Genomic DNA, 115,343 nt, shown 5'->3' with positions numbered 1-115,343 from the left:
GCGCTTTTTTCTGCTCAGTATTGAACTCTACCGGCTTACTTAAACGGTTTAAGGTCTCAGCCAACACAACTTCGTAGTTCCAATAACGCTGTAAATAGACACGCTGCCCATCGAACATTAGAGGCTTAACACAATCGTTGGTCGTTCCCACTAAGTTTGATGATTGAAGCACAGCCACCCAATCAATACCCAACAGTTTTTGGTTCAATTGCAGTGCAGTTTCACCGTATAACCCAAGTAACTGAGCAAGATCTGCCGCTAGTTCAGGGCCTGTCGTATGCTGCTGTATAAGCTGAGTACAAATGTGTCCTTTGCCTAATTCATGGCTCACTACCCCCGCGAGAAAGCCGATCTCTTGAGGGTAGCTCGTGGCTTGCTGAGCAAGAAAACGGGCAAATTGATAATCCAACTGACGAATAGAACCCTTATCCGCAAGAAACTGGAGTACATCCATCAGTTGCTCAGGAATAAGTGAAACTGGCTTTGCTGTGTTCGCAGTATCTATGCCGGTATTAGTGGTCGTTGTTGTCATTATAAAAGCCCCATCTGTCCAGTTTCATTGTCATTCAATTGTGCTGAACGTCTGTCTATCACTTTACCGTCAATCAATTGATCCATTTCATCGAGCAAAGCCAGTGTTGGTTTCGCCGAGAAAATACCTTGTTGAGATTGACCGTCCATTCCTCTTAAGAACAAGTAATAAACCCCACCAAAATGTTGTTCATAACTGTAATCCGCAACGCGGCTGCGTAAAAAGCGATGCAATGCCAACGCATAGATCTGATATTGCAGATCATAACGGTGGTCAGCCATCGCCGATTTCAATGCTTCGCCATGGTAGACAGCAACATCATCTCCTAAATGATTCGATTTCCAGTCAAGAACATAGTATTTACCTTGATGCTCGAACACCAAATCGATGAAGCCTTTCAACATACCTTGCACGGTTTGGAAACCTAGGTCGCCCGCTTTTGCCGATAACGGATCATGATATTGAATGGTTTGATTCAATTCAGACGCCGCCAACACTTCGATCGGCAGTAAGAATTCCATCTCAACTAAACGTTGCGTCGAGTCTTTCTCGCTTAGCTTTAAGTTCTTGCCGTCTAATGCGGTGTTCAGCACTGTATCGACCAGTTGCTGAAGCACAGGTAGCCACTCTAATTCATATTGCTCTGATTCTAATAAGTGAGTGATTACTTGCGTGTTATGTTCACTGGTTGCTGGCTCGGTAAATTCAACCTCCTCAAACAAGGTGTGCAAGAAAGTACCTGGGCGAGCACCACGTGGGAACGTAAAGATAGATCGTTCAGGTTCAATCAACTCAGATTCATCCTGCTCATCAGCCGAGTCAATATCAAAGCCAGATACCTCAATCGTGGCGTCATGACTCGCACCGTGACTGCCTTGCTTTAAAAGCCCCGAGTAACTGGTGATACGCCAAGCCCTGTCGATTGAAGCCTTTAGCTCGTTCGCATGTAAGTCTTCGCTCACTTGCTCTGTCTGTACAAACACTTGCTCGTGCGCGGTTGGAGTTTCGGCTAGCAGCACACTTGAGTTCTTGCCCTCAATGGCTGCAAGAGCCTGATGCAATTCGGCAATACCTTGCTCTTGACCGTTTTGAACCAAATAGCCCATCGCACTCAAATGCACGCCGGTCGGCTCTTTGGTTGAACGCCCTTTACGCAGTGGTGCCATGCCAATGAAACAGCCATAAACCGCACGAGTCAGCGCTACATAAATCAAACGCAAGTCTTCCGCGAGTCGCTCTTTATCGGCTTGAGCTAAGGCACTATCACTACCTGTAATATCCAACACCGTGGTGTCTGAATCATGGTCGTAGAATTTGCCCTCGCTCGCTTCTCGATAACTCGCAACAAATGGCAGGAATACTAAGTCATATTCCAAACCTTTCGACTTGTGAATGGTAACGATTTGAACCAAGTTTCTCTCCGATTCAAGACGCTGAATGTCATCTTCACTCCCGCCTAAACCATTTTGAGCATCGGAAATCGCTTCTGCTAGCCAACGCAACAAGCCATAGTCACTGTCGAGTTCTTGTCTTGCTTGTTGCAACAATTCGCCAATGTGCATTAAATCAGTGAGTGAGCGCTCACCATTTTCTTCTTCCAGTAAGCGTTCCGCGAGATGGCGTTTACTAATAACGCTACGCAGCATTGGTAGTACGCCGCGCTGTAGCCACAACTTACGATATTCTCGAAATTCGTTAACGACGTTCTCCCACACCACTTCATCGTTATTAAGCTCATCCAATGAAGCCGCATCCAGAGCAAATAACTCGGAGGCTAGACTCGCGCGCAATGCACGGTCATTTTCAGGTGTCAGCACCGCTTGCAGCAAGCGTTGAATATCTTGCGCAACCAAGCTGGTGAATACACTGTCTCGGTTAGACAAATACACACTTGCAATGCCTTGCTCAGACAGCGCGTTCTTGATCAGACGACCTTCACTGCCGGTTCGAACCAAGACAGCAATATCACCCGCATTCACGGCATGTTGTTTTTTGCCGTTATCAAAATAGGCTTGTTGATTTTGAGAAGCGGTCAGAATGGTTTGAATTTGACTCGCTGTCGCCTCGGCCATGGCTTTGTGATATTCGCCCTTTGGTAACGGCTTGTCTTCAGCCTCTTGTAGCCAAAAGGTGAGTGCGTGCTGAGTTTCTCCGTTCATCACCCATTGGCGCTTATCAGCCGATGGACTGGCTGCAACAGGCAAAAATGGAATGTCTTGATCATAGATAAACGGACTGTCTGAATTCATAAACACTTGGTTTACTGCACTGACCATATCCGCACTTGAACGCCAGTTGGTGCCTAAAGTGTAGTGAGCACTAACTTGGTTTCTCGCTTTGATATAGGTAAAGATATCTGCGCCACGGAAGCCATAAATCGCCTGCTTCGGGTCACCGATCATAAACAAACCGCACTGCGGATTATCGAGATAGATTCGGCTAAAAATACTGTATTGCAGTGGATCGGTATCTTGGAATTCATCGATCATCGCTACCGGGTATAAGGTGCGAATTCTTTCCACCAGCAAGGATTGCTCATCGACATCGATCGACGCGGATAACTGAGTCAGTAAGTCATCAAACGACAACCACTGCTTCTGCTGTTTAGCCTTGGCTAGCATAGTTCGACAATGGGTAATCGCATGCGCCAATAACGGAGCTTTCAAGTCGGCAGGGTTATTTAAGAAATCTTCAATCGCTTCGAAAACGGCGTGCTGCGGTGCGGTGCCTTTCGGTGTTTTCTCGATTAACGTGGCTTGTGAAAACTTCTCTAATTTATCTGGGTATTGATAATCATGGGTGTCGCTTTGCGCCCATGCCGTCACCGCCTCTAGCCATGTCGGCAGAGACTTCTTGGTGTAGCTACGTTTGTTCACATCCGAACCAGAGATCAAAGCTAAAAAATCCGCTTCAGACTCACACCACAGTGCTTTAAGCTGCTTCACTTTGTCTAGGTTCTGATTGTGTAGAGTTTGCAAATCACCCGACATCGCGTCGACGGTTAGCTTCAATGGAGAACCCGTCAGATAACGATTGACGTCTGCTAACAATGCAGCCGGTGAACCCCAGATATTACGCACCTCACCTGCTAGCTGAATAGGTAGCGGGTAAAACTGCTTACGCCAATAGTCGGCTACTACTTGCGCTTTAAGATGGCTTTCATCTGTCACAAACTCATTATCAAATCGGCTGCCAGACTCGAAGGCATTTTGAGTCAACGTTCGCTGACAAAAGCCGTGAATGGTGTAGACCGCGGCTTCGTCCATTTGCCTTTCGGCATTGAGCAGTGTTTTTGCAGCGCCAGCGTGGTCTTCGATTTCTTGCAGCAAAGGAGCAATCACTGGGTCGTCACTTTGCCCGCGAGCAAACGCAATGCGCGCATCATGGATTCGAGCACGGATACGATCTCGCAGCTCAGCCGTTGCTGCTTCAGTAAAAGTCACCACCAGAATTTGGTCTACGGTTAGTGGCTCATGGTGTCGGGTGGCTTCCGCGAGCTCGCCTTGTGGTGCTGCCGTGCCGTGTCCGAGCAGTAGGCGTAAGTACAAGCCAGCGATGGTAAATGTTTTACCTGTACCCGCCGATGCTTCAATTAAACGCGCGCCATGAAGTGGAAACGTCATGGTATTGAGTGTCTGTGGAGCAATTACCTGAACACTGCTTGTGGTCGTCATGCCTTACTGCCTTCTGATAAATATGTTGTTACAAATGTGACCTAGCATGGAAAACGTCATTCAATTTACGTCCTACGCTGATTTGTTAATAGTTAGTGCGATCTCTCTCACGGATCAATTCGGATCGCCTCGCTACTATGCGCCCACGAGTTCAGGAGCGCGATTCGAGTCTTATACTCATTGCCTACTTAGAACCACAGAATAATGGTCCCTCTGACCTGTGGCCGTACAGCGAACGCCCTACACTAATAATGATTTACTGGCGGCCACTTTATTTACTGTACCTTGCTTCTCTTCATCTTGATTCCCTTCACCTTGAAAGCAAGCGTCCCAAATGCTTACCAGCGACTCTCTTTCGTCTTTCATTAGTTCAGCGTACACACAATTGATCTTATCGATCACAGCCACTTACTCCTGATCTTCCAGATCGGCAGCAGCCAACCTTGCCGCCTGTAACACAAGCGTTGAATACATACGCGACTCAGCCGCCAGCTCATCGTCCCACTTAGGCCAAATACGCGAGATGTAGGTATCTCGACCCTCGCCCGTGAAAGCGAAGCTGTCATTAAAAGTATCGGCCATTTTCTTGAGCGACTTCTCTTCATCATCGACCCATTTACCGCGGCTAAAACCCGCTTCAACGCTGGCCAAGGCGGTTTTCGGGAAGTACGGCAGTGGTGCCGTCATACCTTGATAAAACAGTCGCACTAACTCAGCCAATAAACTCTTCGCCTGCTGCGCATCACCGATAGGTTGTAGCGTTTGGTGAACCACACCTTCTTTTCTGTCATAACCAATAATATGAGTCGTTTTGCCGTGCCCCATCACTGCGCAACACAAGTGATCGATCCACGCGGCCAAGTAATCTTGCGAACGAATTTTGCCACTACGAAAACGTACCAGCCCCGATTGATAGTTTTGAGTAAGCCAACCCATCAAACGAACGGGTTTACCCTCGCCTAGCACGTCAAATTCAATATTTACCTCAAGATCTTGCTGTGGCTGCCCACTTACAAATCGAATCTCTTTGGCTAAGTCTTCTGCTTGAACGCGATTGGTTTCAAATTCGATATCACCAAAAGCGCCGACCGGTAATCGGCCCTGTGCTTTTTGCTCAGAGACAAACAATCGAACCGCTTCATCAGCCCCTTCTGGATGGTCTAGCAACACTTGCAGCAGAGCATCCTTAAGCTGGAAGCTTTCTAAGCCATTAAGCACGAACGGCTCATCGTCTTCCATTACCGGAAGCGGTGGCTCAAACACTACTTTTAGGCGACGATTAAAGAAGTATTGTACCGGCAAGCGCCAGAAACGCTGCAGTTCAACCAGATCGAGTTCTAACGGATAAGTCGAACCAAGCAAATAGTCATCCAACGCACGATTGAATTCGCCACTGCATTCACCGGAACGGTTAGCCGCAGGAAGCCATTCTTTGGCGTAACTCAATACATGGCTTGCATCACCTTGAGTAAAGGCTGCAGGGCTGAACGGCGTCATTGTGTGTTCAAAGCTGATCGCTTGAGTCAGTTTGATGCCTGAATCATCACTTGGTAATGATTGGTCTTCACTTAGGCAGTAGTTTTGCTGGCAGTACTCAATCAACTCTGAAACCAATACCGACGGCACTCGCTCAGTATTATCTTGAATCGAGCGGCCGACATAGCTGATGTACAAGCACTCTTGCGCCGACAACATCGCCTCTAAGAATAGGTAGCGGTCATCATCTCGACGAGAACGGTCACCGGGACGCGTGCGCCCATTCATCAAATCAAAGCCTTCTGGCGGCATTGAGCGAGGGTAAACACCGTCATTCATGCCTAATAGACAAACGGTTTTGAACGGGATAGAACGCATCGGCATCAGAGTACAGAAATTCACTTGCCCCGCTAAGAAACGCTGACTGATACGCGCGCCCGACAGTTTATTGTTTAAGTACTGATAAATGATGCTTGGCGATAGCTCTTGTTCGTACAAGGCATCATCAAGCTGTTCATTCAGTTGAGAAAGTGCATCACGAATCGACTTAAGCACCACCTCGCCTTCTAGCTCAACGGCAAAGAAATCGTCAATCATTTGCAGCAAGGTTTCACGCCACATATCGATGGATTGCGTCTCAGTAAGGCGTTGACGGTAATGGGCAATACGGTCAATAAAGTGCGCTAACTTACCTGCAAGTTCAGCGTTAATGCCCTGAACTTCGTTATAAGCTGCAATTGGAGAGTGTTCGGTTTCAAACAGACCCGCAGAATCCGACATCGCATAACCCAATAACATTCGCTGGATACCAAATAGCCAGGTATTTTGCTCGGTGGCAGGCAAATCAAACTCAGTTGCGGTAGACGAATCGACACCCCAACGGATGCCTGCTTCTTCAACCCACTGCTTAGCTTGCTCGAATTGAAATTCATCAATGCCAAAGCGTGCCATCATCGCTGGGATTTCTAGTAGCTCTAACAACTCAGACGCTAAACAACGCGTATTCGGTAGCGCGACCAACTGCATGAACGCGGTCAGAATCGGGCTCTCTTGGTCTGCCGTTCGATCCGAGATCGAGTAAGGGATATAACGCTCACCCGGAGCATTACCAAATACCGCCTGAATCGCAGGGCTGTAAGCATTGATGTCTGCCACCATCACGATAATGTCGCGTGGCTTTAATGTCGGGTCAGCGTCAAACATTGCTAACAGCTGATCATGAAGAACTTCAACCTCACGCATTGGGCTGTGACAAGCATGTACCGTCAATGAGCGATCACCCAGCTCAACCACTTGTTTGTGGTTGCTGGAGTCTAAGATGTGATCATCTTGGTGTTCTTCTAACTGGAGAATGTCGGCTTGCAGTTGATGCAGCAGGTTATCTCTCTCTACATCAATAAAGAACTCATGCTCTTCGCTGTCTGATTGAGATAGCAAGAACAGGTTATCTCTACCTAACTTACCCATAGACGCGAGTAAGCTATTGCCTACCGCTTGGCTAGTATGCAGTTCGTCTTCAACGTTGGCTTCAATACCGTCTTTCAATGGTGAGACTTCGCCTTCTAGCTGAGGCAAGCCATCAATCAGAGCAAACTGCTTACGACGTTGCGCTTCCACTCTAGCCAAGTATTTACGGTCACGAATATCGCCCCAGTAATGTTGGCAAGGGTTGGTAAACATCAGGTGAACATCAATCTGCTCACCCAGCGCTTTCAAGGCATCCATGTAACGAGGAGGCAGCGACGATATACCAAACACAAACAGACGTTTCGGCAAGCGTTGTAGCTGACCTTGTTGGTTGGCTAGCGCTTCAATGAAGTCGTGGTACAGGTTACCACGGTGATATTTCGATTGGCCTTGAGACAGGGTTTGCTCGTAGAGTGCCTTCCACAAAATTGGCTGCCAAGGGTGTTCTTGCTGCCCTTCACCATCAATCAATTCTGTAACGGGCTCGCCCGCTTCCCACATCGCCATCCACTCAGGACGATATACCAAGTATCCATCGAAGATATCGGCAATCTTCTCAGCCAATTGATACAGCTTCGAATCATCTTCGTCGTTTTCAAGATAGCGTTGTAAGGGTAAGAAATCAGGGTGGTCAAGCTTCGCAGGTAGCAAACTCATTAGCTTCCACGTCATCGCTTCTTTGTTAAAAGCACTGCGTTTCGGTACGTCGGGAAGCACTTGGGTAAACATATCCCAAATGAAGGTTGCTGGAAGAGGAAAATCGATATTTGCTGCTACACCAAACTCTTTGGCGAGTTCCATCTTAAGCCATTGAGACATACCCGGGCTCTGAACCAAGATCTGCTCTTTTTCGAAAGGATTGGCTAAAGGGTCACTTTTGATTAAGTGAACGAGAAGAATTTTTAAAGTATCAACTTTATTGGAATGGTAAACAGTAAACAAAGTGCACTCACGCTAATCTTGCCACAATATACTGCCAGATTAGCATAAGTGCTGAGTTTGGATGAGGAATATAAGCTTATGAAATACCGAAAGCTTAAGGTCCGTTTATCTTTTGAACTATTGCCCTTTACAATCTGCCCGCTACCGCGCTTAGAACACGGTGAGGTTTGTAATTCATGTAATAACGAACCGCCACATAACCCACTACAAACGTTGCCACAATCAATTCTAGATACGCTAGGCCAAACACTTGATTGATGTAATGCGCTTCAATACCTTGTGCTTGCATCCACGCAGCCAGTTTGAACAAGGCTGTTGCACCAATCACGATTGGGAAAGTAAACGCTGCATAACCAGGGCTAAATGGAAGACGAAGTAGTTTGAAAAACGCCATATAGATAATGAACGTCATCAACACTGCAATACCAAATAGTAAACCAATGATCACAGGTGAAGGGTTAGCAGTAACGGTTAAGTAACCCGCCAAAGATAGGCTTGCCGGTGCTGCCATAATCGCAATCGTTGGTTTTGCAGCATCTGGCACTTCGTGAGAGAAGATCAAACGGTAAACCATGATTGGTAGCATTACTGCGTAAACCAATAAGCCGAATACCAAAGTCGCGTTCGCTACTGGCTCTAAAACTGGATTACCAGAAAAAGAAACGTCTGCCACAATGATACCGATTGGCGGCACAAACCAGCTTGGCACCATGTGGTGAATCTCAAAGTTTTTAGCTCTGTGGTACAAAAAGCTCATTAGAAACACAACATGCAAAGCCACAGAAGCCAACCACATAGCTTCTTGTAAGAATTGAGAGATTGGCGCCAAAGACGCTGACACCACCATGCACCCCATTGCAAATGTTGGTACCACACTGCCGACAACAGGGTGAGCAAGATCTTCACGCAATAGGTGACCATGAATCAAAAATTTCACAGCTAAAACAAGAAGTAATACCGCCGCAATGCCAGCACTGATCCACTGCACCAAACCCGGTGTGTGTAAGATACCTTGTGCGACTAGAACACCATCCCAACACCAGCCTAAGCTTGCAATTGCGAGTGCTAACCCTGCCATGGGTGTTGGAGCTCCTGTTAATCTATATTTAATACGTTGAATCATGTCAGCCTCTCTTAAACCTAATTCACTAAACTTGTGAACTCATCAGCTTGTTGAAGCCATAATACGCTTGCGCTTCGTTAAACAATATCCAATTATATATAACAAGTGTTCATCAATACTGAACAGAATCCATTTTCACCAGCAGAGTAAAACTAGGAATCTGATGGCTAATATTTCAATAAAACAGCTCAAAGTGTTCGTCACTATTACTCAGCACTCGACATTGACTGCTGCCTCTGAGGCTCTGTTTCTGTCTAAAGCTGCGGTCAGCATGGCACTAGGCGAAATGGAGAAACAACTCGGCCACTCTCTATTTGACCGGGTCAACAACCGATTAATTCTCAACCAAGAGGGACATAAGTTACTTCCATTGGCGGATGAAATATTACATCGTGCTGCTGGTATTGATGTTTTGTTCCGTGATGATCAGCCTTTAAGTGGCAATCTAAAGGTCGGCGCGAGTGACACGATTGGTAATCAGGTCGCACCGTTTATTTTGTCAGGCTTTCGCGAACGAACTCAACATCAGGATCAAAGCTTGTTCATTTCAAACAGTGCACTGATCTGCCAAAAGTTGGTGGATTATGAACTTGATATCGCGCTAATTGAAGGAAAAACATTACACCCTGAACTCATTTCGAGTCAGTTTAGCAGCGATGAAATGTGTATTATTGTTAGTAATCAACATCCTCTCGTTTCAAAAGAAAAAGTGACTTTAAGCGATTTAGAAGACAGCCATTGGATTCTACGTGAATCAGGCTCAGGGACCCGCGAGTTTTTCCTTCGTGCCGTTGCGCCTCGCATCGAACATTGGTATGAATCCTTTGAACTCAACACCACTGAAGCGATCATCAATTCAGTTTCAGCCAATCTTGGATTCGCTTGTTTATCACGATTGGCGGCGCAACGAGCGATTGATTCAGGCCGAGTGAAAGCGCTTAATGTGCCACTTGATATGAAACGACGTTTCTGGATGCTGGTACACAAGGACAAATACCAGAGCCCACTGCTGAAATCTTTCATGAGTTATTGTGAAGACTGGGCTACACATCAAGATTGAGGCCGCATTGTTAGGGCTCCAACTGGACTTTTAACATCAGAAACTGTATAAAAAGCCAGTAAAATTTATCAAACTTAGAGGATTAACCATGGCTGTTATCGTCAAGTACGTGGTGGAACGCAACGGAGAAGAGAAAATGACTTTTACCTCTAAAGCCGAAGCCGACGCATACGACAAAATGCTGGATATGGCTGATGAGCTTTTTGAACTTTTAGGCAAAAGCGATTTAGTTGAAGATGAAGGCAAGCAAGAAGAACTTGCAATGTACCTAGCGAAGAACAAAGAAGAAGTTCTTTACGCATTAGGTGCTAAGCGTAAGCCAGCTCCGAAAAAAGCTAAGAAGCTTGAAGCTGTTGAAGACGCAGAAGAAGATGCAGCTTAACTAGCTGATACCTTTCTAAAAAACGTCAATGACGCCTCTAATCAGAGTTCGTTATTGGCGTTTTTTTATACTTATCGAAATATAATGAAGCTTGTTTATAGTCGAAATCGCTCTAAACATTCGCTTGCATGAAAGTGTGAGGAAGATCTAATCTATAGCCATCAGGTGATGGGGTTCCACCTAAGCTTTTGCTTCAACCGCCCGTTCTTTCCCAACAGTGCTAATGACTCCTACAGAATCGAAAACAGGTAATACTGTTGGACGTATCGCTATTCCTCCATTTTGAAATGGACTTAGTCTATTAAGACCAAGTTCCATGACACCTTTGGATTATCGATACTCAAGATCTGTAGTGAATTAGCCGCACCTCTTCCAACACGTCCTGTTTTCTCAACGCCCTAGGCCTTAAATGGCTCTATAAGTGAGAAAACATTATGCACTACTCTTCAGAAATTCAATCAATGTGCCCTATTCAAAGGGGTGATCTTCACAATTCAGCTCCAATTCCAGTTGAAGGCGCAATGGTTAGCCCAAAAGATGTCATCGCTATTTCTGGCTTAAGCCACGGTGTTGGCACTTGTGCACCACAACAAGGTGCAGCCAAACTGACACTTAACGTAAAAAGCGGCATCATCGAAGAAGCGCTCATCGAAACAATTGGTTGTTCAGGCATGACTCAATGAAGAGAGCCATTGTTTTGCTTTCCTTGCGGGCCATGAATCTTTTGCTGCAGCAGAAGGGGCGATTAAAATTGCGCTAAACGTCAACAAATCACGTCAAAACCCATTGAAAGTGATCTTAAATGGCCTAGGTAAAGATGCCGCTTATCTTATCTCACGCATCAACGGCTTCACTTACGTGCGCACTCAATACGATTACCAAACGGGTGAGTTAGTTGAAACAGAACGTCGCCGCTTCTCACAAGGCCCTCGTGGAGAGATCTTGTGTTACGGCGCAGATGATGTACGTGAAGGTGTAGCGATCATGCACCGAGAAGAAGTGGATGTGAGTATCACGGGTAACTCAACCAACCCAACACGCTTCCAACACCCTGTTGCTGGTATCTACAAAGCAGAGCGTACTCGCCAAGGTTTACCTTACTTCTCAGTTGCTTCAGGCGGCGGTACGGGTCGAACATTGCACCCAGATAACGTGGCAGCTGGCCCAGCGTCTTACGGCATGACAGATACCATGGGCAGAATGCACGCTGATGCTCAGTTCGCAGGCAGTTCTTCCGTTCCTGCTCACGTGGCAATGATGGGCTTCATCGGTATGGGTAACAACCCAATGGTCGGTGCGACAGTTGCATTGGCTGTGGCGGTGAGCGAATCTTTGAACGCATAACGACAAAATTGAGCGCCGCAATCTATCCATTGCTTGATTCCGTTAATTGAGAATCAAGCAATAACGGACGACCAAAACTCTACACCTATCACTAAAACCAAACGGCCAGCCTTATGCTGGCTGTTTTTTATTCACACTTGCTCTACTATCTATTTCTAATAATTATTTGTATCTAAGATTAAATACATTCTGCTGTCGTATTTAACTACATATTTTCAAAGGAATAATATGAAAGAGCTCATCATTCATACCATTACCGTGTTCATGGGCTTTTTTGCCATCATGAACCCTATCGCCAACACACCGATCTTTCTTTGATTAACAGGTGATAATGATAGGGAAACGGTCAAGTCTATCGCTTTCCGCTCAGTGTTCATCGCCTTCATCATCGTCAGCACCTTTGCTGTCTCGGGTAAACTCATCTTCGACCTCTTTGGTATCACGCTTTACGCGCTTCGTATCACCGGCGGGATCCTCGTGTTCTTGATTGGCTTTCATATGCTGCAAGGTGACTCAACACACTCTAAAGCAAAAGAGAAGGTCAACTCAGACGCTCAACAAGATGCGGCGCTCAGTATCGCCGTCTCGCCACTGGCAATGCCAATATTAGCCGGACCGGGCACCATTGCCACCGCGATGAACTTTGCCAGCACCGAAGGCATCTACGAAACCATCGTCGCCTTTGGCCTACTATGCGCCTTAACCTACGTATTGTTTGTATTTGGCGAGCGCTTCGTTAAAGCCGTTGGACCAAGCGCACTGAACGTGATTACTCGAATGATGGGGTTGATACTCGCGGTAATCGGTATGCAGATGTTGATTGAAGGGATTGAGCAAGCTTATAAGGCACTGTTTATCTAAAGAGGGGATTCACAGGAGAATGTTGATTAACGCACCAATCAATTTGTGTTGATCTGCAGTGTTTTCTCATTGCAGAAAACTATCTCTCAAAAGACAAGCAATATCATTTTACAGACTTTATCCCGATACGCCCTTTCATAACGAGGGCGCTCTCTTTATGATGAACGCAATTAAATTAACTTTGCTAACGGCAGCGCTTGTTATTCGAGCCGTTGTTTTGGAATAGCAAAATCAAGACTCAACACATGGAGATTCAACATGGCTTATTTTTCACTAGCCTTCGGTACGGCAACCAAAAATCGCGACAATAAAATCATTGAAGCGTTCTTCCCTAACCCGCTTCTAAACCCAAGCGACGCTCTTGTAGCAGCTGTAGCTGAAGTGTCAGGTTACGCTGAAGGCAACCAAGCTATCGAAATCTCTGCTGCACAAAGCGCAGAACTGGCGAAAGCATTCGCAGCAAACGATGATGCAGCTAACGCATCTTTCGCAGAAAAAGCGGCAGCGTCTGAACAGCCACTTGTTCTTGTTGTTCTTGCTACTGACGAGAAGCCAGCATCAGTTGCTGAAGGCTTCCTAAAGCTACAACTTATCTCTAACCGCCTAGTACAACCACACGGTACGGTACTGGACGGCATCTTCGGTCTACTGCACAACATCGCATGGACAAACGAAGGCCCTATCGATCTTCCTGAGCTCGCTGAGCGTCAAATCGAAGCTCGCCTTGCGGGTCGCGCTCTGTCTGTAGATTGCGTAGACAAGTTCCCTAAAATGGTAGATTACGTGGTACCAACAGGTATTCGTATTGCTGATACTTCTCGTGTTCGTCTTGGCGCACACGTAGGCGAAGGCACAACAGTAATGCACGAAGGTTTCATCAACTTCAATGCAGGTACTACCGGCGTGAGCATGGTTGAAGGTCGTATCTCTGCGGGTGTTGTTGTGGGTAACGGTTCAGACATCGGCGGCGGCGCTTCTATCATGGGTACTCTGTCAGGTGGCGGTACTATGGTTATCTCTATCGGCGAAAACTGCCTACTAGGCGCAAACGCTGGTCTTGGTTTCCCAATGGGCGACCGTTGTACGGTTGAGTCTGGTCTTTACGTGACTGCGGGTACTAAGGTTCGCATGTTAGATAAAGAAGGCAACGAAGTAGAAATCATTAAAGCTCGTGACCTTGCTGGTGTTTCTGATCTTCTGTTCCGTCGCAACTCGATCACTGGTCAAATTGAGTGCCTAGCGAACAAGTCTGCTGTTGAACTGAACAGCGAGCTACACAGCAACAACTAATCTATGCGCTAGATGCTAGATGCTAGATGCTAGATGCTAGATGCTAGATGCTAGATGCTAGATGCTAAATGCTAAATGCTAAATGCTAAATGCTAAATGCTAAATGCTAAAAAATAATAAGCCGCTGGGGTTCAATCCAGCGGCTTTTTTGTATGTTCTGGGAATCATTATTGCCCCATTCCGTATATGGAATCCACGTATTTACAAAGTGATTTTGGCAATAAAAGTTAAGATGCGGTCGTATATTCGGCTTCTTATTGAAGGAGCTACCCTCTAGCCTTTGATGTTTTGCGCACCTACTGTCCTTATCGCGCTAGCAGCTTTTTACAGCATGACAGAATGGCCAGGTTCTCAGTAGGTTGGTCTTACCTTTTATGCATCATCATTTTGTAAAATTTAAAAATTTGGTAGTGATTAATGAGTGAGTAATACTGGTTTATATTCAGTCTCATACCGAAGCATTGCCCACGCAGTACGTACCACTTTGTTAGCCAGTGCAATGCAGGCCTTCTTGAAGCCGATACGATCTATGATGCTCCTCAACCAAGCGTCCTTCTGAGTCTTCGGTTTTTCGGGTAGTCGCCCAACGTATGACATTGCGCCAAGATAAAGAAGCGAGCGTAGCTCCTTCACACCACCGCATTTATCGATCCCAATCATAAAAACTTTGCCTCCTGAACTGTGCTGTTTAGGTGTAAGACCAACAAATGCTGAAGCTTGTCTTCCATTCTTGAACTGCTTTCCATCACCAAGAGTTGTATAGAGCATCGCAGCAGTTGTTTCACCAACCCCTTCAATGCCCATTAATCGTTGGCACGGCTCTATCTGACGGGTTAAAGCATTTTTCTCTTTTTCGAATGCGATGAGTTTTGCTTTAAGTTCTTTATATTGCTCCCAAAGCATCGACAGAACGGATACGACATTGGAGGGTATTGGTGTATCGCCATCAAGCACGGTTTGAACCGACGCTTTTAAGCCTTTTTCACCTCTAGGGTTTGCTATCCCGTAGCCCAAAATTGTCCCTCTAATGTGAAGAGCTAGGGAAACAACACTACGAGATAAGAATCTACGGCTAGTTTCTAAAGAATGCATAGCTTGTTGTTCCAATGACTTTGGACGACTGTACTTGATACCAATTTGTATAGCGGCGTTAGCGATGGCGAGAGCATCATTATGATCCGTTTTATGACCTTCTAGGTATCCTTTCACCTTCTTAGGGTTAATGATTCGGACTTCATGCCCAAGTTTTTCTGCTAATTGCCCCCAGTAATGGCAACCGCAACAACCTTCCATGGCGACAATCGAAGGCTTAGCCTTTGCCAAGAACTCTTTCATCTTCTGGCGACTCAGAGGTTTATTGGACATTAGCTCACCATGAATGCTGATATGGCAGGCTTGAAGAACATTTTTTGCTAAGTCGATAGCGATAACATTTTTAGTCAACATATTGGAACCCTCGGTTTTTTCTCACACTCCTAAGTCTAGATTGCTAAGGAGGGAGTGGATTCCATACATCATGTTGAGTTGCGCGATCCAGCCATAACAATAAGTAATACATTTATAGAGTCGAGGCACCTAAACTTCTCAATATTACTTTCTCGAACCCAAGAAAAATTCTCACCAGTTTGCTATTAAAAACATAGTAATCTTCTGTGTGTTTGATTATGCTTTAATATGAACCTAATGGTATATAGATCAAAATGAAAAAAATCCCGTACCTTGGTAAACCAGTTCGTGGTTCGGAAACAGGCAATCCAATCATGGCATTATTTGATTTGCTAGGACGACGCTGGGCTATGGGGGTTCTATGGCAGTTATGTTCAGGTGGACCTTGTACATTTCGTGAGTTGCAGAACCGTTGTGAGTCTATTTCTCCCGCTGTTTTAAATTCAAGAATTAGAGAATTAAGACAGGCAAAACTACTTGAAAAGGGCGAATTAGGTTATCAACCAACCGAATTAGGAAAGGAAATAATTTCATCAATTTATCCTTTAAAAAGTCTCGCAGAACAGTGGGTTGAATCACTTAATGAGACAGAAAAATAAAGCTTACCCACGTCGTTATGAAGACTGACTAATTCATCACTGTGATCAGAAGTCACAAACGTAAAAGGGAAGAATTATGTTTATTGTGTCATTAACGTACATTAGTGAAATATCTCAAATAGATAAGTATCTTAAGGCTCATATTGAGTACCTAATAAGAACTATGAGAAAGGGTTTTTTATTGCTTCTGGAAGAAAAGTTCCCCGTAGTGGCGGAGTCATTCTCGCAAAAGCTAGAAATCGTGGTGAACTAGAAGAAGCTCTAAACGATGACCCATTTAAAATTCATAATCTGGCTGATTATGAATTAATCGAGTTTGTGCCCACAAAATCTGCACCTGAGTTTGCCTCTTTAATTCAATGATGTCATCGATTATCTGAGATGAAAAAAATGGCAGCGTTAACATTGGTACGTGGCTTTGTTGCGTAATTCGATGGAACTAAATCAGGAACTTACGATCTGATCGTGTACATCAGTTAATCATCGTAGTCCTATGCCGAAACCTCGTTACAAAACAACTAACTGGAAACAGTACAACAAAGCCTTAATCAACCGTGGTTCACTCACTTTCTGGATTAATGAAGAAGCCATAAGTGAGTGGAAGTAAAGCAAGCAGAACAAACGTGGCAGACTTCGTCGATTCAGCGACTTAGCCATCACTTCCGCACTGATGGTGAAACGAGTCTTCTCAATGCCACTGAGAGCATTGCAAGGGTTTATCGATTCCCTGTTTAAGTTGGCTAATATTCCTGTTACCTGCCCACACTACAGTTGTATCAGTCGTAGAGCTAAGCAAGTTGAGGTTTCATTTAAGACAAAAACTAGAGGTGCAATACAGCACCTAGCCATTGATGCTACTGGCCTCAAGGTTTATGGCGAAGGTGAATGGAAGGTCAAGAAGCATGGTACTGACGGGAAGCGTAGACTACATTTAGCAGTTGACACCAGCACTCACGAAATAGTCGCAGCAGAACTGAGTTTATCTAATGTTACCGATGCAGAAGTCCTTCCTAACTTGCTGAAGCAAACACGCCGGAGAATCATCGAGATATTTGGTGATGGCGCATATGACACAAGGGATTGTCACGATGCCATACGGATTAAGCGAGCAGTTCCGCTAATCCCTCCAAGAGAGGGGGCTGCCTTCTGGGAGAATGGCCACCCTCGCAACTTAGCGGTAGTTTGCCAGAAGCTCTACGTCTCCAACAAGAAGTGGAAAATGCGTTATGGTTATCACAAGCGTTCACTCTCAGACTCAGAAACCGCGATGTATCTAGTGAAGCAGTTACTTGGTGGGAGGTTAAGCCTGAGAAATTACAATGCTCAGGTTGGAGAAACTTACGCCATGATTAAAGCGCTGAACAAGCTTACAGGGCTTGGTATGCCTGAAACTCAGTATATTGTATAAGAGTCACCCAATTTCAGGCGGTTTGGTTTTCTGTCCGAATTACGCAACAAAGCCCTGCCTGACCACAAACAAAATGAGGTTAGATGGAAATAATGTTTTTCATAATGTGAGTTAACTTAGTAATGACCAGCCTTGCCTAGGCGACTGCGAGCATAGCACGGAATATGTGTGAGGACGGGTGTCGACAACCTTATTGGCTAAATACCAAGCAGTAACGAGGGAGTCATGCTCCCTTTAACGCGATGCTAAGCTAAGCGCTACTGGTAGTTCACGATGTTAGGAGCTTTACTCCTTCGGTATTGCCTTAATCGTGTGTACCTCTAGTGCTCCCATTATTGATCATATATCTCAAAAACGCCCCGACTTGGGTCGGGGGCTAATGCTATTCCTTTAGTTAAATACCTACAAACTAAGTGAAAATTATTTTACTTGTTCGCGAAATATTTAGCTATTTCGCGAGCATAAGTTTCTTCTTGGTTCTTACCCGTGCTTGTAGAAAAAAACGCAACAACGAGATCTTTGTCCGGTGAAATGTAAATTCCCTGACCGCCTACGCCGCCCTTGTATAAATCACCATCTTCAAAGATGGTGTCGAACATATAACCGTTCTTAAGGTTTGTGTCGTTATAGAATGAATTCGCCATAACTTTACCGACGTAACCGCCCTCGAACGCTTCTTGCTTTCCGGAAGCTTGGATTCGTTGAACTACTTTTTCAGAAACCGCACCATCACCCAGTTTTGCCCCTGATGGCGTCAACAACATACCGAATTTAGCCATATCTTCGATTGTTGAGTTCATAGAGAAGAACATTAATGGATAGCCGCCGACCGGAGAAACAACCGTATACGCATCATTGTTTGCTCCCATTCTCTGCCATAAATCACGGCTGATAATTTCGTTCATTGGCAAGCCGCGAACGTTCTCAATGATTCGAGCAAGAACAAACGTGTTGATCGAGTTATATTCGAATGTTTTACCCGCTTCTTTGCGGCGCGTCATTTCACTCAGTACATCCAGCGGTTTTTGTGTTGAATCGCCATCAAATACCCCGATGGAAACTAACCATTTAAAGAAAGGTTGCTCTGGGTTAGTACGTGAATCTGGATTTGGTTCGTCGTGCTCTGTCGCGTTCAAACCTGTCGCCATGTTCGCAACGTCAATCACTTTAACAGTGTCCCAAGCTGAACCTTGAAGTTCCGGAATGTATTTTGAAACTAGGTCTTGTTCCTTAACTCTGCCTTCTTCGACTAGCTTCGCGAGTTCTATGCCTGTGGTAATTTTCGAGTTTGAAAACCAATTGTGTTTATCTATCTTACGCATTGTGTTGTAGCGCTCGAAAACAATCTCACCGTTTTTGACAACAAGGAAAGCATCAACAGGAAAATCATCTAAATGTTGGTTAAGGGTGCGTTCTTCGCCTTGCACGGTTGCTTTAATATTGCCAATATTCGCATCGATAGAGTAAGGGAACTGGTATACTGCACCGTCGCGTTCAATCTGAGCCGTGTTATAAAAGCGGCTAATGTTTTGCCAAGCAAAATGTGATTCTGCGATAGGGAATTGAAGCTTTACACGATTTCCTTTTTCAAGGAAAAAATCGTGCGTCTCTGCAACGGCTGTGTTCGTCGTTGTTTCATTAACGATCACGTTGGCCATTGCCGCGCCTGAAGACATAGCTGTTGCAATTGATAAAGCAATTAATTTTTTCATTTTGGTATCTGTCTATGATTAAGTCTAAAAAGTGTTACCTAAAGTGAACCTTAAAGCTGAGTTCGTCTGTTCCGTGTTGATGGGTTCAGTATTGACGTTTTTTTTGCCACAAACCAATCGCATATGAAGGGCCAAACCCTACTGATCTAGATTCTCAAATACCAAATACCAAGATAAGTGACTTCGCCATATCTGTAGTTATTTATGAATTTCTAATTTAGCAAATTCGCTGACACGAAAGTGTCCAATAGTTTGTTATACACACATCCACTATACGGTGATCCCTACACCACACTCACCACAAAAAAAAGCGCAGACCTTTCGATCTGCGCTTGTGGTTATTGTCCCGATAACACTGTTTAAATCGTTTTCAATTAACCCACGTTCTTACGTGCGTTTTGGAACATACGCATCCAAGCGCCATTCTCGCCCCAACCTTCCGGAGACCAAGAGTTTGCAACCGTACGGAATACACGCTCTGGGTGAGGCATCATAATTGTCACGCGGCCGTCAGTCGTTGTTAAACCTGTGATAGCGTTTGGCGAACCATTCGGGTTATTCGGGTATTGCTGCGTTTGGTTACCGTTGTTATCAACGTAACGTAGAGCAACCGTACCTGAGTTTTCAATCGCGTTTAGGTGGTCGTTATCACGTACTTCTACGCGGCCTTCACCGTGAGAAACAGCGATTGGCATACGAGAACCTTCCATGCCGTTGAAGAATACAGAATCTGACTTCTGAACTTCTACTAGGCTGAAACGTGCTTCAAAGCGCTCAGATTCGTTGCGAACGAAACGTGGCCAGTACTCCGCACCTGGGATAAGTTCACGTAGATTCGACAGCATCTGACAACCGTTACACACACCTAGAGAGAAGGTATCTTCACGCTTGAAGAAGTTTTCAAACTGGTCACGAGTAGAGTCATTAAACAAAACCGACTTCGCCCAACCTTCACCAGCACCTAGTACATCACCGTAAGAGAAGCCACCACATGCCACAAGGCCGTTGTATTCTTCTAGTACCGCTTGACCTGTTAGGATGTCGCTCATGTGAATATCAGTTGCTTCGAAGCCTGCACGGTCGAATGCTGCTGCCATTTCAACGTGAGAGTTAACACCCTGCTCACGTAGAATCGCCATCTTAGGCTTAGCACCTGTGTTGATGAACGGTGCTGCGATGTCTTCGTTTACGTCAAAGCTCAGTTTCACGTTCAGACCTGGGTCCGAGTTGTCTTTCTTCGCTTCGTGTTCTTGGTCAGCACATACTGGGTTATCACGCAGACCTTGCATCTTGTGCGTTGTCTCAGCCCAGATAGTACGTAGTTCAGTACGGTTACGTTCAATCACTACAGACTCGCCAGACTTAATCACTAGTTCATCTGATGCTTCCCCTTCACCAACAACGCTGCCAATCACATGAGAACATGCTTCTAGACCGTTAGCTGCAAGAGTAGAAAGTACTGCGTCTAGGTCGTTGTTACGGACTTGGATTACTGCACCTAGCTCTTCGTTGAACAGTGCTGCTAGCGTGTCTTCACCTAACGCTTCAATGTTTGCATTAACACCACAGTGACCTGCGAATGCCATTTCTGCTAGCGTTACGAATAGACCACCATCGCCTTTATCGTGGTAAGCGACAACTTGGTCGTTCGCTACAAGTGCTTGAACGCCTTCGTAGAAACCTTTTAGTTGCGCTGCGTTGTCTACGTCTGCTGGCTTGTCACCAAGCTGCTTGTAAACCTGTGCAAGTGCAGTTGCACCCATACGGTTTTTGCCGTTACCTAGGTCGATAAGAACTAGGCTTGTATTACCTAGTCCTTCAAGGTTATCAGGGGTGCGCAGTTGAGGAGTAATCGTCTTACGAACATCTTCAACACGTGCAAACGCAGTGATAACAAGAGATAGCGGAGACGTTACTTCTTTCTGCTCGCCATTCTCTTCCCACTTAGTCTTCATCGACATTGAGTCTTTACCCACTGGGATAGTTAGACCCAGAGCTGGACATAGTTCTTCACCAACCGCTTTAACCGCTTCGTAAAGACCTGCATCTTCACCTGGGTGACCTGCTGGAGACATCCAGTTAGCCGACAGTTTAATGTGTTTGATATCGCCGATGTTGGTCGCTGCGATGTTAGTAATTGCTTCACCAACCGCTAGACGAGCCGATGCGCCGAAGTCTAGAAGTGCCACTGGCGTACGCTCACCAAGAGACATAGCCTCACCGTGGTAAGAGTCGTAGCTTGCCGCTGTTACTGCGCAGTTAGCAACAGGAACCTGCCATGGACCAACCATTTGGTCACGAGCTACAAGGCCTGTTACCGAGCGGTCACCGATGGTGATAAGGAATGTTTTCTCAGCGACTGTTGGCAAGCGAAGAACACGGTCAACCGCTTCGTTCATCTCGATGCCAGAACGGTCAATCGCAGGGTTGTTCGCTTTTAGCGTTTTCGCGTCACGGTGCATCTTAGGTGTTTTACCTAATAGGATGTCCATTGGCATGTCGATTGGCGTGTTGTCGAAGTGTGAATCTTCTAATTTCAGATCACGTTCTTCAGTTGCTTTACCAACCACTGCGTACGGTGCACGTTCACGCTTACAAATCGCGTCGAACGTTGCCATGTCTTTATCAGCAACCGCCATTACATAACGCTCTTGAGATTCGTTACACCAGATCTCAAGTGGGCTCATGCCCGGCTCATCGTTTGGCACGTCACGTAGATTAAAGATACCGCCACGCTCGCCATCGTCGACTAGCTCAGGAAGAGCATTCGAGATACCGCCCGCGCCCACATCGTGGATAAATGCGATTGGGTTCGCATCACCAAGCTGCCAACAACGGTCGATAACTTCCTGACAACGACGCTCCATCTCTGGGTTTTCACGTTGTACAGAAGCGAAATCAAGATCTTCAGAAGAAGAACCAGAATCCATTGAAGATGCCGCACCGCCGCCAAGGCCGATGTTCATCGCAGGACCACCTAGAACGATTAGGCTTGCACCTACCGGGATCTCTTTCTTCTGAACGTGCTCATCACGGATGTTGCCAAGACCACCAGCTAGCATGATTGGTTTGTGGTAACCACGCACTTCTTCACCTGCGTGAGAGTTTACTTTCTCTTCGTAAGTACGGAAGTAGCCAAGTAGGTTTGGACGACCAAATTCGTTGTTGAATGCCGCGCCACCAAGAGGACCTTCAAGCATGATATCCAGAGCAGTAACGATACGGCTTGGCTTACCAAAGTCAGTTTCCCAAGGTTGAACGAAGTTCGGGATCTTAAGGTTAGATACAGAGAAAGCAACAAGACCCGCTTTTGGCTTACCACCAATACCGGTTGCGCCTTCATCACGGATTTCACCGCCTGAACCTGTCGATGCGCCTGGCCACGGTGAGATTGCCGTTGGGTGGTTGTGCGTTTCAACTTTCATCAAGATGTGTGTTTTTTCTTGGTGGTAGCTGTACTGGCGAGTTTCTGGATCTGGGAAGAAACGACCAACTTCAGAACCTGTCATTACCGCTGCGTTATCTTTATAAGCAGACAGAACATGTTCTGGTGTCGTTTCAAAGGTGTTCTTAATCATCTTGAACAATGATTTTTCTTGCTTAACGCCATCGATAGTCCAATCAGCGTTAAAGATCTTATGACGACAGTGCTCTGAGTTCGCTTGTGCAAACATCATTAGCTCGATGTCCGTCGGGTTACGACCTAGCTTCTCAGTGAAGCTTTCAAGAAGGTAATCAATCTCATCTTCTGCAAGTGCAAGACCTAGGGTAACGTTTGCTTTTTCAAGCGCTTTACGTCCACCAGTTAGTAGGTCAACTTCCGCGTAAGGAGCAGGCTCAGCAACGGCAAATAGTGCCGCCGCTGATTCGAAGTCAGTGAAAACCACTTCCATCATACGGTCGTGCAGGATTGCTTTCAGCTCAACAAGTTGAAGTTCAGAAAGTTCAGCAGAGGTTTCAATGTAGAAAGCAGTACCGCGCTCTAGACGTGACACTTTAGCCAGTCCGCAGTTGTGTGCGATATCTGTTGATTTTGAAGACCAAGGCGAGATAGTGCCTGGGCGTGGCGTTGCAAGCAGCAGTAAACCTTCAGGTTCATGCTCTTCAATCGTTGGACCGTAAGTCAGTAGCTTTTCTAGCTTCTCAACTTCAGACTCATCTAGGTCTGCCGTTAGATCAGCAAAGTGGGCAAACTCAGCGTAAATACCTGTTACAGGTAAGCTTAATTCACGACAAAGCTCTAAAAGCTTGTTAACACGAAACTCAGATAGAGCTGGGGAGCCACGCAAAATTCTCATGTGCTTACGTCTCTTATGCAGTTGATTAAGGTAGTATTGGAATAAATTCAGTGGGTTAAAGGAAAAACCTAACTGTTTTCTTCGAAGCTATTCCCGAAGGTTTAAAAACCTATGCCGATCCCACCTCTTCAATGCGAGCGCATTATAAAGCATTTCTTTTTGTGACGTAACACCAAAAGCAACCGTTTGCGTGATTTTTTTTATCTTTCTGCGTAAATGGTACTTTTGCTGCATTTATCACCACTTTTACAACTGTTTAATTAAACCTGCTTTGCCAGCCTTGCGGGGTTTGGTATAAAGGAGCTTCCACTTTTCGAGATTTCATTTTGATGCCTAAATTTACGCTCATCTTTTCGTCTAAGTTCCTTCTGCTCGCCATCGCCCTATTTGGGTTGGCTGGATGCCAGATTGAATCTGAACCTAAAAGTGTCCTTGAGCAGATACGAGATCGTGGCGTTCTTCGTGTCGGCACCCTAAATAACCAACTCTCTTATTACATCGGTCCTGATGGTCCTGCTGGCTTGGATTACGAATTAGCTCGTGAATTTGCGCAGGAGCTTGGTGTAAAGCTTGAGGTTAAACCCGCTTACCGTTTGTCTGGCTTGTTCCCTGCACTGCAGAAAGGCGAAATCGATCTTATCGCGACCGGCTTAACGCAAAACAACAAACTGACACGAGCTTATCGCGCCGCACCTGCTTATTACTACGTAAGCCAACAGGTCGTATACAAAAAAGGCCAGTGGCGACCGAGAAACCTTGAACAACTGATCAATTTCGAGAATGAGCGTCAGGTTGACTTTGTTAAAGCACAAACTGAATCAGAAGAGGCGGCGTCTACTGACACATTAACGCCATCTTTGGTTGTGGTGAAAGACTCACACTTTGAGCCAACACTAAAGCAGCTGCAGAAAACACACGATGACTTTATCTATGATGCGGTCGGCAATGCTGATATCAACGACCTGCTCAAAGAAGTATCGACTGGCGAGCGCTTATTTACGGTTGCGGACTCAATTGAGCTGTCACTGGCACAACGTTTATACCCAGACGTAGCTTTGGCTTTTGAACTGACAGAAGACCAACCTATCTCTTGGTATTTGCAGAAGTCTGAAGATGAAAGCCTTTATGCTCTGTTGATTGAGTTCTTCGGTAACCTAAAACAGTCTGGTGAACTGGCTTCACTAGAAGAGAAATACATCGGCCACATCGGCACTTTTGACTACGTTGATACTCGTGCCTTTATCCGCGCACTGGACAGCAAGTTGCCAAAATGGTCGCCGCTATTTCAAAGGTACTCTCAAGAATTTGATTGGCGCTTGATTGCCGCTTTGGCCTACCAAGAATCACACTGGAACCCTGTTGCGCGCTCACCAACGGGTGTTCGTGGCATGATGATGTTGACACTGCCCACCGCGAAGAGTGTTGGGGTAACCAACCGTCTCGACCCGAACCAGTCGGTACAAGGCGGTGTTGAGTACCTGCGTCGTATCGTGAACCGAGTACCAGATTCAATCACTCAACACGAAAAGATCTGGTTTGCACTTGCTTCATACAATGTCGGTTACGGGCACATGATGGACGCGCGTCGCCTCACGAAGGCACAAGGTGGCGATCCCGATGCTTGGGGCGATGTGAAAGACAGACTGCCTCTGTTAAGACAGAAGAAGTACTACAGCCAAACTCGCTACGGCTATGCGCGTGGTGATGAAGCTAGAAATTACGTTGAGAACATTCGCCGTTATTACCAAAGCATTATTGGCCATGTAAATAAGCGCAATAAAGAACAAGAAGCGACCCTTGAAGGTTTGGTGGTGATCCCACCTTTAGAAACCTCAGGTGCTGAATCGAGTATCAGCGCAGCTCAGTCGACAGTAAGCAGTTCTGAGCCTTCACAGTAAAACCCAAAAGAGCAATGCCATCTAGCATTGCTCTTTTTTATTGTCTTTTTTCGACTCTTCTTTCGTCACTAAGGGATAAGGGAGGCAGGCAAGAAAATGATGATGAGATCTAGAGTGTCATATTGCAGTAACAATCGAACCTTATAACGGCACACCACAATCAAGATTATGCTCTGTTGCACTGCAATGCTGGCTTTAGACTAGAACTGCTCTTCTATTTAAGCCAAGCGTGCGACAGGCCAAACAAACGAATAACACTATAATTAAATCGTTAGTCCAAACTAAAAAGTCAGACGACAAATAGGAAATCATTGAAATGATGAAGAAACTGAAATCGAAACGCCTTGATAAGACCGTTGCTGCAAACCGTCGTAAGCGTATGCTTTCAAATAATAAGAAGAAGATCATTTGGCGCAATCGCGCTTTCATGCAGATGATTGCTGAGTAAATGTAGTTACTCAGTCAGTTTGCTTGGCACTCTTGCGATAGAGAGTGCCGAAAGTACGCTGCTATTTCTTATTGCCAGCCTTCATCTCTGCTTCTAAACGCTGCTCTTCCAACAGACGTTCTTGCTTTCGCTTCTCTTTTATCTCTTTTCTACGACGCTTGAAAAACGCTTGTAATTGCTCACGGCACTCTTCCTCTAACAAACCATGTTCAACGTCGGCATAGTGGTATGAGGCCTGGCTTTCAAACAAATTCAACACTGTACCTGCAGCGCCTGCTTTTAAGTCTGGAGCACCAAACACAATGCGCTTTACTCGGCTGTGTAGCAAGGCACCTGCGCACATTGGGCAAGGCTCTAGCGTAACGTATAAAGTGGTATCGAGTAGCCGATAGTTTTCTAAGGTTTGACCGGCTTTACGCAAGGTTTCAATTTCTGCGTGTGCCGTAGCATCGTGGCTGCCAATCGAACGGTTCCATCCTTCAGAGATAATCTCCCCATCTTTTACTAATACTGCACCAACAGGAACCTCTCCCTCGCTCTCTGCTTGCGTAGCCACCTCGATGGCGCGTCGCATGAAGATTTCATCTTGAGGGGTGAATTGATGGTCTGACAAAGGGAACTCCAGAAACAAAGGATAAAAACGAAAATAGGTATGCGGTGAAGCATACCTAATCTTAGAGATAATGAACAATAAAGAGGTAATAGACAACAACAGACAATGAACCATTGCCGCTTGCTGGTTGGTCGAACTGTTAGCTATTAGCGTCTTCTGTGTCACCGGCTATTGGCGTCGCTTTGATGCTCACAATACGGTTATTCTCAACAGAGATAATTTCAAACTGCCACTGCTGGTATTGAACAACTTCGCCTGCATCCGGTAAGCGCCCTATTAACCATGTCACAAGGCCATTCAGCGTTTGGAAGCTCTCGCTTTCGCCCTCAAAATCCGATAGCTCTAAACGGTTTTTCAGTTCACTGATAGGAATCAATCCATCCACCAACAAACCGTCTTCCACTTGCTCGGTCCAAAGATCGTTCGGATTATTCGATAGCTCGCCAGCAATCGCCTCAAGAATATCGTAATGAGTCACAAGACCTTGAACATCGCCATACTCGTCGACAATGAATGCCATCTCGGTGCCCGACTCTTTAAAGTAGCCAAGTAGACGCAGAGCTTTCATCGATTCTGGAACATAGATCGGCGAGCGAGACAGCCCCATGATCACTTGAATGCTTAGATTGCCCGCCTGATTCAGCAAGGCTTTGGCTGACACTGTACCCACCACTTTGTTGAGGTGATCTTGGCACAATGGAAACACACTGTGTTTTGATGAACGCAGTTTCTTTAATATCTGCTCAACGGGTTGGTCGACATCCAGAAAGTCGATGTCTCGACGCGGAGTCATCAATGAGCTCACAAGACGATCATCAAGCTGCAAGATATTACGAATCATCTCTTGTTCGCCGCGTTCAATCACACCCGATTCTGAGCCCTCTTTCACAAGTGCATGGATATCATCTTCGGTAACGCTATCTTCTTCACCGCCTCGGCCCATCAACTTAAGAATACCTTCCGTTGAAGCCGACAACGCAAACACAAACGGCGTCGCGATTTTAGATAACCAGAAGATTGGCAGCGCGACTAACACAGCAATGTTTTCAGCTTGAGACTGAGCAAAACGCTTTGGTACCAACTCACCGACAACGATAGCGAAATAAGTAATACCTACCACCACAACCGCAGTAGACAAGATGTTCGCTTGTGTTGGGTCTAGTCCCCACAGTTCAAGTTGAACGGCTAGTGGAGCCGATAGCGTCGCCTCACCCACAATCCCGCTGAGTAGGCCGATTACCGTGATACCGATTTGGATTGTAGAGAGGAAGCGGGTTGGGTTTTCTTTGAGATCAAGAGCAACCTGAGCGGAGCGGTGTTTTTCGGCTAAGCGTTTCAGCCGACTATTTTTTGCTGCTACCAATGCAATCTCAGACATGGCAAACAGACCATTTAAAACAATTAACCCTACTAAAAGCAGAATTTTCATGTGGCTTGGATTTCCTAAATTTACCGGCCAACAATTAGCCGTAATCCGGAGTATAAGCTGAGTGCCTTTATTTTGAATATAAAAAGTTTTGGATATAGAAAGTTTTGGATATAAAAACCTTGGATATAAAAAACGGAAAAAATAGCGAAAAAAAGCCCGCACATTTCGGTGCGGGCTTAGCAATGAATAAAGCTTAGTTTTGCTTAGTTCAATCTTACATTGTGTAAGTGTAAGGTGCTTGGATACCTAGTGGGATACCAAGAGCCCAGTAAGCTAGCAAGAAGATAGACCAACCGATTAACATCGCAATCGAGAATGGCATCATTAGAGAAGCTAGAGTACCGATACCTGTCGACTTAACGTAGCGCTGACAGTAAACAACAACCAGTGGGAAGAACACCATTAGTGGAGAGATGATGTTAGACACTGAGTCACCTACACGGTAAGCCGCTTGAGATAGCTCAGGAGAGATACCCACAACCATTAGCATTGGAACTAGGATAGGACCAATCAGTGCCCACTTAGCTGAAGCAGAACCAACAAGAAGGTTAACTGCAGCCGTTAGTAGAATCATACCAACAACCGTTGCTTCACCTGGAAGGTCCATCGCTTTCAAGCCTTCAGCACCGTAAAGTGCCAGCATAGTACCGATGTTTGATTGAGCGAATGCAGATAGGAACTGAGCACAGAAGAACGACATTACAATGTATGCGCCCATCGTTGCCATCGTCTCAGACATTGCTTTGATAACATCATTACTATTCTTGAATGTACCCGCTACACGGCCGTAGACGATACCCGGAATAATAAACAGGATGAAGATCAGAGGAACGATAGACTTCATTACTGGTGCTGAGAACGCCGTTAATTCGCCTTCAGGTGAACGAAGTGCTGAGTTTTCAGGCATTAGAGCCGCGATAAGCAGACCAATACCGGCAACCATTGCCCAACCAGCGAATTTGAATGCTTTAGATTCAATGGCTGTGAACGTACCTAGATCAGGTGCTTGTTCTGCATCTTCATCTACAGGCGTATTAGCAAGACGAGGCTCGATAATTTTCTCTGTAACGTACCAACCAATTGCCACAATTAGAATTGAAGACAAACCAGTAAAGAAGATGTTCGCTAGAGGGTTGATCACATATGCAGGGTCAAGAACGTTTGCCGCTGTTTGAGTGAAACCAGCTAGTAGCGGATCAATACCTGAAGGGATAAAGTTCGCTGAGAAACCACCTGATACACCAGCAAACGCTGCTGCAATACCCGCTAGAGGGTGACGACCCGCAGCGTGGAAGATGATACCGCCAAGAGGGATTACTAGAACGTAACCTGCATCAGCTGCTGTGTGAGACACGATAGCAACCAAGATTAGCATCGGCGTTAGTAGCTTAGCTGGCGTGAAGTTAAGCATCTTCTTAAGGCCAGTCGTAATGAAGCCTGAAGAGTCTGCAACGCCAACACCTAGCATAGCAACAAGTACGATGCCTAGAGGTGCGAAGCCTGTGAACGTGGTAACCATATTCGCTAGGAAGCTAGCAAGCGCTTCACCAGTTAGTAGGTTGTTTACTTCAAGAGCAGCACCCGTTTGAGGGTTGATTAAGTCGAATGAAAGATTCGATAAAAGTGCAGATGCTACCCATACAATAACTAGAGCCCAGAAGAACAGGATTGCTGGATCTGGAATTTTGTTGCCGGCGCGTTCAATGAAGTTTAGAAAGCGGTCCATACCACTGATCTTCTCAGTCGATGGTGCTTTTTTTACGGCTTGGTTACTCATTGTAACTCCATATGTGATGTTGTTTTGTTTAGGCCTAATATAAGTTTTGACCACGGCCTATTGGTACAGCACATATTCTATTAAAGTCGTTGTTAAAAAGCACAAGATTCCACCTGATTTTCCATAAATGGAGACATATTTTGCAAAAATACCATACAACCACAACAATATAAAAACATAAAAAACACCATTCCATATACAGAGTTTTAACTGGCACGTAAACAATGTCCGAGGAGTGAAAATTATCAGTAAAAGGGGTAGCATGAGCCTTGGCATGCAGTAAACGTTTGCTTGAGGGTCAATCAAACTCACTGTATTTGGAAATCATAGTATGTAATTCGATAACTCGATTACTACCAAACCGGTCTTCCCATGAGCTTGTTATCTGAACGGTCTTCAGCGCTCCAGATAAACTGTTCGTCACTGTCCAATTAAGTTGATATTTAACATGCGAATGATCCATACCATCAACAATATCCGTAGCAAAATCCGCAGGCGTTATACTCGATAAAGCGGCAGATGCACCACGAGTTCTAAACCATTCCAGCTTATTTTCAGCCAAATGCAGAGCTTCTACACTATGAATAGCAAAGTCAGATTTTTGCTCAACATACGTTTGTAATTTAATTAGCCCTAGAGAACCAACACCGATCAACAAAAACGAAATAAGCACTTCGATTAGGCTAAAACCTTTCTGTTTACAAATCATTCCATGAACCTTTTTGCCATTGAATTTGCGTAAATTCTTTTCTTGAATTATCGACCACATCTTTATTAAATCTAAAATCCAGTGAATCAAAGAACACAGCGGCTTGGTTCGGTGCATCAAAGTACTGTCCGCCAGATACCGTAAATGCACCGTGTTGATAGTAAGAGGTGATAGTTCGGTAGCTTTCTTCAATAACACTCGGGACATGATTCAGATGAATATTGGCATCATAAGACACCCAATCGGCAGGGGTAGGTGAATAATCAACATTAAGGTGAAATAGTACACCTTTAAGATGATTTGAAGTCGCCCCTGTAGAAGGTTTTCCCATAACAGACATCAGCCCATCATGAATTAAAATTGTAACTCCATTAGTTGAGGCTGTAGCATCAACTAAATCATTGTATTGCGCTTTAGTGATTTCACAGCCTCCTTCAACCCATAAATGATGATTGCCTGCATTAATCAGTGTTGCCAGAACTTGCCCACAATTAGCAAGTATTTTGGGTGTCCCACTCCCATTAATCACCGAAAATGTCCCTTCATCTCTTATATCGTTATGCTTTTCAACTGGAACACCGAAAAAAGACTCAAAAGGTAGTACGCTTGAATCTAAGACAAAATCATTGCCATCTCCATTGGACAAATGATCATTACCTGTAACATTAGAGCAATCAGCCCCTGATGGATTTTGAAAACCGGCATATGGAGGTACACCATGTACCACCCCTTTATTATCCATAGATGAATAGTGATAGCGGCTACGATATCGAAGCGCAACACACTCCCAACCATCACTACTTAAAACACCAGGATCTGGTGTTGAAAATGTGGTACTTGAATGAAAATAAACATCGGCACTCGACTGTATAGCACCAGAACTAAGTGAACCTCCAAATACGATATTTTTCTTCAAATGAGAATGCCCACTCGCAGACGATATTTGATAACCTGTTAGAATTGCATTGAAAACAGGGGTGACTTGATTCTTCATTGAGCACACTGTAATTGTAGGAGGAAGATTCCCTTCATTTTTAAACTGAGTGAAACCACACTCTAGACCACCTTCAGCCTCCCATTGCTGCTTGCGCGCTTCGACCTCATTTTGAGATCTTTTTATTTGATAAAAAACTGAACGATAACTACCAAAAGTCAACATTAACGCCGTAACTAGTAATACACTTGTTGTAAGTAAAACAACCGCACCTTGTTGATTTTTATTCATCGCCAATTCCTATTTTTTACAATCACACTTGATGAATAATTAACGGACGTATCTCCTACTAATTCAGCAGAAATAGTAATGGTTGCCATGCCTGAACTAACACCTTGAGCTTCAACACTTGATTGATTGACATTGAAATCAATCACTCGTATTTGATTCGGCTCAAAAATTGAAGAACATCCACTAGTAGCCGCTGATACCGTTTTTACGATACTGGAGGGACTATCACAAACTTTGACTAAGCCGGAATCAAATACAAAAGCAACATTTCGAATCTCTGATTGATGAGCGTATGCAAAGGCGACAATTTTGGAGTCTGGCGAGATATATAAGGTATTTGTGGCTCCTGATAATTTTAGAGACATACCTGTCCCTCCATCGTAGCCTGCTCGCTGGATATCCTCTTTAAAGTATTGAAGAGTGCCTGAAACTTGTTGTAATAATAGTAATTCTTTACTTCTCTCGGATGCGATGTTTTGTCCCGATATAAATACCGACCCCACACTTCCAATAACTACAATTCCCAAAATAGAAGAGATCATTAATTCGACTAATGTTGCACCGAATTGCTGCCTCTTAAGTGCAGGTCTGATAACCATAAAAGTCTCCTCCCACACCACAGATTCTCATTCTTCCAGAAGTACTATATGTTATAAGCTTTAAAGGCTTAGAGTTCATATCAAATAAGAGATGCCCATCTTTAGCTTTACCGTTTACTCCACTAAATTTAATTTGTTCAGAACTGTAGTTAACGGTGAAATCTATGTTTCGAAATGAAACTCCTTCCATTGTAAGGATTGCCGTACCGGTATTCGGAACATCGAATTCAGTCAATTCAATTTTCCAATCACCGGTGTCATTTGAGTTACCATTCATTAGAAAATGAGCCCAAAGATCAGTATTTCTCATAACTGCCTCAGATTTCGCCTGCATCATAAAACCATTCAGCTCGGTAGCTAGCCGTTGCATTTTCACTGTTTCCGAGACCGAACTAAAACTTGGAGCGGCAACTGCCAATAATATAGAGAGCACTGATATGGTTATGAGTAGCTCTAAGAAGGTAAACCCGCGAGACATTTCCCAAATTCCTATGTAAACCGATACGTAACCGTATTTAATCTTGCAAGGATGCTACCACCGAAGAAAAATAGGCTGAATATAGAGAAGGAACTACTCGTGATGATTCGAAAAAATAAATGTAACAACAACAACTTAAGTAACAAAGGGATGACATTGATCGAACTATTGATCGCAGTGGCTCTTATTGGAGTACTAACCGCTATTGCCTACCCAAGCTATACCGAGCATGTAATAAAATCCCATAGAACAGCAGCATTAGCTGATATGGCAAAAATCCAACTCACGCTTGAGCAGTCTTACAATGGTGTATATAGCTGGGGAAGTATTGTTTCAGGAGGGGCTTGTACTATGTGTGAATCACCAAGTGATCGCTATGTATTTTCTGTCGCAAGTTCAAGCAGCATGGCATATATAATAACTGCCACGGCACAGTCAACTAAGGGGCAAAGTGGTGACTCTTGCTTAGGCACTCCCAAAACAATGACGCTAAAATCTTCAGGTGAAGAATCCCCTGCAGATTGCTGGAACTAGTAGAAATTAATGCCCTTGGTTTGATTAAAGAATGACTAGGCATATACATGGCTGCATTTTTTAACTAAACGAGATGATCAAAAAAGCCTGCACACTGGCAGGCTTTAAAATTTTCAAATCACTATCAATTACTTAGTTAGGTCATCGAAGAAGTTTTTAACGCCGCTAAAGAAACCTTCAGACTTTGGCTTATGCTTGCTTGCCGCTTCACCACAACATGTTTCTTCGAATTCACGCAGTAGTTCTTTTTGGCGAGAGCTTAGCTTAACTGGAGTCTCAACCACTAGCTTAACGATTAGGTCACCCACACCGCCGCCACGAACGCCTTTCACGCCTTTGCCACGCATACGGAACATACGGCCCGTTTGTGTTTCTTCTGGCACTTTAAGGTTTACACGACCATCCAGTGTTGGAACTTCAACTTCACCGCCTAAAGCAGCCATTGAGAAGCTTACTGGAACCTCACAGTAAAGGTTGTTGCCGTCACGCTCAAAGATGTTGTGTTCTTTTACGTGTACTTGTACGTACAGATCGCCAGCTGGAGCGCCTTGCTCTCCCGCTTCGCCTTCGCCTGATAGACGAATACGATCGCCAGTATCAACACCAGCAGGGATCTTAACGTTAAGTGTTTTCGTCTTCTGTTTGCGACCTTGACCATGACATGAGTTACATGGGTCTTTGATGATCTTGCCTTTACCGTTACAAGTAGGACAAGTCTGTTGAACCGCAAAGAAACCTTGGCGCATTTGTACTTGGCCGTGGCCATGACAAGTGCCACACGTTTGTGCAGAAGAACCCGCTTTCGCGCCGCTGCCGTCACACGTATCACACTCTACAAGTGTTGGTACTTCGATTTCTTTAGAAACACCACGAACCGCTTCTTCTAGAGAAAGTTCCATGTTGTAACGTAGATCTGAACCACGTTGTGCACGCTGTTGACCGCCACCACGACGACCGCCGCCGAAGATGTCGCCAAATACGTCACCGAAGATATCGCCGAAGTCACCTTGGCCACCGCCGCCGAAACCACCGCCGCCGCCCATGCCACCTTGTTCAAAGGCTGCATGACCGTATTGGTCGTAAGCTGCTTTCTTTTGAGAATCGGTTAGGATCTCGTACGCTACTTTTACTTCTTTAAACTTATCTGCTGCGGTCTCATCACCCTGGTTACGGTCCGGGTGGAATTTCATCGCTAAGCGTTTGTACGCTTTTTTAATATCGCGCTCTGATGCATCGCGGCTTACGCCTAATACTTCGTAAAAATCACGTTTTGACATGTTCTAGGTCACCAAAATAATTGCTACTACCGAATGATCACTTCAGTAGTCTGTGTATCAATCTAGATAAAAGTTCTGCCGGCTGAAATGCCGAATAAAGCTATTATCTAGATCGACAAGTCTAAATACAAATTTACGGGCGTGAGAGTTACCTCTGACGCCCGCAATAATAAGTCTTTGAGACAAATTTCTAAGCAGATAGCTTGAGTCCTAAGTGGAAGCGCGGAGCCTACGTTAGTAGGTGGACACTTCCGATAACGAAATCAGGCTACTCTGCGACGAAATTATTTTTTGTCTTCTTTAACTTCTTCAAACTCAGCGTCTACAACATCGTCGTCTTGCTTAGGTTGTTCACCAGCGTCAGCACCAGCTTGTTCAGCTTGAGCTTTCTGTTGAGCAATTTCCATTAGCTTTTGAGCTGCTTGCATCAGTTCTTGAACTTTAGCGTCGATAGCTTCTTTATCGTTACCAGACTTAACTTCTTCTAGTGCAGTGATAGCCGCTTCGATTTTAGCTTTCTCGTCTGCAGGTAGAGCTTCACCAGCTTCTTCTACTTGCTTCTTAGTGCCGTGAATCATTTGGTCAGCTTGGTTACGTGCAGTTACTAGCTCTTCGAACTTTTTGTCCGCTTCTTTGTTAGCTTCTGCTTCTTGTACCATTGCTTCGATCTCTTCCTCAGACAGGCCGCCTGATGCTTGGATAGTGATCTTCTGCTCTTTACCTGTTGCTTTATCTTTAGCAGATACGTTCAGGATACCATCAGCATCTAGGTCGAATGTTACTTCGATTTGTGGCATGCCACGTGGTGCTGGTTGGATACCTTCTAGGTTGAACTGACCAAGAGACTTGTTGTAAGTCGCTTGCTTACGCTCACCTTGAAGAACGTGGATAGTTACTGCGTTTTGGTTGTCTTCAGCTGTAGAGAACACTTGATCCGCTTTAGTAGGGATAGTTGTGTTTTTCTCGATAAGCTTAGTCATCACGCCGCCCATCGTTTCGATACCGAAAGATAGAGGAGTAACGTCTAGTAGTAGAACGTCTTTAACGTCACCAGCTAGTACACCACCTTGAACAGCAGCACCCATTGCAACAGCTTCGTCAGGGTTCACGTCTTTACGTGGCTCTTTACCGAAGAATTCAGTTACTTTAGCTTGAACCATAGGCATACGAGTTTGACCACCAACTAGGATAACGTCAGTGATTTCGCCTACAGATAGGTCAGCATCCGCTAGAGCAACTTTTAGTGGCTCAAGAGAACGTTGAACTAGGTCTTCAACTAGAGACTCAAGCTTCGCACGAGTCACTTTGATGTTCATGTGCTTAGGACCAGTCGCATCAGCAGTAACGTAAGGTAGGTTTACGTCAGTTTGAGTAGTAGAAGAAAGCTCGATTTTCGCTTTTTCTGCTGCTTCTTTAACACGCTGCATTGCTAGTGGATCAGCTTTAAGGTCGATACCTTGCTCTTTCTTGAACTCATCTACTAGGTAGTTGATCATGCGGTTATCGAAATCTTCACCACCAAGGTGAGTGTCACCGTTAGTTGAAAGAACTTCGAAAGTCTTCTCGCCTTCTACTTCATCGATTTCGATGATAGAGATATCGAATGTACCACCACCAAGGTCGTATACAGCGATAGTGCGATCACCACCTTGCTTGTCTAGGCCGTAAGCTAGAGCAGCAGCAGTTGGTTCGTTGATGATACGTTTAACATCTAGACCAGCGATACGGCCAGCATCTTTCGTTGCTTGACGTTGAGCATCGTTGAAGTAAGCAGGAACAGTTACTACTGCGCCAGTTACTTCTTCGCCTAGGAAGTCTTCAGCTGTTTTCTTCATTTTCTTAAGAACTTCAGCAGATACTTGAGGAGCAGCCATTTTTTGGCCTTGCGCTTCAACCCATGCATCACCGTTGTCAGCCTTAACAATGTTGAAAGGCATGATTTCGATATCGCGTTGAACTTCTTCATCTTCAAAACGACGACCGATTAGACGCTTGATAGCGAACAGTGTGTTTTGAGGGTTAGTAACAGCTTGACGTTTTGCAGGTTGACCAACTAGCGTTTCGCCTTCTGTGTATGCGATTACTGATGCTGTTGTGCGTTCGCCTTCAGCATTTTCAATTACGCGTGGTTTGTCGCCGTCAAGAACAGCAACACAAGAGTTAGTAGTACCTAAATCAATACCAATGATTTTACCCATCAGGCCATCTCCGAAATATTTTCTATTAAGTTTTTGCTATACCCACATATGTGGGGGTGGTAATCAGGGAATCAACCCTAATACACAAAATTAAAGTGCAAATGTAATTTGCTTTCGTATGCACCATAGATAAGGGCTGCAAACTGGTTTTCAAGGGAATAAGTAAAAAAAATCTATTTTTTCCCGTATCTTTTTACATAAAGGTAAAAAGTGACCGATCCCTTGCCAATTAAGGCTCCAATGTTGAGAAACTCTCGCATTTGTCGCCACATTGAAACCTCAACCCTATTCCAGATGCCATAAAAAAAGACCTTCATGTGGAAGGTCTTTTTCAAATAGATATTGATCAGTTAAATATTGTTCAAATGGTGACTGATTCAGCCATATTATTGGTTGAGCACTAACTGGTAGAAGCTCGCTTGAGTGTAGTCACCCGCTTCCATACCACGCCACTCACATGCCGAACTCGACTTCTTAGTGTTACATTGATTGTATGCACCCGCTTTGAAGTACATCCAATCTTGACCATAGCCAAGATCAACGTCGTGTCCTTGATATTTACCTTTCGCCAGATCAACATCATATGTCTTCACAATTGGATCCGACGAGTTTGGATTCTTAGTAAACGTCAAGTGCATGATGTTATCTTTAATATTTACATCATATGAAAAAACTTCACCTAACTTAATGCCATCGCTAGGGTCAGAACTGCCCTTTTTCAAATTGTATTGACCAAATACATCATGGCGAATGTCTTTACGAAGTTTCTTTCCATTTTCATCTTTCGCGTTTTTCAATTCTTTCGGCGGGTTGAGCTCGTAGTTCCATGTTAATGAACCATGCTCATGCTCTGGTAGTTTACGGTAAACAATTTTAAGAGGTTCATTGTCCGAGCCGTGAATTTGCCCGATGACGACTGAAAATGCGCCTGTTTTATTGTAGTTACCACTGGTACTCACCTGATCAACAGAAAGTGTTGCCGTCATCTGGCCACCGATAGAGCCAAACTCTTCCGCGTTCTTATGGCTTGAAATCGCGAAGTTGTTGCTCGGCGCCGAGTAGCTGTCTGCCAGCATCGCTCTTAGCTCACTGCGCGTATTCTTACTGTTTGGTGTCGTTGGTGCTGTATTCGGAGCCACAAACACCATCGCGCCAGATTCGGCATCAGTGTAGAACCATTTAGGATGAACGTAAGGTGTGTCTACATTCGACAACTCTTGCTTACCGATCTCCAATGTTTTGCCTTTTCTAGAGCCTTCTGTCGTTAGCTCCGGTAGGTTAATTTTCCATTTAGATAAATCGAAGTTTTGTGCAGGCGCTTTTGCTGGATCAAGATTGAACTGTTGACCAATATCGTGATTAGAAGCAAGAGCGGGAGCCGCTAAGAGGCTAGCAGTCAGTAAGCTTAGGTAAGACAACTTCATTATTTGGTTTCCTTTATGTCGTCATAATGTAGGTTGCCAGAACAATAAAATAATATTGTATTATTATATGTGATCTATATTAAATATTGAAAACTGATGACCCATTCAGCGCGAGTAAAAAGAAAAAATGAGACTTCGCACCAACATAGCCCCCTCTTTTAACTCAGCAGCAGACAGCCCAAAGTACCCAACAGCAGAAATAAAAAAGCCCCGCTCTGGTTGAGCGGGGCTTCGCAGTTATTGAGTCTTAATTAAGAATTAAGCTTCTGCTTTCTGTAGCTCAGCTTCTTCATTAGCTTCAACGCCAATTTCGTTTTCAGATTTAGCAACGATAGTGTTCACCGCTGTATCACCTACTACGTTTGAAGAAGTACAGAACATGTCACAGATACGGTCAACAGCAGCAACAATCGCTAGACCTTCTGGTGGTAAACCTAGTTGGTGCAATAGAACACCGACCATCACAACACCGCCACCAGGAACACCACCAGCACCGATAGACAGTAGCAGGATAGTTAGACCTAGAGTGAAGATATCAGCAGTGTTGATTGGCTGACCAAATGCGTTTGCTACGAACATAGTTGCCAGTGCGATGTAGATAGATACACCAGACATGTTCATTGTTGCACCTAGTGGTACACCGAAACCTGCTACTGACTTAGATACGTTTAGTTTGTCAGTAAGAGTACGCATAGTTACTGGGATTGTTGCATTCGAACTTGCTGTAGATAGTGAGAATAGAACTTGCTCACGCGTTGCACGTAGGAACTGCTTTGGAGAAATACCAGTGAATGAACCAACCATCATTGGGTAGAAGAAGAAAATCCAGAACACTAGCATTGCAACCACAAGCGCCACATAGCCAGCAACTGACATTAGCGTGTCTGCATCCAGTGTTGCGCCCAGTTGAATCATCAGAGCAAATACACCGTAAGGCGCCAAGCTCATTACTAGGCCGATAAGCTTCATCATGATTTCGTTAGCCATCTTGAATGTCTTGATAGCTGGGCCACCACGAGAATCAAGCGCTTGAATAGCAAGACCTGTCAAAATTGCCATGAAGATGATTTGCAGCATGTCGCCGCTTGCGAACGCTTCTACAGGGTTGCTAGGAACGATGTTAACAACAAGAGAGAAGATGTCTGGTGTTTCAGTTGTTGTAAGCGCAATTGTCTCAGAAACCGTACCCGCTAGATTCGCACCTGCACCTGGTTGGAAAATAAGACCAATCGTTAGCGCTGCTGAGATCGCGATGATGGTGTTAATAATGTAAAGACCAAAGGTTTTACCACCAAGACGACCAAATGAACGAATATCTTTTAGCTCAACAATACCGCAAACAATAGATACGTATACAAGAGGAACTACAAGTAACTTGATAAGTGATACGAACATACCACCAGCACCTTCTGCAGCACCAAGTAGATACGTATCAAAAATAGCAATACCGCTGAATAGGTACTGAATAGCAGTACCAATAAGTAGACCAGCAAACAAGCCTACAAAAATTTTACTTGAGAGCGATTTATCCATCGTTCTTCTCCAGTTTGTTGTGTTTGAAATTTGTACTTTTATAGTTATATATGCGATCAAAATCGCTATATGGCAGTGGATTTTACATACAAAGATAACAATTAAAAGTATTTATTTACAAAAACATCACAAATGTGACATCAAAACATTTACTCAATCACAACAAGTTTCATAACACAAAACTCTAAATCGCTGATCTGAATGAAATAAAAAGAACGACATTCTTAATGCGGTTTTGATGCTTATTTACGTGGACTCTCAAGTTATAGGCACAAAAAAAGAGAGGCCTATACCTCTCTTTTTATTTTACGCAAACCAGTGATTTATTTTGTCGCTGCGACTAACTCAGTCAATGCACCAGTCAATCACTTGGCAACGTAATAAGTAATTACTTAGCAACCATAACCATCGCTGGGCGAACCACACGGCCGTTTAGTTCATAGCCTTTTTGCATCACAAACATAACCGTGTTTGATTCGTGATCTGGGCTTTCTTGAATAGACATCGCTTGGTGGAATTCAGGGTTGAACGCTTCACCTTCAGGGTTGATCTCTTTAAGACCAAACTTAGCAACTGTGTCTACGAACGTTTTGTGCGTTAGCTCAACACCTTCATACAGTGGCTTAACCACTTCGTTTTCAGCGTCTGCTGCTTGCATTGCACGCTCTAGGTTGTCGATTACAGGAAGCAGACCTTCAGCAAACTTGTTCAAAGCGAATTTACGCGCTTTATCAATTTCTTGTTCGCTACGGCGACGCATGTTTTCAACTTCAGCTTTCGCGCGAAGAACAGAATCTTGCTGCTCTTTCACTTTAGATTCACTAGAAAGCAGTGCAGCTTCCAGTTGAGCGATTTTTGCTTCCTGCTCATCAGCAGCGTCTTCATTCAGTTCAGCTTCTTCAACTTTCTCAGCTTCAGCGATGATCTGATCTAGCTCTGCTTCGGTTACTTTGTTTTCTTCGTTGCTCATGATATCTCCAGAATTCGTTTTCAATGCAAGTGACAGGCGTGTTTGCACCCCAAATTGATATAAAACACTCGCATAGACGTTCAACTTGCCTTTATTATGGGGATGAAGAATTTTGATTCAAGCCTAATTCGTTTGGAAACGTTATGAAAAAGCCATTTGAAGTCATCGCCATTATCGGTAAACCTCGAGATCAGCAAGCAATTCAGACTCATAGAGAGCTCTATCAGTGGTTAAGTGCTGAGGGTTATCAAGTGTTTGTTGATGACAGACTCGCCACTATTTTAGACGACATCCCAAAAGAACATTTTTCTAGCCTGATTGAATTAGGTAAACGCGCCGATCTCGCCATTGTGGTCGGTGGTGACGGAAACATGCTCGGTGCCGCTAGAATCTTGTCACGTTTCGACATTTCAGTGATTGGTGTTAACCGAGGTAATCTTGGTTTCCTAACCGATCTCAACCCTGAAAACTTCCAGAGCGCGTTGACTGATGTTCTCAAAGGCGAGTTCATGGAAGAAGAGCGCTTCTTACTTGAAACGGAAATTCATCGTCACGGCCAGATAAAAAGCCACAATGCGGCACTTAATGAGGCAGTACTGCACCCCGGACAAGTGGCGCACATGATCGAGTTCGAAGTGTATATCGATGATAGCTTCGCCTTCTCACAGCGCTCTGATGGCTTAATCGTCTCAACACCGACAGGTTCTACCGCCTACTCGCTTTCCGGCGGCGGCCCTATCCTGTCATCAAGCCTAAATGCTATCTCACTCGTGCCAATGTTCCCGCATACCCTTTCAAGCCGCCCATTAGTGGTGGATGGCAAGCGTCGTATTAAGCTTATCGTATCGCCTGATAACCGTGGAACTCAGGAGGTGAGCTGCGATGGTCAAATCTCACTGCCTGTTTCTCCTGGTGATGAGATCCACATTTACCAAAGCCCGAATGTACTTAAGTTGATCCATCCTAAAGACTACAACTACTACCATGTTCTACGTAACAAACTAGGTTGGTCGAGTAAGCTGTTCTAAAAGAATAAACGCTCCAGTGGTAACCGAAAATTTGAAAGGCTGACAACATTCGTCAGCCTTTTTATTGCCAGTAAAAGCCCGTCGGCTCTAGCTTCTCTGCAGTTCCTTATACCTCCACTCCCAAGAGGGAGGAACGACTGAGTTGGGAATCTATAGCGGTTTCAGTGATCTACGAACAACCTCAATTCTGATAACGGTCGCAAAAAATTTTCACCTGTCGACTTTACTGTATAAAGAAACAGTATATACTGAGCTTATATACAGTATTGTTCAGTTATACAGGTAAATAAAAATGCTGGCTCATTTAAGTGTTAATAATTTCGCTATTGTTAAGTCTTTACAGCTAGAACTATCTAAAGGCATGACAACAATCACCGGGGAAACTGGTGCGGGTAAATCTATCGCTATCGATGCTTTAGGCTTATGTCTTGGGGGAAGATCCGATGCAGGAATGGTTCGACAAGGTGAAGAAAAAACCGAAGTCAGTGCCGCTTTTTTACTTGAGAACAATCTGCATGCAACCCGCTGGTTAGAAGACAACGAATTGCTTGATGGCAGTGAGTGCATCCTGCGCAGAACCATCTCAAAAGAAGGTCGTTCTCGTGCATTCATCAACGGTAGCCCTGTCCCTCTTTCGCAATTGAAATCACTTGGACAACTGTTGATCAACATCCATGGTCAACACGCGCATCACCAGTTGATGAAAAGCGATTATCAAATGGCCATGCTTGATCAATACGCAGGCCACTTGAACCTATTGAAATCGACACGTAATGCTTACCAAGCATGGCGACAAGCGGATAACCACTTAAAAGAGTTACGTGAGAATAGCCAGCAAAACCAAGCTCAAAAACAACTTCTTGAATACCAAATCAAAGAGTTAAATGAGCTGTCTATTGGGGAGGAAGAATATGAAGACCTCGAACAAGAGCATAAGCGCCTCTCCAATAGCGGAGAACTGGCCACAACCTGTCAGCAAGCTATCGAGCTTATTTATGAAGGCGAAGAAGTTAATGCGCTTGGTATTCTGCAATCGGCCAATAACTCCTTAATTCAGCTAGCTGAGCTAGATGAAAGATTGGCCGAGTTACCGAACTTGCTTTCCGAAGCCATTATTCAGATTGAAGAAACCAACAACGAGTTAAGAACATACCTAGACAGCATTGATGTTGATCCCGGTCGTATGGCTTACGTTGAGGAGCGTTTCTCTAAAGTGATGTCGATGTCTCGTAAACACCACGTGTTACCTGAAGAGCTATATAAGCACCATCAAGATTTATTACAACAAGTTGAAGCGCTTGATTGCTCAGATGAAAAGTTGGAAGAATTAGCAAACGAGGTAGAAAACCAATACCAATCGTTCGTGGCTAAATCAGAGAAGCTTCATAAATCTCGAACTCGTTACGCAAAAGAGCTCAACAAGCTGATCACGCAAAGCATGCACGAACTGAGCATGGAAAAAGCGCAGTTTGCCATTGAAGTGAACAACACCAACACACACCCTTCTCCATTGGGTATGGATAACGTGACCTTCATTGTTTCGACCAACCCAGGCCAGCCAATGCAGCCGATTGCGAAAGTGGCCTCTGGTGGTGAGTTATCACGAATCTCACTAGCGATTCAAGTAATCACAGCGCAAAAAGTGGATACACCAAGCCTGATTTTCGATGAAGTCGATGTGGGTATCAGTGGACCAACCGCTGCGGTTGTCGGAAAAATGCTTCGCAAGCTGGGCGAATCTACACAGGTGATGTGTGTGACTCACTTACCTCAAGTGGCAGGTTGCGGTCACCAACAGCTGTTTGTAGCGAAGAACACGAAATCGGGCAAAACAGAGACTCAAATGCACACGCTTGATGAGCAACAACGTGTTTCAGAGCTTGCTCGACTGCTTGGTGGCAGCCAAATTACCGAATCGACGCTTGCCAACGCAAAAGAGCTATTAATCGCAGCTTAGGTTACATATTCAGCAACTTTCTGATAATTTACCGAAAATTCTTGGCAATTTTGCAACTTAATTCAAAATTGCCAGTCATAACAAGCTCAAAGCGCAAGGAGCTTTTTACTTCTTGCTGGAGCTTGTTTATTATCAGGCAGTATTTTAGCGAAGAAAGATCTCAAACTATGCGAATTAAAAAGTGGTTAGTTGCAGTTCCACTTGCACTAACAATGTTGACCGGTTGCTCTCTACTAGAGAAGTTGGTTTATCGAATTGACATCAATCAGGGTAACTATGTTGAACAAGAAGCTGTCGACCAGCTCAAGTTTGGCATGACAAAAACACAAGTTCGTTACGTTATGGGCTCACCTATGCTTATCGAAAATGGCTACCCAGATACGTGGTACTATATTTACCACCATCAGAAAGGTCACAACGACCCTATTCAGAAAAACCTTGTCGTAAACTTTGATGCTACGGGCACTCTGGTAACGATCAATGGTGATTTTGAAGCCAGTGATGAGTTCTTCGAAAGCCTTCGCTAGCTTTCCAGTCAACAAAACTCTCAGCCGATAAAGCTATCAGTCGACAAAGCAAGAATCACAAAATCCTGCTCATATGAGCAGGCTTTTTAACATCTGCTAACAAATTAGCTGCTGTGTCTAACTAACAGGCACAAAAAAGCTCGCAGATGCGAGCTCTCTTCTAACTCAAATTTGTTTAGCATTACGATTTAGCTGCGGCCGCTTTTGCTTGTTCAGCACGCTTGCGACGAATCTCTTTTGGATCTGCCAATAGCGCACGGTAGATTTCGATACGGTCTTTATCACGAACCGTCGCATCAAGCTTCACGTTACGGCTGAATACACCAACCTTATTTTTCGCTAAGTCGATCTCTGGATACAATTCCAAAACACCAGACTGCGCAATGATCTCTTCAACGGTCGCGTGCTTGTTCACTACCAAAGTAAGCACACGCTGTTCATGCGGAAGCGCAAACACAACCTCTACGTGGATCATATCCGATTCAATAGTCATGGCTTAGTAAACCTGTTTCGCGCGTTGAGTAAAAGCACTGACCATATTGCTCGTCAGCTCATTGAAAATCTTACCAAATGCCATTTCAATCATTCGGCTAGAGAACTCAAACTCTAGCTTAAGTTCAACCTTACAAGCTTGCTCGTCGAGCGGAGTAAAGTACCAACCACCCTGCAGCTTTTTGAACGGGCCGTCCACCAGCTCCATCAAAATCTCAGCACCATCCGCTAAACGGTTCGATGTGGTAAATGTTTTGCTGATACCAGCTTTAGAGACATCAACCGAAGCCACCATAGTTGAATCTGAAGATTCGATCACACGCGAACCAGAACACCCTGGCAAAAACTCATGGTAACGAGCAACATCATTGACCAAGCTGAACATCTGGTCGGCACTAAACGACACTAATGCTGAACGAGTAACCTTTGGCATATAGACTCCTGTTAAAGACAGCGTTACATTAACACAAACTGCAATTTTAATTGTATTGGGCCAGAGCGCAAATAAAAAGGATTCCCCAACTAGGGCGCAATCCGTATAATGAGGCCATTATGGCAAAGAATAAATCAAAATCAAAAGCCGGTAGTAATACCATTGCGCTTAACAAGAAAGCTCGCCACGAATATTTCATCGATGATGAGATAGAAGCGGGGCTTGAGCTACAAGGCTGGGAAGTAAAATCCCTACGTGAAGGCAAAACCAATATCGCAGAAAGCTACGTTTACATCCGAGATGGCGAAGCATTCATCAGTGGTATGACGATTACTCCGCTAACTCAAGCGAGTACTCATATCGTGGCGAACCCAACACGTATTCGTAAACTCCTTATGTCGAGAAAAGAACTCGACAACCTTATCGGTCGTATTAACCGTGAAGGCATGACACTTGTCGCAACCGCACTTTACTGGTCTCGCTCTTGGGCGAAGATTAAAGTTGGCGTTGCGAAAGGTAAAAAGCTGCACGATAAACGTACTGATATGAAAGAAAAAGATTGGGCGAGAGATAAAGCACGAATTATGAAGAGTAATTTGCGTTAATTTTAAGCACTTAAACGCACAGTGCTAGACAGGGTAAGCTTTTCTGGTACTATGCAAATAACACTTGGGGCTGATTTAGGATTCGACAGGAATTTTGAAGTCTGAGGTGCATGCCGTGGGGCGGTTGGCCACGTTAAAAGCCGCAAAAAAATAGTCGCAAACGACGAAAACTACGCACTAGCAGCTTAATAACCTGCTCAGAGCTCTCTTACCCTAGCTTCCGCTCGTAAGACGGGGACCAATAAGAGATCAAACCCAAACTAGCTAGCGTGGCTTCTCCCACCTGAGAGGAAAAGCGCGAATTATAATTCAGGTTAGCCTTTAACTAGCGTGTCGGTTCGCAGGTTGCTGGTGAAATTAAAGATCGACTAAGCATGTAGTACCAATGATGAATGATTTTTGGACGCGGGTTCAACTCCCGCCAGCTCCACCAAACGTTTGGAAAGGGCGGTAACTCACTGAGTTATCGCCCTTTTTGTATTTATAATCATTAATTATGCTATTAGTACTAAAAGCAGATACTAAACGCGCCACCTTGCACTTTCGCTTTCAACACACCTTCAAAAGCCGTAAATAAATCAAACGTAGCCTCCACACATCCAACTTGGATGATGCTAATACCTTGCGTTACCATTATTTATTTCTTAATCACCTGTGTTTTCACTCACAGGGTGATGCACAGTGTAAGTGCTTTTGATTGCCATAACTTTAGTTTAGAACCATCTCGTTGCGCTTCAAAGTCAGTATTTCTAATTATCTCTTGTGTGGCATATTTGATCTACTTACGTGTAACTATCACCTCACCTTACCCGCATGGATAATCGCCAATCGCAAAAGAACTTAGCGACAAGTCTAACAAAGGCTGGCATCCACCTTCTTGCAATACCTCTTTAAGCTAAAGGCTTTGATAATCCTACTTTATCCTCTACAAGGTATATAACTTGCAATATCCCCTACAAGGTATAAAGTTACATATATCCCTTTGTTGGGATAGCACGACCAATATCCTCTAATGGGGATAAAACATCATAGTAAGGAGTGACAACTTGTGATTTATAGCCCACAACAATTAGCCAATACTTTACTGCTAATACGCCAAAAGAATAGGTGGACTCAGTCTGAGCTGGCAAAAAAAGTAGGGATAAAACAAGCAACCATTTCGAACTTTGAAAATAGACCAGAAAAGGCAACTATTTCAACAATGTTCAAGCTTATCCAAGCATTAGAGCTCACCCTTAAAATCGAACCCAAAGATGCAAAAAATAGTCAAAGCACTGTTGATGAGGAAGATTGGTAATGCAACAACTTAATGCCTACATGAATGGTGAGTTGGTCGGTACTCTCACAAAGCAAAACAATGGCTCTCACGAATTTAAATATAATGAGTCTTGGCTCAGTAACGACAAATCTCGCCCATTATCTTTATCCCTTAAACTACAAATACCTACGATAACTTCTGATGCCGTTATCAACTACTTTGACAACCTGCTACCAGACAATATTGCTATACGTAATAGGATTGTTGCACGCTATCAAACGGCTTCAAATCAACCTTTTGATCTTCTGAAAGAAATTGGCAAAGACAGCGTTGGTGCCATTGCTCTGCTCCCTCCAAGTCAACCCTATATCGAGAACAAACTGTCATACGAACTTCTTGACGAATCTCGGCTTGAAAAAATCTTAGCAGCCCATCATTCCAATATTCCATTAGGTATGATTAAGGAAGAAGATGATTTCCGAATATCGGTTGCTGGCGCTCAAGAAAAAACAGCATTGCTAAGGTTGAACGGAGATTGGTGTTTGCCTAAAGGGAATACACCTACAAGCCATATCATTAAGCTACCTATTGGTGAGATTAAGCAGCCCACATCTATTCTAGATCTGACTGAAAGTGTCGAGAATGAGTTCATCTGTATTGAGTTAGCTAGAGAGTTGGGGTTTGATGTTCCGACCGTCGAGATCATCACAACCCATAATTATAAAGCCATTGCTGTTGAGCGTTTTGATAGACGTTGGATTAAGGATCGTACACACCTACTGCGCCTTCCTCAGGAAGATATCTGTCAAGCCAAAGGAATCCCTTCATCGATAAAATACGAAAGTGATGGAGGCCCCGGAATCGCCGATATTATGAAGCTACTTGAAGGCTCATCCAATGCACTGGAAGACAGATATAACTTCATGAAGTTTCAAGTTTTCCAATGGGCTATAGGCGCTATTGATGGGCATGCAAAGAACTATTCAATATTTATTGAAAAGCAAGGTAGTTATCGCTTAACACCATTTTGTGACATTTTGTCTGCTTACCCTATCACGGGGAAAAAAGGACTAAACATAAGAAAATTAAAGTTAGCAATAGGATTAAAAGCAAGTCGTGGTAAGAAGTACCAAATAAGCAAGATCTACTCTCGCCACTTTCTTGATACTGCCCATTCAGTTGGCTTTAATTCTGATAGCATGCAAAGCATATTGGATGACATGCAAACTGAATTACCCAAAGCAATTGAGCGCCTCGCCGCACGCTTGCCTGAAGGTTTCCCAAAACACATAACCGAAGCTATCTTTGATAACTCTATTGCCATGCTTAACAAATTGAATTTGAGCAAGAACTAGATCATTCCCCTCTAGAGAAGATAGAACTTGATGTACTTTATAGAGCTCTCAACAAACAGCCACACATCCCAATACTGAAATGTGTGGCTGTTTGGAACGGTTCTATTACAAACTTAGTTAGGGGTTACTCCACATCACCTAACAAGTAATCTTCATCGCTACTCACTACTGCGCCGTGCTTTAAGAAGTTTTTACCTAGAATCATGCTGTATTCAAAGCGAGAGCGATCTTGAAGGTTTACCCTCACCTCTTTCTCTAAGTCACCCAACTTAACCTTCATTTCTACTACGGGGCGAATGTTCACCTTCTCGCCTTTCTTGGCTTTGATGCGCATTACATCAATCACTGGCTTGGTGAAATCTTGCTTATCGCCTTGGTTGTTTTGATAGGTAAAGCTCACCATGTCTTGGCCGTCTTTCTTAAATCGTTTGATGTTGACTGCATTCATTGAGCTCACATCCGCACCAGTGTCGAGCTTGGCCGGGAACTTCATGCCGTTCACTTCAACAACTTCGATGTGCCCTACTTTAAACAGCGGCTCAGCTTTCAAAAGGTAGTCAGATCGAGTGTTCACATACACACCGTCTTTTGCCATCTTCTTGCCTAAAATAAAGTACGCTTCTTTCTCATTTGTATTGAGCACGTCGATGGCAAACTCTTGCGTACGCACTTTTCCAGAGACCGCAAACTCACCACTCACTACCGGACGAGTATCATCCCCGACTCTTAATTTCTTAATCACGGGCTTGGTGACTTTTTGCTGTTCGCCATTCACGTCAGTTAAGTAGAACTCAACCGACGTCTCTTTGCCCTTACCGATAATCTCAAAGCTATCAACCTTCAACAAAGGCGTATTGACGGTGAAAGAAGCCACGGCCTTAAGCGGGAAGTTATCAATCGTAATGTCTTCTTCTGGTGAGATAATTAAAGGCTCACCAGCCTCCGCCACATCGCTAAAGCTCTCTGAACCTTCAGAAAGAATATTTTCTGCATTGGTATCAATCATGAAGAGCTCACTGGCTGTGCTGGTTCCAAATCTCAACTGCGACTCACTACTCGAGCGCTCACGTAGGTACACCAGAACGTCTTTAGTTGTGTTTTCATCGAGTTGAACAGGCACATACACCAAAGGTCTCTTCTTACCGCTCACGCTTAACATACGAACCAACGGCAATGTCATCTCTTTTTGCTTACCGTCGTTGTCGAACATATCAAACGTCACTTCACTGTTCTTCTTATCTATATCGATGTCTTTTGCATGAAGGATGCTGTAGCGATTTTTTAATGAGAAGGTCGCGTTCATCGCCATTCCAGAGATAGACACCACCTCTTTTCGGCCAACAACGGTCGCGTTCTCTTGCTCTTGTAAATAGTCATAACCTGCAAACACCAGCGCGTTATCCGCAAGGAAGGTTTTACCAATCAGCACTGGCGCAGAGAAGTGGCTTCTGTCGGTCAGGTTAACGTCGGTTTTTAGCTCTTGGTCTGCAATGGTGAGCGACATTTTTACGGTAGGGCGATGCAAAGGCGTGCTGCTGGTGCGGCTGCGTATCATGCTGACACGCTCTAAAGGCGCTTCGATTAATACCATGTCTCCCGTCCGCGGGTTTAGAACCTTAAAAGACACCACAGCCTGATATTTCGCAAAGGTACTGCCATCCCAATCATCGTAATCAACATCGGAATTGTTCAACAGGTCTTCGGTTAACGCCGCCATCAACTCTTGGTCTTTGAGATTTAGGTAATCGGGATTAGAGCTCTTCACATGAATGTCTTCAGCATGCATAGAAGTGGTTTCTGCACCGGTATCAATTTTACCAATGAAAGGAACATCTTTTAGCCCTTTAACGCTAGATAGGTACACGTTCTCAGTGCGACCTAGTACCGACTTACCATCGAGTTCGTAAGTGGGATTTTGAGTGGTAGGTGAAGAGTCAGTAGCCAAAGTGTATTGTGAAAAAAGTAGAGTGCTTAAAAGAGTTAGAGCCAAAGGTATCTTTTTCATTAGTTGGTCCGTTGTGATCAGTTCACTAATAATACTGGCGTTTCAGCGAAGAGTTCCCCCACCAGTAATGGTTCTCACAAAACGTTAACGCTATGAGTTTTTCAATGACAAACCGATGACTTTGCGCTGCATTCGCTTATCGATTATTGACTAATGGATACCCAATAACCTTTTCAATGCTCGGTGTTCTATTGGAGAAATGAATACAAAAAAGGCCAACGACGAGCGCTGACCTTAGCTATTCAAAACACACCTGAAGCGAGTTTAACTTGCTAAAACACAAACGGTTCTAGATAAACATAGCACTAAAAAGTCCCGACTGTTTTCTTTGCACAGATAGCCCGAGCTTTTTCTGCGTCCTCACCTTTATTTTTGAGATAGCACTGTCGATAAGATTCGACGTAGCGCTCAAATAACACCTTGGCTTCAGGTTGTGGTTTAGAGAGCAGTTGGTTAACGAACTTTCTTGATCCGACCTCAAAATGCTGAGTATCGATTGGGCTATTCCAATCCCCTCCCCAGATCATAAATCCGTGATGGGCAAAAAGCTCAACCACATCTTCAGCCATGCCGCGGCGTTCTATTTCATCACGCGCACGAAAGCGAGTACGGTTCACATAACTTGTCGCAGATTGTGAAGGCTTTACCGTGATCTTTCCGTTGCTATCGAACGCTAAGAAAGGATTTTGAACTGGGTTGATGTCTATCGCCACACCATAAGCATGCTTCGACCAACCACCTCCACCTATAATAGGACGAGCATTAAACGCACTGCTGTTGTTCGCGTCCATTGAGGCGTTATCGTCACCTCTGAATTCACGCATTAGGCGAGCGGAATGAAGAGGAAAATTGCGCTGTTTGAGCTCCGAAAAAATTTGTTCAACAGCAGGTGCAACCACATCAAGCACGATCATATTGCCCTGTTGCGTTTCCCCTTTGAAATTAATGAAATCGAAATCCACTTTGGATAGTCGCTCACAACCGACAGGCGCACCACTACTCAAGACATTGTTCTTTTTCATCATGTCGCATTGCCATTGAGATATAGGGGCAACTTGGCCGTAACTCGCAACACTGAGAACAGTGGCCAGCCAGCCGACAATAAAACGTTTCATATCAAAGACTCAAAATAGTAAGTGTGAAAAGTAGCAGAAGTTGGAAAGTAACATATTAAGCCAAGTGGAGCGCACGCTTTGTTAGCGCGTTTTGTTCCAATAAACAATCTCTCGAACTCGTCCGTTCTGGTCGACATCCGCTTCTCCACCAACATCAGAAAGTTCAGGTAAGGTCGATAATTGCGGAGCGTAATAGGCGATCAACATCAGTACAAAAGCATCGTAAATATCATCTATCGCGACGTCTTTACGTTTGGTATTTGAAATGGCCAACGACAAGCCGTCACACCATTGAGAGGCGAGTTGCTGAATAATAGAAAGCCGTTCCTCTTTACCTTCTTGCGTTCGTTTTGAAAAGGTCAGCGGTTCGCCTTTCAAAGCTGCAAACACCACCTCAGGATGTGATTCCCTGATAGAAAGATTGGGATGAGTTTCAATGAGCTCATCAAGCTCGCGAATCTTGGGCACAATTCCCCAAGTCTGTTTAGAAAACTTCTTATCAAGCTGCTCCACATTGGCACTGCACGCCGCAATGTAATCGGTTTGGTAAACCGCCTCACGACACGGAACCGGAAACACCGAAGAACCACGTTTGCTGGTTAGAAAACGCCTTGCTGCTTTGTCACACAAGCGATCTGGAGTTTGTGCATCACTAAAACCAATAGGCATATCGATAAGCGCCGTTGAACCGATAAGATCACTCGCTAGCTCATCGAGGGTGTTTACCACTTTAAACGCAGGTATCTCATTGTCAGAGACAATCCAAGCGATCCAACCCGACTTGCAGCCATCAATTCCGATGTATTTCATTATGTTCTCGATGATTAGTTTGTTGAGGGTTATTTGGGATAACTAGCCCACTTAATGATCAGTGCCACTCACTAATCAGCAGTCTGCTTTTTACACCACGTACCTGCAAGCCCATTGCATCGAACACCTCTTCAAAGTCTCGACACTGCGCAGGGATGTTAGGTAACGAAAGCGCGGCTTCTGAAAAGAATTGTTGTTCAAAATGAGCCGAATCGTTCCAAGCGAGTTGCCACCACTCTAGAATCCTCGACTTAGACGAGCGCAGCTTTTCAGCCGTAGGAACTTTATCACTTTTACTTAAGTTCTCTTTGCTTGTAGTAGGAAAGAGGTTCCACTTATCGTTGTTTGGCCAGTAAGCGAAAGGCAAACAGTGATCAACGTGATACTCATTTTTTAATGATTTTCCACTCCACACGCTGACAATGTCGGCACGATCAGTTCTAAGTTGCTCGACACGTTTACGCACATCGCGAGTATCATGGTTTTGATCGATCCATACCAAGCAGTCGTGATAAGTCTGTAGTGAAATGCTTCGCTGTCGGTTCAACTCGAAACGCTGCATCTCCATGACCCATTGATTCACCACCAGCGGTTCAATCCACGAGTGGTAGATTCTAAAGCACTCCCACAGGCTTTCATCGAGAGTAAAATAACCAAAACTTTCTAAGAACTCACTATCAATGACCAGTGATTCTCGGCTCTTCCGTCGTTTGTGAGGTGGGTATATATCGAATAGTCGGTTGTCTTTCGAGCCTTGATAAATGAAAGTCACAGGTCCTGATTTAATGGTGCTGATCGTTTGTGAAAATAGCTTTTGTAGAGCCTTAGCTTCATCGCCGAGAAACATAGCGCCTATCGCTAGATCATCAGCACTTAAGTGTTTGAGTTTATTCCACCCATCCTCTTTTACAAACCCAAGTCCCTTCGTTGTGTTGCTATTTTGCTGAATCCCTGCGCCTTCTATGTCGATATCAATCAGTCGCTTAAACTGCCTAACCCAATACAGAGCAACCAAGCCCACTGGTAGAGAAATTTTTCCATCAGTTCGATCAATCACAGCGCCTGAATGCGCATCAGCAATTCGCAGTAATGTTCTCAACAAAGCCAACTTGTATGTGGCCGACTTGTTGTCATTCACAATAATGTGGCGCACCTTGTTCAAATCACCGGAGCCATCATCTGGCAAGGTCATCACCACGGTTTGCCACCAAACCTCACAGCGCTTCAAGGTGTCTTGGCTGTTATCAACATGACGAACCAACAAGGCGCTGTTTTTTGATAAACGCTCGAGCTCTTCAACCGAGACTTCATAGCCTTGTCGACTGTCTTGAAACTCCCCATGACGCAGAGTGATCACCAACTTGCCATTTGGAGCTAGCAAGTTAGACAACTTTCTAAATGCGCGCTCTCGATGAGACGGAGCGAGATGCATCCAAACCGCACTGACCAATATCAAGTCAAAACGCATTCCGAGGTTTTCAGTGCGGCTAAGCGAGGGAAGTGAATCATCAATCCAGGTAACACTTGGGCCTGTATATTTCGAGCCTTGTTCGCGTAATGAAGCACTTGGTTCTATCGCAATAACATCAGATCCGGCCTTGTGCATCCATAGCGCATCACGACCGCATCCAGCACCGACATCGAGTACTTTATCGCCCACTAAAGGCCAATAAGCTTGCCAGCTTTTATGCACCGTCTCGAAGGTCACTGAGTTGTACTGCTGGCAAAGTGTGTGAGCATTTTTATCGTAAAAAGGAATCGATGAGGACATATGCGCTATTGGAGTAAGGAGTCTATCTCAATAGTAATGGGGAGCTTAGGCGATTGCTAGCAGCTCATGTAAGTTCAGCCACACCAATCAGCATTTATCGTTAGTGACTGTTTTATATCAATATCCACCTAATGAGTTCATCAGGCGAGTCACACCTCGAATTGATCTCGTCAGAAAAACAAAAACAAACAAGGTGCAAGCTGACGTGCGAACAGAGATAATTGTTTGAAGATGATTAACTCGCCTCAAGCACCTAGCCGATAAAGACTAATGAACACATACTCACACATAGACACCCCGTTCAACCTGCGCCACACCTGTTGGTTTTGTGGTGAACCTTCCAGTAACCTTGTTGAATTCCCTAAGACAGCGCAGGCAGTTGCCAAGATAGGCCATTCACCGATCGCACTGCCGGCTTGTAATGAGTGTGCGAGAATTAACTATTCAAAGAATCTAACCTCAATTTGGTCAGTGCGCGATCAGATAAAACACACTCTGATAGACAAGTACGCTAAGCACCTTGGCATCGGTGAGAACTGGACGGAGCAAGAGCTTATTGATTCTGATTTCTCGGGTTCGACGCTCGGTGGGTTTGGGCGCAGCGCTTGGAAGATGTATCAAATCGCCAAACAACGCGTCGATTATAAAGGCTGGCCTTTGTCGGTTGATGACATCCCACTTGAGGTATACGACGAAACCAGTGGCTTTGAGTTTGACGGTACTCGTTATGCCTCAATCAATTCATGTATCGACTATTTCACCAAGGCAGCAGGCGTAGACAAAGAGCTGTTGTCGCAGCTTGTCGACATCGTTTCATCAGAAAGGTTTAGCTACGCACTGCGAATCACCAAGCTGAACAAGAATGTCTCTAATACCAAGCGCTCGGAGATCGTCGAAGAGGTACTACAACAAGAGTCTGAACAAGAAGAGATACTGCTTGAGCAAGCTAATTCAATGTTTAACCCAAACGTCGAAGAGGTGAATATTTCAGGCTCAATAGCGCCTGTATTTGCCATTCAGTGGGCGCTGGCTAACAAGGTTAAAGATTTAGCCCACCTTTGTGCTCTCGAAGATGAGTATTTTGACTATTTCGAGCACCTCGGCGGCCCTGCAGCTTTCATGTCCTATAACGGCCTACAACTCTATTTAGAGTCGCGTCAAGATCCTGAATGGGTAGAAGAGTTGGATCCAAATAAACAGTATTGGTGAACATGCCTCGCTACTGGTGAACACGTGTAAGCTCGATAATCGTGTCAAACACCCATTGTTAGTCCTTGTTTTATATAAAGATCTAAAAACAGAACCCTATAACAGTTAATTGTTGCAATTCGGTTAAATAGAGTGAAAACTTCAAGCATCTAAAACTATTTAATCACTGCCATCTGCGGTGAGTAAGGAGTGAATTGTGCTTGCTGTTCTTCGTATTATTTTGGCTACGGTGTTTATTATTTTCACCACTCTATGTGCTTTTGTTTACTGCTTGTTTAGCCCCAAGAACCCCAAGCATGTGTACGTTTTCTGTCGTTGGTTCAACCAACTCCAAAAGATCATCGGTGTAAAACTGGTGCAACGCGGCCTAGACAATGCCCCGACACCAGAAAACAGCGTCTACATCTCTAACCACCAAAGCATATTGGACTTTGTGACCGATCCAGGAATGCTAAGACCGCGCACCGTTTCATTGGGCAAGCGCGATTTGTTGTACGTGCCTTTCTTTGGCCTGCTGTATTGGATCACCGGTAACATCATGATTAACCGCGAAGATAAGTCCAAAGCACGCGATACCATCAAACAAGTGGCGGAAGCGATTCATCAGAGAGATCTGTCTGTTTGGGTTTACCCGGAAGGAACCCGTAGTAAAGGGCGTGGACTATTGCCATTCAAAACGGGCGCTTTCCGAATGGCGATTGAAGCCGGCGTACCTATTACCCCAATGTGTACCAGCACCACGCACAATAAGATTGACCTCAACCGAGTTAATAATGGCATTGTGATCACCGAGATGCTGGAACCTATCGATGTGTCTGGATACAAGCTCAGCGACGCAAGAGAGTTAGCCAATCGCTGTCACGCACTCATGGCAGAGAAAATCGCAGAACTTGATGCCGAAGTGGCTCGTTTAGAGGAACAACAACACCCAGAGCTGGATTCAGACCGTTCTTCTACGAGCTAACTCACAACGAACACACTGAGCCATCGCTCAATGACTTAAAAAGACACTCAACGATCGCAACTCTCATTGTTCTCGTTTTACTTGCTGGCGTTTATCCGCAAAATAAAAACAGGCGTAACGGCTTTATAGAGCAATGGGAGTAAACGATGGAAGTGATTCACCATGGTGGCAAACATACTGTCACCGGATCTTGTCACGAGCTAAGAGATTCAGGCCAAGCGGTGCTCATCGATTGTGGCCTTTTTCAAGGTTTAGATCTTCAAGGTAAAAAGCTTCAAGGAGAAGATGCACGCCCTCTTGATATTGAATTTGAAACGTCCCACCTCAACGCTTTGCTGCTGACCCATACTCACATTGATCATATTGGTCGATTACCTTGGTTACTCGCCAGTGGATTTAACCAGCCAATTTATTGCACGCAAGCCACCGCCGAACTCGCTCCTTTAATGATTGAGGATGGCTTAAAGCTGCAAGGACTTAGCAATAAACAGTCGAAGCTGATACTCAAAAAGATTCATTCGTTAATTGCTCCCAAGCCTTACGGGGAATGGTTTCCAATCACGTCTAAACAGCAAAACAACGGAAAGGATCATGATAGGCCAAATACTCTGTATGCTCGCTTTCAACCTGCGGGGCACATCTTAGGTTCTGCCTATATCGAGATTAAGTTACCCAACCAAGAGGTGGTAGTCTTCTCTGGCGATTTGGGCCCAAGTAACACACCACTACTGCCCGATCCTAAGCCACCACGACAAGCCGACTATCTGTTTATCGAATCCACTTATGGCACCAGTACTCATGATGATATCGCTACGCGAGCTGAGCGTCTCAAAGCAATCATTGATCGTTCACTGCTCGACGGTGGCGTTATTCTAATTCCGGCATTTAGTATCGGCAGAACGCAGGAATTGCTTTTTGATATCGAACACCTGATCTTTGAGCATCAACTCAGTAGCGATATTCCTATTATTCTCGATTCTCCGATGGCTCAAAAAGTGACGCGTTCATACCGACGTTTTAAAGAGTTGTGGGGACAAGAAGCAAAGCAGCGTCTTGAACTGAAACGCCACCCACTCGCTTTTGAGCAGTGCATTACCGTTGATGGACATAGAATGCACAAGAAAATCGTCAATCGCCTCAAGTCGACAGGTGAACCTGCGATTGTGGTCGCAGCTTCTGGGATGTGTCAGGGTGGCAGGATAATGAACTACTTATCCGCCTTGCTTCCCGATAAACGAACCGATGTAATTTTAGCTGGCTATCAAGCGCACGGAACGCTCGGACGAGAGCTGCAACAAGGGGAAATGCAGGTTTATATTGATAACAAAGACGTTGAGGTTAATGCTCAAATTCATGGCATGTCTGGCTATTCTGCCCATGCTGATAAAGGGGACCTCTACCAATTTATAGACGGCATCGCGACTCCACCGAAAAAGGTGCATTTGATTCACGGCGAACCAAACACTCAGTCTGAATTCGCTCAAGAGCTGCTAAAACAAGGATTCAAGGTCGTTTGAAACAAGTGTCTAATTAGGCACTTTTCCTACCGTAAAGATAAAAACTATCATTTTATCCCCTCAAAAAATGATAGCGCTCTAAAACTGCCTACCTATTCTGAGCAAGTGATATATTCTAACTTTTCCGTAACAAACTCACTATAGCAGCCGTTCATGCTAAATGGTCGATTCGTCTATTTTAACACCACCCTGTCTTAGTTACCGACCGCGGAACTTACTTGTTTGTATTAATCACTATTTATTCACTTTGAAAAATACAAAACAAAGCAACTAGTTGCACTTGCGTTTAAATGAAACGATTTCCTAAATAGCACTAAGCGTTAACAATTAGCCCCTGTAACATGCTTTATGTCACAGTAATCCCAATGCGTAGTTAAATAATTTAACACTCAGGTTACAAGTGAAGTATTGTGTTGTTCGAAAAACAATCATAAGCAAAACTAACAGGGAAAATACTCATGCAGTCATTCGTTGATTTTTTGAATGGAATAATCTGGAGCCCAGTACTTATCTACCTATGTTTAGGTGCAGGTTTGTTCTACTCCATCATGACTCGATTTGTTCAAATCCGTCACTTCTTTGAAATGTGGCGCTTGCTACTATCGGGTAAAAGCTCATCAAAAGGCATCTCGTCTTTCCAAGCTCTAGCCGTTTCGCTATCTGGCCGTGTAGGTACAGGTAACATTGCTGGTGTTGCTGCCGCTATCGGTTTCGGTGGCCCAGGTGCCGTATTCTGGATGTGGGTTGTAGCCTTCTTTGGCGCCGCAACTGCTTACGCAGAATCTACGCTAGCGCAAATCTACAAAGAAGAAGACGAAGGCCAGTTCCGTGGTGGTCCGGCTTACTACATTGAAAAAGCAATGGGTCAGAAGTGGTACGCATGGATCTTCGCTATCGCGACTATTTTTGCATGTGGTATTTTGCTTCCAGGTGTTCAGTCAAACAGTATTGGTAATGCTGTAGAAGCTGCATTTGGATCAGGTGATATGATTGAAACAGCTGTCGGTACATTCAGTTTCGCTAAAATTTTCACCGGTACTGTTGTTGCTATCATCCTTGCTTTCATCATCTTTGGTGGTGTTAAACGTATTGCGAACTTCACACAAATCGTTGTTCCTTTCATGGCATTGGCTTACATCATCATCGCGTTCGTTATCATTCTGCTAAACATCAGCCAAGTGCCAACGGTTTTCGCAATGATTGTTGGTGATGCATTCACACCTATGGCAGGCTTCGGTGCTGCAATTGGTTGGGGTGTTAAACGTGGTGTTTACTCAAACGAAGCGGGTCAAGGTACTGGTCCTCACGCGGCAGCGGCTGCAAGTGTTGATCACCCAGCTCAGCAAGGTTTGGTACAAGCATTCTCTATCTACATCGATACTCTTCTAGTATGTTCTGCTACAGCGTTCATGATCATCATCACTGGTGCTTACAACGTTCACGGCGGCGCTGAGGGTGTGTTCCTTGTTCAGAACCTAGCAGCAAACATCGGTGCGAATGGTCCTGTATTTACACAGCTTGCTATTGAAAGTGCACTACCAGGCATTGGTAAGCCATTCATCGCATTTGCTCTGTTCTTCTTCGCATTTACAACGATTCTTGCTTACTACTACATCGCAGAAACGAATATTGCTTACCTACGTCGTACCATCAAGATCCCTGGCATGATGTTCGTACTTAAGCTTGTTCTTATCACTGCAGTTTTCTATGGCACAGTTAAAACAGCGAACCTTGCATGGGCAATGGGTGATGTTGGTGTTGGCTTGATGGCATGGTTAAACATCGTGGGTATTCTGATCATCTTCTTCATGTCTAAGCCTGCGCTTAAAGCTCTAGCTGACTACGAAGAACAACAGAAACAAGGTGTGACTGAGTACACATTCAACCCTGTAAAACTAGGCATTAAAGGTGCTACTTACTGGGAAGAGAAGTACAAGCGCAAAACAGGCAAGTCTCCTGAAGCAGAAGCTGCAGACACTAAACCTGTAGAGCAGCCTTCAGCTTAAGCTTTCCTTAGCAAATAGATCGCTTTAACAAATAGCGCTATTAATAACGCATAAAAAAGGGGTTAGCCATTTCGGCTAACCCCTTTTGTTTTATTCATAACCAATAAATGGCTTATAACAAACTAACTGTTCCCGAGTTAGAGTATTAAGCAGCGATTTCTTGTGTTGCCATTTGAGGTGCTTTCTTCTCACCGATAGGCAGTACTGTGCGGCCGTATTCGTTGTTGATTACTTGTGCCATTGCAAAGTAAATAGCTGAAGCGCCACAGAAGATACCTTCAAAACCAGCGATAGTGCCGATTAGTTGACTGCCAGTGAAATCACGAGCTGCAAGTAGGAAGAACAAGATAGTTAGTGAACCGAATACTACTTGCTTCGCCACTGGGTAGCATAGAGAGCCGATGAACATGAAGCCTGTGAAGATGCCCCATAGTAGTAGGTACCAACCCATGAATGCTGCAGGGCTTGCAGGTAGGCCCATGTAAGGCATCACGATTAAACCAACCAAAGACAACCAGAATAGGCCGTAAGAAGTAAACGCAGTTGTACCGAACGTGTCACCACGTTTGAAACACATTGTGCCCACGATAACTTGGCTCAAACCACCGTAAAAAATACCCATAGCAAGAATCATTGAATCGATTGGAAAGAAACCTGCGTTGTGGATATTAAGAAGAATAGTGGTCATACCGAAACCCATTAAGCCTAGTGGCGCTGGGTTAGCTAGTTTGGTCGACATTGCGAATTTACCTTATTAAAGTGGTTGATTAAAAAAAAGCGATAAAAATTATCAGAAAATTTTAATCTATAAACCGTACAACTAGGTAATCCAGTTATCGAAAACTAAGATTGTGTAAATGATCTTATGGAAAATTAGTTTCATAACAACGCTAATTAATTCATAGAACCTATAAGTAAACAAATTCCCTGCCACGTATCGACTCATTTGATCGTCATTCCAGAATCGAGGGACGAGATATCTGGAATCTCCTTTTAGACATAAGCACCGACGATAAACGCCAGAGACTCCCTACCACGTTCGTTCCTCACTGTAGGGAATGACGGAGGTTTGCTTAGATGCGGGTAACGAGATACGGGATGCGAAGAGCGCGTTCAGATTGAGCAAGCGAGAAACTAAATTGCAAACACGAGTAATAATAGGGCGAGCTTTTCGTTACTTGTTTACTCCATTAAATCTCGTATCTACTTGGACAGATTAAATTACGCTTGTTGTGGTTTAGATTCAGACACTTGAGATTGAACGTCTGAAGAAGCGTTTTTACTCGCATCGCGCTTGGCTAACAACGTCACGACAATCAACTGAGCAACAAAAGCACCTAATACAACCAATGCACTTCCCGTAAAGCCTGCGACTACAAAACTAATCAGAGCAATAGAGCCGTTCATCAATGCGTAAGGTAGCTGCGTCTTAAAGTGTTCAAACTGATCACACCCAGCCCCGGTTGAAGAAAGAATCGTGGTTTCAGAGATCGGTGAGCAGTGATCACCAAACAAGCCACCCGATAACACGGCACCAATCGCGACGAGAAGCGGAGCATCTATCGCAATCGCGGTTGGAATAACTAAAGGCATCATTATCGCGAAGGTTCCCCACGATGAGCCCGTTGCGAATGAGATAATGGCAGACAGCAAGAACGCGACCGCAGGTACTAACCAGTAAGGGAAACCGCTCTGTGCTTGCTCAGCAATATAAGCCGCTGCACCCAACTCTTTACCAACGGTGCTTAATGCCCAAGCCAGTACCAAGATGATCGCGACTGGCATCATGTTTCCCATACCTTTTAAGTACACAGAAACACCATCTGAAAGCTTTCTTACACCGTAGTAAGCCATTAGCGAGATTAAGGTAATCGCCGCAAAGAAGTAAGCCGATGATAAAGCAGCTCTGAACGATGAACCTGCGACCTTTTGGAATGGGAAACCTTGTGGTACCAGCATGGCACACAACACCACCAGCATCACTAACAATGGTGCCCAGACAAAAGATGCCTTTGCATTTTTATGCGAGAACGGATTTAGTGATTCGTTATTCACGCCAGAGTTAATTCCCGCCTGGCAATCACGCTCAGCTTTTGCCATTGGCCCAAAATCTAAACCTTTAACGGACACGAGCGGAACGATGAAAATCGCGAGGAATGCGTAGAACTGAAAAGGAATCGCACCGATGAACGCATCCCAATCAGACATATTGACATTCAACGCCGTAAACTCTTTTTGAATCAGGCTCATGATATACACGCCCCACCCGATAAAAGGGATAAGGATCGCGACGGGTGATGATGTAGAGTCGATGATGAATGCCAACTTCTGTCTAGAAAGTTTCAGTTTATCGAAAAGAGGACGAAAGACAGGACCAACAATCAACGGAGTACCTAAGTCAGAGAAAAATATCACGATTCCTCCAAACCACGCAGACAATTGAGCTTGGCACTTGTTGCTTACCCACTGAGTCACACGCTTAGCAAACGCAACACCACCACCCGACTTTTCCATCAAAGCGACAAAACCACCGATGAACACCAACAGCATAATCACGCCAGCGTTGTAGCTATCTGTAAGCTGAGGGACTAGGTAACCTTTCACCATGGTACCAAACGTATCAAGCGGGTTAAGTTCGCTAAACATGCCAGTCAGCATCGCAACACCACTCAGCACGCCAGCAAAAAGGCCAATCACCACATTCCTTGTCGCCAACGACAACACCAAAGTAATCACAATGGGGATGAGTGACGTGATATCTGTCTGTTCCATAGGTACACCTTAACCCTAAAATAAAAAAGAATAAATATAATTTAAATTTGAATATAAATTCACACCCATCGTTTGTACAGAACTTTATCCTCTAACTGGATAATTAGTCTTTAAATGCGCTTCAACATAGCCAAATAGACCAATAGTCCTCCTTAGATAGCCAAGTTCGAAACGAAAAAAAGCCGAAAGTAGACACTTTCGGCTTTTGATTATTTATATCATTATGGTCGTACTACTGAACTCGTCGGTTAGACCGCTTTTCAGTATTCAGACGATCAATTACAACTAATTTCATCCCAGAACCAATTCGATTGAACTGGGCTTTCCCATACGCCCGGGCCGTTTTTAGCCACGAAGCACTTGCCGTTATGCGTCACTTTGTCGCCATTACTCACTTGGCTAACGCCCGCTTGCCACGTGATAAACACAGATGGGTCAACAACGACAGGTGACTCGGTAACTGGCGGTTCAACTGGTGTTGGGTCTACCGGAGCAGGATCAACAGGCGATGGATCTGTCACTACCGGTGGTGTTGGCTCTCCAGCAATCAATTTCCAAGGGCCGCCATTGGTAGGGTCATCCCCTTGTGTCCACCATTTCGCTTCATAGGTTGCACCGTTGTGAGTCACTTGGTCACCCGCGTTGTAAACCTTGGTCGCACTCCAACCATTACCACCCGGACCTGTACCAGGATCTACCGGATCCAGCTTATCGACCACTTTCACTTCAGGCCAACTCGCATGAGAACCATAAAAGTTGGTCACACACTTCTCGTAATCGCCAGCCACCAGTGCGGAATAAGCAGTTTGAAAGCCCACTAGCTCACACTCAAATGAATACCCTTCTGGGCGGTCTGCGTAGTATTTCCAGTTACCATCCCAGTTGGTGTACAACACATCCGTTGCTCCGTTGAGATTCAAGCTTCCGTAAGGCGTTTGCTGCCAACATGTATTGGCTTCATCGGCTTCTACAGGAATTTGATAGTGCGCGGCTAACCCTTCCCAGTAACGAATACGGTTAACGGGTTGGCCTTTGTCTTTGTTCTGCTCGCCACATTCAATACCACCATTGATCACGTTGATTGTGGTACCAAAGCCATAGCCAATACCCGCATCCAATTCACGTTGAGATGGTGTCCATGTTCGGTCAATTACATGCAGCATGGCTGGTTTAGGAGCTTGAGGCGTAAGGAAGAACCAGATAGCAGACGCTAAGTTCAACCAAGAATCCGCCACTAAGCCCGGATTGTTGAGAAGCACCGTCGCATCGCCATCGAACATCACTTCAGAGAACGCGCCGTAATTAAAATGGTAAGAAAGCTGTTTAGCACCACGTCCGAAGTAACCCTGCCCCGCAGCACATGGCCAACGGGCATTCTGCCAATCGTTCTGGCCACAACCTGTGGTGTAACCTTCTTGGCCTTCAGACCAACCCATTTCGCGAACATGCACCAGAGCTTGCTGCCACTCTTCGAGAGCTAATGGATTATCAGAGGTGTTGTCTATCGCGATGTGACCACCCGTCTCTTGTGAGAAATGAGCAAAGGCTGTGATGATGGATTTTTTACAGATAGCATCAGAATCACGGCCATCGGTGTACTCTCCACAGAAGGCTGGGAATTTGCCAATCGCACGTAAGAAGCGAGTGTAGGTGTATTCTGGCGCTGCCATCTGAGTGAGGAAGTTCCATTCCGATTGAGGGAACACGCGCTCTACACGCTTTACGTTTTCAGGGTTGGAGGGGGAACCGGGTTCAATCGCTTCAACGATTGTATTCGGGCGAGTTTGAAGGGCCTGTGACCAGATCGCATACATAGGATCGGATGTTTTCGCTTGTTCAGCAGCTTGTAGAGCCGACTTTTCAACAAGGTAACCATTCGGATTTTGCGGATCAGGTTGAATGTTCAAAGACGCATGACTTTGCGCTGCTAAAGTGCAGCCCAGTACTGTCGCCAAATATTTGATTTTTAACATGATGGATTCTCTTATCTGTCCTTAATAAGTCCATCAAAGAGTATGCTTCACATGTGAAATGGCCTAGCTGTAGCTGTGTGAATTTATAAAAAGTGCGAGTGATCTTTTTGATATATGGCTCAACACAACAAAGCGTCTCATGGTTTCTTGAGCTGATATCTAGTTTCCAACTCATTTGGTTTCTAGTTATTGTTCATTTGATTTCGAGGTATTGCTCATAAGCCTTTAATGTAATGAATCAATATAATCAATCGAAAAGAAAAAAGCCCCGAACTGAGTTCGAGGCTTAAGATCTTAATCAAAGCTGGTTAAATCTCTAAGAGATTATTCCCACTCGATAGTTGCTGGTGGCTTACCAGAAATATCGTAAACAACACGTGAAATGCCGTTAACTTCGTTGATAATACGGTTAGAAACCTTACCTAGGAAGTCGTATGGTAGGTGTGCCCAGTGAGCAGTCATGAAGTCGATAGTTTCTACAGCACGTAGAGATACAACCCAATCGTACTTACGGCCATCGCCCATTACGCCAACTGAACGTACTGGTAGGAATACCGTGAATGCTTGAGATACTTTGTGGTAAAGGTCAGCAGCGTGAAGCTCTTCAATGAAGATCGCATCTGCGCGACGCAGTAGATCACAGTACTCTTTCTTGATTTCGCCAAGAACACGAACACCTAGACCAGGACCCGGGAATGGGTGGCGGTAAAGCATGTTGTATGGAAGACCAAGCTCAAGGCCGATCTTACGTACTTCATCTTTAAACAGCTCACGTAGAGGTTCAACAAGACCCATTTCCATATCATCAGGAAGGCCACCAACGTTGTGGTGAGATTTGATTACGTGTGCTTTACCTGTCTTAGATGCTGCAGACTCGATTACGTCTGGGTAGATAGTACCCTGAGCAAGCCATTTAGCATTAGATAGTTTCTTAGACTCTTCATCGAAGATATCTACGAATACGTGACCGATGATTTTACGCTTAGCTTCTGGTTCAGCTTCGCCTTCCAGAGCTTTAAGGAAACGATCTTCTGCATCGACTTTGATGATGTTTAGGCCGAACTGGTCACCAAACATATCCATAACTTGCTCAGCTTCGTTTAGACGAAGAAGGCCGTTATCAACAAATACACATGTTAGTTTGTCGCCGATAGCGCGGTGAGCAAGCATCGCAACTACAGATGAATCAACACCACCAGAAAGACCAAGGATAACTTCGTCGTCACCTACTTGTTCTTTAATACGTGCAACTGCATCTTCAATGATTGAAGCTGAAGTCCACAGACCTTCACAACCACATACGTTAAGAACGAAGTTCTCAAGCATTTTCAGGCCGTTTTTAGTGTGTGTTACTTCTGGGTGGAATTGAACACCGAAGTACTTCTTCTCTTCGTTTGCCATTGCAGCGTATGGGCAAGTGTCTGTTTCAGCGATCTTTGTGAAATCAGCTGGAATCTCAACTACTTTGTCGCCGTGGCTCATCCAAACATCTTGAGTAGACTCAAGGTCAGCGAAAAGTGCAGATTCGCCAGTCACTTGTACCGCTGCGTAGCCGAACTCGCGCTCAGTAGACGTTGCTACTTTACCGCCAAGTTGCTCAGCCATAGTTTGCATGCCGTAGCAGATACCGAATACAGGAACACCTGAATCAAATACGTACTGAGGTGCACGTGGAGAGTTCTCTTCCGTTACACTTTCAGGACCACCAGATAGGATGATGCCGTCTGGATTGAATTCACGAATATCCGCTTCTTCTACGTCCCAGCTCCAAAGTTCACAGTAAACACCGATCTCACGAATACGACGAGCTACTAGCTGTGTGTATTGAGAACCGAAGTCTAGAATTAGAATACGTTGGTCATGAATATTTTTAGTCATTGTAAGCAGTCTTATTGGCTATGTGATAAAACGGAGGTGAGTTTACTCACCTCTGATTAACTCTTCAAGAAATAAAGCAAACGTTTTCGTTAGATATCTTTAACCACGTGTTTTGAGACAATCGGACTTTTAACAAAACAGGCGGTAGATATAATACCAATCACAGTAAGTAAGTGTTCAGGAATAGCGTAGGAAAAAAGCCTGAGAACGAGGCTGCTCTATTCGACAAAGAGTTCTGATAAGTAGTTATTCTACAATCAAAAATTCTAACGAAGTTATCGAGGTTTTTAACAAGCTAGGATGACCAGTTATTTACTACGATTGGTATATTAATGTGCCGACTAAATCAGCACATTATTCAAACGTTTGGACGTATTATTAACCTAAACGGTAGTTAGGTGCTTCTTTCGTGATTTGAACATCGTGTACGTGAGATTCTTTCATGCCCGCACCAGAGATACGAACAAACTCAGCTTTAGTACGCATGTCTTCAACAGTTGCAGAACCCGTTAGGCCCATGCTTGAGCGTAGACCGCCCATCTGTTGGTGAACGATCTCTTTTAGACGACCTTTGTATGCGATACGACCTTCAATACCTTCTGGAACAAGCTTGTCTGCAGCGTTGTCAGATTGGAAGTAACGGTCAGAAGAGCCTTGAGACATAGCGCCAAGAGAACCCATACCACGGTAAGACTTGTAAGAACGACCGTTGTAAAGGATAACTTCACCCGGTGCTTCTTCAGTACCAGCGAACATTGAACCAACCATCACACAAGATGCGCCAGCAACGATAGCTTTACAGATATCGCCAGAGAAGCGGATACCGCCATCTGCGATTACTGGAATACCGTATTCGTTTGCAACTTCCGCTGCGTCTGCGATTGCTGTTACTTGAGGAACACCAACACCAGTAACGATACGAGTCGTACAGATTGAACCTGGGCCGATACCAACTTTAACTGCACTAACACCCGCTTCGATAAGAGCACGTGCGCCAGCACCAGTTGCTACGTTACCACCGATGATTTGTAGATCAGGGTATGCAGCGCGAGTTTCGCGGATACGGTTAAGTACGCCTTCAGAGTGACCGTGTGAAGAGTCGATAAGTAGAACGTCTACGCCAGCTTCAACTAGAGCAGCAACACGCTCTTCGTTACCAGCACCAGCACCAACAGCTGCACCTACACGTAGGCTGCCGCGCTCATCTTTACATGCGTTTGGTTTACGTTCTGCTTTGTGGAAATCTTTTGCAGTGATCATTCCAGTAAGTTGGAAGTCATCATTTACAACAAGAACTTTTTCAACACGCGCTTCGTGCATTTTCTCTTGAACTTCTTCACGAGTTGCACCTTCTTTAACAGAAGCAAGGCGAGCTTTAGGCGTCATTACTACATCAACTTTCTTAGAAAGGTCAGTAACAAAGCGCACGTCACGGCCAGTAATAATACCAACAAGTTCGTTTGTTTCAGTAACAACAGGGAAACCGGCAAAGCCGTGTTTTTGGGTAAGGGCTACAACATCAGCGATTGTTGCGTCAGGGCTTACAGTTACTGGGTGAGAAACCACACCTGCTTCGTAAATTTTAACCTGGCGAACCATTTCAGCTTGCTGCTCGATTGACATATTCTTATGAATAAAGCCAATACCACCTTCTTGCGCAAGGGCAATTGCTAGGCGTGCTTCCGTAACAGTATCCATCGATGCAGAGATCATTGGGATGTTTAAAGAAATGTTTTTCGTTAACTGAGTGCGAAGATCAGCTGTGTTCGGAAGAACGGTTGAGTGTGCTGGGACGAGTAAAACGTCATCAAAAGTTAAAGCTTCTTTTGCGATTCGTAGCATTTGCAATATCTCACAACAAAGGTGTTAAAAGGAGTAAACCCAACTTTATCGTTTCGCATAATAAAGTGATTTGGATTTGATATTGCAGACGGATTATACGCACGGCGAAATCGCTTGGCTACACATTTTTGTATTTTTAATTTGCATTTACCCCCTTGCTATGTATTATATTGCCGCTATCTTCCATACTCACGCCCTGTGAGATTCCAAGAAAGACCTTCCTTCAAGGAAAGATAGTGCTTCTATGACTAATCCAAACATCTTTACTGTTTCTCGCCTCAACTCAGAGGTTCGTCTCCTATTAGAAAACGAAATGGGAATAGTCTGGCTCGTTGGTGAAATCTCAAACTTCTCTGCACCTGTATCTGGTCACTGGTACCTCACGCTTAAAGACTCTCGCGCTCAAGTTAAGTGCGCCATGTTTCGTGGCAATAACCGCCGTGTGACCTTTAAGCCTCAGAACGGCAATCAAGTTTTAGTCAAAGCTCGCCTATCTCTTTACGAGCCACGCGGTGACTACCAACTGATCATCGAAAGCATGCAGCCAGAGGGTGACGGTAAACTTCAGCAAGAATTTGAAAAGCTGAAGATGAACCTTGCCGCAGAAGGACTGTTTGCTCAATCAAGTAAGCAAGCTCTTCCTGAACACCCAAAACGTGTTGGCGTTATCACATCTAAAACCGGTGCAGCGCTGTTTGATATTCTTGATGTACTAAAAAGGCGCGATCCTTCGCTACCGGTTGTGGTTTACCCGACCATGGTTCAAGGCGAAGAGGCGGCGATTCAGATTGCCCAAGCGATTGGACGCGCTAACGAACGCAATGAATGTGATGTGTTAATCGTCGGCCGTGGTGGCGGCTCACTGGAAGACCTATGGTGCTTCAATAACGAGATCGTAGCTCGCACAATCGCAGCAAGCCAAATCCCGATTATCAGCGCCGTTGGCCACGAAGTGGATGTCACTATCGCTGATTTCGTTGCCGATATGCGTGCCCCAACGCCATCAGCTGCCGCAGAATTGGTTAGCCGTGATAACAGTCATAAAGAACAAGCTTTCGCGTCTAAACGTGCTCGCTTAGTCAGTGCGATTCGTCATGTGTTAATCAAACAGGCGCAATCAACTCAAACGTTGAAATACCGCTTAGAGAAGCAACACCCTAGCTACCAACTTCAAAAGCAGAGTCAGCAGCTTGATGACCTAGATATGCGTTTGCGTCGTGGTATGACTCAATACCTAAAACAGCATGCACAGCGTGTTGAACGTAAACAGCACCAGCTTCAATTGAACTCGCCAGTGAAACGCCTTGGCGAACAGAAACTGCATCTGCAACGTTCAGAGCAAAAGCTATTGGATGCAATGGATAAAACACTGCTAACCACTCGCCACCAGCTCGCTATGGCTGCAGAGAAGTTAGAGACCGTTAGTCCACTGGCAACCCTAAAGCGTGGCTACAGCATTACTCATTCAGAATCGAGCAAGACGGTATCATCGATTAACGATGTCGAAGTCGGTGAAGTGATCACCACTCAAGTTGAAGACGGTGTGATTGAGTCGCAAGTGACCACAAGAGTGACTAAGAGCGAGCTTTAAGTTCGACCTAACGTTTCAAACCAGAAAGCCCTATCGATAATCGACAGGGCTTTTTAGTATCTAACGCTTTCAAAAAACTAACCTATTCCAACCCTACTCAGTAGTAGAAGGCTCCTTCATGGTTAGCATCCCTTCAGTCACAATAAAGTTGATGATGAAGTCTAGCCCTTGGCTCTCTTTGAGGTTGGTGAACACGTATGGCTTGGTTGGACGCATGCGTTGTGTGTCTTGCTCCATCACCTCAAGTGACGCACCCACATATGGTGCTAAATCGATCTTATTGATAACCAGCAGATCAGAACGCGTAATACCCGGTCCGCCTTTACGTGGGATCTTCTCCCCTTCCGCTACATCAATCACGTAGATGGTAAGATCGGCTAATTCAGGGCTGAACGTCGCACTCAAGTTATCACCGCCACTTTCGACGAATACCACATCGAGGTTTTTGTGCAGCTTAGCCAGCTCTTCTACCGCAGCTAAGTTCATCGACGCATCTTCACGGATCGCCGTGTGCGGACAGCCACCCGTTTCAACACCAATGATACGATCCGGTTCTAGCGCTTCTGCTCGCGTGAGTATCTTGGCATCTTCTTGTGTGTAGATGTCGTTGGTTACCACGGCAATGTTGAGCTTGTCGCGAATAGCTTTACATAGCACTTCTAATAGCGCTGTTTTACCAGACCCTACCGGGCCGCCAATACCAATTCGAAGTGGTTGCTTATAACTTTCCATTGTCTACTTCCTTATATTCTTTTTGCTACATCGTTCGCGCTAACCGCTACGAACGAAATAGTCGTGTGTATTGTGTTTCGTGCAATGAACTCGCTAATGCCATCGAAGGCGAAAAGCTGCCTATCATCCAATCTTCTATCGTGCGGGCCTTTTCGATCACCTCAGGAAAGGTGTTGGTGATATTAATCAATGCCAACTGACCATCGGTTTGACCTAAAGGCACTAACTTGACCCCTGCGGTAACGATGTTTTCAAGCCAACTCCATAAATAACCCTGCTTGAGGCTCTCTAAATCAATACCCCAATGCTGAGCCGCCATACACATGCCCAACAATTGGTTTGGATGACTATCAACAGAATCCACCAGCGAAATATCGATATCCAAGCGTTTCAACAAGGTGTTCAATGCATGCCCACGCTGCTTTTCTTCCGCTCGCAATTCACTGGTTTCACGGCTTGAGTATAAGTAGTTACACCAATGCTCAATCTCATCGATTTCACCCTTTTCTAGCGCGTGATAAAGACGCTCTAAGATAGGTAATTCCAAAGTTGCGACACTGGAACTGACGATGGTATTAAGCCACTGTTCCATGCTGTTGCGATCGGTCACCCACCCCGCTTCAACCGCTAACTCTAAGCCTTGCGAATAAGTGAACCCACCAATCGGCAACGATGGACTGATCAATTGAAACAGACGATAGACGGCTACATTTTCTGTTGTGGTCATAATCGTGCCCTCAGTCTTCCAGAATCAAATAAGTTCGAGAGCCTACGCGCCTAACAGCAATAGTGCGCTTGCTGAAGCCACGCCGACTGACAACCATTTAGAGTAAACCGCGCGACCAACAAAAGTACCGATAACCATCAGAGCCAAAGCACTGATACTCATGCCTGTTGCGAACTGAGTCAGGTTGCTCGCGGCTTCAACGCCGTGTGCGTAACCATGGAAAAACAACATAGCAATCGAAGCAACTAATACGCTGTTTACACGCTTGGTTGATGGTGAGAATACATGCCATAAACATAAGCTGACGACAAACAGAGAAGCGATAATGGCAGGCTCAACAATCACAGAGAAACCTAGGGCTTGGCCTGCGATAAGCCCTACCACTAAAGACACCAATCCACCGCCAATCAGAGCTGCTTTTGTCTTGGTGGAAAATGACAGTGCGCCAATTAATAAACCGAAAGCGATCAGCATGATCAGATGATCCATGCCAGTCACAGGGTGAGTTAAGCCAGACATAAACGAGTGAGACTCATGAACTGAATGCGCCCCATGTCCTGGGTGAGCGAAAGCCATCGTTGATGTTGTTAGAGAAGCTATTGTGAAAGTACATAAGCCAGCAGCTGTTTTAAAGTTCATCGCGAGTTCCTTGCTTTATACCAATCGTAGTAAATAATTGCTCACCCTAGCTTGCTAAAATGCTCGATAACTGCGTTATAATTTTTGATTGTAGAATAACTACTTATCGAAAAATTATGCCTTGTTCTCAAGCCTTTTTTCTGCGCTATTGTTGATCACTTACTTACTGTGATTGGTATTATTGTTATTAATATCGTTGTTATATAAATCGTCTAGTGAGCCATCAATGACTCGATTAATGATGGTGATGATGTCCACCTGAGCGACCGCCATAAGCGCCACCTTCAGGTTCAAAGGGTTGTTTTTCGGTCGTCACTATCGCGCCCAAACCTTCCACCATTTCATCCAAAACATGGTCGTGTTGATAGCGAACCCACCCCGCTTCCACTTGCAGCGGAACATGTCGGTTACCAAGGTGGTAAGCCACTCGTGTTAACAGGAGCATGTCTTCACAGTAAACAGTCGAAACGGTTTCTGGTGCCGCTTTCACTTCCACTACCAAGCCACATTCACTCGACAGTTGTTCGCCACCACGCAAGATATGACCTCGCGGTAGAAACAGGCCGGCATTACGTCCGTCATCTAACATCACCTTAAGACGGCTTTTGATTCGGCTATCGATCGGCAGGCTTAAGTAGCCATCCGGTGCATTTTGCATTTGAGTATTCAGTTGAGTCAGTTCAATCATTGCTATTACCTCAATCTCCTTGTGAGATTTATAACGTTCAAAATAAGAGCCCTCAATTAAGAGCTAAAACAAGAGCCTTCTGCCGAGCTATTAGAATAAAAAATATCTCTGAGCCATTGGCAGCTCTTCTGCAGGCTCACATGTCAGCAGTTCCCCATCGGCGCGTACTTGATACGTCTGAGAATCCACCTCAATTTTTGGCATCCAATCATTGAGCTTCATGTCGGCTTTACTGATGTTTCGGCAGTTGCTCACAACACCAATCAAGCTCTGCAGACCCAATTGCTTGTCGATGTTCTGCGCCTTGGCTTCTTTAGAGACAAACAGCATTGATGTGTTCTGACACGCCTTGCCGTAGCTACCAAACATCGAGCGATAGTGAACTGGCTGAGGTGTTGGGATTGAAGCGTTTGGGTCACCCATCGGCGCCATGGCGATCATGCCGCCTTTCAAAATCACGCTTGGTTTCACGCCAAAGAAGGCAGGCTTCCACAGTACTAGATCCGCCAGCTTTCCAGCTTCGATAGAGCCGATCTCATGTGCCATACCGTGCGTAATCGCAGGGTTAATGGTGTATTTAGCGACATAGCGTCTTAGGCGGAAGTTATCGCTGTAGTCGGAATCTTCTTTTAGGCTGCCGCGCTGAACTTTCATCTTGTGCGCAGTTTGCCAAGTTCGAGTGATCACCTCGCCTACACGTCCCATTGCTTGTGAGTCCGAAGCGATCATCGAAAAGGCACCTAAGTCATGAAGAATGTCTTCTGCGGCAATGGTTTCACGGCGGATACGTGACTCTGCGAACGCGACATCTTCAGCAATCGATGGCGACAAGTGATGACAGACCATCAACATGTCTAAGTGCTCATCGACGGTATTGATGGTGTAAGGGCGTGTTGGATTGGTTGAGGAAGGCAAAACGTTCGGCTCACCTGCAGCACGAATAATATCGGGAGCATGACCACCGCCCGCACCTTCGGTGTGATAGGTATGAATCACGCGGTCGCCGATTGCGCCAAGTGTCGATTCAACAAAACCAGATTCATTCAGAGTGTCGGTATGAATCGCAACTTGTACGTCCATCTCGTCAGCCACACTCAAACAGGTATCGATTGAAGCGGGAGTGGTTCCCCAGTCTTCGTGTAACTTCAAACCCACCGCGCCTGCCGCTACTTGCTCACGTAGTGCTTCTGGCTGACTGGCATTGCCTTTGCCTAACAAACCAAAGTTCATCGGGAATTGATCGAGTGACTCTAGCATGCGGTGCATGTTCCAAGGCCCCGGTGTGCATGTGGTCGCGTTAGTACCTGTGTTTGGTCCAGTGCCACCGCCGATCATGGTTGTCACACCTGACGCCAGTGCTTCTGCAATCTGTTGTGGGCAAATAAAATGAATGTGTGAATCAATACCACCAGCAGTCAAGATTGAACCTTCGCCTGCTAAAATTTCCGTGCCCGGGCCAATCACAATATCAACGCCCGGTTGAACATCTGGGTTGCCCGCTTTGCCCAATGCCTGAACTCGACCATCTTTGACTGCGACATCGGCTTTTACGATGCCCCAGTAATCCAACACAATCGCGTTAGTGATCACCAAATCTGGAGTTTCGGCACTTGGACGTTGGCTTTGCCCTTGTCCATCACGGATAACTTTGCCGCCGCCGAATTTCACTTCGTCGCCGTATACGGTGTAATCTTTTTCAACTTCTAGCCATAAATCAGTGTCAGCAAGACGCACTCGGTCACCGACTGTTGGCCCAAACATTTCGGCATAAGCCTGTCTGGATATCGTCGCCATGTTCAATCCTTTGTTATTTTCATTATTCCGTGGGAGCGCTTAGAGCTTGCCCATCACCTTTCCTTGGAAGCCATAGATCTCTAACTTACCGGCGTAACGCACTAACTCGACGCTACGCGACTGACCCGGCTCAAAGCGGGTTGCAGTACCCGCAGGAATATTGAGTCGAAAGCCTTTAGTGACTTCTCGGTTAAAGATCAGCGAAGGGTTTGCTTCATAGAAGTGGTAATGAGAGCCAATTTGGACAGGACGATCGCCAATGTTTTGCACCTTAACGGACGTTGTGTCTCGGCCTTCATTGAGAGTGATGTCACCCGGTGCGGTTTCTACTTTTCCGGGAACGAATCCTGAGTATTGTTTTGTGGAACCAGCCATATTACTTCTCCCTACACGATAGGTTCATGAACGGTCACCAGCTTGGTGCCATCAGGAAAAGTGGCTTCGACTTGTACATCAGGGATCATGGAAGGGATCCCCTCCATAACGTCATCGACAGTAAGAAGTGTGCGTCCAAAATCCATTAATTCTGAAACGGTTTTACCCTCGCGGGCACCTTCGAGAATGGCACTGCTGATCAGTGCGATAGATTCTGGGTAGTTGAGCTTTAAGCCTTTTTGTTTGCGCTGCTGTGCCAGCATTCCTGCGCAGAAGATAAGTAGCTTATCTTTTTCTCTTGGTGTTAATTCCATTTAGCCGCCCGCTGTTAGTGTTGTTTTCTTATTGCTCAAAAACGCATGAGCAGTAAGTGGGATTCAATCACAGCAAGCTTGAAAAAATGTACCTAGGGTCGGAAGTCACCCTAGGTACAAAAAGGGCTAATCGCTAAGTCGCCCAAATCCTTGGAAAATCAGGAGTCGTACCACATAAATGAGAGCGAGTTGCTTGCCAAATCTGACCAAAGGCTTGGAGGATATCTTCACTCCAATTACCCAAGGCTCGCACCACAATCAATCCTTCTATCTGAGTAGCACCCAATATTAATGTGGGTTCACTCGACGTTTTTGATGTAACTGATTGCTGTGAAGCTTGCTGTGTAATAGATATGAGCAAGCTCTGTACCAACTCTAGATCTTGCTTCTCATTTGAGGTGATATAAAAGGTTCCCATCATTGAATAATCAAGTAACCCCATATTTATCATCAACTTATCGCCACCATGAAAATTAAAGCCTTCAGTCAGAAGCCTTTGATTATCAAGATAGATTTCTGTTTTCCCAACGAGATGACCATGCTCGAATCCCTCATTCTGTGCAGGGCGTCCAAAACAGTGCATCTCCCAACCCCAAAACTGTGCACCCTTTTCTAGGCGAATTTCAGTATCTAAACGAACGTGTGCATTGGGGAAAAAGATGTTCTCTTGCGGCATCCATTCCAAGCGTGCATCTTTCTTGACGCGCAGGGTTTGCTTCTGCTTGGCGTACTTATTGTTAGAACGATAGAACTTGGTCGCACCGGGTGTGGTGATCAACGTATGAGCACCGCTTTCTACGGTTGCCTCAATATTAAGAGTGTCACCACCTACCACTCCGCCGGGGGGATGAAGTAAGTAGGTGTGACACGTTTCCCCATCAGGATACAAGGGACGTTGCACCGCAAGCGGACCAGACTGCTGACGATTCTTTAATACGGTTTTGTCACCACGGTCGACAAAGGTGAGGTTTAAGCTCGCTTGCCAACCATCACGAATATCTTGTTCGATGGTCTCATTCAGAGACAAGGCTTCTACTAAAGAAGCGTTCCTTACTTCATTCGGAGAAAAGAGAGAATTCATACGGTTAGGTACTCCTTAATCAAGGACTCATTGAGCCCTTTCATTTCACCTTCAGCCACCTGACGCCCACGGTCGAGAATACAAAAACGGTCACCGACCTTTCTCGCAAATGGCAGCTTCTGCTCTACCAACAGAACCGTGAGCCCCATCTTCTCGTTGAGCATACGAATGATGTCTCCAATCTCTTGTACAATATTGGGCTGAATACCTTCTGTTGGTTCATCCAAGATCAATAGCTTTGGATTAACCACCAACGCACGCCCAATTGCGAGTTGCTGCTGCTGACCACCGGATAAGTCACCACCGCGGCGATGCATCATCTCTTTCAAGACAGGGAAGATATCGAAAATGAACTCTGGAATCTTACGATCGCCCTTCTCTCGAATCGGCAAGCCAACCTCTAGATTTTCTTGAACAGTGAGCATCGGGAATATCTGACGACCTTGCGGTACATAGCCGATCCCTTGGCGTGGACGGTCCTCGGCATCGGTTTTCAAAAGTGACTCACCCGATAAGGAGATGTCACCGCTTTCAACCTTCACCAACCCCATAATGCATTGCAGTAAGGTGGTTTTACCGACACCATTTCGCCCCATTAGCACCGTGCATTTACCTTCTGGGATCTGCATATCCAAATCCCACAGCGTGTGGCTCTCACCGTAATATTGATTAACTGATTTAACCTCTAACATCCTATTCTCCGAGATAAACTTGTTTAACTTCAGGGTGAGCCTGCACTTGATCCATGGTGCCTTCTGCCAACACGTGACCTTGATGAAGCACGGTGACGTGGCTAGCAATCGAACGAACGAAATCCATATCGTGTTCAACGACCACAACCGAGTGCTTACCTGCTAGCGAGTTAAGAAGTTCAGAGGTGCGGTCCATTTCTTGGTGAGTCATACCTGCCACGGGTTCATCCACCAGCAACAGCTTAGGGTTTTGCATCAATAGCATGCCGATCTCTAACCACTGCTTTTGTCCGTGAGACAGGTTACCTGCCAAATTCGCCGCTTCGTCTTTTAAATGAATCAGCTCAAGTACCGAGGTCAATTTGTCTTTCTGTTCACCAGACATCACAGCGGTGAACGTCGCCCACACTGAGCGGTCACCGGCCATGGCTAATTCAAGGTTCTGCCACACAGTTAAACACTCAATCACGGTCGGTTTTTGGAATTTACGCCCAACGCCTGCATTGGCGATTTCGGCTTCGTTCATCTTCAATAAGTTGATGTTCGAACCCAACCACACCTCGCCGGTGTCTGGCTTAGTTTTACCTGTGATAATGTCCATCATGGTGGTTTTACCTGCGCCATTAGGACCGATGATACAGCGTAGCTCTCCCTCTTTGATGTAAAGGTTGAGGTCGTTTATCGCTTGGAAACCATCGAAGCTTTTGTTGACGCCTTCGACATACAACAGCACATTATGTCGAGTATCGATGGCAGGATGAATATCGGGTTTGAGGTAATCAAAGACTTCGTCTCGACGAGTGAACGCCTGAACCGATTCCTTTACGCTATTAAATGTGGTCATGCGATCACCTCCTTGGCCTTGTGCTGATCATCCTTATCTTTATCTTGGTTTTTCCCATTTGATGCCTTGCGCAGCAGCTGCCATTTTTCACTAACAAAGCCAATTACACCTTGTGGGAAATACATGGTCGAGAGAACGAATAGCCCACCCAGAGCAAATAACCACACCTCTGGGAACTCAACCGTAAACCAACTCTTGGCGTAGTTGATGATCAATGCCCCAACAATGGCGCCAAACAGAGTGGCACGACCGCCTAAGGCTACCCAAACCACAATCTCAATCGAGTTAAGCGGAGCAAATTCACCCGGGTTAATGATGCCAACTTGAGGAACATATAAAGCCCCAGCAATACCAGCAATAACCGCTGAAAGAACGAAGACCCACAGCTTGATGCCATCGACGTCGTAGCCCATAAAGCGAGTACGTGACTCTGTATCACGAATCGCTAATGCCACACGACCTAATCGACTGGTCACCACCATGCGACAAGCTATGTAGCTGAGAATAAGCGCAATACCAGTCGCGACAAACAGACCTATCTTGACCGCATCACTCTGCAAACTCAGACCGATGATGTCTTTGAAATCCGTCAGTCCGTTGTTGCCACCAAAGCCCATTTCGTTGCGGAAAAATGCCAGCATCAATGCGTAAGTTAATGCCTGAGTCATGATAGAAAGATACACCCCGGACACACGAGAGCGGAAAGCTAAATAACCGAACAAGTAAGCCAATGCGCCCGGCACTAGCACCACCATCAGGCAAGCAAACCAGAACTGGTCAAAGCCATGCCAGAACCACGGCAACGCAGACCAATCAAGGAACACCATGAAATCTGGTAAGACTGGATCACCATAAACCCCACGGTCACCAATCTGACGCATCAAGTACATGCCCATCGCATAACCACCAAGCGCAAAGAAAGCACCGTGGCCAAGGCTCAAGATTCCGAGATAGCCCCACACCAGATCGAGCGCCAACGCCAACATTGCGTAGCTCAGATATTTGCCCATCAGCGAGATAGTAAAAGTCTCGACATGGAGCGGGTGCCCACTTGGTAACATGGTGTTAGCCAGTGGGATAAGAATAACGGCCGCTAGAATGGCAAGGATGGTCAGTTGGCCACCTTTGTCACCACGCATTGCCGAAAGTACAAATGATTTTGACTGCATGATGTTGTCCTTAACCTTCAGCCGCACGACCACGTTGCGGGAAGAGTCCGCGTGGGCGTTTTTGAATAAATAGAATGATGAAAACCAGTACCAGAATCTTGGCGAGAACCGCACCAGCCCATGGTTCTAAAATTTTATTGAACAGACCAAGGCTTAAGCCAGCGACTAGCGTGCCCCATAGGTTGCCAACCCCGCCAAACACCACCACCATGAATGAGTCGATGATGTATGCCTGCCCCATATTTGGACCCACGTTGGTCAGTTGAGAAAGTGCCACACCCGCGACACCCGCAACGCCAGCGCCTAAACCGAAGGTCATCGCATCAACTCGCTCAGAACGAATACCCATCGCACGAGCCATGCCACGGTTTTGAGAAACCGCACGAACCTGTAAGCCTAGTGGTGTCTTTTTCAGAACCATTAATAAGCCCATAAACACCAAACCACAGAACAGGATGATATAAAGTCGGTTGTAAGTCAGGGACAACATTGGGTTCAATTGAAGTGCGCCAGACATCCATTCAGGTGTGCTCACTGAGCGGTTCAAAGGAGAGAAAATCGAGCGAACAGCCTGCTGCAAGATTAAGCTAATACCAAAGGTCGCGAGTAAGGTTTCCAATGGGCGACCATAAAGATGACGAATCACACTGCGCTCAATCGCAATGCCCACTAAGCCAGAAACAATGAATGCCGCTGGAATGGAAAGTATCAGCGCTAGGCCAATATGATTCGGCATCAACAACTGCAATACATAGGTGGTGTAAGCGCCAATCATGATCAGCTCACCATGAGCCATGTTGATAACGCCCATCACACCAAAGGTAATCGCTAAGCCAATGCCTGCCAGTACCAATACCGAGCCTAAGCTCAAACCGAAGAATACGGTTTCTACACCCGAATAGAGTGCTTGGCTTTGTTGATAGCTATCCATCGCACGTTCTGCTGCAGCGGTAATGCTTGGATCTTGCTCAGTGTTTAACAGTTGATTCAGTGTTTTCAGAACCACCGAGTGTTTGAAGTCACCAACTCGTTCAATTGAAGCCACACGATCTTCAATGGTGGCACTGTTATTAAGAGAAGTGGCAATCGCTAACGACAAATCCATTAGCTCAGCTACTTTGCCATCTGATTCATTGGCTCTGAGTTCAGTTAGTCGTTCGATAATGTCAGCGTCTTTGGCTCCTAACAAATCCAAAACCGCCTTATAACGCACATCAGGGTTGCCGCTGTTCAGTCCAATCGAGGCTATTTCCCCGCGTAATATCCCGCGAAGTTTGTTATTCACACGAACCTTTTTAAACTGTCTCGCATTCTCGATATTAAGCGTTGAATCATCCCATACTGACTGAGCTGACGTCGCTGTTTTGATACTTTGAATGAGGTAGAGCTGTTTGTACTGCTCGCTCTGTTTCTCATTGAAGTAGTAAAGGTTTCCGTTTAACCAGCCATCTAAAATAGCTTTCGACACGTCTCCCGTTTGCGTCTCAATCACCCAATCGATAGCTAATTCTTTATCCGATGTTTTCTTACCAACTAGCGCCTTGGTAAAGCTAGCTTCATCCGTTATTCCAGCAAAAGCCAACTGAGCACTGACTGCCATGAGCAACAGCACTTTAAATACGTTTAATACGTTTTTCATCCCTGCTTCCTTAACCAACCAAGTTAGATATTGTTATTTTTACTTGGAGGATGTGTGGATAGTGGTTGTTACCTGAAACTATGAGCCTTCCGTTCGCTTCGCCCGTTAAACAGACGCGTTCTTCCCAAACCGGAAGGCTCAATATTCCTGAATTGACGATCTAGTTACCGCCAGAACACTTCTTCGTTTCGACGTTAAACGCACCACATGAGAATGGCTTCGACCAGCTAGAGAACAGTTTTGCCGATTCAGGTAAGTAACTCGACCAAGCATCACCCGCCACTAGTCCAGTGGTTTCCCAAACGATATCGAATTGACCATCGTCTTGGATTTCACCGATCAGGACTGGTTTAGTAATGTGGTGGTTTGGCAGCATGGTAGAGTAGCCGCCAGAAAGGTTAGGTACAGACACGCCAATCAAGGCATCTTGCACAGATTCAGGATCGGTTGTGCCCGCATTAGTGACCGCTTGAGCCCACATATTGAAGCCAACATAGTGCGCTTCCATTGGGTCATTGGTGACACGCTTTTCACTCTTGATGAACGACTGCCACGTTTCAACGAACTCTTCATTAGCTTCAGTATCAACACTCATGAAGTAGTTCCATGCCGCTAGATGACCAACCAATGGTTCTGTGTCCATGCCTGACAGTTCTTCTTCACCAACAGAGAATGCAATAACTGGGATGTCTTCAGATGAAATGCCTTGAGCGCCTAGCTCTTTATAGAAAGGTACGTTCGCATCGCCGTTTACAGTAGAAACCACAGCGGTTTTCTTGCCAGCTTCACCGAACTTTTTGATGTCTGAAACGATAGATTGCCAATCAGAGTGACCAAATGGCGTGTAGTTGATCATGATGTCTTCTTCTGCGACACCTTTATCTTTTAGGTAGGCTTCTAAGATCTTATTGGTTGTACGTGGATAAACGTAATCGGTACCTGCAAGTACCCAGCGCTCGACTTCAAGCTCTTCCATCAAGTAATCCACTGCTGGGATCGCTTGTTGGTTTGGCGCGGCACCGGTGTAGAAAACGTTTTTAGAAGACTCTTCACCTTCATACTGTACTGGGTAGAAAAGGATGCTGTTGAGTTCTTCAAAGACAGGTAGCATGGATTTACGTGATACCGACGTCCAACCACCGAACACCACATCCACTTTCTCTTTTTCGATAAGCTCACGCGCTTTCTCAGCAAATAGCGGCCAGTTTGACGCAGGGTCAACCACGACAGGCTCTAGCTTCTTACCAAGCAAACCGCCCTTTTTGTTCTGCTCTTCGATGAGCATTAGCACGGTATCTTTTAGCGTTGTCTCACTGATCGCCATGGTGCCAGAGAGTGAGTGTAGAACACCGACCTTGATGGTCTCATCAGCAGCAAACACTGTTGCAGAAGAAAATGAAAGTGTTGTACACAGTGCAGCTAGCGATAAATTGAACACCTTGTTCATGATATTACTCCATAATTGTATTTTTGTTATTCAATTACAGAGTTACAAGAAGAGTGCCAAACTTATAAACCAATGAAATTATTTATAAGTAATTGTATTAATAGAATTTAAAAGAAACTCACACCAATAGAGTGCATAGCAATCATGTAACTATGTTTCATACTGGTGCAGTGACGGTGGGAATGAACCAAGATGACACATTCCTGTTCTTCAGATACAAAAAAGACCCAACACTTTAGTATTGAGTCTCTGGTATAACATCACCGATGGTCGTTCAAACCATGAGTTTAAGGCTATTCCGCTGGTTTAAATTCGAATTTTACTCTCGACTTAGATTTCAACTCGTTGCAATCACCGTTGCAAAAATAGCTCGCCGCACCACAGGCTTGAAGCTTCTCAAGTTGGCTGCTGCACTCAGGACAAAACCCAACTTTAGTAAAGTGAGCCTGACAACTTTCACAGTGATACTTGCCATCCCAAGCTAGCTCAGACTGGCATTTAGGGCAGATATTTTCACTCATTAGCATTTCCTAATTCACTACTATTTTTACAATCTACTACCGCTGAGACTTCGCTTGCTTGATTTGGTACATGTTCTTATCAGCTTGTGCGATCAACTGGTCTAATCCTTGAGGATCTTTCTCACAAGACAACCCAACACTCACTGAGAACTGCACATCATTGATATAAAGCGCTTGTTGCAGTGCTTTCTCTAAGCTGTGGTAGAAGCTAACAACGCTTTCTTGATCATCAAAGCAAGAGAACACCACAAACTCATCGCCACCATAACGGCCTATCTTGGCACATGCTGTGGTTGCCTCATCAAGAACTTCGGCAACCGCCAGCAACACATCGTCACCGAAACTATGGCCATAGGTATCATTTATTGATTTGAACTTATCGACATCCACAAACAGACACGCCATCACCTTTTCTGAAAAACATCGCTTAGCCAACACTTTTTCGGCTTCATTGAACAGTGCACGACGATTCAAGCAATGGGTTAAAGAATCTCGATTGGCGAAAAAGTTAAGCTGATTCTCCAACTCGAACTTCTCTAGTGCTACCGAATACAGGGAAGCCAGTAGTTCTAAGATCTCGAGCTCAAATTCATGCGGCTCAGATATGTACTGACTATAAATAGCGAAGGTACCCAACACATTACCGCGCGACGAGATAATGGGTACCGACCAACAGGCATGCAGATTCGCTTGATTAGTGAGGGCTAAAAAAGGTGCCCAGTTTGGGTGTGCATTTATGTTGGAGACCATCACTGCTTTCTTAAGCGCAGCTGCCTCGCCACAAGAACCTATCCCCGCACCAATTTCTACCCCTTCAATCTGTTGATTGTAAAAATCAGGCAGGTTTGGAGCATATTCAAGGTGTAAAGTTTTAGACTCTGAGTTGAGCAGTAGAATTGAAGCCATGCGCTGCCCAAAAAGCTGCTCGGTAAGCTGAATAATCTTGTGATTTAAATCTTTGCGATCCATCCCAAGCGCAAGCTTCCGTAGCAAGCTATTGACGGCTCGATGGCCTTCTAATAAAAATTGTTGTTCCATTCACTAAGGCTTTCAATTGTGTAATCGGGTACAGCCTGTTCTTATGCAAGCTTGTTATTGGTTAATAATAACACACTAAATTAGTACGACACACAATCGAAGATCATAGGTTGATCTTTCGCTTTATCTATTTTGATCAGCGATCTACCCCAAAAAGAATATTTATATCACCACACACCGAAAGCATAAGTTACATGTGCTGCATTTCAATTTTAAATAGTCATTTATATTAAAAGTTACATGCAAAAACAAAATAAACAGCACAGGCCATTTCGATCTGTAGTCTAAATCATCGAATTACATGCGTCAGCATTTCAATATGCTGGTCATCTAACTGGGTTAACTTAACGGACAATGCCTTAAGCTCTGAGGTGTTCTCAATGTGAGTACCACCACACGGAATAGACACTAAAGTGTCGGCATCCAACTGCCATTCCCAATAACGAGAGTCTGTTAATGCTTCGCCTTCCAGTCTCATTGCGACTGGCGTCGGCTCTGCAAGCCAGCCCGCAATCATCTGGTTGATATCAGCTTCGATGTCATCAAGACTTGCTAGCATGTCTGCAACGTTCAAACCGCGCTTCTTGAGGGTTTTGCCTAAACGATACTTATCGGAACACAGCTCTGGAGTCACAAAGCTCGTCACTTGTGCGTAGCTATTGAAGTCGTAACTGCCAAGCGGATCTTTTCTATCCGCATCTTTACGCCAGTAGCGCTCAGCCAATACTTTATTCAAAGCTAGGAAAGCGATGTGGCCAGCACTGTGACCACGGCTCAAACTGGCTTGGTACTCTTTATCAACCGACAACACGACTTCGTCGTTAACCTTAATCATAGAAGCAGATGTAGGTAGCTGGTGGACAACAACAAACGCCCATCCTTCCGTATCACGCTTAACAGGGATATCTGCTGCGATATGAAGCTTGCCAGTAGATTGTTCTATAGCACCAACAAGGCAGTCTTCAACGGGAAATTGCACGTCACCAACATTCACAAAGCCTTGGTCTGCAGGGTGATCGGGCCAAATATGACTCACTGGGTGGAAAGGTGTTACGTCGGCAATCAGGTAAGTTTTGCTGTCGTCGCTTTCAACGTATAGCGCTTTAGCATTGAGCTGCCAAGCCTGATGACAAAATTGAATAATGGTTGGTGTGATTGCTGACGCTGGTGTAATCAAATCGCTAGTAGTCATATCGTTCTTCTTTTGGAATCTAGTCTGATTCGTTAAGCCATGATGATAAAAACATATTGTTATGGCTTAACGTGAATTTTGCTTAAAAAAATACCCGAGACAGGCTCGGGTATCAAATCTATTGGAAAGGTTTACTTACGACCTTTAACCATGCTCATCATACGCTTACGTTTACGTTCTTGAGAAATTGTCAGCTTGTTTGTCTTAGCTTCAAATGGGTTCTCGCTGTTCTGGAATTGAATGCGAATAGGTGTACCCATGATTTCTAGTGAACGACGGTAGTAGTTCATCAAGAATCGTTTGTATGAATCTGGCAAGTTACGAACTTGGTTGCCGTGGATAACGATAATCGGTGGGTTGTAGCCACCAGCGTGCGCGTATTTCAGTTTCACACGACGGCCACGAACCATAGGCGGTTGGTGATCATCAGTCGCCATCTTCATGATACGAGTTAGCACAGAAGTACCAACACGAGTAGTCGCTGATTTGTAAGCTTCTTGTACAGACTCAAACAAGTGACCAACACCTGTACCGTGAAGTGCAGAGATAAAGTGAATACGTGCGAAATCAACGAAGCCTAAGCGACGGTCTAGCTCTTTCTTAACGCGTTCTTTAACGTCGTTATCTAGGCCATCCCACTTGTTTACGGCAATAACAATTGAACGACCAGCGTTCAACGCAAAGCCTAGCAAGCTTAGATCTTGATCAGAGATGTTTTCGCGAGCATCGATAAGCAGCAATACAACGTTAGCATCTTCAATCGCTTTCAGTGTTTTAACCACTGAGAACTTCTCTACCGTTTCGTTGATGTTTTTACGACGACGAACACCCGCAGTATCGATTAGAACGTATTCACGCTCGTCACGCTGCATTGGGATGTAGATAGAGTCACGAGTCGTACCTGGCATATCGTAAACAACCACACGCTCTTCACCAAGAATACGATTCGTTAGCGTTGATTTACCTACGTTAGGACGGCCAATGATCGCTAGTTTGATCGGTTGATCTTGAAGACGCTTGAATTCTGCTTCAGCTTCTTCTTCTGTAAATTCAACCTGCTCTTCTTCTTCGTCTTCAAACTCAGTTAAGTCGCTTACTTCGCCATTCTCAGCTTTTAGCGCTTCTGCGAATGGGTTAAGAGCAAGGTCAATAAGTGCAGTAACACCACGACCATGCGCCGCAGCGATTTGGTACATGTCTTCTACACCTAGTTGCCAGAAGTCAGCACTTGCAGCATCAGGGTCGATACCATCAACCTTGTTTACTACTAGCATTGAAGGCTTTTCTAGTTGACGTAGGTGCTTAGCAATCGCCACGTCTGAAGGTGTTAGACCCGCACGGCCATCTACCATAAATAGAACGACATCAGCTTCATCAATCGCCGCTAGCGACTGTTCAGCCATTTTAGTTTCAACACCTTCTTCAGTACCGTCGATACCGCCAGTGTCAATAACAATAAAGTCATGCTCGCTAAAATGAGCATGACCGTATTTACGGTCACGCGTTAAGCCAGGGAAATCCGCAACCAATGCATCACGAGTTCGAGTCAATCGGTTAAATAACGTAGATTTACCTACGTTCGGACGCCCTACTAGAGCAACAACAGGTACCATAACAACCTCTACAATTTCTTCTCTAAATGTAGTTATAGGTAAGCACTTGTTCGCAAGTTTAAACTCTTACCTATAACCACACGGTTTATTAATTTTTAACAACAAAACGGCTCCTGGCTGTTACCAACCAGGAGCCGACTGTGAATTATATCACGCTTTTATTGGCTAATCGTCAGTTTCTTTACATCGCCATTGCGAGTCGTCACTAAGTAGCCTTCAGGCAATTCAATTGGTGCAACCGCAAAGCCGCTATCATCGACTAGCTGTTGAGCAACAAACTCACCCGATGAACGGTCTAACCAGTGCAGATAACCTTCTGTGTCACCCACGACTACATAACCATTAATAATAGCAGGTGCTGTCAGTAAGCGGTTTTCTAACAATGGAGTGCTCCACAGTTCAGTACCACTACGAGCATCAACCGCAACCACATGGTCTTTGTCGGTAACAACGAACAAACGGCTACCATCACTTGCTAAATCAATCGCTGACGAGTAGTTACGCTTCCAAATTGGCTTACCAGAACGAAGGTCAATTGCAATCAGCTGACCATTGATACCTACGGTATACAGGGTGCCACCGAGAACAATTGGAGATGCATCAACATCAACCAAGCGATCGATTTCCGTTGCGCCTTTTGGCGTACCTACTGGCTGTTGCCAAATAAGCTGACCACGGTCGACGATAGCTGCAGCTAGACGACCATTTGCTGTACCCCAGAATACACCACCAGAAACCGCAACCGGTGAGCTATCACCACGGAGTGTTAGGCTTGGTACTTCAGTACTGATGGTCCATTTTTGTTCGCCACTTGCTTGATCTAACGCGATCAACATACCGCGACTGGTATGAACAATGACCATGTTGCTATCAGTTGCTGGGGATGCAAGCACCTCGCCATTCACTGATACACGCCACAGCTCTTCACCGGTCGATTCTTCCAATGCGATCACTTCGCCATTTTCAGAACCAACAAATACTTTACCGTAAGCCGCCGTTAAGCCACCCGATAAACGAGCCAGTACGTCTTTCTCAAGATCGACTTTCCACAGCGCTTTACCTGTATCAGGATCAAGCGCTTTAACCATACCTTCACGGCTTGCAACAAACACTTTGTCGTAAGCCAATTCTGGCGTTAGTTTTGAAAAGTAGTGACCAACACCATCACCAACCGACGTAGACCATTCCTGACTAGGAGTGAACTCGCTGTTTACCGTTGGTACTGGAGCCATGATTACGGTGTCTTCTTCACCCGCACAGCCAGCTAGTAGGCCAAGAGCAATCGCACACAACGCCGCTTTTGGAAACATCTTCTTCATTCAAAGCGCCTTATTTAGCTAGGTCGTCAAGTTTGATTTGAAGCGTTTGGCTAGCATCAACAGCTTGCTGTGCTTCTGTGTAAGCACTGTACGCTGCGTCTGTGTCGCCTTTACGAAGTGAGATATCACCACGCAGTTCAGCAACACGGCCTTTCCAAGATTCATCAGTCATAGCAGCAAGATCAGTCAATGCTGCGTCAAATTCACCTTGCTCAGCTTTAATGCGTGCAACACGGTAAGTAAGTAGTGGCGCAAGTGCCGCGTCCTTAGTTGACGATTTTGCCCACTCTAGCTGTTCAAGTGCTGCTGCTAGCTCACCCGCTTGCACTTGTACTTTTGCTAATTGCATAGCTGCAAGTACTGAGTACTCAGCATCTTTGTTTGCGTCGATGAAAGCTTGAATATCAGATTGAGCATCAACGCCCTTAGTATCAAGAGCTGAAATTACAGAGGTGTAGCTTTCTGAAGCTGCTTCACGCGCTTCAACGACTGAATCTTGGTAATAGCGCCAGCCAAATAGACCACCTAAACCAATAACCGCACCAAAGATTACGGCTTTACCGTTCTCTTTCCACCAATCTTTAATGGCTTCAACTTGTTGCTCTTCGCTATCGTAAAGTTCCACTTCCTGTCCTCTTTAATTCTTTAAACGCCAGCATAGTGCTGACGTTAGTATTCATTATGAGCGTTTGCTCAATGGCTAATTAGATTAGCGCAGCAACTTTCTCTGCAACTTCCGTTTGAGACACGGTTTCTTGCTCGCCGCCAACCAGATCTTTTAGCACAACTGTATTGTCAGCAACTTCGTTCTCACCAAGTACCAGCGCCACAACAGCACCTACTTTGTCAGCACGTTTGAATTGCTTCTTGAAGTTACCACCACCGAAGTGGTTCATTACACGCACGCCTTCAACGGTGTCGCGTAATTGATTCGCTAACTGCATGCCCGCGATCATAGTACCTTCGCCAGCAGCAACTACGTATACATCAACGCTACGGCGAACTTCTGTAAGCTCTAGCGTTTCCATCATCAGAACCAGACGCTCTAGACCCATTGCGAAGCCAACTGCATTGGTTGCTTTGCCGCCCAGCTGCTCAACAAGACCATCGTAACGACCGCCGCCACATACTGTACCTTGAGCACCAAGGCTGTCAGTGATCCACTCAAATACAGTGCGGTTGTAGTAATCTAGGCCACGCACTAGACGCTCATTAACTTGGTATTCGATACCAACAGCGTCAAGAAGTTCACACAAACCAGCAAAATGTTGCTTCGATTCTTCACCTAAATATTCAGATAGTCGAGGTGCGTCACCTAAGATAGCTTGAACATCTGGGTTCTTAGTATCAAGTACACGTAGAGGGTTAGTGTGCATACGACGTTTGCAGTCTTCATCTAGCACATCAATGTGTTGCTCTAGGAAAGCCACTAACGCAGTGCGGTAGCTTACGCGATCTTCTTGAGAACCGATCGAGTTCAGCTCTAGGCGAACGTGCTTATCGATACCTAGCTCACGCCATAGACGTGCTGTCATCATGATAAGTTCTGCGTCAACGTCTGGACCGTCTAGGCCAAACACTTCAACACCACATTGGTGGAATTGACGGTAACGACCTTTTTGAGGACGCTCGTGACGGAACATAGGGCCCATGTACCATAGGCGCTGTTCATCACGGTTGATAAGGCTATTTTGAATACATGAACGAACACAACCTGCTGTGCCTTCTGGACGCAGCGTTAGGCTATCGCCATTGCGGTCGTCAAAGGTGTACATCTCTTTAGAAACAACGTCTGTCTCTTCACCAACTGCACGGCTAAATAGGTTTGTTTCTTCAACGATAGGCATACGTACTTCGTTGTAACCGTATGCACTCACCACGTTTTTAACTGCGCTTTCTACTTTCTGCCACAGTGGTGATTGAGTTGGAAGGCAGTCGTTCATGCCTCGAATTGCTTGAATATTTTTAGCCACAGTATTTATTCCGTAATTTCTCACGACCAGGTGTTAGTGCGAATAGACAATCACACCCCATCGCGTTGTATTAATCTTCTAAGTTTTCTACATCAATGCGATTTGCTTTATCAAGCACTGACGCTTTTGCACGAATCTTAGCTTCAAGTTTGTCGACAAGGTCATCGTTGTCGAAGCGCTCTTTCTGACGCTTACCATCTTCGTAGAAGGCACTCTTACGTGCACTACCAGCTAAACCTAAGTGAGACACTTCAGCTTCACCAGGGCCGTTAACCACACAACCGATGATAGATACGTCCATTGGAGTGATCACGTCTTCTAGGCGCTCTTCAAGGGCATTAACGGTGTTAATAACATCGAACTCTTGACGAGAACAGCTCGGACACGCAATGAAGTTGATGCCACGCGAACGAATGCGCAAAGATTTAAGAATATCAAAGCCAACTTTGATCTCTTCAACCGGATCAGCCGCTAGCGATATACGCAGCGTATCGCCGATACCTTCAGAAAGAAGCATACCTAAACCTACCGCTGACTTCACAGAGCCTGCACGCGCACCACCCGCTTCGGTAATACCAAGGTGGAGAGGTTGATCAATCTGCTTAGCCAGCAAACGGTAAGAACCGACAGCAAGGAATACATCAGAAGCCTTCACGCTGACTTTGAATTGATCAAAGTTCAGACGGTCTAGGATATCTACATGACGCATTGCTGATTCAACAAGCGCTTCTGCTGTAGGTTCTGTGTATTTCTCTTGGATCTCTTTCTCAAGAGAACCACCGTTAACACCAATACGAATCGGGATATTCATATCACGAGCACAATCCACAACAGAGCGAATGCGGCTTTCGTTACCGATGTTACCTGGGTTGATACGCAGACAGTCAACCCCATACTCTGCCACTTTAAGAGCGATACGGTAGTCGAAGTGAATGTCAGCAACCAAAGGAACAGAGACCTGCTGCTTGATTAGCTTAAAAGCTTCAGCGGCCTCCATAGTCGGTACAGATACGCGAACGATATCTGCCCCCACTTTTTCCAAAGCTCTAATTTGAGCGACGGTCGCGGCGACATCTGTTGTTCTTGTGTTGGTCATGGATTGCACAGCAATTGGTGCACCATCACCGATCGGCACATCACCCACATAAATACGGGTTGATTTGCGACGAATAATAGGAGATTCGTGTTGCATATTAACTCTAAGGTAAGGTTATTCTAGCTACTTTGCCTGAAGTATACCCAGAAAGGTCGACAGGTTCACTTGCAAATGTCATTGATACGCCTTCTGGCGCACCTAGAATCACTTTATATGGCGCAGTTCCTGATAGATTTAACGACTGACCTGCTTTTTTGATGCCAGTCGACAAGGTTTTACCCGTTGCATCTTTTACTTGGATCCAGCAATCAGCGGTGAACTGCATCACTAGCTCGTTAGCCACAGCTTCAGGAGCCGTGCTAGCTTCAACCGCTTCTGCATTAGCAGTAACTTCAGCAGTTGGTTCAGTCTCTGTTGCTTGCTGTGCAGGAGTTTCGTCAGCTGGAGTAACAGCACCTGAAGTATCTTCCGCATCGCTTATTGCAGCAAGGCCTTCAGTACCTTCAACAACAGAAGCACCCGCTTCGTTTTGTTCAGCTTCAATCACTTCTAAAGAGGTGGATTCAGGGGCAAGTGATTCTTCTACCGCTAGCTCTTCTGAGCTTTCAGTATTCGCTAAAGATTGAGATAGGGTGTCTTGTTGTTGGTTCTGCCACCACCAAAGTGAGGAGATACCCGCAATGACCGCAAAAATACTCCAAGTCAGGATCATAATACGGCTGTTGTGCTTCTCGGTTTTGGTCTTACGAGAAAAGCTCAACATTTCTTGCTCTTGATGCTGAGCATCACCGGCATGATGCAGCGCACTCAATACGACTTTTTCGTCAAGATTGACGTATTTCGCGTATGAACGAATATAGCCACGCATAAACGTCGCCACTTGATCTGACTCGAATTGGTTTTCTTCAATTTGTTGGATCAGCGTAACGCGAAGTTTCAAGCGATCAGAAATCTGCTTTTGCGTTAAACCAAGAGATTCTCGTTTGTTCTTAAGCAGCGTTCCCGCTTCCAAAGCTGGAGCTACGGTTTCTTGCGTTTGTGTATCTTGTTCTGTGTTCATAGAGAGTGAACTTCTAAAGTATTATCGCAGGTTGAGGAGAGCGTTTTCTTATTGTCGTTTAAGCTCAATCTAACAACCCACGTTATGTGGAATTTTTCCTGCTATCTAAATCATCAACCCTTAAAGGCGAACATCATTCATTTGTTATGGATGACCTTCTCAGGAAGCTAGTTTATCAAGTAGCCAACCTAAATAGACATATTGATGATCAGTAGCAAGCGAGCACTTAAATTAATTTAAGATTAGTTAATCATAAGCTAATGCCATTACAAGGCAAAAACACTTTAAACAAAATTTACCGTCAGCTCATGGTTTTGTCCAAAATTTGACGAAAAATGTAAGAAAGCGTGGGCAAGAAGTCCAAAAAATCAAAAACTGCACCCCAGAAAAGCAACAAGCCAGAAGTAAGACTTCTGGCTTGTTTAGGTTCTAATCGCGTTTTATACCGCTTTTACTTCAATCACACCACCGGCAATCAAGTTCGCTTCAGAGGCTGCTTTAAGCATTTTAGTACGCTTGGTTCTATCAATCACATCACCGACTAACTGACCACACGCGGCATCAATATCATCACCACGAGTCTTACGAACGGTTACTGTGTAGTTGTATTCCATCAGCGTTTTTTGGAAGCGATCAATACGAGAGTTGCTTGGCTTCTTATAAGGCGACCCCGGGTAAGGGTTGAATGGAATCAAGTTGATCTTACAAGGCGTCTCTTTCATTAGCTCAGCAAGTTCACGTGCGTGGTCCATATCATCATTCACATGATCCAATAACACGTACTCAACCGTTACTTTACCGCGGTTAGCATTTGAAGATGCAATGTAACGACGAACAGATGCTAGGAAGTCTTGGATATCCCAACGGTCGTTGATCGGCATGATTTGGCTACGTAGTGCATCGTTTGGCGCATGTAGAGAAATAGCCAATGCGACATCGATGTTGTCTGTCATTTGGTCAAGGCCAGAAACAACACCAGAAGTTGATACGGTTACACGACGCTTAGACAGTGCGAAACCTAGATCATCAAGCATGATTTCTAATGATGGCATTAGGTTCTTCATGTTCAATAGAGGCTCGCCCATACCCATCATTACAACGTTAGTAATTGGACGACGACCGGTTTCTTTTTCTAGGCCGATTTCGCGAGATGCACGCCAGATTTGGCCAACAATCTCTGAAACTTTTAGGTTACGGTTGAAGCCTTGTTGAGCTGTAGAACAGAACTTACATTCAAGTGCACAACCAACCTGTGAAGATACACATAGCGTCGCACGGTCACCATCTGGGATGTATACCGTTTCAACGTCTTGGTCGCCAACGCTCATCGCCCATTTAATTGTGCCATCTGAAGAGTGTTGAGCTTCAGAAACAACAGGTGCAACAATCTCACAGCGACGTTGAAGTTTCTCACGTAACTTTTTGTTGATGTTGTTCATTTGTTCGAAGTCATCGACACCGAAGTGATAAATCCACTTCATCACTTGCTCTGCTCGAAACGCTTTCTCATTCAGTTCTTCTGTGAAAAATTTACGAAGACCTTTACGATCAAAATCGAGTAGATTGACTTTAGCTGTGGTCATGATGCCTCTCAATGACGGAACAATAATTAAGGGCGCGAATTGTACAGGCTTTACGCAACTTCAACAAGCATTGTAAAACCCTGTGTTTATTAAGACATTCAAACTTAAGCGATTAAAATTTGAACGATTGTATTTATCGGCCTGAGATTACCCAATTTAAACAAAGATTCCCGATTACACTCCTTCGTCGCTTTCGGGAATGACGTAAATAATCACCAATTGCTCGATAATATTTACCACGAGATGGTTGCTCCAAAGTTCCCCGTCATTCCAGAACTGAGGAACGAAGTATCTGGAATCTCCAATAACAAAAACAGATTCCCGATTACGCTCCTTCGTCGCTTTCGAGAATGACGACTAAATTGATTATCGAGAGCGTAAAATCCACTTACAAAAAAGGCCTCACCGAGGTGAAGCCTTTAGAATAATTTGCAGTGCCGATTATTGAGCTGGGCGTGGGCAAATTTCAGATTCTGGGAAGAAGAATTCGATTTCGCGAGCTGCAGACTCAGGGCTGTCGCTGCCGTGAACTGAGTTGTAACGCATGCTGATTGCGTAGTCAGCACGGATAGTACCGCATGCCGCTTCTTCTGGGTTTGTTTTACCCATAAGTTCACGGTAACGAGCGATAGCGTTTTCGCCTTCAAGCACTTGAACCATGATAGGACCAGAAGTCATAAACTCTTTAAGAGCTGGGAAGAACTCTTTGCCTTCATGTTCAGCGTAGAAGCCACTCGCTTGCTCTTCAGTAAGACGAACCATTTTAGCAGCAATAATTTCTAGGCCTGCTTTTTCGATACGGTGGTAGATTTCACCAACAAGGTTACGCTTAACTGCATCCGGCTTAACAATTGAAAACGTTCTTTCTAGAGCCATAGGGATTCCTTCACTTCATTTTTTTGTTATTAAATACTGAAATTACTGAGATCTTTCGATCTGAGCTTTATGAATGAGCGGCACAAAATACCGCTCACCCTTATTATTATTTTGCTTGGTCGATAAGAAGACGAGCCAGTGTGCGAACGCCCATACCCGTTGCGCCTGCCGCCCACTTGTCACTTGCTGACTTACGGTAAGTACCCGCGCAATCCATATGAATCCAACCTTTTTTGTAATCATCTACAAAGTAAGAAAGGAATGCCGCTGCTGTACTTGCACCCGGTGTGTAATCGCCTGTGCTGATGTTTGAAAGATCAGCAAAGTTTGAAGGCAACATACCACGGTGGAAATCAGCAAGAGGCAGTGGCCATAAGCCTTCTTTCTCTTGGTTTGCCGCTGTTAGCGCTTGGTGAGACAAATCATCATCGAAGCTTAATAGTGCGTGGTAGTCGTTACCTAATGCGTTTTTAGCCGCGCCTGTTAGCGTTGCACAGTCGATGATCAGCTCAGGGCTTTGTGCACTTGCGTACATCAGGCCATCAGCTAGCACTAAGCGACCTTCCGCATCAGTGTTCATGATCTCAACTGTTTTACCGTTTTTGTAGGTAATGATATCGCCAAGCTTCAATGCGCGACCAGAGATCATGTTCTCTGCGCAACATAGAATAAGCTTGATGCGCTTGTTAAGACCGCGTTCAATCGCAAGACCTAAACCACCAGTAATCGTTGCTGCGCCACCCATGTCAGCTTTCATCGCTGTCATGAATTGGCCTGGCTTGATACTGTAACCGCCCGAATCGAACGTAATACCTTTACCGACTAAACAGGCAAATACAGGTGCGTTTTCATCGCCTGTTGGGTTGAAGTCCAGTTGCAGCATTGCTGATGTACGCTCAGAGCCACGGCCGACCGCGTAGATGCCTTCCCAACCTTCGGTTAGTAGATCCTTGTCTTTAACAATCTTCGCTTTAACAGTGCCCGCTGGTGCCACTGACTTGATGTATTCTGCAGCCATTGTCGCAAGTTGACGAGGTGCCACTTCTTCAGCGGTTTTATTGATAATGTCACGCGTCCAGTCAGTTGCGCGAATACGAGCTTCAAGCTCAGTTTGATCGGCTTCTGAAAGTGCATCCCATTCCAATGCATTCTTTTTCTTTGGTCCACGGTAGCCTTGGTAGAAAGCCCAAACGCTTTCTAGATCCCAACCTTCACCACGAAGTGAAACGAATGCGATACCTTGTCCGTCAAGCGTACGACCCGCACGTTGAACTGCGCCTAGATCGTGGCCTTCACCAATGTGAATTGTCGCTCCCGCTTCTGAGAACGATAAAATAGCTCTTGCTCCCCACTGAGGCTGGGCAGCTTCTTGACTTAAAAATACTGGCATCTGTGTAGACATGATTTCTCCTTGTCATGAACCACTTCGAGAGTGTGATTCTGATTATTTTTTATTAGCTCACTGATGTTAGCATTATGTAGGAGGAAAATGTCATTTTGATAAAAAAACGGACCATAAGGTCCGCTTTTTTTAGTAAGAATTGTTAACTTGGCTGCGTTTTATATTGGACTGATGCCAACCCGCGACCAAATCATTAGACAAGAGGATTAATCCATCTCATCCATCCAGCACAAAATAATAGCCTCTAAGATCTTTTCGTTCGAGTGATTAGGCTCGTCATCAAACTCTTCAAGGTCTAATACCCACTGATGTAGGTCGGTAAAACGTACCGTTTTAGGATCAGTATCAGGGTACAAATCACATAGCTCAATTGCGATATCGCGAGAATCAATCCACTTCAAGCTCATAACACTTCCTTATATTTATCAGAGACACTTAGTCACTTTTATGATCTATATTCTAGGCCAGTTTTGCTAAATCGTTATCTCAGTCATGGCGAAAACCACCATGACTGTAGAGTAATTCTTAGTGATCTTCAGATGCTAGGTTCAAGGTGTACTTTGGAATCTCAACAACAAGGTCTTCATCAGCGACTTTCGCTTGGCAACCTAGGCGAGATTCCATTTCTAAGCCCCATGCTTTATCAAGCATATCGTCTTCTAGGTCATCACTCTCTTCTAAAGAATCGAAACCTTCACGGATCACAACGTGACATGTTGTACATGCACACGATTTTTCACATGCGTGCTCAATACCAATACCGGCCTTCAACGCTACATCAAGAACCGTTTCACCAGTTTTTGCTTCTAAAACAGCGCCTTCTGGACATAGATCTTCGTGAGGTAAAACAATAATCTTTGGCATGTTTATCTATTCTCTAACTATTAAATATTATCGACTGACTGACCTGACAGTGCAGCACGAATTGATTTATCCATACGACGTGAAGCAAAGTCTTGGCTCGCTTTGTCGGTATTCTTAATTTCTTGTTCAATGGCATCAGCACTGTCGCCGTTGCGCACTTCAATCAGCGTTTCAATGGCTTGTAGCAACTGTTGTTTCTCTTGCTCGTTAAGCAGCTCGTCACCGTCAGCTTGCATTGCAGCGATCAGGCCTTCAATAACGCGATCCGCTTCTACGCGTTGTTCCGCAAGAGCACGCGCTTGCATGTCTTCTTTCGCAAACGTCATAGAGTCTTTCAGCATGTTAGCAACTTCATCATCGCTCAGGCCGTAAGAAGGCTTCACTTGGATTTCAGCTTGAACACCTGTGCTCTTTTCCATAGCTGTTACAGACAACAGGCCATCAGCATCCACTTGGTAAGTCACACGAATATGCGCTGCACCAGCAGCCATAGGTGGAATGCCCTTCAGAGCAAAACGAGCCAATGAGCGACAATCGTCAACCATTTCACGTTCGCCTTGAACGGTGTGTACTGTCATTGCAGTTTGACCGTCTTTGAACGTAGTAAATTCTTGTGCGCGAGCTACTGGGATCGTGGTGTTACGCGGAATGATCTTTTCTACTAGGCCACCCATGGTTTCGATACCTAGTGAAAGTGGGATTACGTCCAGTAGCAACATTTCTGAATCAGGTTTGTTACCTACTAGAATATCCGCTTGAATTGACGCACCAATCGCAACTACTTCATCAGGGTTAATGCTGGTTAATGGCGTACGACCAAAGAAGTCACCCACCATTTCACGTACTAGTAATGTACGAGTTGAACCACCAACCATCACTACTTCTAGCACTTCATCCGCATCAACTTCTGCATCTTTTAGTGCACGACGGCATGAAAGTAGCGTTTTCTTAACTAGAGGCTTGATGATCTCTTCAAACTCTTCACGAGTTAATGAACCAGACCAACCTAATACTTCAACATCAACACTTTCTGATTCAGATAAGCCAATTTTAGCTTCCGTTGCTGCATCGAGAAGCGCACGGTTTTGCTCAGCAGTTAGCTCTGATAATCCCATTTGCTCTTTGAAATGATCAGCGACAAGGTGGTCAAAATCATCACCGCCTAGTGCAGAGTCACCGCCAGTAGCTAGAACTTCAAAGACACCTTTAGACAAGCGTAAAATAGAGATATCAAACGTACCGCCGCCTAAGTCATAAACAGCGATTACCCCTTCTTTACCTGAATCCAAGCCATAAGCAATCGCAGCTGCAGTGGGTTCATTAAGAAGACGTAACACATGAAGACCAGCAAGTTGCGCTGCGTCTTTGGTACCTGCACGTTGTGCATCATCAAAGTACGCAGGGACGGTAATCACGGCACCAGCCAATTCACCACCTAACGTCGACTCAGCACGTTGACCGAGTGCACGAAGAATATCTGCAGATACTTGAATTGGGTTCTTATTTCCTTGCGCTGTGTTAATCACAGGCAGGCCATTATCACTTTCTTCAAACTGATATGGCAGAGATGGGTATCGCTGTTGAATATCTGACAGTGAACGACCGATTAATCGCTTAACTGAGATAATGGTATTTTTAGGATCAATTTGTGCATTTACACGCGCTTCATCACCAGTGGTGTACGACTCTGACTGATAGTGAACAACGGAAGGGAGAATACTGCGACCTTGTTGATCAACAAGCGTGCTTGCCTCACCACTGCGCACTGACGCAACCAATGAGTTTGTTGTACCTAAATCAATACCCACTGCAAGCTTGTGCTGGTGAGGAGCGGCGCTTTGCCCTGGTTCTGCAATCTGAAGTAGTGCCATGGATGTGTCCTTGTTATACGAACTAGCCGATCAGACGATCTTCAACTAACTCGATTTCATTCTTTAATTTTGCAATAAACTTAAGCTTTCTTACTCGGTCTGCAGCTTCTAACCAAGCCTCACTGTCTAGTTCTTGTTGGATAGCGATTAATTGTTGTTTATACATTTTGCTAACCTTTCCTTCAAATGCAAACAAAGCATCTTCAGGATCAGAACTGCCGGCGATCTCTTCAAGCTCTTCACGCAATTCCATTTGCTCCATCAGGAACATAGGATCTTGCAGGGTCTGCTGCTCGCCGCGAATATCCTCACCATGTTGCACTAACAGGTATTCAGCTCGGCTGATTGGATTCTTCAACACCTGGTACGCATCGTTAATTTGCGCAGCTTTTTGCACAGCTAATAGGCGATCACGCTCAGAAGCTGTAGCAAATTTATCAGGGTGGAATTGGCGTTGCAGATCTCTAAACTGAGAAGAAAGAAGGCTACCATCCAGTTGAAACTGAAGTGGTAGCCCAAATAATTCGAAATGATTCATGTAACGGTGGTCCTAAGTTTAGGCTCTTCAATCAGAGCCTAATTTTATTCTTCGCTCACTATAAACGCTTGACGATTGAAGCGTTTATACATTGAAGCTCTCACCACAACCACATTCGCCTTTCGCGTTAGGGTTGTTGAATTCAAAACCTTCGTTTAGGCCTTCTTTTACGTAATCAAGCTCAGTACCGTCTAGGTAAACTAGGCTCTTTGGATCAATGATGACCTTAACACCTGAATGCTCAAACACTTCGTCTTCTTCGTTAAGCTCGTCAACGAATTCCAGTACATACGCCATACCCGAACAGCCAGTAGTTTTTACCGCTAAGCGCAACCCGATACCTTTACCTCGGTTATCTAGGAAAGCTTGAACTCGGCTTGCTGCCGTATCTGTCATGGTGATGGCCATACTACAACCTTGTGTTTTATATAAATTGAGAACTCAGGGGAGCACAAAGGATGCTCCCAAATATTGCTTATTTTTTGTGATTACTTAATGAAGCAATTAACGCTTCTTTTTGTAATCCGCAACTGCTGCTTTGATTGCATCTTCAGCAAGAATTGAACAGTGAACTTTCACTGGTGGCAACTCTAGTTCTTCTGCGATTTCAGAGTTTTTGATAGCCGCTGCTTCATCAATACTTTTACCTTTAACCCACTCTGTTACTAGTGAGCTAGAAGCGATTGCGCTACCGCAACCGTAAGTTTTGAATTTTGCATCTTCGATAATGCCTTCTGGCGTTACCTTGATTTGCAGTTTCATTACGTCACCACAAGCTGGTGCGCCAACCATGCCGCTACCTACACTTGGATCTTCTTTATCAAACGAACCTACGTTACGTGGGTTTTCGTAGTGATCAATTACTTTTTCGCTATATGCCATGATAGTTACCTCGAATCCTCTATTTCCGTGAGATTAGTGATGAGCCCACTCAACAGTGTTCAAATCAATCCCTTCTTTATACATATCCCATAGAGGAGACATGTCGCGTAATTTATTTACTGCTACACGGATTTGTGCAATCGCGTAGTCGATTTCTTCTTCCGTAGTGAAACGGCCGAATGAAAAACGTACTGAGCTGTGTGCCAGTTCATCGTTTAAGCCAAGAGCGCGTAAAACGTATGAAGGCTCAAGACTCGCTGATGTACATGCAGAACCTGATGATACCGCTAAGTCTTTTAAAGACATAAGCAGAGATTCACCTTCAACGAAAGCAAAGCTCACGTTTAGGTTGTGTGGTACACGTTGATCTAAGTCGCCATTTACCGTTACTGCTTCTAGATCTTGAACCCCTTTCAATAGACGCTCGCGAAGTGCTAGTGCGTGGTCATAATCTTTCTGCATGTCTTGTTTAGCGACAGCAAAAGCTTCACCCATACCCACGATTTGGTGAGTAGCAAGCGTACCAGAACGGAAACCACGTTCGTGACCTCCACCGTGCATCTGTGCTTCAAGACGAATACGTGGCTTACGACGAACGTACAAAGCACCAATGCCTTTAGGGCCGTATACTTTGTGTGCAGAAAGAGAGATAAGGTCAACTTTCATCTCTTTTACATCTAGTGGGATTTTACCCGCAGACTGAGCCGCATCAACGTGGAAGATGATCTTGCGTGAACGACATAATTCGCCGATTGCAGAGATATCTTGGATTACACCAATCTCGTTGTTTACGTGCATGATAGAAACAAGAACCGTATCTTCACGCATTGCTGCTTGTAGCTTGTCTAAATCAATGATGCCGTTTGCTTCAGGCTCAAGGTAAGTCACCTCAAAACCTTCACGCTCTAGTTGGCGACATGGATCAAGAACCGCTTTATGTTCTGTTTTACACGTGATTACGTGCTTACCTTTCTTCTCGTAAAAGTGCGCTGCACCTTTGATAGCAAGGTTGTCTGACTCTGTAGCACCTGACGTGAAAACAATCTCACGTGGGTCTGCATTTAGTAGATCGGCAATTTGCTCACGAGCATTATCTACTGATTCTTCTGCCTGCCAGCCGTAACGGTGTGAACGAGATGCAGGGTTACCGAAGTTACCGTCCATCGTCATGCACTGAACCATTTTTTCAGCAACACGTGGATCGACTGGGCATGTAGCTGAATAGTCAAAGTAAATAGGCAGTTTCATTTTCTACTCCAATGTAAAAACTGACCGCTAAGAGCGGGCATTAACACCGTGAGGTGCTGCACTAATCGTTGTAGTGCTCGTATTTTTATGTGCAAAACCATTATTAACCGCAAGATCGATATCTTGACGATCAGAAATCTCTAAAACTTCGTTATCTTTCATTAGCTCACCGAGCGTAATGTCATTTAAGAAGCTGCTGATTCGGGAGCTTAAATCACGCCAAAGAGTGTGAGTTAAACAACGACTACCACCTTGGCAATCTGCTCGACCGTGACACTTAGTTGCATCAACTGATTCGTCTACTGCAGCAATTACAGTTCCGACAGCGATGTCGCTCGCTTCAGCACCTAAACGGTAACCACCGCCAGGACCACGAACACTAGCAACTAAGCCAGCTTTACGTAACTTAGAAAATAGCTGTTCTAAGTAAGATAATGAGATGCCCTGTCGCTCTGAAATATCAGCCAGAGGAACTGGGCTTTTTTGCGAATGCAGTGCTACATCTAGCATAGCTGTTACCGCATATCTTCCTTTAGATGTAAGTTTCATATCACACCGAATCCACATTGTTTATGTGGTTGGAATCTTCCCATACCTGACTAAATTGGTCAAGTATTTACTTGACTATTTTAGTCAAGTATTCACCCTTAGGGTTTATGTGGTTTTTATTTGTCGTTTTTGCTCTTCTCAATTGAAGTCAAAATGCCGCGTAGAGTGTTGATCTCTTGCAACTCTGGACGAGCTCGACTGAACAGACGACGTAGTTTATTCATCACCTGACCTGGCTTATCCTTAGAGATAAATTGGGTATCAATGATCACTTTTTCAAGGTGCTCATAGAACATTTCTAGTTCTTCGTGACGAGGGTACTCATCTTGTTGCTGTGGCTGATATTGGCTAGCGACCATATCAAGGTGAGCTACACGCACTTCGTAGCTCAGAGTCTGCACTGCCATTGCTAGGTTTAGCGAGCTGTATTCAGGGTTAGCTGGGATACATACATGGAAGTGGCACTTCTGAAGCTCATCGTTAGTCAAGCCAGTACGTTCACGGCCGAACACTAATGCGACTGGGTGCTTTTGACCTTCAATCGCAAACTTTTGTCCACACTCACGAGGCTCAAGCATTGGCCATTCAAGCGTACGTGAACGTGCACTCGAACCAACAACCAAACCACAGTCTTTTACGGCTTCGTCCAGTGTAGAAACGATGGTCGCGTTTTCTGCGATGTCACCTGCACCCGCAGCCAGTGCTAAGGTCTGCTCGTCAACTTCACATTGAGGGTCTACAAGAACTAATTGACTCAAACCCATCACTTTCATTGCGCGAGCTGCTGATCCGATATTTCCCGAATGAGACGTACCAACCAGAACGACTTTTACATTGTCTAACATGCTATATGACACCACTTTAAAAATAATCGCGAGATATTAACACATAGCAAAGTAAAATGGTCAGACCCTTCGCGTAATGTGAAACCAAGAGTTCAAAAAATAACCACTTCCCTTTTGGTAAAACTTTGGTATACTCGCCGCCGCTTTAAATTGTTCTTTAACATCTTGTGGGAAAAACCATATGCATCCAATGCTAAACATTGCGATACGCGCTGCGCGTAAAGCTGGCAACCATATTGCTAAATCTCTAGAAACAACTGATAAGATCGAATCGTCTCTAAAAGGTAACAACGATTACGTTACTAACATTGCTCAAGAAGCTGAGTACATGATCATTGAGACAATCAAAGCATCTTACCCAGAGCACAGCATTATTTCTGAAGAGAAAGGCCTGACTGAAGGTAAAGACTCTGATGTACAATGGATCGTTGACCCACTGGATGGCACCAACAACTTTGTAAAAGGTTTCCCTCACTTCTCTGTATCTATCGCTGTTCGCATGAACGGTCGTACAGAAGTTGCTTGTGTTTATGACCCAATGCTAAACGAGCTATTCACAGCTCAACGTGGCGCTGGCGCTCAACTTAACAACGCTCGTATGCGTGTTACTCAACTAAAAGACCTTCAAGGTACTGTTCTAGCGACTGGTTTCCCATTCAAGCAAAAACAACACTCTGAATCTTTCATGAAGATCATCTCTGGTCTATTCATCGACTGTGCTGATTTCCGTCGTACAGGTTCTCCTGCTCTTGACCTATGTTACCTAGCAGCTGGCCGTGTTGATGGTTACCTAGAACTTGGCCTTAAGCCATGGGATCTAGCAGCTGGCGATCTAATCGCTCGTGAAGCTGGTGCTATCATGACTGACTTTGCTGGCGGTACTGATTACATGACTTCTGGGAATGTTGTTGCTTCAAGCGCACGTGGTGTTAAGTCTATTCTTAAGCACGTTCGTGAGAACGCTAACGAAGGTATGCTGAAGTAATTCAGACCTTACGTTAACGCTCCCTGTTTCAAGGGAGAGTAGAAATTCCAAAGCCTCGCTATATAGCGAGGCTTTTTTGTATCTGCGATTTGAGAGATACGAGATATGACTCTTAACAGTATGTGCAACTCAATTCGCCAATAAATTGTGTTGAGCTTATCGACAAGATACAGACGTAAAAAACCGCTAGTTGCCTAGCGGTTTTTTTGGTTTAGCGAAACGTATTAAGCCAAGGCCTAAGGCATCTCGTCAAACTCTTCACCTTCTTTGTCCACTTGTGGTGGCATTAGGTGTTCACGCGTAATACCCAACTTCATAGCTAGTGCAGATGCAACGTAGATAGAAGAGTAAGTACCAACCGTAATACCCAATAAAAGTGCAGTCGCGAAGCCGTGGATCATAGCGCCGCCCTGAACGAACAGTGCGATAACTACGAATAACGTGGTACCAGAAGTGATCAATGTACGGCTCAATGTTTGTGTGATTGAGCTGTTCAGTACTTCAGGCGCTTCACCCTTACGCATCTTACGGAAGTTCTCACGAATACGGTCGAATACAACAATGGTATCGTTGAGGGAGTAACCGACGACCGTTAGCAAGGCTGCTACGATGGTAAGGTCGACCTCAATTTGCATTAGAGAGAACACACCCAGAGTGATGATAACGTCGTGCGCCAGTGCTAATACTGCACCCGCAGCCAAACGCCATTCAAATCGCACTGATACGTAGATCAAGATACAGATAAGAGAAACTAGGATAGCAAGGCCACCCGCTTCTGTTAATTCGTCACCCACGTTAGGACCAACGAACTCGATACGACGCATTTCAACTTGCTCACCAGTACCATTCTCAATAGCAGAAAGGATTTGGTTACCAAGCGTTTCGCCCGCTACGCCATCACGTGGACGTAAACGAACCATCACATCACGAGCTGAACCGAAGTTCTGTACCGTCGCATCACCAAAGCCTTCGGCTTCTAGTGCACTACGAATATCAGGAAGGTGTGCCGGTTGTTCAAAACCAACTTCAATCAGAGTACCGCCAGTAAAATCTAGACCCCAGTTCAACGATTTCGTTGTTAGGGTGAAGATAGCAGTACCAATCATCAAGATAGAAAAAACAAAGGCAACCTTTGACCAACGCATAAAGTCGATCATTTTGTCTGCTTTTAGAATCTGAAACATATTAATTCCTAGCCTTAGATCGACAGTTTTTTAACGCGTTTGCCGCCATACATCAGGTTCACGATACAACGTGTTCCGATAATAGCTGTAAACATTGAAGTCAAGATACCGATAGACAGCGTTACCGCGAAGCCTTTGATAGCACCCGTACCCACAGCAAATAGAATGATTGCTGTTAGTAGTGTGGTGATGTTGGCATCGGCGATTGTGCTGAATGCGTTCGCGTAACCTTGGTGAATCGCTTGTTGTGGACTGCGTCCATCTCGAAGCTCTTCACGTATACGCTCAAAGATCAGAACGTTCGCATCAACCGCCATACCAACCGTTAATACGATACCGGCAATACCTGGTAGGGTCATGGTAGCCCCCGGAATCATCGACATAACACCGATAATCAACACCAAGTTAGCCATTAGCGCAACGTTCGCAATCAGACCAAAGCTACGGTAGTAAAGCAGCGTAAACAGCATTACAGCAGCCATACCCCAAACCATCGCCATGATACCCATATCGATGTTTTGCTGCCCCATAGATGGACCAATGGTACGTTCTTCTACAATCGAGATAGGCGCAATCAATGCACCAGCACGCAGTAGAAGTGCCAAGTTATGAGCTTCAGCCGTTGAATCGATACCAGTAATACGGAAGTTACGGCCTAGCGCAGATTGAATCGTCGCTTGGTTAATCACTTCTTCGTGCTTACTCAAGATAACTCGACCTTCCGGTGTTTTACGACCGCTGTCTTTGTACTCTGCAAATACCGTTGCCATTAGCTTACCGATATTCTGACGAGAGAATGCAGACATCTTGCTACCACCTTCGCTGTCTAGCGAGATGTTAACTTGAGGACGACCATATTCATCAACACTTGAGCTTGCATCAGTAATACTTGAGCCGCCTAGAATAACGCGCTTCTTAAGTACCACAGGACGACCATCACGATCTTGCTTGATTTCGCTACCCGCAGGGGCACGACCAGAAGCGGCAGCGGCTAAGTCAGCACTGCTATCCACTTCACGGAACTCAAGCGTCGCGGTAGCACCAAGAATTTCTTTAGCGCGAGCCGTGTCTTGAACACCAGGCAATTCCACTACGATACGGCTAGAGCCTTGACGTTGAACCAAAGGTTCAGCAACACCAAGTTCGTTAACACGGTTACGTAGAATGGTAATGTTTTGCTCTACCGCATAGTTGCGGATTTCTTGAAGACGAGCCTCTGTGAAGCTAGCAACCAAAGAAAAACGACCATTAGATTCAGAATCTACAAACGTCATGTCTTGGTGCTTAGATTGCAGTAGCGATTTCGCTTCAGCAAGCTGCTCGGCGTTACGTAGAATCACTTCAACCGCATCTTTACCAGACGGGCGAATTGCACGGTAACGGATTTTCTCTTCACGAAGTTCACTACGGAACGCTTCTTCTTGTTGGCCAACCAGCTTTTGCATCGCAGCGTCCATATCCACTTCCATCAAGAAGTGAACACCACCACGTAGGTCAAGACCAAGTTTCATTGGTGCAGCACCAATAGATTCAAGCCAATCAGGAGTTGAAGCCGCTAAGTTTAAAGCAACGATTACATCTTCATCTAATGCTTCAGTGATGACATCACGGGCACTGATTTGAGAGTCTGTATCGTTAAAGCGAACAAGAATGGAACCGTTTTCTAGAGCAACGGATTTAGTAGAAAGGTTTTCAGCTTCAAGAGCATTGGTGACAGCATCCAGCGTAGACATATCTACAGAGGCGCCGCGCGCCCCTGTAACTTGAACTGCCGGATCTTCACCGTATATATTCGGAAGTGCGTACAACGCAGCGATGGCGATAGTAAACACCACCATCAGGTACTTCCATAACGGGTAACGGTTTAGCACAGCGAGGATCCTCTAGCTGTTTATAGAGATTTCAGAGTACCTTTTGGTAGCACTGCTGTAACGAAGTCTTTCTTGATAACTACTTCGTTGTTTGCATTCAGTTCGATAGCAACGTAGTCGCTGTCTTCTGCAATCTTAGTGATCTTGCCGATTAGGCCGCCGCTTGTAAGAACTTCATCGCCTTTGCCCATAGAAGACATAAGGTTCTTGTGCTCTTTAACACGCTTAGCTTGTGGACGGTAGATCATGAAGTAGAAGATCACAGCGAACATACCTAGCATGATAAGCATTTCGAAACCGCCGCCTGCTGGTGCACCTTCTGCTGCTGCGTGAGCTTGAGAAATAAACATTTAAAACATCCTCTATTTATATTTTCGTAATTGTTTGTCTAATTGGGTCGCATCCCTTTATTTTCAAGCCCCATCACTCGGAAGAGAGATAGGGCTCGCAAAAAAGAAATACTAAGATTCTTTACCTAGTGGTGGCACTTCACGCCCCATTCTTGCGTAGAACTCTGCAACGAACTCTTCAAAGCGGTCTTCATCGATAGACTGACGAATGTCTGACATTACTCGTTGGTAGAAACGCAGGTTATGAATCGTGTTCAGTCGAGCACCTAGGATTTCGTTACAACGATCCAAATGGTGTAAGTACGACTTGCTGTAGTTCTTACAAGTGTAACAGTCACACTCTGAATCTAGTGGTGTTGTATCGGTTTTATGCTTCGCATTACGGATCTTGATCACACCTTCAGTCACAAACAGGTGGCCGTTACGTGCATTTCGCGTTGGCATTACACAGTCAAACATGTCGATACCACGGCGAACACCTTCAACCAAGTCTTCCGGTTTGCCTACGCCCATTAGGTAACGTGGCTTATCTTCTGGCAGTTGAGGACATGTGTGCTCAAGAATGCGGTGCATATCTTCTTTTGGTTCGCCTACTGCTAGGCCACCTACTGCGTAACCGTCAAAACCAATTTCTGTTAGGCCTTTAACGGATACATCACGAAGGTCTTCGTACACGCCACCTTGAACGATACCGAACAGTGAGTTCGGGTTTTCAAGTTTGTCGAAGTGGTTACGTGAACGCTCAGCCCAACGAAGAGACATCTCCATTGAGTCTTTTGCTTCTTTGTGTGTCGCAGGGTAAGGCGTACACTCATCGAAGATCATTACGATGTCTGAACCTAAATCTTTTTGGATTTCCATAGACTTCTCAGCGTCCATGAAGATCTTGTCACCGTTTACAGGGTTACGGAAATGAACACCCTCTTCAGTGATTTTACGCATTGCACCTAGGCTGAATACTTGAAAGCCGCCTGAATCAGTCAGGATAGGACCGTGCCAGTTCATGAAATCGTGCAGGTCACCGTGCATTTTCATGATTTCTTGACCTGGACGTAGCCATAGGTGGAATGTGTTACCTAATAGGATTTCAGCACCTGTGTCTTTTACTTCTTCAGGTGTCATACCTTTAACAGTACCGTAAGTACCTACAGGCATGAATGCTGGGGTTTCAACGGTACCGCGTTCAAACTGAAGTTGACCACGACGTGCGCCGCTATTAGTTTTTTTAAGTTCGTATTTTAATTTCACGAAGCCTCCAATATGCCAGAGAAACAATCTGACTGTTAATTCAGAACCTTAGGCCAAACAAAAGTTCAGTCTAGTGGGTTCTATGAGGAGCGGTCGCGTATTCCTTGCGAGAGATTAGACAGACACCCTGCCCGACTCCTAGCTTACTGCTAGCACCCGTAAATTCTAATGTATATCGTTTATAACTAGCTTAAATTAGCTTGTTTTCTTATTGATGAACATGGCATCACCGTAGCTGAAGAAACGATATTCGCTCTTCACTGCGTGATCGTATGCGCCCATCACGTTGTCGTAACCTGCAAATGCACTCACCAACATAATCAGTGTTGATTCTGGCAAGTGGAAGTTGGTAATCAAGCAATCCACCAACTGGTATTCATAGCCAGGGAAGATGAAGATTTCTGTATCACCAAAGAAAGGAACGAGCTCAGTGCCTTTCTTCAATGCATCTTGAGCTGCACTTTCTAGTGAGCGTACTGATGTTGTACCAACAGCAATAATACGGCCGCCACGGGCTTTTGCTGCAGCTACGGCGTCAACCACTTCTTGCGGCACTTCAACGTACTCAGCATGCATGTGGTGATCATTAATATTATCAACTTTTACTGGCTGGAACGTACCAGCACCAACATGAAGCGTCACGTAAGCAAACTCAACACCTTTTTCTTTCATGTCAGCCATTAGCTTGTCATCAAAGTGAAGGCCTGCTGTTGGCGCTGCAACCGCACCCGGCTTTTCATTATAGACAGTCTGGTAGCGCTCTTTATCTGCATCTTCATCAGGACGATCGATGTAAGGAGGCAGTGGCATGTGACCAACACTGTTAAGAATCTCTAAAACGCTTTGATCAGATGTGAAATGGATTTCGAATAACGCATCGTGACGCGCCACCATTTCAGCTTCATATTCATCGTTCTCACCAAGGAACAACTTGGTACCCGGCTTCGGTGATTTAGAACAACGAACATGCGCAAGAATGCTTTTCTCATCAAGCATACGTTCAACCAGCACTTCAAGCTTACCGCCTGATGCCTTGCGACCAAATACACGAGCTGGAATCACTCGAGTGTTATTGAAAACAACAAGATCGCCTGGCTCAACCAAGTCTAAAACGTCTTTAAACGAACCATCAGCTAGGTTACCGCTGTTGCCATCTAATTTAAGCAGGCGGCTTGCTGTACGCTCCTCTTGAGGGTAGCGAGCAATGAGTTCATCTGGTAGGTCAAAGTGAAAATCTGAAACTTGCATGTGTCTAGTCTTGTCTTAGTTGATGAGATTTGTGCCGTTGACGAATCATAAATCGTAGTTGCTGGATAATCGTTACGGTAAGTCAATCGTTACCAGAAACACATCGCAAACACGACTAAAAATTTCGCAGTGGGCTAGTATAGGCACACGAGCCGCAATAGCAAGGTTTACAGCACTGGATTATTGTAAAGAGGCGTAAAATAATGCGACTGATTCACCTCCTCAAGCTAAAGAATTAGTTGCATAAAACTCACCCAAGAATGCGTCAGATCTCAGTTATTTTTTGGATAAAAAACTATAGTAATAGCAACAAATAAAAAAGAAGGAGGTTCGTATGATCAAGGTTGAAGATATGATGACTCGCAACCCTCATACCCTATTGCGCTCACACTCACTGGCCGATGCTAAGCACATGATGGAAGCACTTGATATCCGCCATATTCCGGTCGTCGATTCCGACAGGCAACTACTAGGTGTCGTCACACAACGAGACGTTCTCGCCGCTCAAGAATCCAGCCTACAAAACATCCCACAAGCTCAATCTTTTACTCTTGCTACTCCCCTCAACGACATCATGCACAAAAGTGTTATGTCGGTAGAGCCGCGTGCAGGATTAAAAGAATCGGCTATCTACATGCAGAAACATAAAGTGGGCTGTTTACCTGTCGTAGAAAACCACGAACTAGTAGGCATTATTACAGACAGCGATTTTGTCACGATAGCGATCAATTTACTGGAGCTGCAAGAAGAAGTAGAGCCAGAAGAAGCAGAAGTAGAGTAACGCTCGGAATTGATATAAAGAAGAGCGGCCAATTCAGCCGCTCAGAGGGATTGTTGTCGCTGCGGATTATTATAGAAGCTCAGATACCACATCCGCTAATTGATGGAATGTCTCACGACGCGAAGAGCTTGGTCGCCAGACAAGGCCAATATCTCGGTAGGCCTGCTGACCAGGAGGATCGATCACAACGAGATTCTGGTTTTCCAATAAACCGTGGTCGATCGCCATTTGCGGAATAAAGGTGGTTCCTAAACCATTGGCCACCATTTGCACCAATGTGTGAAGGCTCGTCGCAGTGAACGGGTTGATCTTCTCTTTATCCGTTAACTTACAAGCCGACACAGCATGCTCGGTTAAGCAATGCTCGTTCTCCAACAAAAATACAGATTCGTCTGGCAGGTCATCGTATTTAATCGGAACGCGAATACCATCAGCTTGATTGCGACTGATCACCATCCGGAAAGGGTCTTGCCCAACAACTTGGCTTTCCATATTGTCGATATCGACAGGCAAAGCCAGAATCAGCACATCTAAGTCTCCATGACGCAGCGCAGCCAATAGGTTGGTTGTTGTATCCTCACGTAACAGCAAATTTAATTGTGGAAAGCGCTGGTTCGCTTCTTGTACCAAATCGCACAAAAGAAAAGGAGCAATAGTAGGGATACACCCAACTCGCAACTGCCCTTGCATCGCATCCCCGTTACATAGATTTCCAAGCTCTACGAGATCTTGTCCTTTCGCTAGTAGCTCTCGACCGTGCTTTACCACCAGCTCACCGGCTTGCGTGAAAACCAGCGGGCTCTTTTTATCTTTCTTCTCATAAAGCGGGCAACCGATGAGTTCTTCCAGATTTTGAATGCCTTTACTTAGCGTAGATTGACTAACGAAGCAGCGATCTGCGGCATCACTGAAATGACGAGTTTCGTGAAGAGTAACAAGATAGTGAAGTTGCTTAAGACTTGGCCATTTATTCATGAAATTACTTTGTAATATGAGTAGGATAAGTTACGTAAAGGTCATAAGACCTAAGGACAGGACAAAGAATAAGCTTATCGCTTTTTTCGATTAACTTAATCTATTTAATTCGCTTTTTTCTATAGTACCGATTGTACTATAGTTTGTCCCGTAGAAACGGAGCCCAAACAAAGATGTGTTGGGCCAACTAATTTTTTAGGAGATTCCAAAATGGTACTAGTAGGTCGTCAAGCCCCTGACTTTACTGCAGCAGCTGTTCTAGGTAACGGTGAGATCGTTGATAACTTCAACTTCGCAGAATTCACTAAAGGTAAGAAAGCTGTAGTTTTCTTCTACCCACTAGACTTCACTTTCGTTTGTCCTTCAGAGCTAATCGCTTTCGACAACCGTCTTGAAGATTTCCAAGCTAAAGGCGTTGAAGTAATCGGTGTTTCTATCGATTCTCAATTCTCTCACAACGCATGGCGTAACACTGCTATCGCTGATGGCGGTATCGGTCAAGTTAAATACCCTCTAGTTGCTGACGTTAAGCACGAGATCTGCAAAGCATACGATGTTGAGCACCCAGAAGCAGGCGTTGCTTTCCGTGGTTCTTTCCTAATTGACGCTGACGGTCTTGTACGTCACCAAGTAGTTAACGATCTTCCACTAGGTCGTAACATCGACGAAATGCTACGCATGGTAGACGCACTAAACTTCCACGAGAAGAACGGTGAAGTTTGTCCTGCACAATGGGAAGAAGGTAAATCAGGTATGGACGCATCTCCAAAAGGTGTTGCAGCATTCCTATCTGAGCACGCTGACGACCTAAGCAAGTAATTACCTCTTAAGCCCGAACTCAACGCGGGTTAATGGTTGGAAGACTCTCTATAAAGAGACATAAAGCATAAGCTAATAGCGCAAAGCGCACCGCCAATCAGTTAAGAAGTAAAGTCCTATTAAAAGCCCGAAGTTAACGCTTCGGGCTTTTTGTTTTCTCAATAGCCTTCACCCTAGACTGTCTCTTATATACATAATTGAGGTAGCTCTAAACCCAAACTTTACCTCTATTTTCCTCCGTTACAACCTATTCATGTCCGTATCTAGATTGCTATGATTTCATCAGCATCTTTTTGAACGGATAAACACGATGAACACCGAAATTGAAGTCTGTATCGATAACTTAGAATCTCTTCATAACGCACTATCTGGTGGCGCGAATCGAATTGAGCTTTGCTCTTCATTGGCACTTGGCGGGTTAACTCCAAGCTTCGGAATGATGAAGCAAGTGGCAATAATTTCGTCCGTTCCGGTCTACGCTATGATAAGACCAAGACAAGGCGATTTCATTTTCGATAACGACGATATGCTCTGTATGCTTGAAGATATTGAAGCTTGTGCAAATGCAGGATTGGATGGGGTCGTACTTGGTGTGTTAGCGCCGAACGGAAGTATCGATATGCCCAAAATACAGCAACTGGCTGACAAAGCGCACTCGTTAAAGCTTGGGATTACCTTCCACAGAGCCATCGATCAAAGCTCTGATTACCAAGCAGCATTAGAGCAAATCATTTCACTTGGATGCGAAAGAATCCTGACATCAGGGCTTGCTGTTAATGCCGAACAAGGCATCGATGTATTGGCAGCAATGGTCAAACAAGCCGATGGACGAATTGATATCATGGCGGGGGCTGGCGTTAACGCTGCCAATGCCAAAATGATTCAAAGTACCACCCAAGTACCTGCACTTCACCTTTCAGGTAAATCGACAAGACCGAGTCTAATGGAAAGCAACTCAAGCGCTCAAATGGGCAGTGATGATATTGATGATTATCAGATACCAGTAACTGATGCTAGCAAGATATCCAGTGTGAGAGCCGCTCTCATCGCTTAGGGCAATAGTCGCTAACACAAATCCAGAGAACCTCGCTGACTAATCTAACTGACTGACGTATATTAGATTTAATAGCGCAGAAAATTTTCATGGATAGATATGGCTAAAGACTTATTCAGCTCTCTTGATTTAAACCTGTTACGAACATTTTTGATTGTTTATCAAGAAAAAAACACCAGAAAGGCTGCGGAGCGACTCTTTGTTTCACAGCCTGCTGTTAGTCAGGCCTTACAGAAGCTTCGCCACCACTTCAACGATGACCTTTTTGTAAAGGTACATGGTGGCTTGCAACCAACCGCTTTCTCAGAACAGCTCACCAACAAGATCAAACCATTCATGGACGGTCTATCTGTTGCTATTAATACCTCAAACACTTTCGACCCGAAAGATATCGACTACACACTTAAAATAGCTCTATCACCTATCGTGCTATCTTGTTTATCTGGTTCTCTATTTAAAATGATAAGAGAGCAAGCACCGAATGCGAATCTAGAATTAGTCTCTTGGACCAATGCTTCTGTTTCTGACATTCAGAAAGGTGAGGTGTTGATGGGGGTCAGTTACCTTGGTAGCAAAACGAATAAAGAAGTTTATACGAAGAAGTTAATTGAACTAACAGGGCGTATTTTTGTAAGAAAAGACCACCCTTTAAAGCAAGAAATCGTTACACCTTATGATGTGGCGGGGTACGATATCGCTTCATTAGTCACACCAGGTTGGAACGACAACTATAGTTTGGCATCGAATATCCTAACTGAGCTTTCTATTGAGCATAAGGTTGGTTTCCGTAGTGAGCTAATTATGGCGGTCATTGATGTCATTCAACATACAGATATGTACATGCCACATTCGAATCTTTTCCTCGTTGATAATTACCCAAGCCTACGCGGAATCGATGTTGTGATAGATGGCGAGCCTCCCAAAACTCCTGTTTACTGCCACTTACATACTAAAAACAGAAACTCCCCTACTACCAATTGGCTATTTGAGTTAATACAAAAAGCACTATCCACTCAGATTAATAAGTAATGCTTATTATAGAAATGCCAATATCTACTTAGCCTAAAAATAAAACACTGTTTAATATTAGCCCTATCAAAACGGATACTGAACTACGAAGGATCGTGCAGTTAAGTTAACCCTAGATAGAGACTAATATGAAAATTGCACTTACTACCCTAATTTCAGCTTCACTACTTTCTGTTCCAGTTTTTGCAAACAACTTTGACAGCCAACACCGTGTGGGTATCGGTTACAACCAAACTCAGGTCGACGATTGGCTAGCGGATGACACAGTTGATTGGGGTAACGGTATCAAACTTGAGTATGGTTATGAATTTAACCGTATCGTAGGTATCAACGTTTCTTACGCAACGAATAGTGACGACGAAAACGTTGAAGGCATAAAAGCTGAGGTCGATGGTTACAAGTTCCAAGTTGATGCTGACATCGGTTATAAATTTGAATTGGATGGCTTCTCTTTAAAACCTTATGGTGTTCTGGGCCTAGCTCGTCAAAGTGAAGATAATTCAATTAGCATCCTAGACAAGAAGTGGACTGAATCATACAACGATACCAGTTTCGTTGTTGGCCTAGGTGGTCGAGCTGAGTTCGGGCCACACCTATACACTGACATGCGCTTTGAATTCGCGAGCTACGATGACGTAGATTACGACACATTCTCATGGACTGTCGGTTACCGCTTCTAATAGATTGAAAAAGCCAGTGTCTAAACTGGCTTTTTTGCGATCAATCAATTGCTGGGTTCTAACACCTCATCAAAGTTGGCCCACTTTCGAACAATTCGAATCAAAATTCATTGCAGCCACGGACGGCTAATTGCTTTAGGTATTTTTATGAAGATAATAACTTTCCTGCTTTTACTTTCTACCCTTTCTACTTCCGTTTCAGCAAGTACTCTTCATTTATCCCCAGAACTAAAAATTGGCTCTTATCATGGTTTCGGAGTTCAAGCTGGCATCACTGATGTGGCAAATTTAGGTGCCGTTTATCTTAGCTATTCTCACCTTTGGTATGACAGCGATCGATATGACGAAACGGTTGATGCGTATCGTGTTGGTATCCAAAACATGTTTGGAAGAAACCAAACCCACGGCTTTCAGGCTGAGATTGGTGTGGCAAGTTATGACGGTACAAAAACGCGCTCAGGCGAAGTAGAAGAGAAAACAACACATGGTATAAGCCTAGGTGGTGCCTACGTTTACCAAGCGACACCAATGCTTGGATTACGTGCTGGTGTTGATATGAATATTTTTGATCAATCGAGTAGGAGGAGGCCTCGCAGCCTCCGTCCTCTCACACCACCGTACAAGCGTGGGTCGCATACGGCGGTTCCGAATATACTTTCAGTGACTCGTACCCA

General features: G+C 44.9%; 95 protein-coding genes, 1 other RNA gene, 6 pseudogenes and 1 riboswitch (1 of these 103 running past the window's edge). Of the genes and pseudogenes, 31 read left to right on the top strand and 71 right to left on the bottom strand.

Features of this window, described 5'->3' with window-relative positions:
- From recD to F0229_RS07530, 5 genes are all read right to left on the bottom strand, one after another.
- A protein-coding gene (recD, locus tag F0229_RS07550; RefSeq protein WP_171732564.1) for an exodeoxyribonuclease V subunit alpha crosses the window boundary here: on the bottom strand, nucleotides 1-532 show its beginning. The gene continues 1,679 nt to the left of window position 1, outside the view; the window shows 532 of its 2,211 coding nt (coding positions 1-532); the start codon lies at nucleotides 530-532; its stop codon lies beyond the left edge, outside the window.
- The gene (gene recB, locus F0229_RS07545) at nucleotides 532-4,206 is read right to left on the bottom strand and encodes an exodeoxyribonuclease V subunit beta (RefSeq protein ID WP_171732563.1); all 3,675 of its coding nucleotides are present in this window, start codon (nucleotides 4,204-4,206) and stop codon (nucleotides 532-534) included. The genes recD and recB overlap by 1 nt, the downstream gene beginning before the upstream one ends.
- Nucleotides 4,207-4,446: 240 nt before the next feature.
- Nucleotides 4,447-4,608: a hypothetical protein gene (locus F0229_RS07540; RefSeq protein ID WP_171732527.1), complete on the bottom strand. Its 162-nt coding sequence runs from the start codon at nucleotides 4,606-4,608 to the stop codon at nucleotides 4,447-4,449.
- Between the two features lie 6 nt (nucleotides 4,609-4,614).
- A complete protein-coding gene (recC, locus tag F0229_RS07535; RefSeq protein ID WP_171732562.1) occupies nucleotides 4,615-8,091 on the bottom strand; it encodes an exodeoxyribonuclease V subunit gamma in 3,477 nt (1,158 codons plus the stop codon).
- Nucleotides 8,092-8,218: 127 nt separating this feature from the next.
- A complete protein-coding gene (locus tag F0229_RS07530; protein ID WP_171732561.1) occupies nucleotides 8,219-9,169 on the bottom strand; it encodes a TDT family transporter in 951 nt (316 codons plus the stop codon).
- Between the two features lie 208 nt (nucleotides 9,170-9,377).
- On the opposite strand from F0229_RS07530, the gene F0229_RS07525 reads away from it, so the two are divergent.
- The 6 genes and pseudogenes from F0229_RS07525 to dapD all read left to right on the top strand — a co-directional run bounded on the left by F0229_RS07525 (nucleotide 9,378) and on the right by dapD (nucleotide 14,151).
- Nucleotides 9,378-10,274, top strand: coding sequence for a LysR family transcriptional regulator (locus F0229_RS07525; protein WP_171732560.1), 897 nt, complete (start codon nucleotides 9,378-9,380; stop codon nucleotides 10,272-10,274).
- A gap of 88 nt (nucleotides 10,275-10,362) precedes the next feature.
- Nucleotides 10,363-10,656, top strand: a complete 294-nt coding sequence (locus tag F0229_RS07520) for a YebG family protein (protein ID WP_008223840.1) — start codon at nucleotides 10,363-10,365, stop codon at nucleotides 10,654-10,656.
- Between the two features lie 155 nt (nucleotides 10,657-10,811).
- A riboswitch (Fluoride riboswitch) is annotated at nucleotides 10,812-10,896 on the top strand.
- A 194-nt stretch (nucleotides 10,897-11,090) separates the two neighbouring features.
- Nucleotides 11,091-11,336, top strand: a pseudogene (locus tag F0229_RS07515) (hypothetical protein); the annotation flags it as partial.
- Nucleotides 11,332-12,000, top strand: a pseudogene (locus F0229_RS07510) (GGGtGRT protein); the annotation flags it as partial. The pseudogenes F0229_RS07515 and F0229_RS07510, both read left to right, overlap by 5 nt.
- 228 nt (nucleotides 12,001-12,228) lie before the next feature.
- Nucleotides 12,229-12,861, top strand: a pseudogene (locus F0229_RS07505) (MarC family protein).
- Nucleotides 12,862-13,119: 258 nt separating this feature from the next.
- Nucleotides 13,120-14,151 (top strand): 2,3,4,5-tetrahydropyridine-2,6-dicarboxylate N-succinyltransferase, encoded by a 1,032-nt coding sequence (gene dapD / locus F0229_RS07500; RefSeq protein ID WP_017059885.1) that lies wholly within the window; start codon nucleotides 13,120-13,122, stop codon nucleotides 14,149-14,151.
- A gap of 414 nt (nucleotides 14,152-14,565) precedes the next feature.
- Here dapD and F0229_RS07495 read toward each other — a convergent pair whose 3' ends face one another.
- Entirely contained in the window at nucleotides 14,566-15,597 is a 1,032-nt protein-coding gene (locus F0229_RS07495; RefSeq protein ID WP_102398621.1) for an IS110 family transposase, read from the bottom strand.
- Between the two features lie 254 nt (nucleotides 15,598-15,851).
- Here F0229_RS07495 and F0229_RS07490 point away from each other — a divergent pair, with 254 nt between their 5' ends.
- The 3 genes and pseudogenes from F0229_RS07490 (at nucleotide 15,852) to F0229_RS07485 (ending at nucleotide 17,604) form a co-directional block, all read left to right on the top strand.
- Entirely contained in the window at nucleotides 15,852-16,196 is a 345-nt protein-coding gene (locus F0229_RS07490; protein ID WP_253820979.1) for a helix-turn-helix domain-containing protein, read from the top strand.
- 180 nt (nucleotides 16,197-16,376) lie between these two features.
- On the top strand, nucleotides 16,377-16,559 hold the full coding sequence (locus F0229_RS22050; RefSeq protein WP_367613537.1) for a YciI family protein: 183 nt from the start codon (nucleotides 16,377-16,379) through the stop codon (nucleotides 16,557-16,559).
- Nucleotides 16,560-16,689: 130 nt separating this feature from the next.
- Nucleotides 16,690-17,604 (top strand): annotated as a pseudogene (locus tag F0229_RS07485) (IS5 family transposase).
- 425 nt (nucleotides 17,605-18,029) lie between these two features.
- Here F0229_RS07485 and F0229_RS07480 read toward each other — a convergent pair.
- Together F0229_RS07480 and purL are read right to left on the bottom strand one after the other, a co-directional pair.
- Entirely contained in the window at nucleotides 18,030-19,316 is a 1,287-nt protein-coding gene (locus tag F0229_RS07480; RefSeq protein ID WP_171732559.1) for a serine hydrolase, read from the bottom strand.
- A gap of 374 nt (nucleotides 19,317-19,690) precedes the next feature.
- The gene (gene purL / locus F0229_RS07475; protein WP_171732558.1) at nucleotides 19,691-23,614 is read right to left on the bottom strand and encodes a phosphoribosylformylglycinamidine synthase; all 3,924 of its coding nucleotides are present in this window, start codon (nucleotides 23,612-23,614) and stop codon (nucleotides 19,691-19,693) included.
- 329 nt (nucleotides 23,615-23,943) lie between these two features.
- Here purL and mltF point away from each other — a divergent pair, with 329 nt between their 5' ends.
- Complete coding sequence (gene mltF, locus F0229_RS07470; RefSeq protein WP_065584391.1) at nucleotides 23,944-25,512, top strand: membrane-bound lytic murein transglycosylase MltF; 1,569 nt, start codon at nucleotides 23,944-23,946, stop codon at nucleotides 25,510-25,512.
- 316 nt (nucleotides 25,513-25,828) lie between these two features.
- Entirely contained in the window at nucleotides 25,829-25,960 is a 132-nt protein-coding gene (locus tag F0229_RS21965; RefSeq protein ID WP_017059878.1) for a hypothetical protein, read from the top strand.
- 61 nt (nucleotides 25,961-26,021) lie between these two features.
- On the opposite strand, the pseudogene tadA reads toward F0229_RS21965, so the two are convergent.
- From tadA to F0229_RS07435, 7 genes and pseudogenes are all read right to left on the bottom strand, one after another.
- Nucleotides 26,022-26,626 (bottom strand): annotated as a pseudogene (gene tadA, locus F0229_RS07465) (tRNA adenosine(34) deaminase TadA).
- Nucleotides 26,627-26,712: 86 nt separating this feature from the next.
- Nucleotides 26,713-28,002, bottom strand: a complete 1,290-nt coding sequence (locus tag F0229_RS07460) for a hemolysin family protein (RefSeq protein ID WP_017059876.1) — start codon at nucleotides 28,000-28,002, stop codon at nucleotides 26,713-26,715.
- A gap of 214 nt (nucleotides 28,003-28,216) precedes the next feature.
- A complete protein-coding gene (locus tag F0229_RS07455; RefSeq protein WP_017059875.1) occupies nucleotides 28,217-29,779 on the bottom strand; it encodes an AbgT family transporter in 1,563 nt (520 codons plus the stop codon).
- 298 nt (nucleotides 29,780-30,077) lie between these two features.
- Nucleotides 30,078-30,488: a prepilin-type N-terminal cleavage/methylation domain-containing protein gene (locus F0229_RS07450; protein ID WP_017087723.1), complete on the bottom strand. Its 411-nt coding sequence runs from the start codon at nucleotides 30,486-30,488 to the stop codon at nucleotides 30,078-30,080.
- The gene (locus F0229_RS07445) at nucleotides 30,478-31,713 is read right to left on the bottom strand and encodes a hypothetical protein (protein WP_171732557.1); all 1,236 of its coding nucleotides are present in this window, start codon (nucleotides 31,711-31,713) and stop codon (nucleotides 30,478-30,480) included. The genes F0229_RS07450 and F0229_RS07445 overlap by 11 nt, the downstream gene beginning before the upstream one ends.
- Entirely contained in the window at nucleotides 31,710-32,312 is a 603-nt protein-coding gene (locus F0229_RS07440) for a PilW family protein (protein ID WP_171732556.1), read from the bottom strand. The genes F0229_RS07445 and F0229_RS07440 overlap by 4 nt, the downstream gene beginning before the upstream one ends.
- Nucleotides 32,290-32,790: a GspH/FimT family pseudopilin gene (locus F0229_RS07435; RefSeq protein WP_017095315.1), complete on the bottom strand. Its 501-nt coding sequence runs from the start codon at nucleotides 32,788-32,790 to the stop codon at nucleotides 32,290-32,292. Before F0229_RS07435 ends, F0229_RS07440 begins: the two co-directional genes overlap by 23 nt.
- Nucleotides 32,791-32,892: 102 nt before the next feature.
- Here F0229_RS07435 and F0229_RS07430 point away from each other — a divergent pair, with 102 nt between their 5' ends.
- Nucleotides 32,893-33,324: a type IV pilin protein gene (locus F0229_RS07430; protein WP_102497419.1), complete on the top strand. Its 432-nt coding sequence runs from the start codon at nucleotides 32,893-32,895 to the stop codon at nucleotides 33,322-33,324.
- 128 nt (nucleotides 33,325-33,452) lie between these two features.
- On the opposite strand, the gene dnaJ is transcribed toward F0229_RS07430, so the two are convergent.
- From dnaJ to grpE, 5 genes are all read right to left on the bottom strand, one after another.
- Nucleotides 33,453-34,601, bottom strand: a complete 1,149-nt coding sequence (gene dnaJ, locus F0229_RS07425; protein ID WP_048608049.1) for a molecular chaperone DnaJ — start codon at nucleotides 34,599-34,601, stop codon at nucleotides 33,453-33,455.
- Nucleotides 34,602-34,885: 284 nt separating this feature from the next.
- On the bottom strand, nucleotides 34,886-36,799 hold the full coding sequence (dnaK, locus tag F0229_RS07420) for a molecular chaperone DnaK (protein ID WP_017067645.1): 1,914 nt from the start codon (nucleotides 36,797-36,799) through the stop codon (nucleotides 34,886-34,888).
- Between the two features lie 386 nt (nucleotides 36,800-37,185).
- A complete protein-coding gene (locus F0229_RS07415; protein ID WP_171732555.1) occupies nucleotides 37,186-38,223 on the bottom strand; it encodes a polysaccharide lyase family 7 protein in 1,038 nt (345 codons plus the stop codon).
- A gap of 258 nt (nucleotides 38,224-38,481) precedes the next feature.
- Nucleotides 38,482-39,756 (bottom strand): dicarboxylate/amino acid:cation symporter, encoded by a 1,275-nt coding sequence (locus tag F0229_RS07410; RefSeq protein ID WP_019823920.1) that lies wholly within the window; start codon nucleotides 39,754-39,756, stop codon nucleotides 38,482-38,484.
- A gap of 388 nt (nucleotides 39,757-40,144) precedes the next feature.
- On the bottom strand, nucleotides 40,145-40,726 hold the full coding sequence (gene grpE / locus F0229_RS07405; RefSeq protein WP_017069543.1) for a nucleotide exchange factor GrpE: 582 nt from the start codon (nucleotides 40,724-40,726) through the stop codon (nucleotides 40,145-40,147).
- A 143-nt stretch (nucleotides 40,727-40,869) separates the two neighbouring features.
- Between grpE and nadK the strand changes: the two genes are divergently transcribed.
- The 3 genes from nadK (at nucleotide 40,870) to bamE (ending at nucleotide 44,238) form a co-directional block, all read left to right on the top strand.
- On the top strand, nucleotides 40,870-41,754 hold the full coding sequence (gene nadK / locus F0229_RS07400) for an NAD(+) kinase (RefSeq protein ID WP_017066747.1): 885 nt from the start codon (nucleotides 40,870-40,872) through the stop codon (nucleotides 41,752-41,754).
- 292 nt (nucleotides 41,755-42,046) lie between these two features.
- Complete coding sequence (gene recN / locus F0229_RS07395) at nucleotides 42,047-43,711, top strand: DNA repair protein RecN (protein ID WP_017059862.1); 1,665 nt, start codon at nucleotides 42,047-42,049, stop codon at nucleotides 43,709-43,711.
- 167 nt (nucleotides 43,712-43,878) lie between these two features.
- Nucleotides 43,879-44,238: an outer membrane protein assembly factor BamE gene (gene bamE / locus F0229_RS07390; RefSeq protein WP_009848326.1), complete on the top strand. Its 360-nt coding sequence runs from the start codon at nucleotides 43,879-43,881 to the stop codon at nucleotides 44,236-44,238.
- A 181-nt stretch (nucleotides 44,239-44,419) separates the two neighbouring features.
- Here the strand turns inward: bamE and F0229_RS07385 are convergent, their stop codons facing one another.
- Both F0229_RS07385 and F0229_RS07380 read right to left on the bottom strand, forming a co-directional pair.
- Nucleotides 44,420-44,731 carry an RnfH family protein gene (locus F0229_RS07385; protein WP_171732554.1) on the bottom strand — a complete coding sequence of 104 codons (312 nt, stop codon included), beginning with the start codon at nucleotides 44,729-44,731 and terminating at the stop codon, nucleotides 44,420-44,422.
- Between the two features lie 3 nt (nucleotides 44,732-44,734).
- Nucleotides 44,735-45,163 (bottom strand): SRPBCC family protein, encoded by a 429-nt coding sequence (locus tag F0229_RS07380; RefSeq protein ID WP_017106599.1) that lies wholly within the window; start codon nucleotides 45,161-45,163, stop codon nucleotides 44,735-44,737.
- 119 nt (nucleotides 45,164-45,282) lie between these two features.
- Between F0229_RS07380 and smpB the strand changes: the two genes are divergently transcribed.
- The 4 genes from smpB to F0229_RS07360 all read left to right on the top strand — a co-directional run bounded on the left by smpB (nucleotide 45,283) and on the right by F0229_RS07360 (nucleotide 48,381).
- A complete protein-coding gene (gene smpB / locus F0229_RS07375; protein ID WP_004735156.1) occupies nucleotides 45,283-45,768 on the top strand; it encodes an SsrA-binding protein SmpB in 486 nt (161 codons plus the stop codon).
- A 66-nt stretch (nucleotides 45,769-45,834) separates the two neighbouring features.
- Nucleotides 45,835-46,201: a transfer-messenger RNA gene (ssrA, locus tag F0229_RS07370) on the top strand.
- Nucleotides 46,202-46,816: 615 nt separating this feature from the next.
- Nucleotides 46,817-47,065 (top strand): type II toxin-antitoxin system antitoxin HipB, encoded by a 249-nt coding sequence (gene hipB, locus F0229_RS07365; protein ID WP_171732553.1) that lies wholly within the window; start codon nucleotides 46,817-46,819, stop codon nucleotides 47,063-47,065.
- Nucleotides 47,065-48,381, top strand: coding sequence for a type II toxin-antitoxin system HipA family toxin (locus F0229_RS07360; protein WP_171732552.1), 1,317 nt, complete (start codon nucleotides 47,065-47,067; stop codon nucleotides 48,379-48,381). Before hipB ends, F0229_RS07360 begins: the two co-directional genes overlap by 1 nt.
- A 124-nt stretch (nucleotides 48,382-48,505) precedes the next feature.
- Here the strand turns inward: F0229_RS07360 and F0229_RS07355 are convergent, their stop codons facing one another.
- The 4 genes from F0229_RS07355 to F0229_RS07340 all read right to left on the bottom strand — a co-directional run bounded on the left by F0229_RS07355 (nucleotide 48,506) and on the right by F0229_RS07340 (nucleotide 54,082).
- Nucleotides 48,506-50,386, bottom strand: coding sequence for a RimK/LysX family protein (locus tag F0229_RS07355; protein ID WP_171732551.1), 1,881 nt, complete (start codon nucleotides 50,384-50,386; stop codon nucleotides 48,506-48,508).
- A 305-nt stretch (nucleotides 50,387-50,691) separates the two neighbouring features.
- On the bottom strand, nucleotides 50,692-51,501 hold the full coding sequence (locus F0229_RS07350) for a M15 family metallopeptidase (RefSeq protein ID WP_055318878.1): 810 nt from the start codon (nucleotides 51,499-51,501) through the stop codon (nucleotides 50,692-50,694).
- 81 nt (nucleotides 51,502-51,582) lie between these two features.
- Complete coding sequence (locus tag F0229_RS07345) at nucleotides 51,583-52,311, bottom strand: DUF429 domain-containing protein (RefSeq protein ID WP_102428279.1); 729 nt, start codon at nucleotides 52,309-52,311, stop codon at nucleotides 51,583-51,585.
- Between the two features lie 58 nt (nucleotides 52,312-52,369).
- Entirely contained in the window at nucleotides 52,370-54,082 is a 1,713-nt protein-coding gene (locus F0229_RS07340; RefSeq protein WP_171732550.1) for a bifunctional 2-polyprenyl-6-hydroxyphenol methylase/3-demethylubiquinol 3-O-methyltransferase UbiG, read from the bottom strand.
- Nucleotides 54,083-54,352: 270 nt separating this feature from the next.
- Here F0229_RS07340 and F0229_RS07335 point away from each other — a divergent pair, with 270 nt between their 5' ends.
- From F0229_RS07335 to F0229_RS07320, 4 genes are all read left to right on the top strand, one after another.
- Nucleotides 54,353-55,291 (top strand): hypothetical protein, encoded by a 939-nt coding sequence (locus F0229_RS07335; protein WP_136974081.1) that lies wholly within the window; start codon nucleotides 54,353-54,355, stop codon nucleotides 55,289-55,291.
- Nucleotides 55,292-55,487: 196 nt separating this feature from the next.
- Nucleotides 55,488-56,255: a 1-acylglycerol-3-phosphate O-acyltransferase gene (locus F0229_RS07330; RefSeq protein WP_171732549.1), complete on the top strand. Its 768-nt coding sequence runs from the start codon at nucleotides 55,488-55,490 to the stop codon at nucleotides 56,253-56,255.
- 146 nt (nucleotides 56,256-56,401) lie between these two features.
- Nucleotides 56,402-57,772 (top strand): MBL fold metallo-hydrolase, encoded by a 1,371-nt coding sequence (locus tag F0229_RS07325; RefSeq protein ID WP_171732548.1) that lies wholly within the window; start codon nucleotides 56,402-56,404, stop codon nucleotides 57,770-57,772.
- A 458-nt stretch (nucleotides 57,773-58,230) separates the two neighbouring features.
- A complete protein-coding gene (locus tag F0229_RS07320; RefSeq protein WP_017069529.1) occupies nucleotides 58,231-59,778 on the top strand; it encodes a sodium:alanine symporter family protein in 1,548 nt (515 codons plus the stop codon).
- A gap of 145 nt (nucleotides 59,779-59,923) precedes the next feature.
- On the opposite strand, the gene F0229_RS07315 is transcribed toward F0229_RS07320, so the two are convergent.
- The 5 genes from F0229_RS07315 to guaB all read right to left on the bottom strand — a co-directional run bounded on the left by F0229_RS07315 (nucleotide 59,924) and on the right by guaB (nucleotide 68,243).
- Nucleotides 59,924-60,517 carry a GPR1/FUN34/YaaH family transporter gene (locus F0229_RS07315; protein ID WP_017062818.1) on the bottom strand — a complete coding sequence of 198 codons (594 nt, stop codon included), beginning with the start codon at nucleotides 60,515-60,517 and terminating at the stop codon, nucleotides 59,924-59,926.
- Between the two features lie 482 nt (nucleotides 60,518-60,999).
- Nucleotides 61,000-62,550, bottom strand: a complete 1,551-nt coding sequence (locus tag F0229_RS07310; protein WP_171732547.1) for a Na+/H+ antiporter NhaC family protein — start codon at nucleotides 62,548-62,550, stop codon at nucleotides 61,000-61,002.
- A gap of 275 nt (nucleotides 62,551-62,825) precedes the next feature.
- Nucleotides 62,826-64,523, bottom strand: coding sequence for a chitinase (locus F0229_RS07305; RefSeq protein ID WP_171732546.1), 1,698 nt, complete (start codon nucleotides 64,521-64,523; stop codon nucleotides 62,826-62,828).
- Between the two features lie 324 nt (nucleotides 64,524-64,847).
- Nucleotides 64,848-66,401 (bottom strand): glutamine-hydrolyzing GMP synthase, encoded by a 1,554-nt coding sequence (guaA, locus tag F0229_RS07300; RefSeq protein ID WP_017059729.1) that lies wholly within the window; start codon nucleotides 66,399-66,401, stop codon nucleotides 64,848-64,850.
- Between the two features lie 378 nt (nucleotides 66,402-66,779).
- The gene (guaB, locus tag F0229_RS07295; protein WP_017062496.1) at nucleotides 66,780-68,243 is read right to left on the bottom strand and encodes an IMP dehydrogenase; all 1,464 of its coding nucleotides are present in this window, start codon (nucleotides 68,241-68,243) and stop codon (nucleotides 66,780-66,782) included.
- Between the two features lie 244 nt (nucleotides 68,244-68,487).
- Between guaB and xseA the strand changes: the two genes are divergently transcribed.
- Nucleotides 68,488-69,834, top strand: a complete 1,347-nt coding sequence (gene xseA / locus F0229_RS07290) for an exodeoxyribonuclease VII large subunit (RefSeq protein ID WP_065584650.1) — start codon at nucleotides 68,488-68,490, stop codon at nucleotides 69,832-69,834.
- Nucleotides 69,835-69,927: 93 nt separating this feature from the next.
- Here the strand turns inward: xseA and ureG are convergent, their stop codons facing one another.
- The 34 genes from ureG to trmJ all read right to left on the bottom strand — a co-directional run bounded on the left by ureG (nucleotide 69,928) and on the right by trmJ (nucleotide 102,445).
- The gene (gene ureG, locus F0229_RS07285) at nucleotides 69,928-70,566 is read right to left on the bottom strand and encodes an urease accessory protein UreG (protein WP_017062498.1); all 639 of its coding nucleotides are present in this window, start codon (nucleotides 70,564-70,566) and stop codon (nucleotides 69,928-69,930) included.
- A 46-nt stretch (nucleotides 70,567-70,612) separates the two neighbouring features.
- Complete coding sequence (locus F0229_RS07280) at nucleotides 70,613-71,293, bottom strand: urease accessory protein UreF (protein WP_065584651.1); 681 nt, start codon at nucleotides 71,291-71,293, stop codon at nucleotides 70,613-70,615.
- 42 nt (nucleotides 71,294-71,335) lie between these two features.
- Nucleotides 71,336-71,932, bottom strand: coding sequence for a HupE/UreJ family protein (locus F0229_RS07275; RefSeq protein WP_017079882.1), 597 nt, complete (start codon nucleotides 71,930-71,932; stop codon nucleotides 71,336-71,338).
- Between the two features lie 235 nt (nucleotides 71,933-72,167).
- On the bottom strand, nucleotides 72,168-72,620 hold the full coding sequence (gene ureE / locus F0229_RS07270; RefSeq protein ID WP_171732545.1) for an urease accessory protein UreE: 453 nt from the start codon (nucleotides 72,618-72,620) through the stop codon (nucleotides 72,168-72,170).
- Nucleotides 72,621-72,710: 90 nt separating this feature from the next.
- The gene (gene ureC, locus F0229_RS07265; RefSeq protein WP_171732544.1) at nucleotides 72,711-74,414 is read right to left on the bottom strand and encodes an urease subunit alpha; all 1,704 of its coding nucleotides are present in this window, start codon (nucleotides 74,412-74,414) and stop codon (nucleotides 72,711-72,713) included.
- Nucleotides 74,415-74,453: 39 nt separating this feature from the next.
- Nucleotides 74,454-74,789 carry an urease subunit beta gene (locus F0229_RS07260; RefSeq protein ID WP_017062503.1) on the bottom strand — a complete coding sequence of 112 codons (336 nt, stop codon included), beginning with the start codon at nucleotides 74,787-74,789 and terminating at the stop codon, nucleotides 74,454-74,456.
- 11 nt (nucleotides 74,790-74,800) lie between these two features.
- The gene (ureA, locus tag F0229_RS07255) at nucleotides 74,801-75,103 is read right to left on the bottom strand and encodes an urease subunit gamma (RefSeq protein ID WP_004735119.1); all 303 of its coding nucleotides are present in this window, start codon (nucleotides 75,101-75,103) and stop codon (nucleotides 74,801-74,803) included.
- Nucleotides 75,104-75,236: 133 nt separating this feature from the next.
- A complete protein-coding gene (locus F0229_RS07250) occupies nucleotides 75,237-76,184 on the bottom strand; it encodes an urease accessory protein UreD (RefSeq protein WP_171732543.1) in 948 nt (315 codons plus the stop codon).
- Nucleotides 76,181-76,876, bottom strand: a complete 696-nt coding sequence (gene urtE / locus F0229_RS07245; RefSeq protein ID WP_171732542.1) for an urea ABC transporter ATP-binding subunit UrtE — start codon at nucleotides 76,874-76,876, stop codon at nucleotides 76,181-76,183. The genes F0229_RS07250 and urtE overlap by 4 nt, the downstream gene beginning before the upstream one ends.
- Nucleotide 76,877: 1 nt before the next feature.
- Nucleotides 76,878-77,720, bottom strand: coding sequence for an urea ABC transporter ATP-binding protein UrtD (gene urtD, locus F0229_RS07240; RefSeq protein WP_017062506.1), 843 nt, complete (start codon nucleotides 77,718-77,720; stop codon nucleotides 76,878-76,880).
- A complete protein-coding gene (gene urtC / locus F0229_RS07235; RefSeq protein ID WP_171732541.1) occupies nucleotides 77,717-78,889 on the bottom strand; it encodes an urea ABC transporter permease subunit UrtC in 1,173 nt (390 codons plus the stop codon). The genes urtD and urtC overlap by 4 nt, the downstream gene beginning before the upstream one ends.
- 10 nt (nucleotides 78,890-78,899) lie before the next feature.
- Nucleotides 78,900-80,528 (bottom strand): urea ABC transporter permease subunit UrtB, encoded by a 1,629-nt coding sequence (gene urtB, locus F0229_RS07230; protein WP_171732540.1) that lies wholly within the window; start codon nucleotides 80,526-80,528, stop codon nucleotides 78,900-78,902.
- Nucleotides 80,529-80,688: 160 nt separating this feature from the next.
- Nucleotides 80,689-81,975, bottom strand: a complete 1,287-nt coding sequence (urtA, locus tag F0229_RS07225; RefSeq protein ID WP_004735113.1) for an urea ABC transporter substrate-binding protein — start codon at nucleotides 81,973-81,975, stop codon at nucleotides 80,689-80,691.
- A 293-nt stretch (nucleotides 81,976-82,268) separates the two neighbouring features.
- Nucleotides 82,269-82,496, bottom strand: coding sequence for a zinc ribbon domain-containing protein (locus tag F0229_RS07220; RefSeq protein ID WP_017062829.1), 228 nt, complete (start codon nucleotides 82,494-82,496; stop codon nucleotides 82,269-82,271).
- A 36-nt stretch (nucleotides 82,497-82,532) separates the two neighbouring features.
- Nucleotides 82,533-83,534, bottom strand: coding sequence for a sensor domain-containing diguanylate cyclase (locus tag F0229_RS07215; RefSeq protein WP_171732539.1), 1,002 nt, complete (start codon nucleotides 83,532-83,534; stop codon nucleotides 82,533-82,535).
- A 289-nt stretch (nucleotides 83,535-83,823) separates the two neighbouring features.
- Nucleotides 83,824-84,726 carry an alanyl-tRNA editing protein gene (locus F0229_RS07210; protein WP_171732538.1) on the bottom strand — a complete coding sequence of 301 codons (903 nt, stop codon included), beginning with the start codon at nucleotides 84,724-84,726 and terminating at the stop codon, nucleotides 83,824-83,826.
- Nucleotides 84,727-84,857: 131 nt separating this feature from the next.
- A complete protein-coding gene (der, locus tag F0229_RS07205; RefSeq protein ID WP_017062511.1) occupies nucleotides 84,858-86,339 on the bottom strand; it encodes a ribosome biogenesis GTPase Der in 1,482 nt (493 codons plus the stop codon).
- A 158-nt stretch (nucleotides 86,340-86,497) separates the two neighbouring features.
- Entirely contained in the window at nucleotides 86,498-87,658 is a 1,161-nt protein-coding gene (gene bamB / locus F0229_RS07200; protein ID WP_017062512.1) for an outer membrane protein assembly factor BamB, read from the bottom strand.
- 10 nt (nucleotides 87,659-87,668) lie between these two features.
- Complete coding sequence (locus tag F0229_RS07195) at nucleotides 87,669-88,283, bottom strand: tetratricopeptide repeat protein (RefSeq protein WP_171732537.1); 615 nt, start codon at nucleotides 88,281-88,283, stop codon at nucleotides 87,669-87,671.
- Nucleotides 88,284-88,362: 79 nt separating this feature from the next.
- On the bottom strand, nucleotides 88,363-89,631 hold the full coding sequence (gene hisS / locus F0229_RS07190) for a histidine--tRNA ligase (protein ID WP_017062514.1): 1,269 nt from the start codon (nucleotides 89,629-89,631) through the stop codon (nucleotides 88,363-88,365).
- A 70-nt stretch (nucleotides 89,632-89,701) separates the two neighbouring features.
- Nucleotides 89,702-90,823: a flavodoxin-dependent (E)-4-hydroxy-3-methylbut-2-enyl-diphosphate synthase gene (gene ispG / locus F0229_RS07185; RefSeq protein ID WP_171732536.1), complete on the bottom strand. Its 1,122-nt coding sequence runs from the start codon at nucleotides 90,821-90,823 to the stop codon at nucleotides 89,702-89,704.
- A gap of 7 nt (nucleotides 90,824-90,830) precedes the next feature.
- Nucleotides 90,831-91,787: a cytoskeleton protein RodZ gene (rodZ, locus tag F0229_RS07180; protein WP_171732535.1), complete on the bottom strand. Its 957-nt coding sequence runs from the start codon at nucleotides 91,785-91,787 to the stop codon at nucleotides 90,831-90,833.
- Nucleotides 91,788-92,227: 440 nt separating this feature from the next.
- A complete protein-coding gene (locus F0229_RS07175; RefSeq protein ID WP_017062516.1) occupies nucleotides 92,228-93,370 on the bottom strand; it encodes a bifunctional tRNA (adenosine(37)-C2)-methyltransferase TrmG/ribosomal RNA large subunit methyltransferase RlmN in 1,143 nt (380 codons plus the stop codon).
- 441 nt (nucleotides 93,371-93,811) lie between these two features.
- Nucleotides 93,812-94,246, bottom strand: coding sequence for a nucleoside-diphosphate kinase (gene ndk, locus F0229_RS07170; RefSeq protein WP_016797173.1), 435 nt, complete (start codon nucleotides 94,244-94,246; stop codon nucleotides 93,812-93,814).
- Between the two features lie 106 nt (nucleotides 94,247-94,352).
- The gene (gene pepB, locus F0229_RS07165; RefSeq protein WP_171732534.1) at nucleotides 94,353-95,648 is read right to left on the bottom strand and encodes an aminopeptidase PepB; all 1,296 of its coding nucleotides are present in this window, start codon (nucleotides 95,646-95,648) and stop codon (nucleotides 94,353-94,355) included.
- Between the two features lie 206 nt (nucleotides 95,649-95,854).
- On the bottom strand, nucleotides 95,855-96,055 hold the full coding sequence (gene iscX / locus F0229_RS07160; protein ID WP_004740335.1) for a Fe-S cluster assembly protein IscX: 201 nt from the start codon (nucleotides 96,053-96,055) through the stop codon (nucleotides 95,855-95,857).
- Between the two features lie 118 nt (nucleotides 96,056-96,173).
- Entirely contained in the window at nucleotides 96,174-96,512 is a 339-nt protein-coding gene (gene fdx, locus F0229_RS07155) for an ISC system 2Fe-2S type ferredoxin (protein ID WP_004740336.1), read from the bottom strand.
- 20 nt (nucleotides 96,513-96,532) lie between these two features.
- Nucleotides 96,533-98,383, bottom strand: coding sequence for a Fe-S protein assembly chaperone HscA (hscA, locus tag F0229_RS07150; RefSeq protein WP_171732533.1), 1,851 nt, complete (start codon nucleotides 98,381-98,383; stop codon nucleotides 96,533-96,535).
- 22 nt (nucleotides 98,384-98,405) lie between these two features.
- Nucleotides 98,406-98,921 carry a co-chaperone HscB gene (gene hscB, locus F0229_RS07145; RefSeq protein ID WP_171732532.1) on the bottom strand — a complete coding sequence of 172 codons (516 nt, stop codon included), beginning with the start codon at nucleotides 98,919-98,921 and terminating at the stop codon, nucleotides 98,406-98,408.
- A gap of 84 nt (nucleotides 98,922-99,005) precedes the next feature.
- Nucleotides 99,006-99,329 carry an iron-sulfur cluster assembly protein IscA gene (gene iscA, locus F0229_RS07140; RefSeq protein WP_010440519.1) on the bottom strand — a complete coding sequence of 108 codons (324 nt, stop codon included), beginning with the start codon at nucleotides 99,327-99,329 and terminating at the stop codon, nucleotides 99,006-99,008.
- Nucleotides 99,330-99,425: 96 nt separating this feature from the next.
- Nucleotides 99,426-99,803 carry a Fe-S cluster assembly scaffold IscU gene (gene iscU, locus F0229_RS07135; protein ID WP_004740340.1) on the bottom strand — a complete coding sequence of 126 codons (378 nt, stop codon included), beginning with the start codon at nucleotides 99,801-99,803 and terminating at the stop codon, nucleotides 99,426-99,428.
- 33 nt (nucleotides 99,804-99,836) lie between these two features.
- Complete coding sequence (locus tag F0229_RS07130; RefSeq protein ID WP_171732531.1) at nucleotides 99,837-101,051, bottom strand: IscS subfamily cysteine desulfurase; 1,215 nt, start codon at nucleotides 101,049-101,051, stop codon at nucleotides 99,837-99,839.
- Between the two features lie 27 nt (nucleotides 101,052-101,078).
- Complete coding sequence (gene iscR, locus F0229_RS07125) at nucleotides 101,079-101,600, bottom strand: Fe-S cluster assembly transcriptional regulator IscR (RefSeq protein ID WP_010440512.1); 522 nt, start codon at nucleotides 101,598-101,600, stop codon at nucleotides 101,079-101,081.
- 116 nt (nucleotides 101,601-101,716) lie between these two features.
- Complete coding sequence (trmJ, locus tag F0229_RS07120; protein ID WP_017062835.1) at nucleotides 101,717-102,445, bottom strand: tRNA (cytosine(32)/uridine(32)-2'-O)-methyltransferase TrmJ; 729 nt, start codon at nucleotides 102,443-102,445, stop codon at nucleotides 101,717-101,719.
- A gap of 181 nt (nucleotides 102,446-102,626) precedes the next feature.
- On the opposite strand from trmJ, the gene suhB reads away from it, so the two are divergent.
- A complete protein-coding gene (gene suhB / locus F0229_RS07115) occupies nucleotides 102,627-103,430 on the top strand; it encodes an inositol-1-monophosphatase (RefSeq protein WP_017062836.1) in 804 nt (267 codons plus the stop codon).
- A 236-nt stretch (nucleotides 103,431-103,666) separates the two neighbouring features.
- On the opposite strand, the gene secF is transcribed toward suhB, so the two are convergent.
- From secF to queA, 5 genes are all read right to left on the bottom strand, one after another.
- The gene (gene secF, locus F0229_RS07110) at nucleotides 103,667-104,614 is read right to left on the bottom strand and encodes a protein translocase subunit SecF (RefSeq protein ID WP_017062837.1); all 948 of its coding nucleotides are present in this window, start codon (nucleotides 104,612-104,614) and stop codon (nucleotides 103,667-103,669) included.
- Nucleotides 104,615-104,628: 14 nt separating this feature from the next.
- Nucleotides 104,629-106,485 carry a protein translocase subunit SecD gene (secD, locus tag F0229_RS07105; RefSeq protein WP_102320714.1) on the bottom strand — a complete coding sequence of 619 codons (1,857 nt, stop codon included), beginning with the start codon at nucleotides 106,483-106,485 and terminating at the stop codon, nucleotides 104,629-104,631.
- A gap of 20 nt (nucleotides 106,486-106,505) precedes the next feature.
- Nucleotides 106,506-106,835, bottom strand: a complete 330-nt coding sequence (gene yajC / locus F0229_RS07100; RefSeq protein ID WP_010440492.1) for a preprotein translocase subunit YajC — start codon at nucleotides 106,833-106,835, stop codon at nucleotides 106,506-106,508.
- 111 nt (nucleotides 106,836-106,946) lie between these two features.
- Nucleotides 106,947-108,083, bottom strand: a complete 1,137-nt coding sequence (tgt, locus tag F0229_RS07095; protein ID WP_017056177.1) for a tRNA guanosine(34) transglycosylase Tgt — start codon at nucleotides 108,081-108,083, stop codon at nucleotides 106,947-106,949.
- Nucleotides 108,084-108,278: 195 nt separating this feature from the next.
- A complete protein-coding gene (queA, locus tag F0229_RS07090; protein WP_017062523.1) occupies nucleotides 108,279-109,331 on the bottom strand; it encodes a tRNA preQ1(34) S-adenosylmethionine ribosyltransferase-isomerase QueA in 1,053 nt (350 codons plus the stop codon).
- Nucleotides 109,332-109,665: 334 nt separating this feature from the next.
- Between queA and F0229_RS07085 the strand changes: the two genes are divergently transcribed.
- Nucleotides 109,666-110,112: a CBS domain-containing protein gene (locus F0229_RS07085; RefSeq protein WP_017062524.1), complete on the top strand. Its 447-nt coding sequence runs from the start codon at nucleotides 109,666-109,668 to the stop codon at nucleotides 110,110-110,112.
- 69 nt (nucleotides 110,113-110,181) lie between these two features.
- Here the strand turns inward: F0229_RS07085 and F0229_RS07080 are convergent, their stop codons facing one another.
- A complete protein-coding gene (locus F0229_RS07080) occupies nucleotides 110,182-111,087 on the bottom strand; it encodes a hydrogen peroxide-inducible genes activator (RefSeq protein WP_017062525.1) in 906 nt (301 codons plus the stop codon).
- Nucleotides 111,088-111,297: 210 nt separating this feature from the next.
- Between F0229_RS07080 and F0229_RS07075 the strand changes: the two genes are divergently transcribed.
- The 5 genes and pseudogenes from F0229_RS07075 to F0229_RS07055 form a co-directional block, all read left to right on the top strand.
- Nucleotides 111,298-111,906, top strand: coding sequence for a peroxiredoxin C (locus tag F0229_RS07075; protein ID WP_004740353.1), 609 nt, complete (start codon nucleotides 111,298-111,300; stop codon nucleotides 111,904-111,906).
- 310 nt (nucleotides 111,907-112,216) lie between these two features.
- The gene (locus tag F0229_RS07070) at nucleotides 112,217-112,960 is read left to right on the top strand and encodes a copper homeostasis protein CutC (protein WP_171732530.1); all 744 of its coding nucleotides are present in this window, start codon (nucleotides 112,217-112,219) and stop codon (nucleotides 112,958-112,960) included.
- A 99-nt stretch (nucleotides 112,961-113,059) separates the two neighbouring features.
- Entirely contained in the window at nucleotides 113,060-113,989 is a 930-nt protein-coding gene (locus F0229_RS07065; RefSeq protein WP_171732529.1) for a LysR family transcriptional regulator, read from the top strand.
- 128 nt (nucleotides 113,990-114,117) lie between these two features.
- Complete coding sequence (locus F0229_RS07060) at nucleotides 114,118-114,669, top strand: porin family protein (protein ID WP_171732528.1); 552 nt, start codon at nucleotides 114,118-114,120, stop codon at nucleotides 114,667-114,669.
- Between the two features lie 147 nt (nucleotides 114,670-114,816).
- Nucleotides 114,817-115,239 (top strand): annotated as a pseudogene (locus tag F0229_RS07055) (hypothetical protein); the annotation flags it as partial.
- Between the last annotated feature and the right edge of the window lie 104 nt (nucleotides 115,240-115,343).

The sequence above is a fragment of the Vibrio sp. AIC-3 genome (genome assembly GCF_013114515.1).
GTDB lineage: Bacteria > Pseudomonadota > Gammaproteobacteria > Enterobacterales > Vibrionaceae > Vibrio > Vibrio crassostreae_C.
Note: the sequence above shows the minus strand (reverse complement) of the source record. Positions and strands in the feature narration are given on the sequence as shown.

Excerpts from the sequence above, each read along its gene's own strand:
- F0229_RS07495 (WP_102398621.1), bottom strand. The coding sequence starts at position 15,597 with ATGTTGACTAAAAATGTTATCGCTATCGACTTAGCAAAAAATGTTCTT.
- F0229_RS07060 (WP_171732528.1), top strand. The coding sequence starts at position 114,118 with ATGAAAATTGCACTTACTACCCTAATTTCAGCTTCACTACTTTCTGTT.
- F0229_RS07410 (WP_019823920.1), bottom strand. The coding sequence starts at position 39,756 with ATGGATAAATCGCTCTCAAGTAAAATTTTTGTAGGCTTGTTTGCTGGT.
- F0229_RS07215 (WP_171732539.1), bottom strand. The coding sequence starts at position 83,534 with ATGGAACAACAATTTTTATTAGAAGGCCATCGAGCCGTCAATAGCTTG.
- F0229_RS07130 (WP_171732531.1), bottom strand. The coding sequence starts at position 101,051 with ATGAAACTGCCTATTTACTTTGACTATTCAGCTACATGCCCAGTCGAT.
- dapD (WP_017059885.1), top strand. The coding sequence starts at position 13,120 with ATGGCTTATTTTTCACTAGCCTTCGGTACGGCAACCAAAAATCGCGAC.
- F0229_RS07460 (WP_017059876.1), bottom strand. The coding sequence starts at position 28,002 with ATGAAAATTCTGCTTTTAGTAGGGTTAATTGTTTTAAATGGTCTGTTT.
- F0229_RS07085 (WP_017062524.1), top strand. The coding sequence starts at position 109,666 with ATGATCAAGGTTGAAGATATGATGACTCGCAACCCTCATACCCTATTG.
- F0229_RS07490 (WP_253820979.1), top strand. The coding sequence starts at position 15,852 with ATGAAAAAAATCCCGTACCTTGGTAAACCAGTTCGTGGTTCGGAAACA.
- iscR (WP_010440512.1), bottom strand. The coding sequence starts at position 101,600 with ATGAAACTTACATCTAAAGGAAGATATGCGGTAACAGCTATGCTAGAT.
- ispG (WP_171732536.1), bottom strand. The coding sequence starts at position 90,823 with ATGCAACACGAATCTCCTATTATTCGTCGCAAATCAACCCGTATTTAT.
- F0229_RS07335 (WP_136974081.1), top strand. The coding sequence starts at position 54,353 with ATGAACACATACTCACACATAGACACCCCGTTCAACCTGCGCCACACC.
- yajC (WP_010440492.1), bottom strand. The coding sequence starts at position 106,835 with ATGTTTATTTCTCAAGCTCACGCAGCAGCAGAAGGTGCACCAGCAGGC.
- urtD (WP_017062506.1), bottom strand. The coding sequence starts at position 77,720 with ATGACCACATTTAATAGCGTAAAGGAATCGGTTCAGGCGTTCACTCGT.
- F0229_RS07070 (WP_171732530.1), top strand. The coding sequence starts at position 112,217 with ATGAACACCGAAATTGAAGTCTGTATCGATAACTTAGAATCTCTTCAT.
- F0229_RS07305 (WP_171732546.1), bottom strand. The coding sequence starts at position 64,523 with ATGTTAAAAATCAAATATTTGGCGACAGTACTGGGCTGCACTTTAGCA.
- ureE (WP_171732545.1), bottom strand. The coding sequence starts at position 72,620 with ATGATTGAACTGACTCAACTGAATACTCAAATGCAAAATGCACCGGAT.
- iscX (WP_004740335.1), bottom strand. The coding sequence starts at position 96,055 with ATGAGCTTGAAGTGGATTGATTCTCGCGATATCGCAATTGAGCTATGT.
- F0229_RS07480 (WP_171732559.1), bottom strand. The coding sequence starts at position 19,316 with ATGAAAAAATTAATTGCTTTATCAATTGCAACAGCTATGTCTTCAGGC.
- ureC (WP_171732544.1), bottom strand. The coding sequence starts at position 74,414 with ATGGCGACGATATCCAGACAGGCTTATGCCGAAATGTTTGGGCCAACA.
- xseA (WP_065584650.1), top strand. The coding sequence starts at position 68,488 with ATGACTAATCCAAACATCTTTACTGTTTCTCGCCTCAACTCAGAGGTT.
- grpE (WP_017069543.1), bottom strand. The coding sequence starts at position 40,726 with ATGAGCAACGAAGAAAACAAAGTAACCGAAGCAGAGCTAGATCAGATC.
- F0229_RS07435 (WP_017095315.1), bottom strand. The coding sequence starts at position 32,790 with ATGTCTCGCGGGTTTACCTTCTTAGAGCTACTCATAACCATATCAGTG.
- F0229_RS07380 (WP_017106599.1), bottom strand. The coding sequence starts at position 45,163 with ATGCCAAAGGTTACTCGTTCAGCATTAGTGTCGTTTAGTGCCGACCAG.
- guaB (WP_017062496.1), bottom strand. The coding sequence starts at position 68,243 with ATGCTACGAATCGCAAAAGAAGCTTTAACTTTTGATGACGTTTTACTC.
- F0229_RS07315 (WP_017062818.1), bottom strand. The coding sequence starts at position 60,517 with ATGTCGACCAAACTAGCTAACCCAGCGCCACTAGGCTTAATGGGTTTC.
- F0229_RS07345 (WP_102428279.1), bottom strand. The coding sequence starts at position 52,311 with ATGAAATACATCGGAATTGATGGCTGCAAGTCGGGTTGGATCGCTTGG.
- F0229_RS07220 (WP_017062829.1), bottom strand. The coding sequence starts at position 82,496 with ATGAGTGAAAATATCTGCCCTAAATGCCAGTCTGAGCTAGCTTGGGAT.
- der (WP_017062511.1), bottom strand. The coding sequence starts at position 86,339 with ATGGTACCTGTTGTTGCTCTAGTAGGGCGTCCGAACGTAGGTAAATCT.
- guaA (WP_017059729.1), bottom strand. The coding sequence starts at position 66,401 with ATGACTAAAAATATTCATGACCAACGTATTCTAATTCTAGACTTCGGT.
- F0229_RS07525 (WP_171732560.1), top strand. The coding sequence starts at position 9,378 with ATGGCTAATATTTCAATAAAACAGCTCAAAGTGTTCGTCACTATTACT.
- bamE (WP_009848326.1), top strand. The coding sequence starts at position 43,879 with ATGCGAATTAAAAAGTGGTTAGTTGCAGTTCCACTTGCACTAACAATG.
- ureA (WP_004735119.1), bottom strand. The coding sequence starts at position 75,103 with ATGGAATTAACACCAAGAGAAAAAGATAAGCTACTTATCTTCTGCGCA.
- nadK (WP_017066747.1), top strand. The coding sequence starts at position 40,870 with ATGAAAAAGCCATTTGAAGTCATCGCCATTATCGGTAAACCTCGAGAT.
- F0229_RS07530 (WP_171732561.1), bottom strand. The coding sequence starts at position 9,169 with ATGGCAGGGTTAGCACTCGCAATTGCAAGCTTAGGCTGGTGTTGGGAT.
- F0229_RS07080 (WP_017062525.1), bottom strand. The coding sequence starts at position 111,087 with ATGAATAAATGGCCAAGTCTTAAGCAACTTCACTATCTTGTTACTCTT.
- iscU (WP_004740340.1), bottom strand. The coding sequence starts at position 99,803 with ATGGCATATAGCGAAAAAGTAATTGATCACTACGAAAACCCACGTAAC.
- rodZ (WP_171732535.1), bottom strand. The coding sequence starts at position 91,787 with ATGAACACAGAACAAGATACACAAACGCAAGAAACCGTAGCTCCAGCT.
- F0229_RS07075 (WP_004740353.1), top strand. The coding sequence starts at position 111,298 with ATGGTACTAGTAGGTCGTCAAGCCCCTGACTTTACTGCAGCAGCTGTT.
- F0229_RS07360 (WP_171732552.1), top strand. The coding sequence starts at position 47,065 with ATGCAACAACTTAATGCCTACATGAATGGTGAGTTGGTCGGTACTCTC.
- F0229_RS07250 (WP_171732543.1), bottom strand. The coding sequence starts at position 76,184 with ATGAATTCTCTCTTTTCTCCGAATGAAGTAAGGAACGCTTCTTTAGTA.
- iscA (WP_010440519.1), bottom strand. The coding sequence starts at position 99,329 with ATGGCCATCACCATGACAGATACGGCAGCAAGCCGAGTTCAAGCTTTC.
- recN (WP_017059862.1), top strand. The coding sequence starts at position 42,047 with ATGCTGGCTCATTTAAGTGTTAATAATTTCGCTATTGTTAAGTCTTTA.
- F0229_RS07325 (WP_171732548.1), top strand. The coding sequence starts at position 56,402 with ATGGAAGTGATTCACCATGGTGGCAAACATACTGTCACCGGATCTTGT.
- F0229_RS07275 (WP_017079882.1), bottom strand. The coding sequence starts at position 71,932 with ATGAACTTTAAAACAGCTGCTGGCTTATGTACTTTCACAATAGCTTCT.
- urtE (WP_171732542.1), bottom strand. The coding sequence starts at position 76,876 with ATGTTAGAGGTTAAATCAGTTAATCAATATTACGGTGAGAGCCACACG.
- F0229_RS07065 (WP_171732529.1), top strand. The coding sequence starts at position 113,060 with ATGGCTAAAGACTTATTCAGCTCTCTTGATTTAAACCTGTTACGAACA.
- trmJ (WP_017062835.1), bottom strand. The coding sequence starts at position 102,445 with ATGTTAGACAATGTAAAAGTCGTTCTGGTTGGTACGTCTCATTCGGGA.
- F0229_RS07340 (WP_171732550.1), bottom strand. The coding sequence starts at position 54,082 with ATGTCCTCATCGATTCCTTTTTACGATAAAAATGCTCACACACTTTGC.
- pepB (WP_171732534.1), bottom strand. The coding sequence starts at position 95,648 with ATGTCTACACAGATGCCAGTATTTTTAAGTCAAGAAGCTGCCCAGCCT.
- urtB (WP_171732540.1), bottom strand. The coding sequence starts at position 80,528 with ATGAAAAACGTATTAAACGTATTTAAAGTGCTGTTGCTCATGGCAGTC.
- F0229_RS07280 (WP_065584651.1), bottom strand. The coding sequence starts at position 71,293 with ATGACCACAACAGAAAATGTAGCCGTCTATCGTCTGTTTCAATTGATC.
- mltF (WP_065584391.1), top strand. The coding sequence starts at position 23,944 with ATGCCTAAATTTACGCTCATCTTTTCGTCTAAGTTCCTTCTGCTCGCC.
- F0229_RS07430 (WP_102497419.1), top strand. The coding sequence starts at position 32,893 with ATGATTCGAAAAAATAAATGTAACAACAACAACTTAAGTAACAAAGGG.
- F0229_RS07445 (WP_171732557.1), bottom strand. The coding sequence starts at position 31,713 with ATGAATAAAAATCAACAAGGTGCGGTTGTTTTACTTACAACAAGTGTA.
- F0229_RS07520 (WP_008223840.1), top strand. The coding sequence starts at position 10,363 with ATGGCTGTTATCGTCAAGTACGTGGTGGAACGCAACGGAGAAGAGAAA.
- F0229_RS07210 (WP_171732538.1), bottom strand. The coding sequence starts at position 84,726 with ATGACTACTAGCGATTTGATTACACCAGCGTCAGCAATCACACCAACC.
- F0229_RS07440 (WP_171732556.1), bottom strand. The coding sequence starts at position 32,312 with ATGGTTATCAGACCTGCACTTAAGAGGCAGCAATTCGGTGCAACATTA.
- F0229_RS21965 (WP_017059878.1), top strand. The coding sequence starts at position 25,829 with ATGATGAAGAAACTGAAATCGAAACGCCTTGATAAGACCGTTGCTGCA.
- urtC (WP_171732541.1), bottom strand. The coding sequence starts at position 78,889 with ATGCAGTCAAAATCATTTGTACTTTCGGCAATGCGTGGTGACAAAGGT.
- F0229_RS07320 (WP_017069529.1), top strand. The coding sequence starts at position 58,231 with ATGCAGTCATTCGTTGATTTTTTGAATGGAATAATCTGGAGCCCAGTA.
- ndk (WP_016797173.1), bottom strand. The coding sequence starts at position 94,246 with ATGGCTCTAGAAAGAACGTTTTCAATTGTTAAGCCGGATGCAGTTAAG.
- F0229_RS07175 (WP_017062516.1), bottom strand. The coding sequence starts at position 93,370 with ATGACCACAGCTAAAGTCAATCTACTCGATTTTGATCGTAAAGGTCTT.
- dnaK (WP_017067645.1), bottom strand. The coding sequence starts at position 36,799 with ATGGGTAAAATCATTGGTATTGATTTAGGTACTACTAACTCTTGTGTT.
- F0229_RS07455 (WP_017059875.1), bottom strand. The coding sequence starts at position 29,779 with ATGAGTAACCAAGCCGTAAAAAAAGCACCATCGACTGAGAAGATCAGT.
- F0229_RS07415 (WP_171732555.1), bottom strand. The coding sequence starts at position 38,223 with ATGAAGTTGTCTTACCTAAGCTTACTGACTGCTAGCCTCTTAGCGGCT.
- smpB (WP_004735156.1), top strand. The coding sequence starts at position 45,283 with ATGGCAAAGAATAAATCAAAATCAAAAGCCGGTAGTAATACCATTGCG.
- fdx (WP_004740336.1), bottom strand. The coding sequence starts at position 96,512 with ATGCCAAAGATTATTGTTTTACCTCACGAAGATCTATGTCCAGAAGGC.
- F0229_RS07350 (WP_055318878.1), bottom strand. The coding sequence starts at position 51,501 with ATGAAACGTTTTATTGTCGGCTGGCTGGCCACTGTTCTCAGTGTTGCG.
- hscB (WP_171732532.1), bottom strand. The coding sequence starts at position 98,921 with ATGAATCATTTCGAATTATTTGGGCTACCACTTCAGTTTCAACTGGAT.
- purL (WP_171732558.1), bottom strand. The coding sequence starts at position 23,614 with ATGAGAATTTTGCGTGGCTCCCCAGCTCTATCTGAGTTTCGTGTTAAC.
- recB (WP_171732563.1), bottom strand. The coding sequence starts at position 4,206 with ATGACGACCACAAGCAGTGTTCAGGTAATTGCTCCACAGACACTCAAT.
- suhB (WP_017062836.1), top strand. The coding sequence starts at position 102,627 with ATGCATCCAATGCTAAACATTGCGATACGCGCTGCGCGTAAAGCTGGC.
- dnaJ (WP_048608049.1), bottom strand. The coding sequence starts at position 34,601 with ATGTCAAAACGTGATTTTTACGAAGTATTAGGCGTAAGCCGCGATGCA.
- bamB (WP_017062512.1), bottom strand. The coding sequence starts at position 87,658 with ATGAAGAAGATGTTTCCAAAAGCGGCGTTGTGTGCGATTGCTCTTGGC.
- ureG (WP_017062498.1), bottom strand. The coding sequence starts at position 70,566 with ATGGAAAGTTATAAGCAACCACTTCGAATTGGTATTGGCGGCCCGGTA.
- F0229_RS07310 (WP_171732547.1), bottom strand. The coding sequence starts at position 62,550 with ATGGAACAGACAGATATCACGTCACTCATCCCCATTGTGATTACTTTG.
- F0229_RS07355 (WP_171732551.1), bottom strand. The coding sequence starts at position 50,386 with ATGAAAAAGATACCTTTGGCTCTAACTCTTTTAAGCACTCTACTTTTT.
- hscA (WP_171732533.1), bottom strand. The coding sequence starts at position 98,383 with ATGGCACTACTTCAGATTGCAGAACCAGGGCAAAGCGCCGCTCCTCAC.
- urtA (WP_004735113.1), bottom strand. The coding sequence starts at position 81,975 with ATGAACAAGGTGTTCAATTTATCGCTAGCTGCACTGTGTACAACACTT.
- queA (WP_017062523.1), bottom strand. The coding sequence starts at position 109,331 with ATGCAAGTTTCAGATTTTCACTTTGACCTACCAGATGAACTCATTGCT.
- F0229_RS07450 (WP_017087723.1), bottom strand. The coding sequence starts at position 30,488 with ATGATTTGTAAACAGAAAGGTTTTAGCCTAATCGAAGTGCTTATTTCG.
- F0229_RS07385 (WP_171732554.1), bottom strand. The coding sequence starts at position 44,731 with ATGACTATTGAATCGGATATGATCCACGTAGAGGTTGTGTTTGCGCTT.
- F0229_RS07260 (WP_017062503.1), bottom strand. The coding sequence starts at position 74,789 with ATGGCTGGTTCCACAAAACAATACTCAGGATTCGTTCCCGGAAAAGTA.
- secF (WP_017062837.1), bottom strand. The coding sequence starts at position 104,614 with ATGTTTCAGATTCTAAAAGCAGACAAAATGATCGACTTTATGCGTTGG.